General features: G+C 42.1%; 112 protein-coding genes, 2 tRNA genes, 1 rRNA gene, 3 pseudogenes and 1 riboswitch (2 of these 119 only partly in view). Of the genes and pseudogenes, 15 read left to right on the top strand and 103 right to left on the bottom strand.

The features are described 5' to 3' along the window. The 5 genes from gnpA to EUBREC_RS00615 form a co-directional block, all read right to left on the bottom strand. Window positions 1-1,409, bottom strand: the 5' portion of a protein-coding gene (gene gnpA / locus EUBREC_RS00635; protein ID WP_012741064.1) for a 1,3-beta-galactosyl-N-acetylhexosamine phosphorylase. The gene continues 757 nt to the left of window position 1, outside the view; only the first 1,409 of its 2,166 coding nucleotides appear in the window; the start codon lies at window positions 1,407-1,409; the stop codon falls past the left edge of the window. Window positions 1,410-1,440: 31 nt separating this feature from the next. Beyond that, window positions 1,441-1,644: a DUF6903 family protein gene (locus EUBREC_RS00630; protein WP_330367733.1), complete on the bottom strand. Its 204-nt coding sequence runs from the start codon at window positions 1,642-1,644 to the stop codon at window positions 1,441-1,443. A gap of 17 nt (window positions 1,645-1,661) precedes the next feature. Beyond that, window positions 1,662-2,552: a carbohydrate ABC transporter permease gene (locus EUBREC_RS00625; RefSeq protein WP_012741062.1), complete on the bottom strand. Its 891-nt coding sequence runs from the start codon at window positions 2,550-2,552 to the stop codon at window positions 1,662-1,664. 11 nt (window positions 2,553-2,563) lie between these two features. Next, entirely contained in the window at window positions 2,564-3,448 is an 885-nt protein-coding gene (locus EUBREC_RS00620) for a carbohydrate ABC transporter permease (RefSeq protein ID WP_012741061.1), read from the bottom strand. 108 nt (window positions 3,449-3,556) lie between these two features. Further along, window positions 3,557-4,903, bottom strand: coding sequence for a carbohydrate ABC transporter substrate-binding protein (locus EUBREC_RS00615; protein WP_012741060.1), 1,347 nt, complete (start codon window positions 4,901-4,903; stop codon window positions 3,557-3,559). 237 nt (window positions 4,904-5,140) lie between these two features. On the opposite strand from EUBREC_RS00615, the gene EUBREC_RS00610 reads away from it, so the two are divergent. After that, window positions 5,141-5,971: a helix-turn-helix transcriptional regulator gene (locus EUBREC_RS00610; protein WP_012741058.1), complete on the top strand. Its 831-nt coding sequence runs from the start codon at window positions 5,141-5,143 to the stop codon at window positions 5,969-5,971. A gap of 180 nt (window positions 5,972-6,151) precedes the next feature. Here EUBREC_RS00610 and EUBREC_RS18345 read toward each other — a convergent pair whose 3' ends face one another. The 4 genes from EUBREC_RS18345 to EUBREC_RS00595 all read right to left on the bottom strand — a co-directional run bounded on the left by EUBREC_RS18345 (window position 6,152) and on the right by EUBREC_RS00595 (window position 8,561). Beyond that, a complete protein-coding gene (locus EUBREC_RS18345; RefSeq protein WP_012741056.1) occupies window positions 6,152-6,301 on the bottom strand; it encodes an ATP synthase delta/epsilon chain alpha-helix domain-containing protein in 150 nt (49 codons plus the stop codon). Window positions 6,302-6,379: 78 nt separating this feature from the next. Next, a complete protein-coding gene (locus EUBREC_RS17635; RefSeq protein ID WP_012741055.1) occupies window positions 6,380-6,526 on the bottom strand; it encodes a hypothetical protein in 147 nt (48 codons plus the stop codon). A 48-nt stretch (window positions 6,527-6,574) separates the two neighbouring features. Next, complete coding sequence (locus EUBREC_RS00600) at window positions 6,575-8,164, bottom strand: AAA family ATPase (protein ID WP_015517615.1); 1,590 nt, start codon at window positions 8,162-8,164, stop codon at window positions 6,575-6,577. A 103-nt stretch (window positions 8,165-8,267) separates the two neighbouring features. Beyond that, window positions 8,268-8,561 (bottom strand): winged helix-turn-helix domain-containing protein, encoded by a 294-nt coding sequence (locus tag EUBREC_RS00595; protein ID WP_158555584.1) that lies wholly within the window; start codon window positions 8,559-8,561, stop codon window positions 8,268-8,270. A 422-nt stretch (window positions 8,562-8,983) separates the two neighbouring features. On the opposite strand from EUBREC_RS00595, the gene EUBREC_RS00590 reads away from it, so the two are divergent. Then, window positions 8,984-9,547 (top strand): hypothetical protein, encoded by a 564-nt coding sequence (locus EUBREC_RS00590; RefSeq protein WP_049757177.1) that lies wholly within the window; start codon window positions 8,984-8,986, stop codon window positions 9,545-9,547. 109 nt (window positions 9,548-9,656) lie between these two features. On the opposite strand, the gene atpC is transcribed toward EUBREC_RS00590, so the two are convergent. From atpC to EUBREC_RS00525, 13 genes are all read right to left on the bottom strand, one after another. Next, window positions 9,657-10,064: an ATP synthase F1 subunit epsilon gene (gene atpC, locus EUBREC_RS00585; RefSeq protein ID WP_012741051.1), complete on the bottom strand. Its 408-nt coding sequence runs from the start codon at window positions 10,062-10,064 to the stop codon at window positions 9,657-9,659. 14 nt (window positions 10,065-10,078) lie between these two features. Next, window positions 10,079-11,470 (bottom strand): F0F1 ATP synthase subunit beta, encoded by a 1,392-nt coding sequence (atpD, locus tag EUBREC_RS00580; protein ID WP_012741050.1) that lies wholly within the window; start codon window positions 11,468-11,470, stop codon window positions 10,079-10,081. 99 nt (window positions 11,471-11,569) lie between these two features. Continuing rightward, window positions 11,570-12,430 carry an ATP synthase F1 subunit gamma gene (atpG, locus tag EUBREC_RS00575; RefSeq protein ID WP_012741049.1) on the bottom strand — a complete coding sequence of 287 codons (861 nt, stop codon included), beginning with the start codon at window positions 12,428-12,430 and terminating at the stop codon, window positions 11,570-11,572. A gap of 33 nt (window positions 12,431-12,463) precedes the next feature. After that, complete coding sequence (gene atpA, locus EUBREC_RS00570) at window positions 12,464-13,969, bottom strand: F0F1 ATP synthase subunit alpha (protein ID WP_012741048.1); 1,506 nt, start codon at window positions 13,967-13,969, stop codon at window positions 12,464-12,466. After that, window positions 13,966-14,532 (bottom strand): ATP synthase F1 subunit delta, encoded by a 567-nt coding sequence (gene atpH, locus EUBREC_RS00565; protein ID WP_012741047.1) that lies wholly within the window; start codon window positions 14,530-14,532, stop codon window positions 13,966-13,968. Before atpH ends, atpA begins: the two co-directional genes overlap by 4 nt. Then, window positions 14,520-15,050 (bottom strand): F0F1 ATP synthase subunit B, encoded by a 531-nt coding sequence (atpF, locus tag EUBREC_RS00560; RefSeq protein WP_012741046.1) that lies wholly within the window; start codon window positions 15,048-15,050, stop codon window positions 14,520-14,522. Before atpF ends, atpH begins: the two co-directional genes overlap by 13 nt. Window positions 15,051-15,115: 65 nt before the next feature. Further along, the gene (gene atpE, locus EUBREC_RS00555) at window positions 15,116-15,370 is read right to left on the bottom strand and encodes an ATP synthase F0 subunit C (RefSeq protein WP_012741045.1); all 255 of its coding nucleotides are present in this window, start codon (window positions 15,368-15,370) and stop codon (window positions 15,116-15,118) included. Window positions 15,371-15,403: 33 nt separating this feature from the next. Next, complete coding sequence (gene atpB, locus EUBREC_RS00550) at window positions 15,404-16,141, bottom strand: F0F1 ATP synthase subunit A (protein ID WP_012741044.1); 738 nt, start codon at window positions 16,139-16,141, stop codon at window positions 15,404-15,406. Between the two features lie 39 nt (window positions 16,142-16,180). Further along, window positions 16,181-16,612: a hypothetical protein gene (locus EUBREC_RS00545; protein WP_012741043.1), complete on the bottom strand. Its 432-nt coding sequence runs from the start codon at window positions 16,610-16,612 to the stop codon at window positions 16,181-16,183. After that, on the bottom strand, window positions 16,593-16,919 hold the full coding sequence (locus EUBREC_RS00540) for an AtpZ/AtpI family protein (protein WP_012741042.1): 327 nt from the start codon (window positions 16,917-16,919) through the stop codon (window positions 16,593-16,595). Before EUBREC_RS00540 ends, EUBREC_RS00545 begins: the two co-directional genes overlap by 20 nt. Window positions 16,920-17,052: 133 nt before the next feature. Continuing rightward, window positions 17,053-17,538: a deoxycytidylate deaminase gene (locus tag EUBREC_RS00535; RefSeq protein WP_012741041.1), complete on the bottom strand. Its 486-nt coding sequence runs from the start codon at window positions 17,536-17,538 to the stop codon at window positions 17,053-17,055. Between the two features lie 105 nt (window positions 17,539-17,643). Further along, window positions 17,644-18,273 (bottom strand): uracil phosphoribosyltransferase, encoded by a 630-nt coding sequence (upp, locus tag EUBREC_RS00530; RefSeq protein WP_012741040.1) that lies wholly within the window; start codon window positions 18,271-18,273, stop codon window positions 17,644-17,646. Window positions 18,274-18,320: 47 nt separating this feature from the next. Continuing rightward, complete coding sequence (locus tag EUBREC_RS00525) at window positions 18,321-19,829, bottom strand: L-threonylcarbamoyladenylate synthase (RefSeq protein WP_012741039.1); 1,509 nt, start codon at window positions 19,827-19,829, stop codon at window positions 18,321-18,323. A 361-nt stretch (window positions 19,830-20,190) separates the two neighbouring features. Between EUBREC_RS00525 and EUBREC_RS00520 the strand changes: the two genes are divergently transcribed. After that, window positions 20,191-20,361 (top strand): DUF362 domain-containing protein, encoded by a 171-nt coding sequence (locus tag EUBREC_RS00520; RefSeq protein WP_015517610.1) that lies wholly within the window; start codon window positions 20,191-20,193, stop codon window positions 20,359-20,361. Window positions 20,362-20,507: 146 nt separating this feature from the next. On the opposite strand, the gene EUBREC_RS00515 is transcribed toward EUBREC_RS00520, so the two are convergent. The 10 genes from EUBREC_RS00515 to EUBREC_RS00470 form a co-directional block, all read right to left on the bottom strand. Continuing rightward, window positions 20,508-21,224: a MerR family transcriptional regulator gene (locus tag EUBREC_RS00515; RefSeq protein WP_012741038.1), complete on the bottom strand. Its 717-nt coding sequence runs from the start codon at window positions 21,222-21,224 to the stop codon at window positions 20,508-20,510. 193 nt (window positions 21,225-21,417) lie between these two features. Then, entirely contained in the window at window positions 21,418-21,636 is a 219-nt protein-coding gene (gene csrA / locus EUBREC_RS00510) for a carbon storage regulator CsrA (RefSeq protein ID WP_012741037.1), read from the bottom strand. A gap of 1 nt (window position 21,637) precedes the next feature. Next, entirely contained in the window at window positions 21,638-22,102 is a 465-nt protein-coding gene (gene fliW / locus EUBREC_RS00505; RefSeq protein ID WP_012741036.1) for a flagellar assembly protein FliW, read from the bottom strand. Between the two features lie 69 nt (window positions 22,103-22,171). Continuing rightward, window positions 22,172-23,704, bottom strand: a complete 1,533-nt coding sequence (locus tag EUBREC_RS00500) for a flagellin N-terminal helical domain-containing protein (RefSeq protein WP_012741035.1) — start codon at window positions 23,702-23,704, stop codon at window positions 22,172-22,174. Between the two features lie 16 nt (window positions 23,705-23,720). After that, a complete protein-coding gene (gene flgK / locus EUBREC_RS00495; RefSeq protein WP_012741034.1) occupies window positions 23,721-25,574 on the bottom strand; it encodes a flagellar hook-associated protein FlgK in 1,854 nt (617 codons plus the stop codon). A gap of 41 nt (window positions 25,575-25,615) precedes the next feature. Next, window positions 25,616-27,325: a flagellar hook-associated protein FlgK gene (flgK, locus tag EUBREC_RS00490; RefSeq protein ID WP_012741033.1), complete on the bottom strand. Its 1,710-nt coding sequence runs from the start codon at window positions 27,323-27,325 to the stop codon at window positions 25,616-25,618. Window positions 27,326-27,348: 23 nt separating this feature from the next. Beyond that, the gene (locus EUBREC_RS00485) at window positions 27,349-27,861 is read right to left on the bottom strand and encodes a flagellar protein FlgN (protein WP_012741032.1); all 513 of its coding nucleotides are present in this window, start codon (window positions 27,859-27,861) and stop codon (window positions 27,349-27,351) included. 44 nt (window positions 27,862-27,905) lie between these two features. Next, window positions 27,906-28,181, bottom strand: coding sequence for a flagellar biosynthesis anti-sigma factor FlgM (flgM, locus tag EUBREC_RS00480; RefSeq protein WP_012741031.1), 276 nt, complete (start codon window positions 28,179-28,181; stop codon window positions 27,906-27,908). 112 nt (window positions 28,182-28,293) lie between these two features. Continuing rightward, a complete protein-coding gene (locus EUBREC_RS00475; RefSeq protein WP_012741030.1) occupies window positions 28,294-28,767 on the bottom strand; it encodes an HAD family hydrolase in 474 nt (157 codons plus the stop codon). Between the two features lie 108 nt (window positions 28,768-28,875). Continuing rightward, window positions 28,876-30,603 (bottom strand): ABC transporter ATP-binding protein, encoded by a 1,728-nt coding sequence (locus tag EUBREC_RS00470; RefSeq protein ID WP_041253758.1) that lies wholly within the window; start codon window positions 30,601-30,603, stop codon window positions 28,876-28,878. Between the two features lie 269 nt (window positions 30,604-30,872). Between EUBREC_RS00470 and EUBREC_RS00465 the strand changes: the two genes are divergently transcribed. Beyond that, window positions 30,873-32,684, top strand: a complete 1,812-nt coding sequence (locus EUBREC_RS00465) for an AAA family ATPase (protein WP_041253756.1) — start codon at window positions 30,873-30,875, stop codon at window positions 32,682-32,684. 5 nt (window positions 32,685-32,689) lie between these two features. Here the strand turns inward: EUBREC_RS00465 and EUBREC_RS00460 are convergent, their stop codons facing one another. The 22 genes and pseudogenes from EUBREC_RS00460 to EUBREC_RS00355 all read right to left on the bottom strand — a co-directional run bounded on the left by EUBREC_RS00460 (window position 32,690) and on the right by EUBREC_RS00355 (window position 51,996). Further along, window positions 32,690-33,253 carry a helix-turn-helix domain-containing protein gene (locus EUBREC_RS00460; protein ID WP_015517604.1) on the bottom strand — a complete coding sequence of 188 codons (564 nt, stop codon included), beginning with the start codon at window positions 33,251-33,253 and terminating at the stop codon, window positions 32,690-32,692. A 31-nt stretch (window positions 33,254-33,284) separates the two neighbouring features. Beyond that, window positions 33,285-34,469 carry an iron-containing alcohol dehydrogenase gene (locus tag EUBREC_RS00455; RefSeq protein ID WP_012741026.1) on the bottom strand — a complete coding sequence of 395 codons (1,185 nt, stop codon included), beginning with the start codon at window positions 34,467-34,469 and terminating at the stop codon, window positions 33,285-33,287. Window positions 34,470-34,491: 22 nt separating this feature from the next. After that, window positions 34,492-36,015, bottom strand: a complete 1,524-nt coding sequence (locus EUBREC_RS00450) for an APC family permease (protein ID WP_012741025.1) — start codon at window positions 36,013-36,015, stop codon at window positions 34,492-34,494. Next, a complete protein-coding gene (locus EUBREC_RS00445) occupies window positions 36,015-36,650 on the bottom strand; it encodes a cytidylate kinase-like family protein (protein ID WP_012741024.1) in 636 nt (211 codons plus the stop codon). Before EUBREC_RS00445 ends, EUBREC_RS00450 begins: the two co-directional genes overlap by 1 nt. A gap of 160 nt (window positions 36,651-36,810) precedes the next feature. Beyond that, window positions 36,811-38,025 (bottom strand): aspartate aminotransferase family protein, encoded by a 1,215-nt coding sequence (locus EUBREC_RS00440; protein ID WP_012741023.1) that lies wholly within the window; start codon window positions 38,023-38,025, stop codon window positions 36,811-36,813. Between the two features lie 373 nt (window positions 38,026-38,398). After that, a complete protein-coding gene (locus EUBREC_RS00435) occupies window positions 38,399-38,971 on the bottom strand; it encodes a folate family ECF transporter S component (protein WP_012741022.1) in 573 nt (190 codons plus the stop codon). A gap of 63 nt (window positions 38,972-39,034) precedes the next feature. Continuing rightward, window positions 39,035-39,132, bottom strand: a riboswitch (THF riboswitch). Between the two features lie 138 nt (window positions 39,133-39,270). Continuing rightward, the gene (gene minE, locus EUBREC_RS00430) at window positions 39,271-39,552 is read right to left on the bottom strand and encodes a cell division topological specificity factor MinE (RefSeq protein ID WP_012741021.1); all 282 of its coding nucleotides are present in this window, start codon (window positions 39,550-39,552) and stop codon (window positions 39,271-39,273) included. A gap of 15 nt (window positions 39,553-39,567) precedes the next feature. Next, entirely contained in the window at window positions 39,568-40,359 is a 792-nt protein-coding gene (gene minD, locus EUBREC_RS00425; protein ID WP_012741020.1) for a septum site-determining protein MinD, read from the bottom strand. A gap of 22 nt (window positions 40,360-40,381) precedes the next feature. Continuing rightward, window positions 40,382-41,095, bottom strand: coding sequence for a septum site-determining protein MinC (gene minC / locus EUBREC_RS00420; RefSeq protein WP_015517598.1), 714 nt, complete (start codon window positions 41,093-41,095; stop codon window positions 40,382-40,384). A gap of 224 nt (window positions 41,096-41,319) precedes the next feature. After that, window positions 41,320-41,637: a hypothetical protein gene (locus EUBREC_RS16775; protein ID WP_012741018.1), complete on the bottom strand. Its 318-nt coding sequence runs from the start codon at window positions 41,635-41,637 to the stop codon at window positions 41,320-41,322. 103 nt (window positions 41,638-41,740) lie between these two features. Beyond that, the gene (locus EUBREC_RS00410) at window positions 41,741-43,117 is read right to left on the bottom strand and encodes a sensor histidine kinase (protein ID WP_012741017.1); all 1,377 of its coding nucleotides are present in this window, start codon (window positions 43,115-43,117) and stop codon (window positions 41,741-41,743) included. Then, entirely contained in the window at window positions 43,105-43,767 is a 663-nt protein-coding gene (locus EUBREC_RS00405; protein WP_012741016.1) for a response regulator transcription factor, read from the bottom strand. Before EUBREC_RS00405 ends, EUBREC_RS00410 begins: the two co-directional genes overlap by 13 nt. Before the next feature lie 14 nt (window positions 43,768-43,781). Then, complete coding sequence (locus tag EUBREC_RS00400) at window positions 43,782-44,522, bottom strand: lantibiotic immunity ABC transporter MutG family permease subunit (RefSeq protein ID WP_012741015.1); 741 nt, start codon at window positions 44,520-44,522, stop codon at window positions 43,782-43,784. 1 nt (window position 44,523) lies between these two features. Beyond that, complete coding sequence (locus EUBREC_RS00395) at window positions 44,524-45,255, bottom strand: lantibiotic immunity ABC transporter MutE/EpiE family permease subunit (protein WP_006858445.1); 732 nt, start codon at window positions 45,253-45,255, stop codon at window positions 44,524-44,526. After that, window positions 45,248-45,961 carry a lantibiotic protection ABC transporter ATP-binding protein gene (locus tag EUBREC_RS00390; RefSeq protein WP_005609481.1) on the bottom strand — a complete coding sequence of 238 codons (714 nt, stop codon included), beginning with the start codon at window positions 45,959-45,961 and terminating at the stop codon, window positions 45,248-45,250. The genes EUBREC_RS00395 and EUBREC_RS00390 overlap by 8 nt, the downstream gene beginning before the upstream one ends. Before the next feature lie 502 nt (window positions 45,962-46,463). Next, window positions 46,464-47,177, bottom strand: coding sequence for a hypothetical protein (locus tag EUBREC_RS00385; protein WP_012741013.1), 714 nt, complete (start codon window positions 47,175-47,177; stop codon window positions 46,464-46,466). Beyond that, complete coding sequence (locus EUBREC_RS00380; RefSeq protein ID WP_015517524.1) at window positions 47,152-47,898, bottom strand: DUF6033 family protein; 747 nt, start codon at window positions 47,896-47,898, stop codon at window positions 47,152-47,154. Before EUBREC_RS00380 ends, EUBREC_RS00385 begins: the two co-directional genes overlap by 26 nt. Window positions 47,899-48,320: 422 nt before the next feature. After that, on the bottom strand, window positions 48,321-49,205 hold the full coding sequence (locus EUBREC_RS00375; protein WP_012741009.1) for a MerR family transcriptional regulator: 885 nt from the start codon (window positions 49,203-49,205) through the stop codon (window positions 48,321-48,323). A 263-nt stretch (window positions 49,206-49,468) separates the two neighbouring features. Further along, window positions 49,469-49,936 (bottom strand): annotated as a pseudogene (locus EUBREC_RS00370) (lysine--tRNA ligase); the annotation flags it as partial. Window positions 49,937-50,203: 267 nt separating this feature from the next. Continuing rightward, a complete protein-coding gene (locus EUBREC_RS00365; RefSeq protein ID WP_012741007.1) occupies window positions 50,204-51,439 on the bottom strand; it encodes a tyrosine-type recombinase/integrase in 1,236 nt (411 codons plus the stop codon). 32 nt (window positions 51,440-51,471) lie between these two features. After that, window positions 51,472-51,648 carry a DUF6290 family protein gene (locus tag EUBREC_RS00360; RefSeq protein ID WP_012741006.1) on the bottom strand — a complete coding sequence of 59 codons (177 nt, stop codon included), beginning with the start codon at window positions 51,646-51,648 and terminating at the stop codon, window positions 51,472-51,474. 135 nt (window positions 51,649-51,783) lie between these two features. Next, the gene (locus EUBREC_RS00355; protein ID WP_004611639.1) at window positions 51,784-51,996 is read right to left on the bottom strand and encodes a DUF6462 family protein; all 213 of its coding nucleotides are present in this window, start codon (window positions 51,994-51,996) and stop codon (window positions 51,784-51,786) included. 416 nt (window positions 51,997-52,412) lie between these two features. Between EUBREC_RS00355 and EUBREC_RS00350 the strand changes: the two genes are divergently transcribed. Next, entirely contained in the window at window positions 52,413-53,699 is a 1,287-nt protein-coding gene (locus tag EUBREC_RS00350) for an IS110 family RNA-guided transposase (protein ID WP_012741003.1), read from the top strand. A gap of 79 nt (window positions 53,700-53,778) precedes the next feature. On the opposite strand, the gene EUBREC_RS00345 is transcribed toward EUBREC_RS00350, so the two are convergent. The 7 genes and pseudogenes from EUBREC_RS00345 to EUBREC_RS00320 form a co-directional block, all read right to left on the bottom strand. Next, window positions 53,779-54,213, bottom strand: a complete 435-nt coding sequence (locus EUBREC_RS00345) for a type II toxin-antitoxin system PemK/MazF family toxin (protein ID WP_012741002.1) — start codon at window positions 54,211-54,213, stop codon at window positions 53,779-53,781. Between the two features lie 2 nt (window positions 54,214-54,215). Further along, window positions 54,216-54,587, bottom strand: a complete 372-nt coding sequence (locus EUBREC_RS00340) for a recombinase family protein (RefSeq protein WP_012741001.1) — start codon at window positions 54,585-54,587, stop codon at window positions 54,216-54,218. 10 nt (window positions 54,588-54,597) lie between these two features. After that, window positions 54,598-54,774 (bottom strand): hypothetical protein, encoded by a 177-nt coding sequence (locus EUBREC_RS18250; RefSeq protein ID WP_306719364.1) that lies wholly within the window; start codon window positions 54,772-54,774, stop codon window positions 54,598-54,600. A gap of 15 nt (window positions 54,775-54,789) precedes the next feature. Beyond that, a pseudogene (locus EUBREC_RS18245) lies at window positions 54,790-54,888 on the bottom strand (helix-turn-helix domain-containing protein); the annotation flags it as partial. Then, window positions 54,885-56,684, bottom strand: a complete 1,800-nt coding sequence (locus EUBREC_RS00330; protein WP_408629358.1) for an NlpC/P60 family protein — start codon at window positions 56,682-56,684, stop codon at window positions 54,885-54,887. The pseudogene EUBREC_RS18245 and the gene EUBREC_RS00330, both read right to left, overlap by 4 nt. A gap of 163 nt (window positions 56,685-56,847) precedes the next feature. Continuing rightward, a complete protein-coding gene (locus EUBREC_RS00325) occupies window positions 56,848-57,639 on the bottom strand; it encodes a hypothetical protein (RefSeq protein WP_012740998.1) in 792 nt (263 codons plus the stop codon). A gap of 32 nt (window positions 57,640-57,671) precedes the next feature. Next, the gene (locus EUBREC_RS00320) at window positions 57,672-58,367 is read right to left on the bottom strand and encodes a DUF6033 family protein (protein ID WP_012740997.1); all 696 of its coding nucleotides are present in this window, start codon (window positions 58,365-58,367) and stop codon (window positions 57,672-57,674) included. A 355-nt stretch (window positions 58,368-58,722) separates the two neighbouring features. Between EUBREC_RS00320 and EUBREC_RS00315 the strand changes: the two genes are divergently transcribed. Both EUBREC_RS00315 and EUBREC_RS00310 read left to right on the top strand, forming a co-directional pair. Continuing rightward, window positions 58,723-59,571, top strand: a complete 849-nt coding sequence (locus tag EUBREC_RS00315; protein WP_012740995.1) for a tyrosine-type recombinase/integrase — start codon at window positions 58,723-58,725, stop codon at window positions 59,569-59,571. Further along, a complete protein-coding gene (locus EUBREC_RS00310; protein WP_012740994.1) occupies window positions 59,564-60,715 on the top strand; it encodes an IS91 family transposase in 1,152 nt (383 codons plus the stop codon). The genes EUBREC_RS00315 and EUBREC_RS00310 overlap by 8 nt, the downstream gene beginning before the upstream one ends. 591 nt (window positions 60,716-61,306) lie before the next feature. Here the strand turns inward: EUBREC_RS00310 and EUBREC_RS00305 are convergent. From EUBREC_RS00305 to EUBREC_RS00260, 10 genes and pseudogenes are all read right to left on the bottom strand, one after another. Further along, window positions 61,307-61,564 (bottom strand): annotated as a pseudogene (locus tag EUBREC_RS00305) (VirB4-like conjugal transfer ATPase, CD1110 family); the annotation flags it as partial. 251 nt (window positions 61,565-61,815) lie between these two features. Then, entirely contained in the window at window positions 61,816-63,429 is a 1,614-nt protein-coding gene (gene lysS / locus EUBREC_RS00300) for a lysine--tRNA ligase (protein ID WP_012740992.1), read from the bottom strand. A gap of 12 nt (window positions 63,430-63,441) precedes the next feature. Then, window positions 63,442-63,930, bottom strand: a complete 489-nt coding sequence (gene greA, locus EUBREC_RS00295; RefSeq protein WP_015517513.1) for a transcription elongation factor GreA — start codon at window positions 63,928-63,930, stop codon at window positions 63,442-63,444. A gap of 372 nt (window positions 63,931-64,302) precedes the next feature. Further along, on the bottom strand, window positions 64,303-65,274 hold the full coding sequence (dusB, locus tag EUBREC_RS00290) for a tRNA dihydrouridine synthase DusB (RefSeq protein ID WP_012740990.1): 972 nt from the start codon (window positions 65,272-65,274) through the stop codon (window positions 64,303-64,305). A gap of 4 nt (window positions 65,275-65,278) precedes the next feature. After that, window positions 65,279-66,061: a type III pantothenate kinase gene (locus EUBREC_RS00285; RefSeq protein WP_012740989.1), complete on the bottom strand. Its 783-nt coding sequence runs from the start codon at window positions 66,059-66,061 to the stop codon at window positions 65,279-65,281. Between the two features lie 3 nt (window positions 66,062-66,064). After that, entirely contained in the window at window positions 66,065-66,400 is a 336-nt protein-coding gene (locus EUBREC_RS00280; protein WP_012740988.1) for a DUF6145 family protein, read from the bottom strand. Next, complete coding sequence (locus EUBREC_RS00275) at window positions 66,393-67,373, bottom strand: biotin--[acetyl-CoA-carboxylase] ligase (RefSeq protein WP_012740987.1); 981 nt, start codon at window positions 67,371-67,373, stop codon at window positions 66,393-66,395. Before EUBREC_RS00275 ends, EUBREC_RS00280 begins: the two co-directional genes overlap by 8 nt. Before the next feature lie 53 nt (window positions 67,374-67,426). Then, a complete protein-coding gene (gene argF / locus EUBREC_RS00270) occupies window positions 67,427-68,416 on the bottom strand; it encodes an ornithine carbamoyltransferase (RefSeq protein WP_012740986.1) in 990 nt (329 codons plus the stop codon). Between the two features lie 235 nt (window positions 68,417-68,651). After that, window positions 68,652-69,875 (bottom strand): cell wall hydrolase, encoded by a 1,224-nt coding sequence (locus EUBREC_RS00265; RefSeq protein ID WP_041253746.1) that lies wholly within the window; start codon window positions 69,873-69,875, stop codon window positions 68,652-68,654. A gap of 119 nt (window positions 69,876-69,994) precedes the next feature. Further along, entirely contained in the window at window positions 69,995-70,261 is a 267-nt protein-coding gene (locus EUBREC_RS00260) for a hypothetical protein (RefSeq protein WP_012740984.1), read from the bottom strand. Window positions 70,262-70,514: 253 nt separating this feature from the next. Between EUBREC_RS00260 and EUBREC_RS00255 the strand changes: the two genes are divergently transcribed. Continuing rightward, on the top strand, window positions 70,515-71,591 hold the full coding sequence (locus EUBREC_RS00255) for an undecaprenyldiphospho-muramoylpentapeptide beta-N-acetylglucosaminyltransferase (RefSeq protein WP_012740983.1): 1,077 nt from the start codon (window positions 70,515-70,517) through the stop codon (window positions 71,589-71,591). A gap of 120 nt (window positions 71,592-71,711) precedes the next feature. On the opposite strand, the gene EUBREC_RS00250 is transcribed toward EUBREC_RS00255, so the two are convergent. The 14 genes from EUBREC_RS00250 to EUBREC_RS16515 all read right to left on the bottom strand — a co-directional run bounded on the left by EUBREC_RS00250 (window position 71,712) and on the right by EUBREC_RS16515 (window position 83,130). Further along, the gene (locus tag EUBREC_RS00250) at window positions 71,712-72,128 is read right to left on the bottom strand and encodes an HIT family protein (protein ID WP_012740982.1); all 417 of its coding nucleotides are present in this window, start codon (window positions 72,126-72,128) and stop codon (window positions 71,712-71,714) included. A gap of 55 nt (window positions 72,129-72,183) precedes the next feature. Continuing rightward, window positions 72,184-73,173, bottom strand: a complete 990-nt coding sequence (locus tag EUBREC_RS00245; RefSeq protein WP_012740981.1) for an SCP2 sterol-binding domain-containing protein — start codon at window positions 73,171-73,173, stop codon at window positions 72,184-72,186. A 23-nt stretch (window positions 73,174-73,196) separates the two neighbouring features. Further along, window positions 73,197-73,811, bottom strand: a complete 615-nt coding sequence (locus EUBREC_RS00240) for a rhomboid family intramembrane serine protease (RefSeq protein WP_306718543.1) — start codon at window positions 73,809-73,811, stop codon at window positions 73,197-73,199. 76 nt (window positions 73,812-73,887) lie between these two features. Next, on the bottom strand, window positions 73,888-75,081 hold the full coding sequence (locus tag EUBREC_RS00235; protein ID WP_012740979.1) for a DUF6382 domain-containing protein: 1,194 nt from the start codon (window positions 75,079-75,081) through the stop codon (window positions 73,888-73,890). Continuing rightward, a complete protein-coding gene (locus tag EUBREC_RS00230; protein WP_012740978.1) occupies window positions 75,071-75,304 on the bottom strand; it encodes a pilus assembly protein in 234 nt (77 codons plus the stop codon). The genes EUBREC_RS00235 and EUBREC_RS00230 overlap by 11 nt, the downstream gene beginning before the upstream one ends. Then, on the bottom strand, window positions 75,305-75,712 hold the full coding sequence (locus EUBREC_RS00225) for a prepilin peptidase (protein WP_012740977.1): 408 nt from the start codon (window positions 75,710-75,712) through the stop codon (window positions 75,305-75,307). After that, window positions 75,709-76,557 carry a hypothetical protein gene (locus EUBREC_RS00220; RefSeq protein WP_012740976.1) on the bottom strand — a complete coding sequence of 283 codons (849 nt, stop codon included), beginning with the start codon at window positions 76,555-76,557 and terminating at the stop codon, window positions 75,709-75,711. Before EUBREC_RS00220 ends, EUBREC_RS00225 begins: the two co-directional genes overlap by 4 nt. A gap of 21 nt (window positions 76,558-76,578) precedes the next feature. Beyond that, complete coding sequence (locus EUBREC_RS00215; protein ID WP_012740975.1) at window positions 76,579-78,153, bottom strand: DUF5702 domain-containing protein; 1,575 nt, start codon at window positions 78,151-78,153, stop codon at window positions 76,579-76,581. Next, window positions 78,150-78,317, bottom strand: a complete 168-nt coding sequence (locus tag EUBREC_RS16770; RefSeq protein WP_012740974.1) for a Flp1 family type IVb pilin — start codon at window positions 78,315-78,317, stop codon at window positions 78,150-78,152. Before EUBREC_RS16770 ends, EUBREC_RS00215 begins: the two co-directional genes overlap by 4 nt. Window positions 78,318-78,329: 12 nt before the next feature. After that, entirely contained in the window at window positions 78,330-79,556 is a 1,227-nt protein-coding gene (locus tag EUBREC_RS00210) for a type II secretion system F family protein (RefSeq protein WP_012740973.1), read from the bottom strand. Continuing rightward, window positions 79,553-80,329 (bottom strand): type II secretion system F family protein, encoded by a 777-nt coding sequence (locus EUBREC_RS00205; RefSeq protein WP_012740972.1) that lies wholly within the window; start codon window positions 80,327-80,329, stop codon window positions 79,553-79,555. The genes EUBREC_RS00210 and EUBREC_RS00205 overlap by 4 nt, the downstream gene beginning before the upstream one ends. A 54-nt stretch (window positions 80,330-80,383) precedes the next feature. Next, on the bottom strand, window positions 80,384-81,553 hold the full coding sequence (locus EUBREC_RS00200) for a CpaF family protein (RefSeq protein ID WP_049757248.1): 1,170 nt from the start codon (window positions 81,551-81,553) through the stop codon (window positions 80,384-80,386). 37 nt (window positions 81,554-81,590) lie between these two features. Further along, window positions 81,591-82,589 (bottom strand): hypothetical protein, encoded by a 999-nt coding sequence (locus tag EUBREC_RS00195; protein WP_012740970.1) that lies wholly within the window; start codon window positions 82,587-82,589, stop codon window positions 81,591-81,593. 25 nt (window positions 82,590-82,614) lie between these two features. Next, on the bottom strand, window positions 82,615-83,130 hold the full coding sequence (locus EUBREC_RS16515; RefSeq protein WP_049757173.1) for a prepilin peptidase: 516 nt from the start codon (window positions 83,128-83,130) through the stop codon (window positions 82,615-82,617). Window positions 83,131-83,384: 254 nt separating this feature from the next. Here EUBREC_RS16515 and EUBREC_RS00185 point away from each other — a divergent pair, with 254 nt between their 5' ends. Continuing rightward, entirely contained in the window at window positions 83,385-83,597 is a 213-nt protein-coding gene (locus EUBREC_RS00185; protein WP_012740968.1) for a DUF2508 family protein, read from the top strand. 30 nt (window positions 83,598-83,627) lie between these two features. Here EUBREC_RS00185 and EUBREC_RS00180 read toward each other — a convergent pair whose 3' ends face one another. Then, on the bottom strand, window positions 83,628-84,101 hold the full coding sequence (locus EUBREC_RS00180) for a flagellar protein FliS (protein ID WP_012740967.1): 474 nt from the start codon (window positions 84,099-84,101) through the stop codon (window positions 83,628-83,630). Between the two features lie 6 nt (window positions 84,102-84,107). Then, window positions 84,108-85,538 carry a flagellin N-terminal helical domain-containing protein gene (locus EUBREC_RS00175; protein ID WP_012740966.1) on the bottom strand — a complete coding sequence of 477 codons (1,431 nt, stop codon included), beginning with the start codon at window positions 85,536-85,538 and terminating at the stop codon, window positions 84,108-84,110. Window positions 85,539-85,707: 169 nt separating this feature from the next. Between EUBREC_RS00175 and EUBREC_RS00170 the strand changes: the two genes are divergently transcribed. Then, on the top strand, window positions 85,708-85,917 hold the full coding sequence (locus EUBREC_RS00170) for a DUF1858 domain-containing protein (RefSeq protein ID WP_012740965.1): 210 nt from the start codon (window positions 85,708-85,710) through the stop codon (window positions 85,915-85,917). A gap of 57 nt (window positions 85,918-85,974) precedes the next feature. Here the strand turns inward: EUBREC_RS00170 and EUBREC_RS00165 are convergent, their stop codons facing one another. Next, window positions 85,975-86,715 (bottom strand): adaptor protein MecA, encoded by a 741-nt coding sequence (locus EUBREC_RS00165; protein ID WP_012740964.1) that lies wholly within the window; start codon window positions 86,713-86,715, stop codon window positions 85,975-85,977. A 175-nt stretch (window positions 86,716-86,890) separates the two neighbouring features. On the opposite strand from EUBREC_RS00165, the gene EUBREC_RS00160 reads away from it, so the two are divergent. From EUBREC_RS00160 to EUBREC_RS00145, 4 genes are all read left to right on the top strand, one after another. Continuing rightward, the gene (locus EUBREC_RS00160; protein ID WP_041253741.1) at window positions 86,891-88,255 is read left to right on the top strand and encodes a serine/threonine protein kinase; all 1,365 of its coding nucleotides are present in this window, start codon (window positions 86,891-86,893) and stop codon (window positions 88,253-88,255) included. Window positions 88,256-88,335: 80 nt separating this feature from the next. After that, entirely contained in the window at window positions 88,336-88,806 is a 471-nt protein-coding gene (locus EUBREC_RS00155; RefSeq protein ID WP_012740961.1) for a hypothetical protein, read from the top strand. Window positions 88,807-89,381: 575 nt separating this feature from the next. Then, window positions 89,382-91,115: a glycosyl hydrolase family 18 protein gene (locus tag EUBREC_RS00150; protein ID WP_012740959.1), complete on the top strand. Its 1,734-nt coding sequence runs from the start codon at window positions 89,382-89,384 to the stop codon at window positions 91,113-91,115. 151 nt (window positions 91,116-91,266) lie between these two features. After that, window positions 91,267-91,989, top strand: coding sequence for an N-acetylmuramoyl-L-alanine amidase (locus EUBREC_RS00145; protein WP_012740958.1), 723 nt, complete (start codon window positions 91,267-91,269; stop codon window positions 91,987-91,989). Here EUBREC_RS00145 and EUBREC_RS00140 read toward each other — a convergent pair. From EUBREC_RS00140 to EUBREC_RS00085, 12 genes are all read right to left on the bottom strand, one after another. Next, window positions 91,946-95,086, bottom strand: coding sequence for a DUF6240 domain-containing protein (locus EUBREC_RS00140; protein WP_012740957.1), 3,141 nt, complete (start codon window positions 95,084-95,086; stop codon window positions 91,946-91,948). The two genes, EUBREC_RS00145 and EUBREC_RS00140, sit on opposite strands and share 44 nt — an antisense overlap. 181 nt (window positions 95,087-95,267) lie before the next feature. After that, window positions 95,268-97,226, bottom strand: a complete 1,959-nt coding sequence (gene glgB / locus EUBREC_RS00135) for a 1,4-alpha-glucan branching protein GlgB (RefSeq protein WP_022293646.1) — start codon at window positions 97,224-97,226, stop codon at window positions 95,268-95,270. A 21-nt stretch (window positions 97,227-97,247) separates the two neighbouring features. After that, window positions 97,248-99,881 carry a tetratricopeptide repeat protein gene (locus EUBREC_RS00130; protein WP_012740955.1) on the bottom strand — a complete coding sequence of 878 codons (2,634 nt, stop codon included), beginning with the start codon at window positions 99,879-99,881 and terminating at the stop codon, window positions 97,248-97,250. A gap of 9 nt (window positions 99,882-99,890) precedes the next feature. Beyond that, window positions 99,891-101,204, bottom strand: a complete 1,314-nt coding sequence (locus EUBREC_RS00125; RefSeq protein WP_012740954.1) for an AI-2E family transporter — start codon at window positions 101,202-101,204, stop codon at window positions 99,891-99,893. Window positions 101,205-101,219: 15 nt separating this feature from the next. Continuing rightward, window positions 101,220-103,505: a hydratase gene (locus EUBREC_RS00120; RefSeq protein ID WP_012740953.1), complete on the bottom strand. Its 2,286-nt coding sequence runs from the start codon at window positions 103,503-103,505 to the stop codon at window positions 101,220-101,222. Window positions 103,506-103,550: 45 nt separating this feature from the next. Further along, window positions 103,551-104,924 (bottom strand): sensor histidine kinase, encoded by a 1,374-nt coding sequence (locus EUBREC_RS00115; protein ID WP_012740952.1) that lies wholly within the window; start codon window positions 104,922-104,924, stop codon window positions 103,551-103,553. Beyond that, window positions 104,921-105,613 carry a response regulator transcription factor gene (locus tag EUBREC_RS00110; protein ID WP_012740951.1) on the bottom strand — a complete coding sequence of 231 codons (693 nt, stop codon included), beginning with the start codon at window positions 105,611-105,613 and terminating at the stop codon, window positions 104,921-104,923. The genes EUBREC_RS00115 and EUBREC_RS00110 overlap by 4 nt, the downstream gene beginning before the upstream one ends. A 178-nt stretch (window positions 105,614-105,791) precedes the next feature. After that, on the bottom strand, window positions 105,792-106,664 hold the full coding sequence (locus tag EUBREC_RS00105; RefSeq protein ID WP_012740950.1) for a hypothetical protein: 873 nt from the start codon (window positions 106,662-106,664) through the stop codon (window positions 105,792-105,794). Between the two features lie 145 nt (window positions 106,665-106,809). Next, window positions 106,810-108,570 carry a molecular chaperone DnaK gene (gene dnaK, locus EUBREC_RS00100; protein ID WP_012740949.1) on the bottom strand — a complete coding sequence of 587 codons (1,761 nt, stop codon included), beginning with the start codon at window positions 108,568-108,570 and terminating at the stop codon, window positions 106,810-106,812. A gap of 238 nt (window positions 108,571-108,808) precedes the next feature. Continuing rightward, window positions 108,809-110,737 carry a PTS fructose transporter subunit IIABC gene (locus tag EUBREC_RS00095; protein ID WP_012740948.1) on the bottom strand — a complete coding sequence of 643 codons (1,929 nt, stop codon included), beginning with the start codon at window positions 110,735-110,737 and terminating at the stop codon, window positions 108,809-108,811. 66 nt (window positions 110,738-110,803) lie between these two features. Then, on the bottom strand, window positions 110,804-111,721 hold the full coding sequence (gene pfkB, locus EUBREC_RS00090) for a 1-phosphofructokinase (protein ID WP_012740947.1): 918 nt from the start codon (window positions 111,719-111,721) through the stop codon (window positions 110,804-110,806). Window position 111,722: 1 nt separating this feature from the next. After that, window positions 111,723-112,466, bottom strand: coding sequence for a DeoR/GlpR family DNA-binding transcription regulator (locus EUBREC_RS00085; RefSeq protein ID WP_012740946.1), 744 nt, complete (start codon window positions 112,464-112,466; stop codon window positions 111,723-111,725). Between the two features lie 581 nt (window positions 112,467-113,047). Between EUBREC_RS00085 and EUBREC_RS00080 the strand changes: the two genes are divergently transcribed. Then, the gene (locus EUBREC_RS00080; protein WP_012740945.1) at window positions 113,048-114,037 is read left to right on the top strand and encodes a Gfo/Idh/MocA family protein; all 990 of its coding nucleotides are present in this window, start codon (window positions 113,048-113,050) and stop codon (window positions 114,035-114,037) included. Window positions 114,038-114,284: 247 nt separating this feature from the next. Here the strand turns inward: EUBREC_RS00080 and EUBREC_RS00075 are convergent. From EUBREC_RS00075 to EUBREC_RS00065, 3 genes are all read right to left on the bottom strand, one after another. Further along, window positions 114,285-114,355 (bottom strand) — tRNA-Cys (locus EUBREC_RS00075). 18 nt (window positions 114,356-114,373) lie between these two features. Next, window positions 114,374-114,445 (bottom strand) — tRNA-Asn (locus EUBREC_RS00070). 62 nt (window positions 114,446-114,507) lie between these two features. Further along, a 23S ribosomal RNA gene (locus tag EUBREC_RS00065) occupies window positions 114,508-115,343 on the bottom strand; it runs 2,049 nt beyond the window's last position.

Raw genomic sequence — 115,343 nt, 5'->3', positions numbered from 1 at the left:
TAATTCTGTTTCTGATATAAGGCATGGTGTACCATATGGCAGCCCCAGCTGCGGATTTTGCCCCAGCTGTTTAAAACAGCAACCTTTTTTACACAGTACGGTGTTGTTCCTTTTGCATTCTCATACAGTTCACGGAATTCGTTGCACACGCTCTCCACATAGTCCAAAAACTCCGGGAAATCTAATGCAAGCTTTAAATATCCGCCATATCCGATACGGTCGATTGGTTTTCTTAAGATGGCACGGCGTGCTGTCACCCAGTTTTCCTTTGCTTCCTTGACAGGATCTCCGCCCTCATGGAAGGTATCCGGGAAAAAGTATGGAAGGAATCTTCCTTCTGTATATTTTACACCTTCAATATCAGAGATCAGACGAAGTGTACTTCCGTTTCCAACGCTTCCTACCACTGCGTCAAGACCGATCGTTGCAAACTCTTCCATGAATGGTTCTGTTCCGATCCAGTGATCCCCCAAAAACATCATTGCCTCTTTGCCGCATTCATGTGTGATGTCAACCATCTCTTTTGCAAGCTTTGCAACTTCCCTGCGCTGGAATGCCTGAAAATCCTTATATTCTTTACCAGGTACACGATACTGATTGTTATAATATCCCTGGTCAATGATATATTCCGGGCGGAATTTATAACCCATTTCTTTTTCAAACTGCTCTAAAATATAAGGACTTACTGACGCGGAATAACCATACCAATCCACATATTTTTCCCGCTTTAACTCGTCAAACATCAATGTAAACTGATGGAAAAACGTCGTATAGCGAATGACATTGACATATGGATGCTCCTCGCAGAATTTACGCAGGCGCTCCATGGAATATTTATGTGTTTTCGGCTGCCGTACGTCAAACGTAATCTGATGTTCGAAATCTTTCCAGTCATTTGTCACCGCATTGTACATATGTACCGGATCCCAGATAATATATGCCAGAAAGCTTACTGTATATTCATGAAACGGTTCTGCCTCATGAATACAGACGCACCCTGACTCCTCATTATATTCCCACTGTTTGGTCGATACCACCTGACCTGTGGAACGGTCAACAACCTCCCACCATCGTTTAATATCATCTCTTGTATTGACCTGCATTAACTCATCCGAAATCCCCTTCATCAGAGGAATTTGCAGTTCGCTTTCAACAGCCGTATAAAATCCACTCATAATATAACACTGCTGCACCTCATCCGGGTTCGCCTTCGCCCACTCATTATCTTTTCTCGTGGTGTAGTAAGTTGCATAAATCTTTGCCCCGGTCTTTGTCAGCTCTTCCGGGAATTCTGTTCCGTCACAATCGCGGATTGCATCTGCACCCCAGCGTTTCATTAACTCAATTGTCTCTGGAACCACATCCAGATTTGTAGGAATTGTGACACGTCCTGTATTTTTCTCACTCATTTTTCTTCCTCACTCTATTTCATCCATATAATTACTTTCTTTTCTTCTTTTCTGCAAAAGGGCAATTATAAATCCACAATGCTATTAATAAACAGATAATTCCAATAAGCATAATTCCTAAACCTGTCATTTTTCCTGTCATACCCCATCCAAAAACAGACAGGCTTATTCCGGCAATAAAAAGAGCTGCCATTAAAATTATTCTGCATTTTGTGTGCTTTTTCCAAAATTCCATTTTAATCTCCCTTCTCATCAACCCTTTAAACCACCAACAGTCATTCCCTGTGTCAGTTTATTCTGAACACATATATATAAAATTAATGTAGGAAGCATTACTATTACAAGTCCTGCATACATAATTCCATACTGTGCTGCTGACTGCTGTGCCTGCATCAGATTTAATAATCCTACCGGTAACGTTTTCGGTCCCTTTGCCGAACTCATCAGTGTCATGGAAATGATATATTCATTCCAAAAAGAAAGAAAATTAAACAAGATTATCGTAATAATAGATGGTTTTGCCATTGGAAAAATAATTTTCCACATCGTTGTACTATAACCTGCTCCATCAATATATGCCGCCTCTTCATAATCATGTGCCAATGTTGAAAAATACCCCGACAACAGATAAATTGTAAACGGAAGTGCTGTTGCAGCATATACGATTGCAAGTATAACCAGATTATTTAACAGAAAACTTTTCCCAATTACTGATTTCAGCCAATTGTCCCCATCTCGCAGCATCAAAAAAATTGGAACAACAATGTAATTCACGTTAATAAAAAGACCACCCATAAAAGCCGCATTTAAAAATTTACTTCCTTTAAATTTAAAACGTGACAAACAGTAAGCTGCCGGCAGCGCAACAATTAAAAGAATTACAAGTGCCAAAGCTGTAACCAATACGGAGTTTAACATGTAATCTCCCATTTTTGCTGTATTCCAGGCATCAATAAAGTTCTGAAAATAAAAACCCTCCGGCAAAGTCCACGGATTTCCATAAAACTCTTTATTTTGCTTAATGGATGCCATAAACACCCATGCCACCGGAATAATAATACTGACTGCAAGCATTATTAAAACTAAATAGATAAAAAATTTATACAACCGTTCCGCAGAATTCGGATTTTTTTTCTCTCTCATATTTTCTCTCCTTAAAACTCCAGTGGTTCACGCTCTGTAACTTTATTTACAAGTGCAGACAATGCAAACGAGAAAATAAATATTACAACACCTATTGCCATACTGTATCCATATAATCCGGCATCCTTCTGTCCATACATATAGCTTAGTGACACTTCAGAAGCTCCGTTTGGGCCACCTGAAGTCATAGCTTTTACAAAAAGAAATGCCATATTAATAGTAGAAATAATAAAAAATGTTAATGTTGTACGAATATTAGTCCAGATCAACGGAATTGTAATCTGAAAAAACTGAACGAGCCTGCCTGCACCATCTAATCCGGCACTTTCATACAGGCTTTTCGGCACACTCGCCATAGATGCCATGTACATGACCATATAGTAACCAATCGCCTGCCAGATCATTGCAATAATAAGACTGACGATCACAAGCGATTCACCTTTCCACAAAATCGGGTTCTCCATTTTATGAAACAGTCCGATAATACTATTTAGCATTCCGTTCTCCGGCTTATAAATTGCAGAAAAAATACCTGCAATTACTACAACCGATAAAATATTGGGAATATAAAAAATAATACGGAAAAAATTCTGTCCCCTGATTTGTTCTCTTGACAGAATGCCTGCAAAAACAAGTGCAAATGCAAAGGTAACTATTGTAACAACAACAATAAGTAAAATCATGTTTTGCATGGACCTTATAAAATTAGTATCCGATATTAATGTTTTAAAATTTTTCAGGCCAACAAATGTTTCATTCGGTGAATATGCACCTTTTTCAAATAACGACATCCGGAATACATTTAAGGTAGGCAATATCATAAACACAAAAAATAAAATTACTGCTGGTGCTATGCATACCGCCAAAAAACCGCTTCGTCCTCTGGCTTTTTTCATACTTTCACGTTCCTTTCAAACAAACCGTACTATTTAAAATTCGGCGGACAAAAATTCTGTCCGCCGACTCATTTTTACCACTATAGCATTAAGGCAAACTAAAAACTCTTATTTCAAATTCGCCCGCATCTGGTCACTTGCCGAAATAATTCCGTCAATCCATGCCTGCTCATCCATATCGCCTGATACTAATGAGTTTACCGGGTCAAAGAATACTGTTCGCACTTCCACGCCCGGAATTGCTTCAAATGCTGCGAAATTACCCATAGCTGCCTTTGCTCCATTATCATAAATAGAGTAGAACATTACGTTATCACCACTTAATTTGTCTGCAATGCCTAATACTGGCTGGATAGCTCCTGCTTTTGCAAAAATTTCACATGCTTTGTCACTGTATAAATAAGAGATAAATAATTTTGCTGCATCCTGATGCTCTGCACCAGAAGGAATCCATGCCTGCTCAAACCATGTATAACTGTATGCATCTCCGCCATCTTTTACTGCCGGAAGAGCTGTCATTCCCCACTTAAATCCATCTGCACGAGGTGCTTCTGCCATTTCTCCAACGATCCATGTTCCATTTGGCATAAAGATTGCTTTATTGTCAAGTACTAACTGCTGATTCTGTGTGAAGTCCTGATCATTTGCCTGCGCAGGTGTGACCGGATTTGTGTACTCAGCTAACTTTGCAACAATATCAAAGCATGTCTGTGCTTCCGGAGTTTCCCAGATGCCTTCCGCATAATTTGTTGCTTTATCAAAAAATTCCGGACCACCTGCTGAATACATCAGTGCGTAGAAGAATGCATCAAAATAACCTGTTGTAGGATATGTAAATAAGTAAATTCCCTCTTCTTTTGCTTTATCTCCTAATTCCCACATTTCATCCCATGTCTTTGGAACATCCCATCCTTTTTCTTCTAAAAGACCTGCATTATAAAACAGACCACATGGAGAATAAAACATTGGTGCAAGATATGTCTTTCCATCACCATAAGGATTGGTCAATGATGTGTCTGTAAATCCTCCTGCAATCTTCTCTGAAACAAGTTTGTCTTCTCCCGGAACTTTCATAGATAAAACATCTGTAATGTCAGTAATCATATGTCCCTTAATAAACTGTTCCGTCAACGCAGCTTCACGTCCCGTGGCAAGATGAATAACATCCGGGTATTCGCCTCCCTGCATGGATGGTCCAATTACATCCTCTAATTTTTTATCTGTTGTAAGTTCTACTTTAATTCCGGTTTCTTCTGTAAATGCATCTGCCACCTTCTGCCACATTTCAGAACCATAAGCTGTCTCAATAGCAGCTACACTGATTGTTGTTCCAGCTTCTTTTGTCTTGCTGGTATCTGACGCAGAATTCTCCTTTCCTGAATCTGTACCGCACCCTGCAAATAAAGATGCTACCATTACCATACTTATCATTGTACATAAAATTTTTTTCTTCATAGTAACCTCCCATTTTTGTTATTTTTTACTATAAATTCTTATGTTTCCTTCCTTACATTTGTTATTATAGAGTACGCCATCTCTTTTTCCTATCCATATATTGCTCTATATTTTATAATTCTTGCTTTATTTTAAAAATCTTGTTATTTTGTTTTTTTCATTGTATACTAAGTACAACATCGTTCCATTTTAACTAGGAAATCATTGCAATTATGACATGAAAGGAGTGTATTTTCCATGAGTAACCGCAAATTTAATCTGGATAATGAGGTACAGCCGGAAATCCATTTCCGCCTGCTTTCCATATCAGCATCCAAATTTGAAAATGACTGGACTTCGTTTCCCCACAGCCATCATTTTACGGAAATCTTCTTTATTAAAGACGGCACCGGACGCATGCTGATTGAAAATGAATCTCTTCCTGTCTCCTCAAACAGCCTTGTCGTGATCGGTGCACAGGTAACACACACAGAGTTTTCCGATCCGGAAAATCCACTGGATTATTATGTGCTCGGGGTGGAAGGATTAAAACTGAATACTGACAAAGAACCGGAATACATTCATGTCCCGGCTTCTGCAAACTCGCCTTTTATCCGCCAGTGTTTTGAAAATATCCTGCGGGAAATGCATAACAAACAGGACCGCTACGCAGAGATCTGCCAGCATTATCTGGATATTTTAATTTTATATTTCTGCCGGAAAGACCATGTATCCTATGAAGTGGTGGATGCGCAGAACAGCAGCCGCGAATGCCACAAGGTAAAACGCTTTATCGAGCACAATTACCAGAGCATGATCTCTCTGGATTCGCTTGCCGAAAACTGCAGTCTCTCAAAATATTACCTTTCACACCGTTTTGCAGAGCTGTACGGGAAATCTCCCATCGCTTACCTGAACGAAGTTCGGCTGGCGTCTGCGCGTGACCTGCTGCTCACAACCAATCACAGTATCGAAGAGATTGCCGGATGTATCGGGTTTTCCTCTACCAGCTATTTTTCGCAGTCCTTCCAGAAAAATTTTCATGAATCGCCACAGCAGTTCCGCAAATCCCACCGTGTCAGGACATGACCATGTTTCATTTTTTACATAAAAAAATAATTTTCTAAAAATTTCCCCGAAAGAATATCATATCTTTCGGGGAAACTATGCCTATCAGCCGGATTGGAAAGAGAAAAAAGAAAATAATTAATCGGTCTTATATTAAAAATCCCGGAAATCCGCTTATCTGCAGATTCCGGGATTTTATAATTACATATGATGTGCCACATCTATTCTGATAAGTGCCTTCCTGAGTGCAAACTCTGCTCTCTTCACATCAATCTCTGCTGTGTGATTTGAAAGGCGCTGCTCTGCCCGCTCCTTTGCGGCCTGTGCGCGGTCTATGGTTTTTGTATACACCAATCTCTCCGTTTTGGGTATTGAACTCGAGGAAATCTGTCGCTCCCTTGTAGAACACCCTGTCCGGTGTGATTATTTCTATGTCAAGATGCGCTCGCTCTCCTGCGGTATAACCATCTGCTGCGCGTCAACTGTCTGCTGCGGTGTTTGAGTCTCCTGCGTCATGCTGTTATTTTCCTTTTCTTTATTTATCATTCCGGTTTTCTGCCTCTTTCTTCTAGACATTTTCTTTTCCTCTTGCAGTCGTTATCCTGCTATCCAAATGTTATCTGATTATTTTTTCATGTACTCTTCTATAATACACTGATGCTTCTTTGTCTTCTTATCATAGCTTATGCCGACAAGCAAAATATTACCTGTATATTGCTCTATCGACTTCATGTATTGTTTTTCTCTTATTTGATTAATCGCTGTTTTTGCTGTCTTATTCCATTTCAGTTCAACAACCATTGCCGGATAATCTATCGCAAATTCCGGCTTAGGGATATAAACAAAATCCGCAAAACCTCTGCCTGTAGGCAATTCCCTCACCGGCTTAAAATAATAGTTCATTGCACCCAGATATGCTATAGTAAGGACGCTGCTTAGAGAATTCTCATTGTTATACTGAATACCTGACGCATACTCATCATGTATTTGTCCTATCATTTTGGCTACAATATCATTTTCCATGTCAAGTGTCGCATCCAAAAGGAAAAGCGATTCATTTTCAAATGTAATAAGCTCCTTCCATCTTGTACTCTCAACAGCGGTTGTCAGCTCCTGCCGTATCTCCTCATTTGGAATAAACGCACAACTCTTTTTCTGATCAAATCCCAGATACCCTAAATGAACAAGATATGTTAAAACATCATCTTTATTTTTAAAGCTAACCGTATCATTCATAAAACTGCCGGTGTTCACCTTTATTTCTCCACCGGACAGCATCTGAATTATTGCGGTCTTTAATCCATCAAAATCCAAATTTATAAGTGGAACTATGACATCATAAGACCCGGTCTCTGACCAATAACTCTTTAAGTCTCCCTGAAGCATGTAATTTACTACTGCACGCGGATTGTATACATGGCAATCTCCCAGCATATATCCATCATACCACCGCTCTACCTGGCTAAAATCCCTGCCATAGCGATCACATATGACTCTGACCTCATCCTCAGTAAAGCCAATATATGGTGACAAACGTCCCGCATATAACATGGTATATTCATCAAAATTATTAAGTGCCGACTGCGTCTTTAGCTTTTTTATCGGTAAAATTCCTGTGAGAAATGCAAGCTCTATATACTTTGTTGGTTCACTTCCCTTAAACATTCCGCGCAGGAAATTGATATATTCCTCCTGAACTGAGGAATTTGCTGCTTCATCACGTATCAAAACATCCCACTCATCGATTATAATTACAAATTTATTGTTCGTCATACTGTTAATAACCGATAGAGCACCATACAATGTTTTCTGATCTCTTAAATCAATATCCTTGTACAGATCTGCCAACTCTGATATAACATTTTTATTTATATATCCTGATATTCTTTCCGGCGCACCGGCATCCATTAGTATCCACTGCATATCGAGATGAATAACATCATACTTGTTGAGATATTTCTCAAAGTATTCTGTCTGTGCAATGTTATAGTTCATAAATAATTCTCTGGAATCACAGCCCTTGCTGTAATATGCTGTAAGCATATCGGCCGTAATAGATTTGCCAAACCTTCTCGGCCGGCTATTACATATATATGCCTGCTTTGTTCCAAGCACACTATTGGTAAAATCGAGCAAGCCTGTTTTGTCTATATATATCTCGGAAGCTAATGCTACCTTGAATGCACTGTTTCCAGGATTTACAAATCTCCCCATTGCGTTCATCTCCTTTACTGCTATATATCTTCTATTAAAGCATATTTTAGCGGAATTTTCCATAGAATATGCGCATGATAATAAGGTTATTTTTAAACCAACCCTATTCTCCAAAAGTATATCCTACTCCAAACACATTCCTTATGTATACAGGCTCTGTCATATTGTTCTCTATCTTTTTCCTTAATCTGTTTATCACAACCGTAACCGCATGTGTATCCACAAAATTCTCATCAATATCCCATACCTGTTCTAAAATAACTTCTTTTGTTACAATCTTTCCCTGATTTTTCGCCAAAAGTTCTAATATTTTCCATTCGCGTGATGTGAGATGCACTTCTTCTTCGCCATGCCACACACGCTTCTTATCATATTTAAGAACAATATTATTGTGCATGATATACAAATTTTTCTTTTGTATGAGTGGATTTTGATAAAAATTGACAAGGCATGATATAAATGATATAGTTGTCTTAATATTATGATAAATAAAGTTTACAGATATATATAAAGTGGTAAATTCGAAAAGATATGATATCATTAAAATTGAATGATTCACCCAAATATATAAATGCCAAGAATACACAATATTGAGTTCTTCAAAAACGGCTATTCATCAAAATGGAAAAAAATACCCTATGAAATTCGTTGGGTCCATTTGGAACTTTCAATGTGTTAATAGCCGTGATTACAATTGCACCTTTGGATTTTTCAAATTTTCTAGTGCTTTATAGAAGTCTTTCTTGTAAGGACATCTACAACATAGTTTGCGACGTATTATAGTGGGCTACGGCATAATAAGAAATGGGAGAAACTATTATGGGATTATTATATGCAATATTTTCAATTTTTATCACGCTATTTTTCCCCAAGCAAATCACGAATGTGATTTGTTATGGAAGACATCGTGATAGGGAAAATATAAAGAGCAAAAAAATATATTGTCTTATATATGTTTTTTGGACATCATTTTTTGGTTTGTTTTGTCTTATGATGGGTTCGGCATCAGGAGTAAATAATACATTTGATAGAGTTTTGGATTATTATGGATTGAATTTTGGCGAATATGATTATTTTGAGGCGGCGTCCATATATGACGAGCATGATTATAAACACGAAGGTGATTTCACTCTTGTATACTATATCAGAAAAAATGAAGATAATTTAGATGATTTAATTAAACAAATTGTTCAAGAAAATAATTCTATATACAAAAGATATCAGCTCAGTGAAATTGACGTGGTATCTGAAACGAAAGGTATTTATTACATATATGAAAAGGGGGAGGTGATTGCAAAGGTAGTAGTAGAAAACGATGGATTGTTAAAAAAAGTAAGTTATCAATGGAGCAGAGAAAAATTAGAACGAAATCTAGGAGGGTAACAGAAGTAGCAAACTTGGGAGTTGCTATCATGTCTCTATTATACCACAATGATACTTATTATTAAAAATCCCGGATATCCGCTTACCTGCAGATTCCGGGATTTTATAATTACATATGATGTGCCACATCTATTCTGATAAGTGCCTTCCTGAGTGCAAACTCCGCTCTCTTCACATCAATCTCTGCTGTGTGATTAGAAAGGCGCTGCTCTGCCCGCTCCTTTGCGGCCTGTGCGCGGTCTATGTCTATCTCATCAGGCCACTCTGCAAGCTCTGCGAGAAATGTGACCTTGTCTCCAAGTATTTCCGCAAAGCCTGAATGGATTGCGGCTATTTTCTCCTCATCGCCATTATGGATAGTCACGATTCCCGGTGCAAGCACTGTCGTGAGCGGTATATGGTTTTTGTATACACCAATCTCTCCGTTTTGGGTATTGAACTCGAGGAAATCTGTCTCTCCCTTGTAGAACACCCTGTCCGGTGTGATTATTTCTATGTCAAAAATGTTATCTGCCATGAAATCACCTCACATTACTGCATCTTGGCACGGACTTCATCTATGCTTCCAACGTTTAAGAAATAGCTCTCCGGTACATCATCATGCTTTCCTTCGAGTATCTCCTTAAATCCTCTGATGGTCTCGGCGATAGGCACATATTTGCCCTCGAGTCCTGTAAACTGTCCTGCTACGAAGAACGGCTGTGACAGGAAACGCTGCACCTTACGTGCACGGCTTACTACGAGCTTATCCTCCTCTGAGAGCTCATCCATACCGAGGATTGCGATGATATCCTGCAGCTCCTTGTACTTCTGGAGTATCTCCTGGACAGCGTGTGCCACCTCAAAATGCTCCTGTCCCACGATACGCGGATCAAGGATACGCGATGTAGATGCCAGCGGGTCTACAGCCGGATAAATACCAAGCTCTGCGATAGAACGCTCAAGTACTGTCGTGGCATCGAGGTGTGCGAAGGTAGTCGCCGGTGCCGGGTCTGTAAGGTCATCTGCAGGCACATATACGGCCTGAACCGATGTGATTGAACCGTTCTTTGTTGATGTGATACGCTCCTGAAGAGCTCCCATCTCTGTCTGCAGTGTCGGCTGGTAACCAACGGCTGAAGGCATACGTCCTAAAAGCGCTGATACCTCTGAACCTGCCTGTGTGAAACGGAAGATATTGTCCACAAAGAGAAGCACATCCTTGCCGCCTCTGTCACGGAAATACTCTGCCATTGTAAGTCCTGCCAGGGCAACTCTCATACGTGCTCCAGGTGGCTCGTTCATCTGTCCGAACACCATGGTGGTCTTGTCTATAACACCTGACTCCTTCATCTCGTAGTACAGGTCATTTCCCTCTCGTGTACGCTCTCCTACACCGGTAAATACTGAGTATCCACCATGCTGTGTAGCGATGTTGTGGATAAGCTCCTGGATGAGCACCGTCTTTCCTACTCCGGCACCTCCGAAGAGTCCGATTTTTCCACCCTTCTGGTATGGGCAGAGTAAATCTACAACCTTTATTCCTGTCTCAAGCATCTCCTGCGATGTAGCCTGCTCCTCAAAGCTAGGCGCAGGTCTGTGGATTGCCCATTTCTCCTCTGTCTGTGGAGGCTCAACCTCATCGATAGGCTCTCCGAGCACATTGAACATTCTTCCAAGTGTATTCTCCCCCACCGGCACAGAAATAGGTGCTCCTGTTGCGATAGCGTCCATGCCGCGGACGAGACCATCAGTAGGTCCCATGGCGATACATCTGACTGTATCGTCGCCCAGATGCTGTGCAACCTCAACGACCAGCTTTCCGCCGTTTTTCAGCGGCACCTCGACTGCATCGTTTATCTCAGGCAGATTACCCTCTGAAAACTTGATATCCAGAACGGCACTGATAACCTGTATGATTTTACCTACATTTTTATCTGCCATTTATAGTTTCTCCTTCTTTTTTAATTCATATGATACACTCGCCTTTTTGGCCATTCACAGACACACATGCCTGCCTTCCCATGACCGGATATGCATGTATCACTCTATCGCATTAGCTCCTGCAATTATCTCAGTAAGCTCCTGCGTGATTGAGCCCTGACGCGCTCTGTTATATTTCAATGTCAGATCACTGATCATATCCTCTGCATTGCTCGTAGCAGAATCCATCGCCTGCATTCTGGCTCCGTTTTCACTGGCAAATGACTCCACCAGTGCTCCGTAAAACAGGCTTGTCACATATTTTGGTATAATAAGCTCCAAAGCCTCCTCCGGATTCGGTTCAAAATTCATGAGAATATTGGAGTCCTCTTTCTCATCTGCCCCGCTCTCATCCAGCTCCACCGGCAAAAGCTTTATGAGCTTCGCCTCCTGTGTAACTGTGTTTTTGAAATGGGTATATGCGAGATAAATCTCCCCCACCTGACCGTCTGTAAATGCCTTTAACACTCTTTTGCAAAGTGCTGCCGCATCCTCGTAGGTCGGGTCCTCCATCATCTCCGATGCACTCTCTACTATATGATAGCCCTTTGACGTAAGCAGCTCCTCACCCTTTGCTCCCACAGCGTATATGTCAAGTTCTTCTTTTTTGAAGTCTCCGTGTGTGATGAGCTTTACTATATTGCCGTTGTATCCGCCTGCCAGTCCGCGGTTTGATGTCAAAACAACTACCGCCTTCCTTGGCGAATCACCGGCCTTTAAGTATGGGTGCTCCAGATTGCCGCTCTTTGCAAGCATCGAGCTTACTGTCCTGTACATATAGTTGAAATACGGATCTGTTGCCTCCGCATGTGCTCTCGCCTTTTGCAGCTTGACGGTAGAAACGAGCTTCATGGCCTTTGTGATCTGCTGAGTACTTGTAATACTGCTTTTTCTGCGCTTTATGTCTCGCATCGAAGCCATTTTACCACCTGCCTTCTACTAATATCCAACCGTCTAACGGAACTGCTTTTTGCATTCCTCGATTGCCTTTATAAGTGCCTGCTCCGTATCATCGTCCATCACCTTTTTCTCCCTGATTGCTTCAGGAATCTCAGGATATCTGGTATCAATGAAATCAAACAGCTCTGCCTCAAATCTTAAAATATCCTCGATTTTGATATCGATAAGATACTTCTTTGTCGCAGCGTATATTATGATAACCTGCTTCTCTACAGGCATCGGCTTGTACTGCGGCTGCTTTAAAATCTCCTTGATTCGTGCTCCCTGTGCGAGCTGCTCTGCTGTGCTTGCATCAAGCTCTGAGCCAAACTGTGAGAACGCTGCAAGCTCTCTGTACTGAGCCAGCTCTACTCGGATAGGTGCTGCAATCTTTTTCATTGCCTTTATCTGTGCCGAGCCTCCAACTCGTGAAACTGAAAGTCCGGCATTTATGGCAGGTCTGAAGCCCGCGTTGAACATCTCTGTCTCGAGATATATCTGACCGTCTGTGATTGAGATAACATTGGTCGGGATATATGCCGATACATCACCCGCCTGTGTCTCAATGATAGGAAGGGCTGTGAGTGAGCCTCCACCCAGCTTGTCTGACAGTCTCGCTGCTCTCTCCAGAAGCCTTGAATGGAGATAGAAAACATCTCCCGGATAAGCCTCTCGTCCGGGCGCTCTCTTTAAGAGGAGTGAAAGTGTACGGTATGCTGCTGCATGCTTACTCAGATCATCGTAAACTATGAGCACATCCTGTCCGTTTTCCATCCATTCCTCACCTATAGCGCAGCCTGAGTATGGTGCGATATACTGTAACGGTGCAAGCTCTGATGCTGTCGCAGCCACTACTGTCGTGTAGCTCATGGCTCCGAACTCCTCGAGCTCATTTACTATGGATGCAACCGTAGAAGCCTTCTGACCGATAGCTACATAGATACATTTCACACCCTGTCCCTTCTGGTTGATGATGGTATCTATCGCGATAGCCGTCTTTCCGGTCTGTCTGTCTCCGATAATAAGCTCTCTTTGTCCTCGTCCGATAGGAACCATTGAGTCAATAGCCTTTATACCGGTCTGAAGCGGTGTATCTACTGACTTTCTCGAGATAACTCCCGATGCTACTCTCTCTATCTGACGATATTTGTCCGACTGGATAGGTCCCTTTCCGTCGATTGGCTGTCCGAGCGCATTTACTACTCGGCCGAGCATCGCATCGCCTACCGGCACCTCTACCACTCGTCCTGTGGTCTTAACTGTATCTCCCTCGTTGATATTGCGCTGCTGTCCAAGTAAAACAGCACCGACATTGTCCTCCTCGAGGTTTAATACCATTCCATATACTTCCCCTGGAAATTCCAAAAGCTCTCCCTGCATCGCATTCTCAAGACCATGAATACGTGCGATTCCGTCTGCCACCTGAATGACTGTTCCTACATCAGCGACTTCGAGCTGGGAAGCGTATCTTTTAATCTGCTCCTTTATTACTGAGCTGATTTCTTCCGGCTTTAGATTCATGGAGCGCATTCACCTACTTTCAATTGTATTTTTGTCAAATCGCGGGTGAGTCTTTCTAATCTGCTGCTGACAGATGAATCCACCACTCTGTCCCCGATTCTGATTTTCATACCGCCTATGAGCGCGGTATCCACCTCAAAATGCATCTCAAATTTCACGTATTTTGTCGTGTCAAGAAGTCGTTTCTCCACAGCAAGCTTCTGCTCCTTTGACAACTCAAATGCAGATGTGACGTATGCTGTTCCGATATTTTGGTACTCCTTGACTCTGTCAAGAAAGTAGTCGAAGACTAAGGTAAGCTCTTTGTAGTGATTCTTTTCTATAATCATCCTCATAAGCCCTACCAGCTCCGCTGAAACTCTTCCCCCAAATATTTCTTCGATGATTCTGACCTTTTCTTCTTTATCAATCTGCGGATGATCCATCAGCTTTGAGAGGTCATCATTTGCAGCAATGATTTCCTTTACTGCTGTTACCTCGTCAGACAGGCTTGATAGCCTGTTATCCTCAAGGGCAGCCTCAAACAATGCATCACCGTATACCTTAGATACTAGCTTAGCCATGTTGATTCTCCCATTTCCTTAAGTGTCTCTTCAACGAGTGTATCCTGAATGTCTGTGGTGATCGAAGCTGCGACAGCCTTTTGTGCCATAAGCGATGCTATCTGTATCATCTCCTGCTTCATATCATCCATGGCATGCTTCTTCTCAAGCTCTGCCTCTTCTCTGGCTCTCTTTATGATGCGAGAAGCCTCTTCCTTTGCATCATCCACAATCTTGTTCTGGTTTTTAAGCGCCTTCTGTCTCGCATCTGTGAGAATAGCCTCGGCCTCTTTATCAATATCCTTAAGCTTTCCCTCGTACTCTGCCTTTAGTGCTGCGGCACTTTCCTTGTCAGCAATAGCTGTGTTTATATCGCTTTCTATCCTGTCCTGCCTGTCCTTTAACATCTTCCTTGCAGGGTTGAAAAGCAGATACGACATCAGCATGAAAAGGAAAAATACTGCAACTGCCAAAAGTACTGTATCAAAGAGCAACTGCGCATCCAGATTAAACAAAAATGTATATCCCTGTGCTAACAACTTTTACTCTCCTTTCCGTTGGCTGTATCGCCGCACGGTAATCCTCTGCGGCAAACCGTAATATACTATCCGAGCGGATGAACGAAAAGTAAAAGTAATGCAACAACGAGACCATAAAGACCTGTTGTCTCTGCAACCGCCTGTCCTAAAAGCATGGTTGACATAATCTGTCCTCTTGCTCCCGGATTACGTCCTACGGCAGCTGCACCATGTCCTGCTGCGATACCCTGTCCAACACCAGGTCCGATTCCGGCGATAACTGCCAAACCTGCACCGATTGCTGAGCATGCTCTGATTAAATCCTGTCCATTGATATCCATAATTGAATCCTCCTAAAAATACATCTTATAGTTTTACTCATCCGTCTCACATGCCTGTGTAACGTATGTCATTGTCAGCATACAGAATACATATGTCTGAATTGCTCCTGAGAACAAATCAAAGTATACATGCAGTACTGACGGCCACGCTATGGCTATAAACCTTAGCAGACCATATACCAGCGCCATGATAACAGTTCCTGACAACACATTGGCGAACAAACGCAATGATAATGAGATAGGAATTGCAATCTCACTGATAATGTTGATTGGCGCCCATATAGGCAGCCACGGCGGCAGTGGTGAACACATACCGGTCCAGATATCCTTTGCGCTTTGATGCTTAGCCTTATTGAATCTGATCATGAAAAATGTAATAAGTGCAAGCGCCAGTGTGGTTCCGTAGTCGGCTGTCGGTGGTCTTAAGCCAAACAAGCCTGAGATATTACTCATCAGTATAAATATAAAAATCGTACTGATGTAGTTTACAAACCTCGGAGCCCACTTACCCATGGTTCCCTCAACCATCTTGTCGAGCATCTCTACGATAAGCTCGATGATATTCTGAAAGCCGTCCGGTACTTCCTTTGCTTTTTTAAGCTTCCTGTTTGCCACTATAGCGAATATGACCATAATGGCCATCACTATGAGGATACAGGCATGCGATGTGGTAATCCAGACCTCCTGACCGAATACCTTTATCGAAAAAATACCATGGATCATAAAGTCGATATTGTCTGCGTTACTTTCCAGTAAAATCGCCTGATTCACATTATCACCTCCTCCTTATTAAGTTTACCTGCTGTTTTGCTACTCTGTCTCCATTTCGCCGGCGGAAGATGCATCACTTCTCCCGGAAAATCTGTCTGTCACCTTCATAAATAAAGGCTGTAAATACGCTGAAATCTTGAGTCCCAGCATACCGACAAAGGCCATTATCAGATTTCCAAAATCAAATAGTCCCAATATAAATAACAGGACCGCAACAACAATATACCTTAAAAGTGATTTTGCTACGATCCTGCGATTGGCATCCTTTTGTCCATATATGGCGGTCGCGTCATATATGACTGTGGCGATATTGACAGCTATACCAACAGCTATCGCTATCCCATACCATAAGCCGATAGAATATGAAATTTTGTCTGTGACAAACCATACCCCAATAAGCTGCACAACAATCCCGTAAAAAACTATCCCAAATACAAGTCCCGGCAATGCGTCATTTATTCTTTTTAACATCCTTCTCTACCCTGCTAATACTGTCTGATATCTCTGTTTCCGTAGTACTCTGCCTGCCCGGTGTCTGTCTGACGGCTCTGCCATCATCCTCCGGCTTCAGGAATTTTTGAACCATGCGGTATATATTGTTTGCCCCCGCAAATGCTCCAAGGAAAAACAATGGAACAGTTACCCAGTCCGCTCCGGTCTTTTTCCCAATCCACACACCGGCCAGTGTGCAGAGAAATATCGGCACAATCATGTTGATTCCAAACTGGAAAACCATGATAAGTGCATTCATTACCTCTTTCTTATTATCTCTTTTCATATACAAATTATTATATCATTTTTATTGCTTTTGTCTACATTTTTATGTGTAAAATGCATAAAAAATAAATGTGTTTCATGTCAAATCACGTCAATTTGACACAACAATTGCAGTATTATCACTTTTTCGGCGATTACAGCACAAGCGTCACCTCACGGTCAGTGTGCTCATACCTGCGAATTGTAACCCCCGCTGCCCTAAGCATCCTCTTTGAAGCTGTCACGCTGGCCGTGCCCTCGTATTTGTCACAGTCGTAGACTACTTCCCTGATGCCGGACTGTATGATTGCCTTAGCGCACTCATTGCACGGAAACAATGTGACATATATGGTCGCTCCCTCAAGGCTTCCGCCCCTGTAGTTTAAGATGGCATTGAGCTCGCTGTGTGTAGAATAGAAATACTTGTTATCCTCTCCCTCTCTGGCCCAGGTGAACTCATCATCTGAGCAGCCAAGAGGAAAGCCGTTATAGCCCATGGAGAGTATCTTGTGCTCCGGGTCCACTATGCACGCCCCCACCTGGGTATTCGGATCCTTCGAGCGCATGCCTGAAAGCATCGCTATGCCCATAAAATACTCATCCCATGAGATATAATCCTTTCTCTTTTCCGAAGCTCCCATATATACACCTCCATTCAATATGGTCTATCACACTGTCTGTTACTTTACAGTTTTATATCACTGTTTACACCTCAGGGCAACCTGCAGCTATTATCATCATTATTATTACTTGGTTCCGAAAATTCTGTCTCCTGCATCTCCGAGTCCCGGCACAATATATTTGTGCTCATTGAGATGATCATCGAGCGCTCCTATATATACATCCACATCAGGATGTGCCTCTGTGAGTCTCTTTACTCCCTCAGGAGCTGCAATTATGCACATAAAGTGGATGTTTTTCACACCGCGCTTTTTGAGCATATCAAGCGCTGCAACTGCTGAACCACCTGTTGCGAGCATCGGATCTACCACAAATACCTCTCTATTTGCGCAGTCTGCCGGAAGCTTGCAATAGTACTCGATAGGCTCTGCTGTCTCCGGGTCACGATACATGCCGATGTGTCCAACCTTTGCGGCAGGGATGAGCTCAAGCATGCCCTCCACCATACCAAGTCCGGCTCTTAAGATAGGAACAACTGCAAGCTTTTTGCCCTTTAATTCCTTTACAGTGGCCTTACAGATAGGAGTCTCAATCTCCACATCTGTAAGCTCCAGATCTCTTGTTGCCTCGTAGCACTCAAGCATCGCAACCTCGCTGACGAGTGTTCTGAAATCCTTTGAACCTGTGTCGGTTCTTCTCATAATTCCAATCTTGTGCTGAATAAGCGGATGATCCATAACTACTACCTTACCCATAATATTTGTTCTCCTTTGTCTTATATTGTGTTATATTTGTTTGTCTTTTATGTATTTGCATTTAAGAGCTTTACCAGCTTCTTAAGCGTAGCCCTAAGGCTTTCATAGCACAGTCCGTAGCTTTGAAGTGTGCCACCGTAAGGATCCAGTATCTCAAGCTCATCGCCCACATACTGCGAAAGCACAAAGACCTGCTCCGGGTCGATATCGGCAAAGCTTTCTATAATGCGCTCGCGCTGTGATGACTCCATAGTAAATACCATAGTACTCTCCGTGATATCCGATTCCTCAAGCTGCGTTGACACCATGCCCTCCGTGGAAATACCATTGCTTATGAGCACTGCCTCTGCCTTCTGATTGACCGGCTCCGGAAACTGGACAACAAGTCCTCTCGCCTCAATCTCCATCGGCACCTTGAGTACAAAGTCGTTCATGATGCCCTTTGCCATCTGTTCCCTGCATGTGCCGGTCTGTGCGACAAAAATGATTTTGTCATACTTCACATGTGTGTCTATCACCTGATGGCCTGCCGCCTTTAGCATACGGTTCATGATGGCCTGTCCTATACGCGGTGTGGAGAAGCTCTCCGAGAAAATCACATCCACATCGAGCTCATCACAGTCCCTTAATATACGGTAAAGCTCATGCGCTATCGAATCCTCATCCGCCCTGCTTCCCATCGACAGGACAACATCTGCATCGTAAAACTGCTTTGTCTCCTCTGTTGCGATGACTGCTATCTTTTTGCCATCATCCCTGTGCGAAGCCACAAGCTCATTTATCTTTGCAATCACATGCTTTCTGGTACCGTCCACGATAACCATGTCAGCCTTTGGCGCATAGTGCTTGTACTTCATGCCTGGGGCCTTGGGCTTTCTCGTGTCATCTGCCGCTATGATTCCCGGATCTATGATAACCTCTTTGCCTAATACCTTTGAAAGCATCTGTGGTGTAATATAGCCCGGACGCAGCACCATAGGTGTATCCTCTGTCAGGTCAATGATGGTGGACTCTATACCTATGCCAACCGGTCCTCCGTCTATAATCATGGCTATTTTGCCGCTTAGATCCTCAGCCACATGTGCAGCCTCTGTAGGGCTAGGTCTGCCGGATGTATTGGCGCTTGGCGCCGCGATAAGGCAGCCGCTTCTTCTTATAAGATCTAGCGCTATAGGATGATTCGGCATGCGCACAGCTACCGTGTCCATGCCGCCTGTTGTGGCATAAGGCACTGCATCGCCCTTCTCCACTATCATGGTAAGAGGTCCCGGCCAGAAAGCATCCGAAAGCTTCCTTGCATCCTCCGGCACTGTCTTTGCGATGCGCTCCAAATCCGAAAAATCTGATATGTGTACGATAAGCGGATTGTCCGACGGACGCCCCTTTGCACTGTATATCTTCTTTGATGCCTCCGGATCTAAAGCATCACCGCCAAGCCCATACACTGTCTCTGTCGGAAACGCTACAAGCTCACCGGCTGCAATCAAATCACCTGCCTCCTGCATGAGCTTATGGTCTAAATTGTCCTGATCTATTTTTATAATTTTTGTTTCCATTTTATATCCTCACCGCACATACTACAGTAATATACCATGTGCAAACACCAGTTTTTCTAAATAATCATGTGTTTTTATTGTAACACTTCAGAGCTACCTCGAGAGCAGGAAAATCTGCTGCTTACATGTAAACATGACGTATCAGCTTTTGTTCTCGGAGGTTCTAAATTGTTTTCTATTTATTATACAATAGTAACAATAGCATTTCAAGTTTTACTGAATATTTGGTAATTTTTATATAAGATTGTGTAAAAGTAAGTACAATTTTATTTGGCATTGCATTATTCTGTGTTTTGTACTACAATGCAGATAAGCCAATAACGGCGAATAATGATCATTATTTTATAAGGAGGATTTCATTATGGCATACGTAATTTCTGATTCATGCGTTAGCTGTGGTACATGTGCTGGTGAGTGCCCAGTAGGAGCTATCTCTGCTGGTGATTCACAGTACGTAATCGATGCAGATTCTTGTCTCGATTGTGGTACATGTGCTGGTGTTTGCCCAACTGGAGCAATCAGCCAGGGCTAATTTTTAGCATACTGTAAGAAATAAAGACGACCTGTTATGGGTCGTCTTTTTTTGTGTTGTAATCGTCTTTGTATTGTAATCAATTTTATGCTGTAAGCGTTTTTTGCAGTAACTATTTTTATAGTGTAAGCGTTGTCATGCATGCTCTACAGTCTCACCGGATTAAGCTCATGCGTATGCGTCTTGTCGCGCCCCTTCTTTCCCTTGGTGTCTGCAGCGCTTATTTTTGTATCTGCAGGCATGTCAGCGTTCCTTTTCCTTGAAAAAAGCCCCTTTCTACGCAGATTTCCGCGTATGGCAGCGTCCAGCTTTTTATATCTCTCCTCCTGCGCAATATCCTGTTCGCGCATCAGATAGTTCATTTCCTTTAATATCCGCTCCTGCACCTCAGTGGATATCTGCTGACTCAGCTCCTCATTGTTCAGTGCTATGGCTCTCCCCACGATATTGCTCATCAGCTCGCGAAACTCATCCATACGCTCATCTGCCGTGCGGCTTCGATATGTATGATTGTATCCCGGCAGTTCATCGTGATATGCCGGATTATACCCTGACATCTCCTGTTTTGCCGCCTGATTTGTGATATTCGTGTAATTTACAGGTTGCACGGATTTTTCCATAGCCGCAGGATTCGGTGGATTTAACGGCTCACCCGGTGCATCCGAATGAAGCATATCACGGATTGCGCGAAGCTGATACCCCTTCTCCTTAAGCTCCTTTATCCTCAAAAACTGTTTTATATTGTCTCTCGTATAGTATCTGTGACCAAGTTCATTTCTAGGCACATCAAGTCCCAGCTCATCCTCCCAGTAACGCAACACATGAGTCTCCACATCCACGGCAGCTGCCGCATCGGAAATCATGTAACGTACTTTCTCCAAATTGAAGTCCTCCTGTCTGAAATTATATTTTATTCGCTATACGCTTTTGGCACATCGAAAAGAACCAGCACTGCGAAAAAGTTATATCGCTGTACTGGTTCAATTATAGCCTTGATAGAACTCTCATTCAATTGGTTTCGGTCGCAACTTTCGACATATAACTCTCTGTCTTAAGCTATCCAAACAGCTCCTTGAGAGCCTGTGCATTCTGTGCATCCGCAGATTTCCTGTTCTCCTGCTGTATCTGCGTATAAACCTCCTTGCGGTAAATCGGCACCTCCTTCGGTGCACTTACACCGAGCTTAATCTGGTCGCCTCTGATTTCCAGAATAGTAATCTCGATGTCATTATTAATCACCAGAGATTCACCCTTTTTTCTTGTAAGAGCCAGCATACTATTCACCCGCCCTTTCTTTTTTCCCTTTTATGATGTCATAAATCGGGAAGTGCACCTTGTAGTCATCCTCAACTATAAGCTGTGCTGCTTTGTTGCTGTCGGTATTGACCACAATAGGAGCCTTTAAATTGCAGGCAATCTTTGTGATGTCGCTAGGCACATTTACAGTGACGATCACATACATATTCTCCTCATTCAGATCTCCAAGAGGTGCAAGAAGCTCCTCGTTGACCGTTGGCTTGTAGTCCGGCATGATGATATCCGGTGTCATGACAGGAAATGCAATGTCTCCATCATCCATCGATTGAAGCCACATGATAGACTTCTTATCATTCTCCTTCTCCGAATTGTATATCAGAGTGTAGTTTTTCAGCTCCGAAAAGCCTATCATCCCTTTCTCCATTGTGATGATTTTGTCCTGTGGGATGTCAATTTCCCCAAATATTCTCGTTTTTGCCCTCATGGCTTCCTCCTTTTCGCCCGCTCCGCGAGCGTTATATAATCCGGTAGCTGTGTACCGTTTTTAAAATCCTTACAGATAATCAAGCAATGTCTGTGAGTTTGCCTTTGATGCCGCTGTCAGACTGGACTGATATGCATTGTACATAGCGTAAAAATCAATGATTATATCAGAAATATCCCTATCCTCATTGGTCGATTTAAGCTCCTCTATGGTCGTCTGCTGCTCCTCAACTCTGTTCTTGATGAGAGTGAGGCGGCTCTTTGTGCTTCCCGAATTGGTGAGTGCCAGATTTACCTTATTCAAATGATCATCAAAGCGTGTGATGTACTGGCTGTAGGTCTTTTGCAAATTGTTGTCGGCATAGTCAGCCTCCTGCTCTGCAGCCTCTAAATATGTCTTAAGCTTTGCCTGTGAATCCTTGTCAGAGTACTGCTGTTGCTGCATCATCTTCTTTATCTGTGAGACCTTGTCGTGAGCATTGACAGCATTCTGCACTACATCAATCAACTCATCCACATCGCGCTTGATGCCTGTATCCATGACGTCCTTCGCCTGTGTATTGACAGTGATATCGGTGCTGTTTGCCACTGTGTCTTTGATTTCCTGACTTGAAAACTTAAAATCCACTACCTTTGATGGATCGGAGTATATGATATCTCCTGCTGCATCATGAGGTACATTGCCACCTGCATCGAGTGTCACAGCGTTTGTAATATCCTTGCAGTTGTAATAATACTCAGGTCTCGCATCACTGCTGTCAAAGCCTGTCTTTACATATGTGACAGACAGCTTCTTTTCATTATTCTTAATTGAAGCAGCTACATTTTTACCAAAAACAAATTCACCGGTTTCCTGTATATATGCCGTATCATCAGCAGAGAGCTTTGATGGGTCAAAATCAGACACACTCTTGTATACAGTATAATCTGTGCCCTGTGTCAGCTCTTTTCCATCGATAGAAAGCTTCACATCGTCTGTCGTATTACCGTAACCCAGACGGATTCTCTGGAAGCTGTGCTCTGTGACATCTGTGGCACAGTCAGGTGTTGCCGCATTTATACTATTGGGAACAGTCACGCCATTTGTATAATACCGCTTCTCTGACAAATCAGCGGCAGAAAACTCCTGTGTTATCTGATATGTGCTCTTTGTGTCCTTCTGGAATGTGAGCTTTGATGATGTGCGGTAGCCCGTAAATACCGTTCTTCCTGCGTAGTCTGCATTGCCCTCTGTATACACCTGCTCTGACAGCGCTGTAAGCTGCTGTAATATAGTGTTTCTGTCATCAGCTGTGAGCGTATCTGTAGAGCCGTTTACACACTGTGTACGGATATCTGTGAGGAGTGATTTCATGTTGCTAAGGGCTGTCTCTGTGACATCCATCCACGAAGAAGCATCCGGGATATTGTTGTCCTTGTACTGGTCAAGATGCGACAGGCTGGTCGACAAGCGAAGCGATCTGATTGCGATAACCGGATCCTCTGATGCCTTGGATATCTTCTTTTGAGTAGTCATCTGGGTATTGTATTTGTCCACCAAAACCTTTGTTGAATTGATATTTGTCTTGGTATTTCCCATTATCATATTGTTTGTGATTCTCATATTATGCCTCCCGCTTCTATGCCACGCCCGTATCGTTTATGAGCTTATCAAGCATCTGGTTCATAACCGATATGATTTTAGATGCCATATTGTATGAATACTGGAACTTCACGAGGTTTAATGCCTCCTCATCCTCATCCACACCTGATACCGATGTTCTTTGGTTTGCAATAGTCTGCTCCAGATTGCTATAGAGCTTGTTGTAGGTCTCTGCCTTTTCCGTATCCACTGACACATTGGAGATGATTGTCTCAAGGAATGATTCCGCTTTATCGCCTCTGTATACTGTTTTCTCCGACTGCAGCTTCTTTAACTCATCAACTATATCACATGAATCTGTCTTGACATAGTCTGTGGAAGTCGCAAAAAGCGATACATCGTTCATCACATCCTTGTTTACGGAGAAATTGGCCGCTGTCATCCTGTAATACGTGTTGGAGCTGCTGTTTATTGTGGCAGTCTGTCCATCAGGCAGCTTGCTGTAAGCCTCTGATTCCGAGAAATCATATACCTTGGCTGTGTTTGTGATTGCTTCAAAAAATGTAGGTGGTGTATCCCCATTCAGATTCTGTCCTTTGCTCTCTATCTGATTGAACATCTCTGAAAAATTTCTGACAAACTCATTGAGCTGTGTCATATAGTAAGGGATTCCCCTCGCATTTATTGCAGAGCCCGCATTTAAAAGATATCCCTCTGCCACAGTCTTTTCAGGGTCTGCTATGGCCTTGTCCTTGCTCAGATTAAATGTTACAGACTTGATATTGCCCTGTGCATCCACCTGTGCCTCCCAGCTGTCATAGCTGTAACTGATATTATTTACAGTGATTTTGCCGTCCTTGTCCGGCAGATTGAGTGATTTTATATTGTCTATTGATGTATTCTCCACTGTGAGCGAATACGAATCAGCCTTTGTGACCTTACCCTTGAAATTCTCCAGATTATCACCGTCTCTCACCTCAAAGAGAGCTTTCAGGCTTCCCCCTGCGGTTCCAGCTGTCGCGGAAAACTCCATCTTAGTATCTTCCCAGTATATCTTGTACATATCATCGTTGTCTGTCTGATTGTTTTTCGTCTTTGACGACTCACAGATGAGCTTTCGGTAATCCTTGCCCTCCACAACCTTCTCTCCATTTATATAGAGCGAGAAATTTGTGCCGCCCAGGTTGTCTCCATTGGTGTTTTGCACCTCTGTCTCGTTGTAAGATACATTAACAATCTTGGACAGGCTGTCGATGAGATTCGCCCTCTCATCCCTAAGTGAGCTGGCCTCGACACCGGTTCCTGTCTCTATCTGGTTAATCTCCTTATTTAACAGTGAAATTTTCTCACTGATTGAATTGATTTTGTCTACGTTGTTTCTGATTTCTTCGTTGCAGTCATCCTGCAGCTTTGAGAGATTGTCACTCATCTGGTTGAAATATGTACAAAGACTCTGCGCGCTGCTGATAAACTGATTTCTCACTGTCTTGTCGGACGGCTTACTGCGCAGTGTATCAAGGTCTGAAAACATCTGTGAAAAAACACTCGAAAAGCCCTTAACCGATGAGCCGTTATCCTTAAAGTAGTTCTGAATCTGTTCCATGTAATACAGCTTCTGCTCATAGCGTCCATAGCAGGAATTGTTTTCCCAGTATTTATTGTCGTAGTACAGGTCACGCTGCTGTTTGATTGAGGTGACTGTAACACCTGTGCCGACGCTTCCGTAGCGGGCTGTGACATTTATGGCATCCTTTGCCTGCAGGGTAGCCTCCTGCCTGGTGTATCCGGTCGTCTTGACATTGGCTATGTTGTTGGCTGTTGTATTGGTCGCTACCTGAAATGAGCTCAGAGCACTCGACCCTATATGTAATCCAAAAAATGTTGAAGCCATACTGACTCCTCCTGTTCATACTCTCTTGTCGTATCCTAAAACTATATGAGCTGTACTATGAGCTCCGTCATCTGGCTGATTACAGTGATAAAACGGCTTGATGCGTTGTATGCTGACTGATACTTGATCATGTTTGTCAGCTCCTCGTCACTCGACACACCCATTATCTGGTTTCTCTGGTTGTCTATGGCCGCTGCTGTCGATGTCATAGTGTCTGATGACGCCTTATATATGCTGCCGTTTGTTCCGAGATGCGAGATTATCTTGTCATAGTATCCCTCAAAATTGCACTTTGACGTATCCTTTGGGTTGATGTATAGATTCTCTGCTGACCATGCCTTTGTAATCTGGTCTGCAAGACCATAATTTGCGGATCCGTCCTGCTTGTATGACGGCATCAGTGTCACCTGTGCCGCAAGCTTTGGATTTACTGAAACATTTCCAAGCTTGTACCATGATGAGTTGTTAGCCTTTGTCTCATCATTGTATACATAAAACTGTTTGCCATCTATTTCCATCTGCGTGTAACGGTCATATCCTTCTCTTGCAAAGAGCTCATGCGGTGGCAGGCTGCCATCAGCTCCTACCGAGCAGTTTGCCGTATCCAAAACCGTGTATGTGGTACCGTCTGCCGCTGTGTATGTGGTATTCGGACAAAATATATCGTTCATGGCCATCATGATGTTTCGCGCCAGATATGATATCTCGGCCTGTGTCTCCATGACCACATTGTCCTCCACCCTACTGTAATTCTCCTCGCTCATGAAATCATAGGTGCCATACTCCGAGCCTCTTGATACAAGGAGTGCCTTCAGGCTTCCTATATCATTATTCAGGCTGGTTGCTATGTTGGTGGTCTGCGTGCAGCCGACTCTTTCAGCCAGCGCTGACGGCAGCGCAACATCGCTAAACACCGGCATATAGCTCTCCTGTGTAGTAATATGAGGCCAGTAAGGTGTATAAAAGCCTGTACCCTTTTCCTCGGTGAGGCCTATATGGTTGCACTTGTTATCCTGTACAAACTGCTGTCCCTCGAGCTTGATACGCACGTAGCCTGTGGAATCCTCCTCAGCCTCTATCTTAGCGTAACCTGCGAGCTCATCAATCAGACTGTCCCTGGCATCGCGCGCTGTCATGGCAGTCTCTACACCGCCTGACTCTGTCTTTTGAATCTCAAGGTTGAGCGCATAAATCTTGTCACCGATTTCGTTAATTCTGTCAACCTGGTCTTTAATTTGTAAGTTGATATTTGACTGGTATTTCTGAAGATCAGAATAAACCGTATTGCATCTGGTCAGAAAAAGCTCGCTCTTTTGGATGATAAGGTTCTGATTCGTCGAATTCGTCGGATCCTTGCCATACTCCTGAAAAGCCTGCCATAGCTCTGATATACTCTCCTTAAACTCAGCACCGTTCATCTCCTGCATGATATCCTCAACATATGATGTGGTGCTGTAAAGTGTCGAGTAAAAGCCCTTTCGACCATTCTCCTGCCTATACGATTTATCTAAGAATATATCCCTGACATGTGCCACATCCGATACGGAAACACCCAGTCCGCTCTGCTGGATGTTGGTGCCCGCTGTAGGGTTATTTCTGGTGATATAATGTTTATCTGAAAATCTTACCTGCTGTCGCACATAGCCTGTCGTATTGACATTGGCCATGTTGTTTGCTGTTGTATTAAGAGCATTCTGCGAGTTTTTAAGTCCGGAACTGCCTACGTAAAAACTTCCGAATCCATTTGCCATGTCCCTGTCCTCCCGGTTAATGATTATTGCTTTGCATCAAAACCGCTGCTGCCTAAGATATCGCCTGTGTTATATGCATTTCTGTCATAATTGGCGGTCTCCGGCGCCTGTTTCATGCTCTTGAACAGGGTGATGTCAAACTCTGTAAGCTCTATTGCCTGAGCAAGTAATTGTGAGTTTAAATCGTTGATTTCTTTCATCTGTGCAGCTGCTTCAATCAGACTGTCGCGCGCTGCCGTAAGCTTCGCCTGAATATCCGGCTGTGTGCCGAGATATCCAATCAGCCTTGTGACTGTCATCTTCTCATCTGATTTGCCCAGTACATTGGCAATATCTGTGAGAAGTGAAACCTGCTTATTGCTCATAATAAGAAGCTCATCGCCTGCCTGCTGATCCAAATCAGTCAGTGCTTCAAGCGCAGGGATATCGGCATCTATGATTATCTGACGTTTCTTCTCCCCGTTTGCAGCGAGTGTTCTGTATACTTTTTCTTCCTCTGTGAGCACATTTATAAGCTCTTCCACTAAACTAGCCACTATAAAATCCTCTTTTACCTTTGATATATGATATGATTATCATATTATAGAGAGTTGTACCTCTCTAACAGCTTGCTGGCGAAATCATCTCCACTGACCTGATACTGTCCGGAGTCTACCATGTTCTTAAGCAAAGCGACTTTATCTTCCCTGATGTCCGAAGCCTCTGATACTGCTTTTTTCGCAATCTGGTAATCTCTACCGGCCTGCGAAATTGATACCTGATCAGACATCCTCGACGCGCTTTGTGTCTTTGCTGTCTTTGTTGTTCTTGATACGCCATACAACTGGGCTATCTGATTATATGCATCTATACGCATAACAGGATCTCCTTTCTATTTATATTTCATCCTTGAAATATGTAAATTTTGCTTCCTGACATATTTATCGGATGTTTTTTTTATTTCTTTATAGACCGTGGAAAATTTTTGGTTACCGTTCGCATCCGCCTGTGAGAATCGTTGTGATGTGAGTGGATTTAATCCCCTCTGTCACTGTCTGCAAAAGTATGCGGTATGTATCCTCCACAAGCTCACAGTCCGACGGTTCAATCCCAAGCTCTGCTGCTTTTTTAAGAATGAACCTGACCTTGTCATCATCATGCTCCACCGCATAGATGTCATCAAACATACCAGCATAGTATCTGTCTAAAAATCTGCGCTTTGCAGCTGTCTCGATTTTAGTGCCTGATGTGGTAAGCACATACAGCTTCGTGCCTTTTTCCTTTGCCTTCATGGCATACTCCTTTACCTGCATCACAGGACGGCACCACTCATATGTATCCTCACCATGCTTACTGCAGTAGTCTGCCCACTGCACATCTGACATTCCTATCTGAAATTTTCCGTTTACCTTGTAGCACGGACTGCTTAAAGTGCCGTCTACGTCTATGAACATTGCCTGCATAGTGTCTGCTCCTATATAGTTAGTTTATGCAGCTATAATAACATGATTAAAGGGTCAAAAGGTATTTTGCCCCTCATTTATGATTAATCAGTGGAAATTTCCTTAATCCTACCTGCTCATATCATAATAGCGCGCATATATTCCGTCCTGTGCCAAAAGCTCCTCATGTGTGCCTCTCTCAGCAATGCCACAGTCAGCTACCACGAGAATTTCGTCCGCATTTCTGATTGTCGAAAGTCTGTGGGCAATTGTGATAGTCGTTCTGTCCTTTGCCAGCTCCTCAAGACTTTTCTGGATAAAGCGCTCGCTCTCATTGTCAAGGGCACTGGTTGCCTCATCAAGTATTAGCACAGGCGGATTTTTAAGGAACACCCTCGCAATGGAAATCCTCTGCTTCTGCCCTCCTGACAATCGTGTGCCTCTCTCACCGACAAACGTATCATATTTATCCGGCAGCTCCATGATAAAATCGTGGATATTCGCTTTTTTTGCCGCATCTACAATCTCATCCATCGTCGCATCCGGTTTTCCGTAGGCGATATTATCCTTTATGCTTCCGCCAAACAGATAAACATCCTGCGAAACCAGTCCAATCTGCGAGCGAAGGCTCTCAAGCGTGAGCTTTCTCACATCATTTCCATCTATTGTGACCCTGCCCTCCGTCACGTCATAAAACCGCGGAAGCAGTGAGCATATTGTCGTCTTTCCACTTCCTGACGGTCCTACAAGCGCAATTGATTTTCCTGCCGGTATCTCAAAGGATACGTGCGAAAGCACCGGTGTATCATCATCGCTATAGTGGAACGAAACATCCTCGTAACAGACATTTCCCTTTACATTTTTAAGCGGTTTTGCATCCGCAGCATCAACTATATCCGGCTCCGTTTCCACCACCTCTAAGAATCTTCTGAAGCCCGAAAGCCCCTTCTGCATCATCTCAGTCAGCTCTACAAGTATCTGGATAGGACTGATAAAGATGCCTATATACAGCGCATACATGGCAAGGTCGGATGCCTCCATCCTTCCATGCGCTATCAAAAAACCACCAAATACCAGCGTAACAAGATACATCATCCCCTGGAAAAATGCATTTCCGCTCATAAAGCTTCCCATACATCTGTAATTTGCATCCTTTGAAATCAGGAAATTTTCATTACTTCTGTTAAATTTTTCCTGCTCGATGCGCTCATTGGCAAATGACTGCACCACCCTTATGCCCGCCAGAGTATCCTGAAGACTCGAATTAATATCACCGATTTTTCGCCTGTTATCCATAAAGGTTTCCTGCATTTTCTTATTCTGTCCATATGAAAATACAAGCATAAGCACCACAAGAATAAGCATAGGAACCGCAAGCATACGGTTTATCATAAACAGAAAAATGAACGAACCGATTATCTTTATAAGCGATATAAAAAGATTCTCCGGTCCGTGATGCGCAAGCTCTGATATATCAAACAAATCGGATACGAGCTTGCTCATCATCTGTCCTGAATTATTCTGATCATAATACGAAAAAGAAAGCTTTTCATATTGGTCGAAAAGCTCCTTTCTCATGTCGCGCTCCATCCTCGCTCCCATCATGTGCCCCGCATATGTCACATAATACCTGCACGCAGTCTGTATGATATATGCCACCAAAAGGCCTATTGTAATAGGAATCAGCGCAGAAATGATTTTTCCCGGTGCTCCTGCAAAAAGGGTTTTGGTCAGCGTGCGAAGCAGCTGCGGAAACGCCAGATCTATGGCACTGATTATTGTTGCGCAAAGCAGGTCTATGAAAAAGACTGTTTTGTAGGGTTTATAGTATTTGATGAATTTCTTTAATGTTTGCATTGTGTCCTCCTGGGATGTTCTTTTTAAAACAATTTGTTTCTCAACGTACATCATTATATATAGGTAAACCTATATATGCAATAGGATAACCAATGAAAACACAGGATAACACCTGATAAATAACATAGCATTTCGTTTGTAGACGAAATCTATGCGAAATTTCCATATTGTTATGCGAAATCCATATGAAATCACAGTTGTTATATTTCGCATAATGACATATAATATAATCAAAGTATTGCTATTAAATTATTATGCGGAGGTGCCACATGGAATATTTATCTTGCTCAGATGCATCAAAAGCAATGGGATTTTCTGTACGAAGAATCCAGCAGATGTGCAAAAACGGTGAATTGCCCGGTGCAATAAAGGAAGGACGTAAATGGTTAATCCCTGACGAAACCATACACATGAATCATTTCGCGAAAAATAAATCTCTGCCAATAGGTGTATCTGATTTTAAGCTTGCAACCACCGGCTATTATTATGTAGATAAGACTCTGATGATACGTGATTTTCTGGATAAAAAGCCGATGGTATCTCTTTTCACACGCCCAAGGCGTTTTGGAAAAACTCTGAATATGGATATGCTGCGCGTATTTTTTGAAAAAACAAACGAGGATACATCTGTTTATTTCAAAGACAAACAGATATGGCAATGCGGCGATTACTACACTAAACATCAAGGACAGTATCCTGTCATTTTTTTGACGTTCAAAGATGTTAAAAGCATGACCTGGGAAGAAACCTTTCAAAAAATCCGCAGGCTTATATCTCTAGAATTTATACGACATAACGAGCTTGAGACAAGTTCTGTTTTAACCGCTTACGAAAAAGAACAATATCATCTTCTTGCCGGAGACAGCGGGGATGAAGTCGATTGTCAGATGGGTCTGCAGCTTTTATCATTACTGCTTCATAAGCATTATGGAAGGGAATGTATCATTATCATTGATGAATATGACACACCCATCCAGCAGGGGCATACCTGCAATTTCTATCCGGAAATAGTAAATTTCATGCGCAATTTTTTCTCAGGAGGACTCAAGGACAATCCACACCTTGCCTTTGGCTTTCTTACAGGAATACTGCGTGTAGCAAAGGAAAGTATCTTCAGCGGCATGAACAATCTGAAAACCTATTCTATTCTCGATGATGGCTACAGCTCTTATTTTGGTTTTACTGAAAAAGAGGTAAAAGACATGCTGCGATACTATGGAAAAGATGATAAATATAATGAGCTCAGCGAATGGTACGATGGATATCGTTTTGGCAATACAGAAATCTTTAATCCATGGTCTGTAATCAATTATATCTCTGACAACTGCTTTCCGAAAGCATTCTGGCAATCCACCGGCAGCAATGAGATAATCGGAGAAATTATCCAGGCAGCTACGCCTGAAATTACCAAAGACCTTTATAAGCTGCTCTGTGGTGAAAAAATCGCAGCCTATATTGATACCGGTGTTATCTATCCCGAGGTTCAGAATAATCCATATAGTATATACAGCTTTCTTCTGGTAGCCGGATACCTGAAGGTTGCCAATATTTATCCGCAAAGCGATGGAAATTTCATGTGTGACGTTGCTATTCCGAACAAAGAAATTACTTTTGTTTACGAAAAGGAGGTTCTAAACCGCACCAACCAAAATAGCCTTGCCATATCTATCAGTCAGGCTATCTTTTCCAAGGACACGCAAAAACTCCAGGCTCTGCTGGAGGATTTTATGGTAAAAAGCATTTCTTCTATTGATGGAGCTAATGAAGGCTTCTATCACGGAATGATGCTTGGTCTTTGTGCCATACTTGGAAACCGCTACAAGATACGCTCAAACCGCGAATCAGGCCTCGGTCGATTTGATATTCAGCTTATGCCTTTAACAAAGGGAATGCCCGGATTTATCTTTGAATTTAAACACACTAAAGATGAACATACCGATTTATCTGCATTAGCCGACAGCGCCCTGCAACAGATAGAAGCAAAGAAATACGACACAGAGCTGCGCGATAATGGTGTGAATTCAATTATAAGCATCGGTATTGCTTTTAGAGGGAAAAGTGCTGTGGTGAGGAGAGGCTAAAAATCTCACCGAATATTAGTATAATCCAAAAAGAAGCACATGCAGCTTGCCACCCTATCACCATCATTGCGATACAAATGAGGCTGATCGGTCTCAAACTTATACACCTGTCCCCTATGGATTTCCTGCACATGGTCGTGACACTCGACCGTTAGCACACCGTCTGTGACTGTAAGATATTCGCGTGTTTTCTCGCCGTGCCCACCGCTTGTATACACGCCGCCCGGCTCCACATCGATACGGTATACCTCAACCTCCCTTGAGTCCTCGTATGGGAAGCAGGTCCATACCCTGTACTGTCCCAAAAGCTCCTTTGTCGGGACCAGATCATCCGGAGATATGAGCGCATAGTCCACTCTTGGCGGATCTATAAGTCTTTGAAACTCAATTCGCAGACCGCTTGTGATTTTACCAAGCACTCCGATAGATGGATTCGCTGTGCCCTTTTCTATCTGAGCAAGCATGCTTTTACTCACACCGGTCTGCTCTGCTACCTGATCTAAGCTCATGCCCTTTGACTGACGTATTCTTTTTAAATTTTCAGATACATTGTGTGACAGATAATCCATACTCATATCTCCGTTTTTGTATTTTATAAGTTTACAGTGCCTTGCGATACAGCATCTCGATATCGCACTGGCGTGAAGCCCTTGGATTTACAGCAATGTTGCCACTCTTCATGGCATCGACAGCCATCGGCTCTATCCTGCTTTCTATCTCTTCCTTTGTGACTGTTCCGTTTTTGCTGGCATTGTTGATTGCAATGGTCAGATTCTCAGGGATTCCGATGTCTGTGCAAAGCTCCCTGATTGCATCTACCAGCATCATCGGCTCAAATTCGTCCGCATACGCAGAAATCGGTCTTATATCATTGTAGATAGTCAGATACTTGCCATGATCTGCAAGTGCATTGTACTCTGCGATTACAGGAAGCAGCACTGCATTTGCCACTCCGTGAGGCACATCGAAAAATGCGCTGACCGGATGACTCATCGCATGCACATTTCCGAGCCTTGCAAATGAGAATGCTATTCCTGCAAAAAGTGAGCCTGTCATCATAGCTTCTGCAGCCTCGATATCGTTTCTGTTTGCTACAAATCTGCGGATATTTTTACCGATAAGTGCCATCGCTTTTTCTGCCAGTGCATCAGAAAATGGCGATGCCGCTGTGGATACATACGCCTCCTCGGCATGGATAAATGCATCAATTCCGCAGGCTGCCGCTACGCTTGCCGGTGCTGTTGTGATGAGTTCTGCATCGAGAATTGCATATTTTGGCAATATCTCGTAGCTGAATACTGTGAGCTTATAGTTTCTGCTATGATCTGTGATTACAGAGAATGCTGTCACCTCTGAGCCGGTTCCTGCGGTGGTTGGTATCGCAATGAGCGGTACGATTGGTCCCGGCACCTTGTGTGCTCCCTCATAGTCTGTGACGCTTCCGCCATATTTGGCAACCACGCCCACTGCTTTTGCCACATCCATCGGTGAGCCGCCTCCGAATGCCACGATAAAGTCTGCGCCTGACTCCAGGTATTTTGCTGTGGCTTTCTCCACTGTTGTGACAGATGGATTTGCCTCTATATCTGTAAAAGTGTCTGCTTTTATGTCAACTGATGCCAGATAATCAGCTGCCTTTTTTACAAGTCCCATCTTCTCAAGATGCGGTCCTGAAATGATGAGCGCATGCTTTCCTCCAAGCTTTTTAGCTATTTCCGGCAGCTTTGAGAGACTGCCCTTTCCCACTGTGATGTCCTGTGGCTCCGAGAAATTAAATGTTTCCATATATAATCTGTCCTTTCTGTTCCTAGCTTGCTTTCTTGGCAAGTACCCTGTCTATTGCAGCATCGATAACCTTATCCAGTTCAACCTCATCTGCCTCCGGCATAAGTGTTGCAGCATCCTCATCTGAGATGAGCTCAACAAGTGTACCAAATGACTCCTTGTATTTCTTTTTACAGAAGACGAAGAATACCACGCCGAGCGCACACCATGCAAGCACGATGCCCCACTCCTGGACGATAAGTGTTCCGCCGCTTCCCGGTATACAGTACATGGCAACCATGAAGCCTGACATGATGACCGCCATCGTTCCAAAGAACTTGTATGCGGGAACCTTGTAAGGTCTTGGCATATCCGGCTTCTTCTTGCGAAGAATAATAAATGAAAGAGCAACCATGCAATATGCCACACAGCAGCCAAAGTTTCCGGCATCACTGATCCATACGAGCATCTTTCTGCCTGCAAAAGGTGCAAGCATTGTGAGAGATCCGATGAGAATCAGTGCATTGATAGGTGTCTTGTGCTTTGGATGAAGCTTTGCAAAAAACTTCGGAATCATATATGACTCTGCCATTGAGTACATGGCACGCGAGCCACCGAGCATAAATGAGTTCCATGAGGTTACGATACCGCACATTCCGCCGACTATTATAACCTTTGCCATTATCTTTGTGTTGAATGCGGCAGCCATTGCATCTGCTGTGACAAGTCCTGTTGCCTGCTCTGAATCAACAATTGCCTGTGGGCCCATGACAAGACCTACCGCAACAATGACAAGTGCGTAGAACACAACTGCCAGAACTACTGATAAGATAAGTATTGAGCCGATTTTCTTTGCCGGAACATTGATTTCCTCAGCCGCCTGAGGTATTACGTCAAATCCGATAAAGTAAAATGGTGACAGAGCTGCCACTCCGATAATTGCCTTTACGTTCAGACCTGCAGAGCTGCCTGCAAACATCTGTCCATCCAGGTTATCAACTGTTCCATTGATTACCGATGCAATTATCAACAAAATTCCGGCGCCACCAATAATACATGTGAGCACAGTCTGCAAAATCGCTGCTGTCTTTGCGCCGATAATGTTTATCATCATGATTAAAAATGCCACAACTATCGCCACAATAAGCCATGAAGCATAGATATCAAAGCCTGCTACCGTATACAGATATCCCTTCAAAAAGCCCGGCCACAGATATGTGATGATTGTTGGGAAAGCGCACGCCTCAAAGCATGCCACACTGACATATCCAAGGATAATCATCCACGTACATATGAATGAGCCTGTCGAACCCATTGCCTTGTAGCTGAATACATGCTCGCCACCGCACTGAGGCATGGCTGCTGTCAGCTCCGCGTAGGTCATTCCCACGAAAAATATCATGATACCGCCGATAACGAAGCCGATTGCGGCACCGAGCACTCCGCCCTTTTCAATCCAGCCTCCGGTTGAGACAACCCAGCCCCAGCCAATCATGGCTCCAAATGCAATTACAAGTACGTCCCAGGCATTCAGGACTTTGTTAAATTCTGATTTTTTCTGTTCCATTACTTGTCACCTCCAGCTTCTGTCTTACTTTCATTCTCTACCACTTTTCTTGCCAGAGACTCAATAAGCTCCGCTGTGCCATCCACTCCTAACAGGCTGCTGTCTATAAGCATATCCCTGTTGTGTCTATCGCCTCGGTTGCTTCCTGTCAGCGCCATATGACGCTTATGATAACGCTTATCCTTTTCAGTAATAAAAAGCTTTGCATCATCCTCCGACAAATTGTGGCTCTTCATTACGTTTTCAATCCTCACTTCATCCGGTGAATATATGAAAATACGTAAAATCGGTTTATGTTCCTTTAGTATATAGTCTGCTGAACGACCGATAATCACACACGACTCACGGTCTGATAATTTTCTGATTATAGTTTTCTGGACATGAATTGCACGCTCTGTGAGGTCTGCATATTTGGAGAAAGAGCCTCTGACATCACCCTCTGCACCTTTTCCGGCGATGGTGATACCTTCCTCAACCTTTTCCATGATATCCTTGGGAATACCGACCTCTTTTATTATTTCATCTACAGTATCCCTGTCATAAAATTTGATTCCCAGGTCTTTAGCAACCTTTTTGCCAATCTGGTTTCCTTTAGCGCCATATTCGCATCCTATTGTAATAACAAGATGTGCCATTTCGTTCCCCTCGCTTTTCTTATATACATCTTTATAATATGCTGATATTGTTCAAAAGAAGGGCGCACGAAGCTAATCGTGACGCCCTTGTCCTTTTATCCGGCTCGTAAAATCTGCCGCAATATATTCTGTTGCCTGCTTCAAATATAATTCAAGCCTTCTATGAAAGTGACTCAACAGTCTCCTTGATAATATCAAATGCCTTGTCGCACTCTTCCTCGCTTACGATAAGCGGTGGAACCATACGGATGATATGGCTTCCGATTGCTGTGATAAGCATATGACGGTCAAAGCAGCCATGCTTTACATCTACACCTGAGATTGTATCGTCAAACTCAACACCAACTAGGAGTCCCTGATGTCTTACCTCTTTTACGTGTGGAAGCTTCTCAAGCTTAGCTGCGAAATAATCACCAACCTTCTTTGCGTTTCCGGCAAGATCTCTGTCAAGCAGCTCGTTTACTTCTGCAAGTGCTGCTGCACAGCATACAGGGTGTCCACCAAAGGTTGTACCGTGTGAACCGGCTGAGAATGCTTTTGAAACCTCCTCTGTAGCACAGATAGCACCGATTGGCATTCCACCGCCAAGGCCCTTTGCCATAGAAACGATATCAGGTTTGATGCCGTAGTTCATGTAGCTCATTACAGCTCCGGTTCTGCACCATCCTGTCTGAACCTCATCGATAAGGAGGAGCATGCCCTTCTCATCACAGAACTCGCGAAGTCCCTTCATGAATTCAGGTGTTGCAGGATGAACACCGCCCTCGCCCTGTACAGGCTCAATCATGATAGCGATTGTGTTCTCTGTGCAAGCATCCTTGAAAGCCTTTAAGTCATTGTAAGGAGCGTATGAGAAGCCGTATGTCATTGGACCAAAGCCCACCTGGCATCCGTTTCCAGGCTGTCCTGTAGCTGACATAGCACCGAAGGTTCTGCCGTGGAAGCCATCCTTAGCAGTTACGATGTGATATCTGTTTGGACCATATTTCTCTATACCATATTTACGAGCCATCTTAATCATAGCCTCATTTGCCTCAGTTCCTGAGTTCTGGTAGAAAATCTTGTCCATTCCGATAGTCTTGCAGACCTTCTCAGCAAGCAGTGCCTGTGGAATGGTGTATGGATAGTTGAATGTATGCATGATGTCATCCACCTGATCCTTGACTGCTGCAACAACCTTAGGGTTTCTGCTGCCGGCATTGTTTACGGCGATTCCTGCGTAAAAGTCAAGGTATGGTGTGCCATTCTCATCATATAGATACATGCCCTCAGCAGTCTCAGCGATGAAATCGAAACGCTCATATGTCTCAATCATATACTTCTTTACTTTGTCTTTGATGTCCTGTGCTGTTAATCCTGTGTCTTTTAATCTCATAATATATTGCCTCCTAATTTAAATATCCTTGTGATTTTGATAAATAAAAAAGAGCAAAGTGCTTCACCGGTTAGCGTCTTTGCTCTTAAATATTCATAATTAATATGTAGTTGTTTGTTCGTTTTCTTTTGTGTATTATTTTGAACAAGTAAACAATATCACGTTCAATATATTGTGTCAACAATTTTCATTAAAAATGCGAAATACCTCATAATTGTCAGTTTAAAGGTGTTTATCCTTAAAATTATTAACACAAATCACCATTTAATGCTTAAAATATTATTTTAATATAATGTTTTGTGCATTATATTGTCTGTACATTATTCTGTTGCTATGTTCCTTTTTATCATTTATATACATTATAAAGAACACGCTATGCATTCTTTACAAGCTCCTGTTTACGGAAGGTGCGGAACAATCCAATCTGCTCCAGTGCCTTTGCAATGCCGAAAAAGACAATTGAATCTATCGGCCACATAATAAGATTCTTCAGTGCACGCATTGGAAGGATTGCCATAAATGCCTGTCCATACAGTACCTGCAGACACAGGGTATTTAGAATGACATTGCAGATGAGCATTACTACAAACTTCGCAGCAAGCACTCTCCATATGGTAAGCTTTTTCTTATAAAAGAAACATCCATATAAAACACCTGCAAGCATTACAACAAGTGTAAGCTGTGGACAAAATGGTCCTGTAGGCTTCATCAGATACTTGATGATGTCAAGCGCTCCGTGGAAAACAGCTCCGGCAACCGGCCCAAACAGGTAATCAACGATACCATTTGGAATACCGGAAAAACCGATACGGATAAACTGTCCATATTCGATGGAGAAATATCCAAGGATAACGGCAACTGCAGCAAGCATTGCCATAGTTGTGATGGTTCTGACCGATTTAAGCTCTCGGGCAGAATCGGTGAACAAAGTAACGAATTTTTTCATTAAAAAATTACCTCCTTTGCAGACCTCACCGAACTACAACAGGAGATAATTAATATCTTCGGATGCAGCGGGATGCGACTCATGTACCGCAAGATTTTCTTTTCGTCCGGGTGACAACTCCCTGTTCATCCGGCACTTAACGCACATGTGTCTACTCTGCTAAAATTTATTTATTTGTAACGTATTAAAGTATATCACACTCTAATATCAAATCAAGTCTTTTTATTCAATATAATAATTAAAGGGCCAAAACACCTTTTGACCCTCATATCTTATCATATCCTATTATTTTATTTACTCTATCTTGGATCCGGACGATGCTTCATGTCACGGATAGGAATATTGGCAACAAGTGCCGGAACCATTCCGTTGTTAGAATCAGACTCTGTCTCTGTGATTTTCACATCAAGAGCTTCCGCATCAATATCCATATAGCGGGAAATAACCTCAATGATATCCCTTTTCATCATCTCCATCATCTCCGATGAGCAGTTTGCACGGTCAGAAACCAGCACCAGCTTCAGGCGATCCTTTGCAACATTACCAGAAGATTTCTTTTTAAATAAATCCATTATACCCATGGTACGTATCCCCCTTTAATTTTTCTTAAACATATCCTTTAGCTTTTCAAAGACACCATGCTTCTGGTTTAAATCAAGGAAAGGAACCTCCTCGCCCATGATACGGCGGCAGATATTCATATATGCCTTTCCTGCAAGGCTGTCTGAGCCAACTAACGGCTCACCACGGTTTGTAGAAATAACAATCTGCTCATCATCCGGTACTGCACCGATTAAGTTGACTGCAAGGATCTCTGTTACATCATCCACATTCATCATATCACCGCGCTTAACCATATCGACACGCAGACGGTTGACAATCAGATCAATGCGCTTCATCTCATTTGCCTCGAGAAGGCCAACAATACGGTCAGCGTCACGGATTGCTGATACCTCAGGTGTAGTGACAACAAGTGCACGGTCAGCTCCTGCAACGGCATTCTTGAAGCCCTGCTCGATACCTGCCGGGCAATCAAGCAGAATATAGTCAAACTCCTCACGAAGCTCATTGATAAGCTCAACCATCTGCTCCGGTGTAACAGCATCCTTGTCCCTTGTCTGAGCTGATGGAAGCAGACACAGATCAGGATATTTCTTATCCTTGATAAGGGCCTGACGTATACGACATTTGCCCTCAACGACGTCTACGAGATTGTATACAATACGATTCTCAAGTCCCATAACAACATCCAGGTTACGCAGTCCGATGTCAGTATCAATCATAACAACCTTTTTATTTAACTGTGCAAGACCTGTACCAATATTTGCTGTGGTTGTGGTCTTGCCCACACCACCCTTTCCTGATGTGATAACGATTACTTCGCTCATGAACTTTATTCCTCCTACGTTCCTAAATGCTATTTAAAATATTTTTAGTAATTGGTTCGATGTAAATATATCCATCCTTTGCGATGGCTATCTGTGCCTGCTCCTGTGCCGGCTTTTCCTTGCGCCTTACCCTGTGCTTTGGCTGAGGCTCGTCCGGACTCTTCGCAATCAAATCACCAATCTGAATCTGAATCGGCTGCATATCAAGTGCAAATACAAAACAGCTCCTGTCACCTGTGCATCCGGCGTGAACATTGCCCTTTAATGCACCAAGAATAACGATATTGCCCTGAGCTATAATCTTGGCTCCCGGATTGACATCACCTATGATTGTGACCGAAGACTCGCTGGTAATCACCTGGCCTGACCTAAGCGTACCACGGTAAAACTGCTCCGGAACACTGACTGTCGCAACATTCTCGCACTGCTTCTGCACTGCCTCATTAAATGCCTCAACCTGCTCCTTCATAATGGCTTCCTGCTCGGTACCACTCTCCACAATGCACAAAATCTCAATTGTGGTATTTTCCTCAATAGCTGCAATTATCTGCTGCTGCTCTTCATCTGAAAGATGCCTTCCCTCAAATGAAATAGCAAGCTTTGCGTTTTTAAAAAAATTGGCGGATGCCTTAAACTTCTCCACAACTGCCTTTATCAAATCAGCAAATGGCATATCCGCATCTAAAATTAAATTGATTCCATATTTATTACTCTTTATCGTAACCGACTGTGACATGAGTACCTCCAATATCATTTAATATGAAATTCATTACTCCTAATTATACATTTTTATGTGGCTTCACGCAACCTTTTTCTGTAGGCTTCATTAGGCTATACTGCCCAACAGACCTTTTATAATCTATTTCTGTTCTGTTTCCTTATCTTCTTTATCCTACTGCCGAAGACAAAACATCAGATTGTCTACACACCATGTCGATAATTTCAAGGAAGTCTTATAAACTACTTCTTAAATTTATATTTCCCTTTTCCGTGACCGGATACCGGTTCAATAATATCTGCCTTTACCAAATTGGAAAGAAGTTTTGAAGCACCTGAACCTTTCAGCTCAAGAAGTTCCATAACTGCACTTCTTCCAAACACCTCATCAAAGCCAAACTTCTCAAAAAGTCTATGGATATGAATCGTCGTTTTTACCGAGAAATCACTACCTTTTTCGGAAAGTACACTTTTAATATCCACTTTTTTGTCTTGAATGTCCACTTTTCCATTCTCAATATCCACTTTTGTATCCCCAATGTCCACTTTCTCTTCGTTCAAGAGTCCACTTATATGAAGATTTCGATTATGAAGCTCATTTTTCTCGTTACATATTAGATAAAAGCATGTAAAATTTCTTTTACATAGCTTAATTGCGGTCTATTTAGCTTGTTTCTTGACTACTCAGGAAAAATATTTCTACCCTCGCCCCACCTGTATTTTCAGAATTTGAAAGTTTAATACCTCCACCATATTTTTCAGCCACAGTTTTTGCAAAAAATAGTCCCATCCCATAATGGGCTTCGCCATTTCTACTTGTGTCATCCATAAAAAACTGCTCTGTGCCATGCAATAATGCTTCTTTTGTAAATCCTGATCCGCTATCCTCCACAATGAATGTCAGCCGGCCATCCTGCTCCTTTGCGTCAATATAAATGATTCCATTTTCTTTTGTATGCTCCACTGCATTCTGAATCATATTCATTACGGCCCGGAACATTGGATCATAAGCAATCGTTACCTTTTTATCACTTTGTTCCGCCTTCCAATCTATCTTCTGGTGATAGATTTCTACCAGTCCGAGTGCCTGTTCCTTTATATCTGCGAAAAAATCTTCTAACCTCACCGTTGTATAGGTAACATCACTGCAATTCCATGATTTTGTGACATCTATCAACTGTTTTACATAACTTTGTATCTGTGTTGTGCCGTTCAAAACATAAGTGATATTTTTCTTCTGTTCTGTGGTCAGTTCAGTCTCTGAAAGTAGTTCTGCATTTCCCCGTACAATCGTAAGAGGTGTTTTAATATCATGCGCCAAAGCAGACATCTGCTGTTTCTTTTCATGCTCTGTTTTCCACTGCTTTTCTAAAGATTCTCGCAATGCATCTCGCATATCATCGATTGCCGATAAACAGTCATCAAACTCTTTGATACCGGAACAGGATGTCTCATATTCCAGATTTTGATCCTTTATTTGTCCGATTGCGTCTAATACAGGCTGCATCTGCTTTTTGATTCTTTTTCCAAAACGTATGGACTGAATGATGATAATCGCTACCGCTCCAATCACAGACATAATAATCATCACATTCTGTGGTCCTATAAAATGCTCCCTCAAAAAAGCTGAATGATATTGAGGTGTCAGGCGATATTGCAATACAACATATTCATTTTCCCTTACAATTACTTTATAAAAATATTTCCCGGATGCGTTTCCGTGCTTTGCAACATTCCATGCTATCTGTTCGTATTGTTCTGACAGATCTCCACCTATTTTCTCTCCATTCTCTGAAAAGATTACATAATCACAAAGTGCGGGAATCATCTCAGCAGTCACTTTATCTGCACGTAGAATCGTATCATATGCTTCATTAATCTTTTGCTCTGCATAATTTGCCGGATAAATACAGCCCACACTAATCAAAAGGTACAGCAGCAGATAAGCAACAATCACCAAACCAACTAATGATCCAAGCATGACCAGTACATATCTCATAAAAATCCTGCTGAGTGCATTGCTTCTCTTTACTCTTCCCATTTATATCCAATCCCCCAGACTGTTTTTACCGGTGTATAATCATAATCCGCAAATTTTGCTCTTATATTTTTGATATGCGTGATTATAGTACTGTCATTACTCTCATTGTCAAAGCCAAAGACCGCTTCCAATATCTGTTCCTTCGAGAAAACCTGTCCTCTGTTTTTAGCCAGAAATTCACAGATTTCGTACTCCGCTTTCGTAAGAGGAAGTTCCTTATCATCAACCAATAGTTTCTTTTGAGATATTTGAATACAGACCCTCCCCAAAACCATCCGGACAGAATGTTCCCTGTGCTCTCTTCTAAGATGTGCATTGATCCTTGCCCGAAGTTCCATCACTCCAAATGGCTTTGAAATATAATCATCTGCTCCTAAAGAAAGTCCGTTTACCAGACTGTTTTCCTCCGTTTTTGCCGTAAGAAACAAAATCGGACAATCCACAAGTGCCCTGATTCTTTTGCATAATTCGAAGCCATCAATTCCAGGCATCATAATGTCCAGTAAAATCAGGTCATAACGATGTAATTCTTCCATATTAATTTTTAGTGGATTACTTACTTTGGTAACCAGATGTCCATCCTTATTCAAAATGCTTTCTATCATTTCCAGAATTGCCGGTTCATCATCAACTGCCAGTATTTTTGCCATAGTTTCCCTCGATTCTATTCCGATATTCTGTTTCCTTCCCAGTGGTTTACCCACCAAAAATAGTATACCATACTAATCCCTGTAAATATTAAGCAACCTGGTATGAATGACAACCATTCACCTACACTAGTTTCTCCCAATACAGATTGCAGATAAGTATATGGTACTCTACCCGTCCAGCAGACAAATACATATTTCCACACATGATCTCCAAGTCCGGTAAGCATCAATGCACTAATTAGTCCTGATATAATCCCTGCTCCAATTGATACACCTTTTCCAAACTGAAAAGCCAGAATCAGCTGCCACAGATAAAGTGGAACACTGCTTCCCCACAGCAGCAATGCTGCAAATATACATCCTTTCATGATTTCGATATCGCTTGATGCGATTCTTCCAAATCCAATTCCGAATATGATTGCTGTCAATAGGATAGAGCACAGACACAAAACCAGTAGCATCAACAGTTTCGATAAAAATGCTGCAGGTTTATCCGGTAAAGACAACAGATTTTGAAAATCACCTGCATTTTGTTCCTGTTCCATCACACTTGCTGTAAAAATTCCAATAAGTACCGGAAGTCCTGCTCCTATTGCCTGATAAAATGCAATCACTTTCATATTTTCATTCCATGGTGAAAAAAAGTAATATATTAAAAATATAACGCTGGTTATAATCGGAATCAGTAAGTGTGCCAGAATCACAGATGTTCCTTTCATCTTTCGCAAGTCTGCATTAAGAGATCTTCCAATCATCTTATTTCACCTCTCTTCTCTCAAACCATTTCAAAAACAGAACCGTTACAAAAACAAACCAGATGATTGAGAGACACATTCCCGGAACAATGACTCCCGTATCCAAAAGAGGATTCCCTGCTTCTGCGGCAAGTCCATTTGGTAAAACATGAAGCAACGGGCACATCATTCGCATAGGGATTGCAGAAACAAGTACATACCAGATTCTGGTTTGTGATATTACCACACCGCTGACAGTAATAAACAGGCAGACGAACAGGTTTACAATCATTCCAAATCGTTCACTTAAAAATAAAGCTACCGGAATCTCCCATAACTCAGAAACCGTCAGAAACAATACTGCAATCAACGCTCCTTTCACTGGAACATGTGTCGTTAGAAGAAAGCCTCCAAGCGTTGCTCCTGCAAACACAATCACATTAGAAAACAAAATCATGTACCCAATATAAATAATTTTCCCCAGCAACAATTTTCTTCTGTCTGTGGGAATAGTCATTAAATGATAGTATTTTATCTTTTTCTCCTGCGCCACAGAAAGATAACAAAATAGAGCAATCATCCCTGGCAGCAAAAGTGTATACCACCAGTTCCAAACACTTTCTGCATAAGCATTTGTCATCCCAAGAGTAAATATAAATGCCATGACAAATGTAAGAAGAGGAAATCCCCAGATAAACTTTTTTCGCATGGTTCTTTTGGCTTTTTGATGTTCTGCTTTTATAATATTAACCATGGATTTCACCTGCTTTCTGGTTTTTTCTTACCACATTCATAAACAAATCTTCAAGATTATCTCCCTGCTTTAATGCTCCTTCGTATCCTAAGATTCCACCTGAAATAATCCCGACTTTATCTGCAAGTAACTGTACCTCCGAGAGAATATGACTGGAGAGAATTACAGTGATTCCCTGTTCCGGAAAAGACCGGATCAGCTCTCGTAATTCCTCGATGCCTATTGGATCTAATCCATTCGTAGGTTCATCCAATATCAAAAGTTCCGGTTCTCCAAGCAATGCCATTGCAATGCCTAGTCTTTGCTTCATCCCCAAAGAAAACTGTCCTGCTTTCTTCTTTCCGGTGTTTGTAAGTGATACAATCTGCAAGACCTCATCAATTCTGTTTTCATCTGTACCAAGCAATAATTGTCTTACCTTCAAATTCTCTCTGGCGGAAAGATTTTCATAAATAGGCGGATTTTCAATTAACGCTCCTATTTTTGATAAATCTTTCCTATCCAAAAGTTTTCCATCAAAGTAAATCTTTCCTGCAGTTGGTTTCATCATACCGGTCAGCATTTTCAATGTGGTAGATTTACCAGCGCCATTCGGTCCAAGCAGTCCATAAATCTGTCCCTTTTCGATATTAAGTGAAACATTATTTACCGCTTTCTGTTTTCTAAAATATTTACATAGATTTTGTGTCTGTAACATCATTTCCATCTTTACTATCCTTCCTTCTATATTTCATTTCTTACTGAAATATAACCTAACAGAAAAAAATAAAGATTTGATGAAGATTTCTGCCTCCTTGTTTTTGATAGCTCAATTCTATATTCAATAGAGCCGTTGCCACAAGCAATACATATTAACATCCGCTTATTCACGGGCTTTTCACAGACAAATCTCGATTGAACAAAATCTCTGCGCGATGGCCTGCCAAGGCTGTGGCGCAGTTTTATTTTTATTAAAAAGCAGTGGAATTACTTTCCATAATCCGTTATTGTTAAGTTACCACACGAAACAACTGAACTAAGAAAGCTCCACTGCCTATGATAAGAATAACATTTTTCAGTCTCTTCCACAATCGGAATTATGACGCTAATGCACCTCCGAATAGGTAGATGTAATTATTAACACTAGTAATTTATGAACTCAATGCTGCTACCAGCGACGAATATCTTTCCGTTTTTTATCTACTATTTGCTAAAACGCAATCAACAATCTAAATTTGCAAATCAATAGTATTGCCTTCATTATTATTCTTTTCCTTTGATCTCTCTGCGGATATATCTACCTTTATTTTGCTATAAGAAACATTTCCTTTCGCTTTTTCGCCATACTCTTCCTTCAAACGAGCTAACTCATCATTATAAATTGATGTAAACACTCTTGCTCTTGCAAATTCTTCATCTGTACTTATAGCTTTCCAGTTTCTTGACTCTGGATTATAAGAAAGCGTTTTATTACCTTTTGAATCCCAAAACATACATGCAGCATTCATTTTGCCACCAGTTTTTTTCATGCTTGATTCATATATAGCCTTTCTATCAGGAGATACTGTTTCTCCATGCTGCATACACAATTTTCGATAAGCATCATCATCCCTTTTTCCAGTAGCAAACTCTTTTCTTGCAAGTTCTTTTATTGCTTCGTCAAATTCTTCCTCTGACATCGCTGGTTTATCTCGTTTTGTCATGATAGTATCCCAGTTTGGTTTGGTAAAATTAATGTCCACAGGCTTAAATCTTAATGAGAAATTACCATAATCACATTGTGCTAACGGATCATTTGAACTTGCTTTTTTCCCGAACATCTGCTGAACCATTTGAGCATATTGCGAATAATTATCTCTTGTTATCTGCATAATATATTCCTCCATATTGGCATATATTTCATCTGTTCCAAATTCACTAGATTGAAAAATCAAACCTTCCACCGATTTTATTCTCCTCCGGTTTGATAGAATCCCAGTCAATGTTTTTGATCTTATCCAAAAGTTCTTCTTTTGAATTTGCCTGAACCGTAGTTTTTCTTACTTCGGTTTGTTTTGACTGTTCCTTTTTCTTTGCCTCTTTCTTCTCAGCAGCTTTCTTTTCCTGAAGCTTTTCAAGATATTCTTTCTGACTGGCTGATGATTTTTCCAGTTGTGCAAAGAAGGTTGTAGTTCCGTCACTATTAAAAGATATGCCAAATTTTGTTATTTTTGTATCAGCATCTGCATTATCGTTAGTCTTACCGAATGCTCTTTCAAAGCCGAACTGGGCATTGATTTCATCTGTCATACGCAAAACTCCTTCAATACTATGCATTTTTTCAGCATAATATTTTGGATCTGATGCCATCTTCTCCATTTCTTCCTTTGAGAAAATAACTGTATATTCCTTATCACTTTGGGCTAAAATATCTTTGGCATTATCACCATTTTCAAAATCGGCAACCATAAAATCCATGTCGTTTCTTGATCCACGCAAATTCTCCAGCATTTTTTGTGCCGCTTTACTGAGATTTTTTTCAGCGATGCTTTCAGTTGTATTTTCCTTTAATTTCGTATTTTCTGTTGTTTGTGCTGTTTCTTTTTTCTTATTTGCTGTACCAGTCTTGTAGTTGTTCTGGTAATTTGCATAAGCAGCCGTGGTTGTGCTTACATTCATTGACATATCCGTTGTCCTCCTTGTACATATCACATCGTAAATCCGTTTACCTGTTCTTTTCTATATATCGGCATAATTGTTTCGATTATGAATCTTATCATAAAGTTCTGGACTTCCACTCTCTTTTACTAAATTATATTCGCTCCAATAAATAGAATAAAATTCATCTTTTTTTGCAAGTTCCGCTGGTGTCATCTCATAGCCCCAGCCATTTCCAAGATTAGATAAGCGGTAAGTTCTTCTCCGACCATTCCGTAATAAGCTCTGGGTGTACTTCTGCTAAACTGTTGTTCATAGCCAAACCTCAACCTCCTTGTGCTTAGAGTATATGAAGTTTTGGCTTTATCTTGTAGTTTGCGAATATCCGTATAAATAGAAAAAGCCCTTTGAGAAAAGGATTTCTCCTCTCCCAAAGGGTAGTTTAACTTTTACTTAGAATTATCTTTTTTAATAACTAAGTTATAATTGCTATCATAATACAGTCCAAGTTCTCTACACATTCTATCGTTCACATTATCTAACGCTTTCTTATATTCTGCATACGTTGGAGACAGAACCATTAAATTAGGAATGAATATATCGTTATATCCTTTATTTTGTAACTCTTTCTGCATTTTTCTCTGTGCAATAAATGCTGGATGGTATTTCATTATACCGTTTTTTATTTTAGCACCTTTCCATACTTTTTCTTTTAGTCTTTCATATTCACTTTCACTCATATCACGATAATAGGCTATCATCTCATCTGCGGTTCTGGTTTCTTGTGCAATCCAACCTATCATCTTCGCACCTATTCCCATAATAAAAGGAACTTTCAATGTCGTTTCATCGCAATATTCTAATATATTCTGTAGTGCCTGCTTCTGTTCCAGAGTCTTCAACCTTACATTAAGAAATGGTTTGAAATGACTTTTAAAATAATCTCCCCATTCTTTTCCCGGTAGCAAAGACTCAATTGCATTTTCAACGGTTTGATAATCAAGTGCCTCATTTGCTTTGTCTGCGTCACCATCATCTATAAATTGCTTCAAAGCTTCAAGTTCTGAGTCTTTTAAAACTTTTTCCTGCACTTTTTCTTGATAAATACGAAGAAGAATACTTTTGTCGCCAGTTTCCAAAAGGCTCTGTATGTCTTTAATACTAATACCGAGTTTTCTATATACTGAAATCTTTTTTAAAGTTTCAACATCTTGTGCAGTATAGTTACGATAACCATTGTTATCTTTATCCACTGACAGCAATCCTTTTTCTTCATAATACTTAACTGCACGCTTTGTCATTCCAACCTCATTTATAATTTCATTTAATAACATCCGATGCACCTCCTTATGATTTATGTTGATAGTATAAGCGTATACGCTGCGTGCAGGTCAAGAGTTTTTCGTCTTTCTTCTAAAAATGGGCAATCCCGATTTCAGGACTGCCCATTCATTCTGCCAATTATGCGATTTTTTCTTGCTTGCACCGATTTCTGCATCAATTGATGTAAGTTTGATGTAAATCGCTGTTTTTTTAGTTTTTTATCAAATGAAGTACGTCCCGTCTATTCGGTAAAACGGTACATCTTTACATCATCTTAATAGAGCTTTGCACCTGCTGGAATATGGTCATCAACCATCAGAAGATGGAGCTTTTCTTCGCCTTCTTCTTCATGAATAGCACTGAGGAGCATACCGCAAGAGTCAATGCCCATCATAGCTCTCGGTGGAAGATTTGTGATAGCAATAAGAGTCTTTCCAACCAGTTCTTCCGGCTCATAAAAGCTATGAATACCGCTTAAAATGGTTCTGTCTGTGCCTGTTCCGTCATCAAGAGTAAACTGTAACAGTTTCTTTGACTTCGGTACTGCAACACACTCTTTAACCTTTACTGCACGGAAATCTGACTTGCTGAATGTATCGAAGTCTACTTCTTCCTCAAATAAAGGCTCAATCTTTACATTAGAGAAATCAATCTTCTCCGGCTCAGCTTTTACCTCTTCTGAAGGCTTAGAACTTACGCCATTTTCATCCTTTACGCCACCAATGCTCTTCATTGTCGGGAATTTTTTTGATTGCTAATCTAACTCTTGTATATCCTTGCAAACCCTTGGAAAATAGGCTTTCCCGGATTCTATATACTTGGTCACTCTTGGACGTTTTTTTGACTTTTGTGCGTCTAAAAGATGTCATTCGCCTTAAAATACGTCTTTTTATTTTAAGACATGTACTGCCGTGTCAAACACTTCAATACTAGATGAGTATAGCATATTTATCCCAGTATGAATAGGTATATTTTCAATCTTCAAAGAGTTCAATCGCAGGACTCTTTTCTAAAAAATATCCATATTTTTTGATAATTTCTCAATTACTGATTTGGTAACATCTGGGTTTGCTTCTGCATATATGTTCATGGTAGTCGATACATCAGCATGTCCCATTACCTCTTGAATTACTTTGATGTTGGTTTCATTCTCGCAAAATCTTGATGCAAACGTATGTCTGAAGATATGGCAGGAGAATCTTGGAATCATAACAGGTTCTCTCTTCTCCTTTTTAGCAGCCACCTCTTCTTCTGAATTATGTGTATCCACAATTCTCTTGATTGCCCGGTTTACTGCTGCTGGGTTATGTGGCATCCCAAATCGGTTTGTAAATACAAAATTGGTCATTCCATCCACATTCTCAACGCAAAAGCCTTCCTGCTTCTGTCTCTCATATTCTTCCTGAAGCACATCATATACCTGCTGCATCATAGGTATTCTACGATTACCAGCTTCTGTCTTTGGCAAAGATACTCTAAACTCACATTTATATGAATCATCCGCTCTCTGGTAATAGGTCAAGCTATGATTGATATCAATGATTCGATTTTCCAAATCAATATCATCCCAGCGTATCCCAATTGCTTCTCCTATTCTGCATCCAGTTCCTAACAAAAATACAAAGAATGGATACCAGTGATAAAAGAACGGATTCTTTGCTACATACTCCATGAATTTTCTCTGCTGATCCACAGTCAACGCTCGCCTTGTTTTTCTGGCACCACCATTACGCTTTTTTACTTCACAGTATGCTCCGTCTACCGGATTCTTCCTTATGATATCATCTCTGACAGCAAGTTGAAATGTAGGTCTTAGTACTGTGTTAATTGTCTCAAGCGTATTAATCTGTAATCCCTGATTATTAATCAAGTCTGTATAAAAGAACAACACGTCTGAGTATTTCACATCTCTTACTTTCTTCTTGCCAAATGTATCACGAATAAAATGATTCCATGTATACAAATAATTACTGTAAGTAGTGCTACGCAATTCTGTTTTAGTTGATATGTACCTGTCAAACAAAAAGTTCACATCAGCCTTTCCTGCGACATAGACATCAAGTCCATCCAACTGATCTTTTTGTAACTGTTCTTCTCTTTCTCGAAGTTTTACCAAAGACTTTGCATAAATGGTCTTTTTCTTGCCTAATGGATCAATATATACATATGAGTATCTTCCGTCGCCTTTTCTGTAACCCTCACCCTTTCTTAATACTCTGCCTTTACCATCTTTTCTACAAGCCATTATTCTCTCCTTTCTGGAGAAAAGAGCCTGTTCTACTGATTAGCCTGTTGCTTCATTTGTAATTCAACACCCATTCTAATCAATTGCGAAATGGATAGATTATGATTCTCAGCATACTCAACCATTATCTGGTATTCCTCTTCTTTGAATTTAACAGTCACCTTATGATCAAAAGGTTTATCTGCTTTTGGTCTTCCAGTTCTAGCCATCTGTATGCCTCCTTCATATCTTAATCATATTATACTTTTGGTCTGACCGAAAGTCAATACATTTTTTCTCTCTTGGCTCATTTTTCTCCATACTTGTTTGTATTTCTTCTATAACTAATGCGTCATTTCTCATAATTACTTATAAAACTCGTCATCTACAATGTGGAAAGTTTCAAGATATTCGTCAATAATATCAAGATTAACCAACACCAGCTGATTCACTTTATAACATGCCTTTGCATCCTTAGCTAACTGCATAAACTTTGACACACTCATTGAATACATCTCTGCTCCTTCTGAATATCTAACAAATCTTTTATTATTAGTCTTTTTAGTTCTGCTGTCCATTTGCTAACTCCTCGTATAATAAGTGTATAGCCAGTAGAAATGATGGTTATGCACTTATCCTTTCTATAAATTTATAGATGATCTGAGACACCTGGGATAAACCCTTTCCATCTCATCTACATTGGTTATTAGTTTCATAGGTTATTCTGTGGTATGATATCAGCAGAGTCTGATGTCTAGAGGCACTGCTTTTAATCCTTTCAGCCCGGTCTCCGGTGCCTGCTTATGGAGCTTGCAGCCTGAATCATATGTCACATTCCGCTTACACAGATGTTTCATCCCCTGGCGTACAGCACCAGCAAAAGAGCTGCCAGGGTACATGCTTATTACGCGAGGTTTCGGTCAGCATATGATTCCCAGGATAAACCTTTTTCTTCAGGTTCCAAGAATACTTAATCGGAAAGGCGGGTGATATCATGTTAAAGATTAACCCATTATCTACACTTTACGTCGGTATTGACGTCAGTTCAAAATCCAACTATGTTTGCGCTTTGGATTTTTATAAAAATAAATACATAAACTCTTCTTTTGCTAACAATCAGCCTGGTGCTGAAGAACTAGCCAAGAAGATTCTTGAGTGTTTGAAAGAACACCCTGATCTTAATACGATTGTTGCTGCTCTGGAGTCTACCTCTGTTTACAGCATTCACATTGCAAATTTTCTCTCTTCCTGCGAGGAACTGATGCATTTCAAACCTTATGTTTTTGTGCTCAATCCCAAATGCACAGCTAATTACAAAAAGTCTTATATCGGATTAGGTAAGTCTGATCCTATTGATGCCTTTGTTATTGCCGATTATGCACGTGCAGGAAATATCGAAACTGAGCCATGGCGTGGAAGCCAGTTCTTGGCTCTTAAACGCCTCACAAGGCATCGTCTGCATCTTGTTGAATGCATGACCAGAGAGAAAACCTACCTGGTTTCTAATCTGTATCTGAAGTTCAGTGAACTACAGATGTTAGAAGGTGATGACCAGCCTTTCTGCGATATTTATGGAGCAACCTCTTCCAGTGTATTGACAGAATACTTATCTCCTGAGGAGATTATTGATTCATCTGAGGAAGATCTTATAAGTTTTCTCGCACAGAAAAGTCGCAATCGTATCAAAGACATTAGCAAGACCGCAGAATTACTCAGGAAAGCGGCCAGAGATTCTTATCGCTTAGATAAAGCTCTTTATGAACCATTAAATGTATCTATTGCCAGCTCTTTCAACTGTATTGAAACTTTCAAGAAAGAAATCAAGCTTATAGATATTGCCATCGAAAGAGAAATCAGAGGATTAAATCCTAATGCTTTTATTATTCTTCAATCCATAGATGGCATTGGTCCTGTCTTTGCAGGTGGCATTGTAGCTGAAATAGGCGACATCTCTGCTTTTCATTCCTCTGATGCTCTTGCTAAATATGCCGGACTCATGTGGAAGTCAAACCAATCAGGTGATTTTGATGGAGAAGATACTCCAATGAGTAAAGCCGGAAATCGTTATCTCAGATACTATCTTGGCGAAGCCGCCAACAGTATGAGAAAACATAATGTTGAGTACGGAGCGTACTATCGAAAGAAGTACAACGAAGTTCCGAAGCATCAACACAAAAGAGCACTCGCGCTGACTTCACGTAAATTCGTTCGTTTGGTTTATGGATTGCTGGCCAGAAACCAACTGTACTCCGGCGTATCGCTGGATACATCAAATGAATAACTGGTTTTAGCCTGTGTTTTTGCATAGGTCTATTAAAGTTACCCTTTTTCTGAAAAACATATCGAAATCTTTTCAAAAATCATCTTGACATATCACCAGATTGCTCCATTACCATTTTGCGAGCTACAGGTAACAGATCAAACTGTCGTATCAATGCTCTGTCTATTTCTTCTCTCACGCCTGAATCCTCAATGACAGTTCCACTTTTTGCTCTAATGCAGCCTTTTGAAATTGTCTGTGCATCTTCAGGCATAAAATCAGAGATCTTACTTAATCCAAATCCACTCACATCCTTCGGATTTAAAATCACATGTACCGGAATATCCTTTAACTTACTGCTCAAAGGGACTACTGACACCTGCGGTGCACCATCATGATTGCTTGCATCACATGAAATAATTATTCCTGGTCTGATTCCGCCCTGAATGCCATGTGGGTTTTTCCCAAAATCCGCATACACAACATCAAATTTATTATATTTACCATACTTTCTTTTTTCTGTTCGTCTGCTCATATCTATGCTCCCTTCTTGATGTGCATATCCAATCTGCCCTCATCTACAGTCACCACAATGCCGCCTGCTTCAATAACCAGTCCTACCTTAAAATAAGCATCTGCGACGCTGCTGGATATAGCTGCCATATTCGCAACAACTACTCCACTGATTTGCTTTTTGCGGATCATATTCACAATCTGATTCCACTGGCGATCAACATCTCTCTGCGAAAAGCCATTGCGTCTCATCTTTCCCACGATTGAATATTCTTTTCTCTTTACAAATTCATGTATATATTTGCTCTGCTTGTCTTCAAGCATATTTACTTTTTCCAATGGAGCCTGCACTGAAAGATATTCTATGCAATCCATCTTTTTAATCTTTCTTCTCATTCTCTGCCTCCTATGCTGACTTCAAAGCCTGCTCTATCATAAAATCAAATGTCTTTTTCAAATAATCCTGCTTATCTGCAGGTAACCGCTTTAGCCTCGAATCTAATGAATCCGGTGTACAGTCTATTGCAAGTAAGCTATTTGCGTCTGTTTCATAAACTTCCATAAGCATATACAAATTTTTCATGCTCAGGTTTCTTCCTCCTTGCTCCACCTGTCCAAGTGTCGAAACACTTATTCCAGTTTTAGCAGCAACCTCTTCAATGAGAAGTCCCTTGTCCTTACGGATATCACGAATCACCGGACCAATTTTATATGGCTGATGTTCTTATATCTTCCGTTGCTTGTAAAACTGTAGAAGATAAGGTCTCCCGGCTGTAACTCATCAAAGGAGACAGTCTTTCCGGCTTCATCCAGTCCCTGTGCCTCCGCTGCCGCTGTGGTTGCACCGCCATAACTAATATCCACGCCTGCATCTTTCCATGAGTAATATGCAAGAGAACTGCAATCATAATAATTGCCGGAATCTCTCATATCCTGACTGTATGGAAAACCAACTCTGTGAAGTGCGTATGAGCAGACTTTTTTCTGCCTGCTGTCAGTGATTCCACTAAGAATAGCATTGATTTCATCCTCTGTCATGGAACTTACTCCCGGACTGCCGCCTCCACCACCGCTTCCGCTGCCAGCGTACCCAAGCTGTCCCATAAAGTCAGCACTCATAATCTGCTCAAGCATTTCCACCTGGTTAGCGTCAAATCCATACACCGAAATCATATCCCGATAAGATTTGAGTGTGACATTCACATACAGAACCGACTTCGTGACAGTAGTTACATTACCGTCTGCATCTGTTTCTTCCACATCCTTTGTTCCGGTGCTTGTGGTGTATGAACACATATCATTTACAACTGCCTGCAGCCAGCCTTTAGAAGTATCATTCATGACTGTTGCAGTATCTCCGACACCATGCTTGACCATATAGACTGCCATGATGTCATAGTAATTGCTTGGATTTTCTTCCATACCTTCATAATCCACATAGACAAGCTCTCCAAGGTCATATCCGGTATGCTCATTCACTTTCGTGTTCACATCCCGGTTAAACTCCTGCACATAGGCACTCGTTACTGTCTGCACGGTATCTCCTGATTCAAGTGGTGGCAGGAATAAAGCAAATGGAGAATTGTAAAGGATTGCTATCACCGCTATAACCGGAACCGCAATCATGGCAACTACAAGAACAAGTAATAAAAGCACCAATCCGATAATCGGTGCAGCTGCCTTTACCCAGGTAATCGCTTTTCGCACAATCAGATCCTTTACCAGCTTTGCCACACTATCCGTCTGATTCTCCTGTGCTTTCATCTTATCCAGAAAGAACTTTATCTTCCTGCTCCGGTTTGTCATCTTTTCATCCTTGACCTCTATGGACACACCTGCCGCATATCCGGCTGCCATGCCGATTGCCGTGCCTACTCCCGGTGCAACCGCTGTTCCTGCCGCCGTAGCAGCTGCCTTTGTAGCAGTTTTCGTTGCAACCTTGGCAGTAGTCTTTGCTGTTTCTTTTGCCGTCTCTTTAGCTACAGTCTTGGCTGTATCTTTGGCAGCTTTCTTTGCTGTCTTTTTTGCCAGCTTCTTTCCTGCCTCTACCTTCTTGATACGCTTCTTTGCCTCGGCTGCCGCCTTTTTCCTGAAAAGTGCAGCCCCCTTAGAAGCAGTTCCGGTAACAGGGCGGCTTGCTTCATATGCAAGATATGCTGCCTGCGATACCTCCTGACCGCCTTCCACCTGATCTGTTACTGCCCCGGCTACAAGTGCTCCAGTTCTTCCTGCAATGTGAAGATTCGTGTTCTTGGTCTTGATGGAAGTGTTTGATTCCTTAAGGTTTTGCTTGAATCTTGATAATCCCTTATTCTTCGGCTCCGACTGATGAATGGTACTCTTGCGATAGGACTTCTTTCTATCCGTATCAGTTACCTTTGCACCAGCTGTCTTAGGACCTCTCTCTACTGTATAGATGTTACTCCCCTTAATCTTGGCTCCCTTCGGTTCGTGGGCATGAATCTTGGCTTTCTCCTTGGTGTGAATGACCATCGGTTTGTCATCAACCTTTCTAATTTTCAATTTTCTCACCTCCTACTTTGAAAAATAAAATAAGCCGCTAGGGAGCAAAAATTACTCCTTAACGGCTATGTAAAATCATTCAATATTCAATTATTAAAAGCAACATGAAACTGAAATTTCACGCAGACTATTCCTATACCGTAATGTCTATTCTGACCGATGATTTCTTCTCACCAAAATGCTTTATTTCGATATCCTTCATTTCCTCTATAACATCTTTTTCAATTTGGTGAACATCACTTAATTGTAAATCTCGCTTCGAATCATTTACTATTTTTGCTGCCTCATCTACTGAAACAGTTGTATCTGATGTTAACTGTTCAGACATTTCAGTATCGTTTGAATCCTCTGCAACCTGCCCCTTTTCTATAGATGTCTCTACAATTTCCTCTTCTGTTGGCAAATCCCTATATTCTGTACTTTTTACAAATCTTGTGAATGACTCTACAGCTCTAAAAGTATTTCCCATGATACGTTGAGCTTCCTTAAGCTTTTCACTCTTTGGAATATTTGGATTATTCACGATACTTTTTAGTTCTGCCAAATTTCCATTCATCTCATTTACTTGAAGCCTTTGAGCCTCTTCTTTTGTCTTACATCTCTCCAACCTACGCTCATAAGCTTCTTGTTCCATTCTTGCCGCTTTATATTCCATATAGGCTTTAGGGTCTTTCTGACGAATAGCATCTTCTTCTGAAGCTGTTAATTCTTGACCGCTTGCAATCTTGTTATAAATCTGACTATATGCAGAACTTTCTTTGTCTCGCTCAAGTTGCTCTCGGAAATGCTGAATCATGCTTTCTTCCTGACTTGTTACAGTCATACCCTCTTGCTTCTTTACAACATCCCCGGTAGCCTTCTTTTGCTCCCAATCATTTACTAACTGCATCTGATTCACAGCGTTTCGTATTGTACCTGCAATCATAGCACACCTCCAATTCCCGGTTAATGCTACGATTAAATAGTGATATCAAACTTCATACCCTGTGTTGCCTTTTCTTCTGTTATCTTACTCCAATCCAGTTCAGAAATCTTTTCAAATAATTCTTCTTTTGAATTTGCCTGAATTGTAGTCCGCTTAACAGTTACATCCTTCTTTTCCTGCTTTTTCTCCTCTGCACGTTTTTCCTTTAATTCTTCAAGCCGTTCTTTCTGCTTTTCTGTAATCTTCTCCAAATCAGCAAAAAGTGTCATCTTTCCATCATCATCAAAGGACATAGTTAACTTATTTAATACAGTTCCACTATTGTCTGTCGTTCCCCAAGCACGTTCAAACCCAAACTGTTCATTGATTTTATCTGACATCTCAACTGCAGTTTTTACCGTAGACAATTTTTCCCGTGCATATTTCTCATCGGATGCCATTCTTTCAAGTTCAGCACTTGAAAAAACAACTGTAAATTCCTTATCGCTTTGGTCTACTAATCCTCTGAAATCATCGCCTTTATCAGCAATAATAAAATCGAAATCCGCATTATCCTTACGCAATGTTTCCAGATATTTCTGTGCCTTAGAAGATAACTTATCTTCGCTGGATTTTATTTTCTGTGCATTGGGCTGCACATCTTTTGCTTTCTCTGTGTTATTTTGCTTACTAACAGTATTGCTCTTATAATAATCTGTTACCTGTGTTAAATTAGCTGCTCTAATCATGGTATCATCCTCCTTGAAAATTGATACAGAAATCCGTTTCTATATCTGTAATATCGGCACTTTATATCCAAAAGTTAATAGTGCGTAAAATTCAAATTGAACAAAATCGCTGCGCGATGGCCTGCCAAGGCTGTGACGCAGTTTTTCTTTTCCTAAATAAAAAGCAGTGGAAACCAAGTCCTAATAGTAGTATTGTTAAGTCACCACAACCAACAATCAAACAGGATCGACATTACCACTGCCTATGAAAAGATTAACACCTAACCGTTCTTTTAGCAAGCGGTTTTATTATTCCAATGCACCTCCATGTAAGCAGTGATACCCGAAATTACTGACTTTACATGGAGGAATTATTATGTACGAAAAATATTTACTACAGCTTGAGGAAGCTGGAAAAATCCGTAACCTTAAAGAGCGTTCCATTAACTGCTACAAAAACTATGTTTCTTATTTCCTTAATTACATGGAAAAGCACCCGGAAGAGCTTACCTGTCAGGATGTCAGGGACTTTCTTCTTGCCAAGAAGGACAATGGTCTGAAAGCGACCACCCTCAACCTTTATAATTCAGCCATCCGTTTTTTCTATCGGAATGTACTTCACGTTCTGTGGGATGATATCACTGTTCCACGCATGATAATAGAGCACAAACTCCCAACCGTACTTTCTACTGATGAAATTGACCGGCTTCTTGATGCTACGGATGACCTGAAATATAAAGCCATGTTCGCCACAATGTATTCTTCCGGAATGCGTGTCTCGGAAGTGATTCATCTTCATTATGATGATATTTCCCGCACAAACATGCAGATTCATGTCCGGGATACCAAGAACCGGATGGACCGTTATACCATTCTGTCTGAAAGAAACCTTGCACTTCTTACGGAATACTGGTTCCGGAAAGGCAGACCAAAGGGCATTCTGTTTCCGAATCAGTTTACAGGGCAGTATCTTACCGTAAGTACACTGGAACAGGTTATCCGACGTTCTGCATCGGCTGCCGGGTTATCCGGTGTTACTCCTCACTGCCTCCGTCACAGTTTTGCCACCCACCTTATGGAGCAGGGAGTGGAACAGCGGAATATTCAGGCATTGCTTGGACACCGCGATCCGAAATCCACAGAAGTTTATCTTCATGTCAGCAACAAATCCATTATGGGCATCCGCAGTCCTTTTGACAGAAAGGATGGTACAGCCAATGGATAAGCCCACAGTACAGGATATTTTTCATCGTTTTTATCCGGCATACCTTGATCAATATTCACCTTCCCCTGTACAGGCAAAGGTTGCACATAACATCATGAACTGCAAGACCGGTGCCTATGGTGCAAATGTATGTGTATGTGAGGATTGTGGCTTCGTACAGATTCATTACAATTCCTGCCGTAACCGTTGCTGCCCAATGTGTCAGGCTGTTCCGAAAGAAATGTGGATGGATGCACGCAGAGAGGATGTCCTTGATGCTCCTTATTTCCATCTGGTTTTTACGGTTCCTGATATTTTAAACCCTGTCATTTACAGCAACCAGAGACTTCTTTATGATGCCTTATACCATGCAGCTTCTTCCACAATCAGCGAACTGACTGCCGACCCAAAACATCTCGGCGCAAAGGTGGGATACATCTGCATTTTACATACATGGGGTTCTGAAATGAACTTTCATCCCCACATTCATACCATCCTGCTGGGGGGAGGACTGGCTTCCAACAACCAGTGGAAGGACAATGGTGAAAATTTCTTTCTTCCCATCCGGGTCATCTCCAAAATGTTCCGCGGAAAATATCTGGAGGAACTAAAGAGGCTGTGGGAAGAGGATAAGCTGGTATTTCAGGGTACTGCAGAAAAATTCCGCAACCATTATACGTTCAAGGAGCTTTTAGATTCCTGTTATGGTATGGACTGGATTCCTCATTGTAAAAAGACATTCAATGGTGCTCAAACAGTAATTAAATACCTTGGTAAGTATACTCATCGCATTGCCGTCAGCAATCACCGCATCGTCCGTATGGATGATGATACCGTTACATTCTTGGTAAAGGATTACCGTAATGAGGGACAGTGGAAGGAACTGACTATTTCGGGTGTAGAGTTTGTCCGGCGGTTTCTCATGCATGTACCACCACGGCATTTTGTCCGCATCAGGCACTACGGACTGCTATGTTCCCGTACTAAAAGCCAGAAGCTCACCCTTTGCAGAAATTTACTTGGATGTAAGAAGTATCTTTCAAAGCTTCGTGACATGGAAATGCCTGAAATATTGGAACATCTTTATGGCATCAAAGTTTGTGTGTGTAAGGCATGTGGTGGGCATCTCGGAAAGCCACAGATGAGAATGCCACTGCGCTGCTAAAGAGCAACATCTAATACTTTCAAAAGCCTCAGTTTCTGAGGTTTTATCGTCATGCCCATTTGCCTGTTTTTTATAAAATGTTGTAGCTTTCATACCGAGAATCATATATAATCATGGACAGGAACAAAGAATTGAAAGTCCATAGGTTGCGGCTACCCGGACGCTCACTTTGTTCAATTAGGTCAAATCGAAAATGGTGTAAACGAAGGGGCAGTTCTCTGCAATGTCAAAACTGCTTTTTCGTTTACCCCATCATCGATTGTAACCTAAAGAATTTTCTTTTCCCTAATAATTACAAATATTCCTTGGAAATTGCTTCCACACCATACATTTCCATAAATGCATCCAGGTCCGCTGCATCCCCAATCAACATATTCTCGTCAAAGTGTACGATAAGCATATCTTAAAATCCAGCCACATGTTCTCCGGTACAAATGATACATTTTAGAACTGCTTCCTTATTTATTTTTCATATCGAATCTTATATGCTTTCTTCTTAAAAATAGGGAATATCTAATTTATTATCATCAAGGTCGGACATTCATCCGACCTCTTGATTATACTATAGATTCTATAAAAATTCATCTGTTATCACTGCAGCATTGCTTCTTTTTTCTTCTGTTCCGCAATCTTCTCATGAATGTTGGTATTATACAGCCTGTACAAATCCGTATCCTTGCTGATCTGATTATCAAAGGGAATTACTACCGAACCACACTTAATAAGTCCCATTCCAGAGGCGGTATTAGTTACGAACCGAAGCTGTGCCTCTGATACCCCGATAACCTCCGCCATCTTTGAACTGTCTGTATTTGCCTGCTTCAAGAGTGCCACAAACTCAGAGTTCTTTGATTCATTCATTGCTGTGCTCCTTTCACTTTGACTTCATAACAAATGACGTATTTTCTCCATAACGCAAAAAAGAGGACATCTTCTAAATTTCTTTAGAAAATGTCCTCTTAGCAGTTCATATTCGATTGAATCTTATTCTTTTCAGATTGTGTACTCTTTCATACTGATGTAAATGACTATGCCAAAATACGTCTTTTAATGCGTCCTTTGACGTACTCAAATGCCTCAAACCCGCATAAACACTAGGTTTATTTATCCAAGCTCTTCATTGTCGGGAACAGTAATACGTCCCTAATTGCCTGGCTATCTGTCAAAAGCATTACAAGACGATCGATTCCGTATCCGATTCCACCTGTTGGCGGCATACCGATTTCAAGTGCATTGAGGAAGTCCTCATCTGTGTGCTCTGCCTCGTCATCGCCTGCTGCTGCGTTGGCATCCTGTGCTGCGAAACGCTCACGCTGGTCGATTGGGTCGTTGAGCTCTGAGTATGCGTTACACATCTCCCATGTATTACAGAACAGCTCAAAACGCTCTACCTTTGTAGGATCGCTTGGTTTCTTCTTTGTGAGAGGTGATATCTCAATTGGGTGATCCATGATGAATGTTGGCTGGATAAGCTCTTTCTCACAGTACTCCTCGAAGAAAAGGTTTACGATGTCACCCTTCTTGTGACGCTCCTCATACTCGATATGATGCTCGTCTGCAAGCTTCTTTGCGGCTGCATCATCAGGTACCTGGTCGAAGTCTACGCCTGCGTATTTCTTGATTGCGTCTATCATTGTCATTCTTGCGAATGGCTTTCCAAGGTCGATTTCCACGCCGTTGTATGAGATTTTTGTCGAACCGCATACCTTCTCAGCGAGGTAACGGAACATTGACTCTGTCAGCTCCATCATGCCCTCGTAGTCTGTGTATGCCTGATAAAGTTCCATAAGTGTGAACTCAGGGTTGTGACGTGTATCTACGCCCTCGTTACGGAAAACTCGTCCGATCTCGTATACTCGCTCAAGTCCTCCGACGATGAGTCTCTTTAAGTAAAGCTCAAGGGAAATACGAAGCTTTACATCCTCGTTCAATGCGTTGTAGTGTGTCTCGAATGGTCTTGCTGCGGCACCACCTGCGTTTGAAACAAGCATAGGTGTCTCAACCTCCATGAAATCACGGCCTGCAAGGAAGTTACGGATTTCCTTGAGTATCTGTGAGCGCTTGATAAATACCTCTTTGCTCTCCTGATTCATGATAAGGTCTACATATCTCTGACGATATCTGGTGTCTGTGTCTGTCAGTCCATGGAACTTCTCCGGGAGTATCTGGAGTGATTTTGAAAGGAGTGTTATCTCCTCTGCATGGATTGAGATTTCGCCTGTCTTTGTTCTGAAAGCGAAGCCCTTTACACCGTAGATATCACCGATGTCTGATTTCTTGAAGTCTGCGTATGAGTCTTCTCCGACATTGTCCCTTGCCACATATACCTGGATATTGCCCTTTAAGTCCTGAATATTGCAGAAAGAAGCCTTACCCATGACACGCTTGAACATCATACGTCCGGCAATGCTTACCTCGATTGGCTTTGCATCCATGATTTCTCTTCTCTCGTTGTAATCATTGTTGATTACCTCTCGCTTTGCAGCGTCATCCAAGCCCTCAACATCCGGAGCCTTTCTGTCACCGAGAATCTCAGCCTCATGCGCATTGTAAAGCTCCTTTACATCGCTGCTGTGATGAGTGACATTGTACTTTGTAATCTGGAAGGGATCCTTTCCTGCTTCCTGTAAATTCTGTAATTTTTCACGGCGGACCTTAAGGAGCTGGTTTACGTCCTGCTGCTGTCCACCCTTGTTATTATTCTGATTTGCCATTTTTTACCTCTTTTAGTTCTCTTCTGCTCTCTGGATCTCGAGTACCTTGTATGTGAGCTCTCCTACCTGAGTCTCAACAGTTACAGTATCTCCGACTTTCTTTCCAAGAAGAGCTTTACCTACAGGTGACTCGTTTGAAATCTTGCCCTTTAAGCTGTTTGCCTCTGTTGAACCAACAATTTTGTACTCAAGCTCCTCATCAAACTCACAATCTAAGATGCGGATCTTACATCCGATAGAAATCTTGTCAAGGTCAACCTCCTCCTCAACAACAACCTCTGCATTCTTAAGGATTTTCTCGATTTCCTCAATACGAGCCTCGATATCGCGCTGCTCATCCTTAGCTGCATCATACTCAGCATTCTCAGATAAATCACCCTGCTCACGAGCCTCCTTGATCTTCTGGGAAACCTCTTTACGCTTAACAACCTTTAACTGCTCAAGCTCATCCTCGAGCTTCTTAAGACCTGCATATGTCAGAATATTTTTCTTGTTATCCATGATTCTTACCCTTCTATCTTCCTTTTCTTTTATTTTATTATGTTGATTTGCTAAAATGAAACTTCCCACTTCAAAGACTTAATTTACCGGAAAGTATACAGTATATTCCGAAGAAAAATATGAACTGCCACGGGTTTCCATAACCCTCGGCAACGGAAACCCCGCAGCAAAGAAAAACCCTCTATCCGCGATTCGTTCCCGTGGCTAACTTCATATTTTTCTGAGGAATAAACTGTATGCTACGCCGGTAACCACGATACCCTAAATGTGGGAAGTTTGTTTTATTAAATCGTAAAGCCTATTTTAACGCGTGTATTATAATTGAAAATCCCCACGCTGTCAAGGATTTGGCCGATTTCAATTTCGAATCTTCTACTTATACAAAAGCTCCTCAAGCTGTTCTAAGCTCTCCACCGTATTCACCGCCGCGCGCAGCCTTGATGAATGCGGATATCCTGCCGTATACCACGCTGTGTGCTTTCTCATCTCGTGTATTCCCGTGTACTCGCCCTTGAACTCTATCATCATGCGTGCATGGCGCAGTATCATCCGGCGTACTTCCTCAAAGGATGGCTTTTCCTGATGCTCGCCGGTCTCAAAGTAATGCAGTATCTGTGAGAAAATCCATGGATTGCCCTGCGCTCCCCTGGCTATCATAAAGCCGTCGCAGCCTGTCTGCTCCTGCATTTTTATGACATCTTCTGCGCTAAGCAGGTCTCCGTTTCCTATGACCGGTATTGAGACAGCCTCTTTTACCTGCCTTATGATGTCCCAGTCGGCTTTACCGGAGTAGTACTGCTCTCTGGTCCTGCCATGCACTGCGACTGCGCTTGCGCCGCTTTCTTCAGCCACATGTGCCAGCTCTACTGCGTTGACATGCTCATCATCGAAGCCCTTTCGTATTTTTACGGTGACCGGCTTATCTATCGCTTTTACTATGCTCTCTATAATCTGACCTGCAAGAAGCGGATTTTTCATGAGTGCTGAGCCCTCACCGTTGTTTACGATTTTGGGCACCGGACAACCCATGTTGATATCCAGTATGTCAAACGGTCTTTCCTCTATCTGCTTTGCTATCTGAGCCATTATCTGCGGGTCTGAGCCAAACATCTGGAGTGAAACAGGCTTTTCTCTTTCATCTATTGAAAGAAGCGACTCTGTATTTTTGTTTTTGTACAAAATTGCCTTGGCGCTGACCATTTCCATACATAAAAGCCCGGCTCCCTGCTCCTTGCACAATAAGCGAAATGGCAGGTCTGTCACGCCTGCCATAGGTCCCAGTATCAGGTTGTTTGGGAGTGTCACACTTCCTATCTGAAGCTTTCGTATCTGATGAATATCCATACTATTACTTCACTCCCTTGCGGTTCTGCTTGCGATACACGAGGTTTATGCCCTTTAATGTCAGATCCGGATCGTATACATCCACGTTTTCTGTCTCATTGGATATTATTCTGCCGAGTCCGCCGGTCACTACAACCTTTGCATCGTACATGCCTGTTTCTTCCTTTACCTTGTTGATGATGTACTCTGTCTGTCCTATCTGTCCATACACAAGTCCCGCCTGCATGCTGGTGATGGTGTCCTTTCCGAGGATATTATCAGGCTTTTTAATCTCTATCTCAGGAAGCTTTGCCGCATCCTCCCAGAGTGCCTTGGCTGAGATACGTATGCCCGGTGCTGTGATTCCTCCCATGAAGGTACCGTTTTCATCGACCATATCGTAGGTGGTTGCTGTGCCAAAATCTATGACCAAAACAGGTCCTCCATATAATTCATATGCAGCTACGGCGTCTACTATACGGTCTGCGCCAATTTGCTGCGGATTTGGTGTGGCGATACGGATGCCTGTTTTGATGCCCGCCTCCACGATTATCGGCCTGATATTGAAGTATTTTATTAGGCCATTCTGCAGTGAATGCATGATATTCGGTACAACGGAGCAGATGATTGCATCATGTATGTCGTCCATGCCTACCTGATTTCTTTCAAGCAGAGTGCTCAGAAGCATGCCATATTCATCTGATGTACGTGGCATTTTAGTTGTAATTCTAAAGCTTGCTTTTATCCTGTCACCATCAAACACGCCGCATGTTATGTTTGTATTTCCTACGTCCAGTGCTAAAATCATCTGTTATTCCTCCTCGAGTCCTTCTCCCAAAAATACTATGCGATAATACGTCTCTATCGACTCGAGCAGCTCTCTTCGCTCGTTGCGGTACTGCTTTATCTTTAGCACGCTTCCTATCTCATCATAGAAAAAGTCATTTTCCTTGCAGGATGTTCTGAAATCGAGGTTTCCGTCCTCATCAAACACCAGCTCCAGTATGCCTCCCACATCCTCTGTATACAGGACGCACATGATTTTGAGCTCGTCCCTTATAGTCTGTGGAAGTCCGTTAAAATTCTCGTTCAGATAATATTTTTTCTGATATGCGTTTGACACGCAAAGTACTACCTCTTTAGACATATCCGTATATTCCTCTCACTGATACTTCTCCGCTTGAAACCAGCTTGCGCGACTCCCATGTGTCCACGATCAGCTCGCCCTTAGGCGTGATGCCCATCGCTTTTCCGTCAAACGGCTCCTTCGGATCCAGTACCCTTACTGATTTGTTCCTGTTGACCAACAGCTCATCATACTCCCTGACGAGGGCTGAAAGATCCTGCGTCTTTAAAAATGTGTCATAATACTGCTCAAAGTATGACATGGTCTCTGCGATTATCTGCGCACGGTGAAATCTTTTGCCACCTGCTTCTATCATGAGTGAGCTCGCCATCTGACTGATTTCCTCCGGAAAGCTCTCATTGTGCACGTTGATACCGATACCTACAACAATATGGTTGATGTAGTCAAACTGCGCATTCATCTCTGTGAGTATGCCGCACACCTTTTTGCCGTTTACCACAATGTCGTTTGGCCACTTTATCAGGGCTTCCTCGCCTGTAACGCTTGTTATTGCCTTTGCGACAGCAAGAGCTGCCACAAGCGTGAGCATGGATGCATTGTTTGGATTGATATCAGGCTTTATCATAAGTGTCATGAAAATACCTGTGCCGGACGGCGATACCCAGCTGCGGCCGCGGCGCCCCTTGCCTGACTCCTGCTTGTCCGCTACGACTAAGGTGCCGCTCGGATAGCCTTTTTCGGCAAGCTCCTGAGCCTTGATGTTGGTGGAGTCTATTGTATCAAAATACAGCACTTCCTTTGCCACCCAGTCTGTGTGCATGAGGCTTTTTATCTCCGCCTCTGTCATCAGATCCGGCGCTGCCATGAGCCTGTAGCCCTTATTCTGTTGTGCCTCTATCTCATATCCGGCTTCCTTTAGCTGGTTTATGGCCTTCCACACGGCTGTGCGCGATACTCTGAACCGGTTGCATAGCTCCTGCCCTGAAATATAGCCGTCAGCGCTGCGTAGAAGTCTAAGTATTTCTTCCTTCATACTTTATTCCTTAGCTTTCCGTCAATCTTTTGTTGCGGTCATTGCTTGCCGTACTAGTCCGCAAGTGTTGCACGCATGATAGCCTTGATTGAGTGCATACGGTTCTCTGCCTCATCAAATACCACTGAACGCTCTGACTCAAATACCTCGTCTGTCACCTCAAGCTCACTCAGTCCAAACTTCTCATAGACCTGCTTGCCGATTGTGGTCTTTAAATCATGGAATGCAGGCAGACAGTGCATAAAGATTGCGCTATCCTTTGCATTTTCAAATGCTTTTGCATTTACCTGATATGGCTTTAAGTCGTTAATTCGCTCTGCCCATACCTCTTCCGGCTCGCCCATTGATACCCACACATCTGTGTAGATGACATCTGCATCCTTTGTGCCCTCTGCCACATCCTCTGTGAGTGTGATTGATGCGCCGGTTGTTTCTGCAACGTCCTTACAGTATTTTACAAGCTCATCATTTGGGAAATATTTCTTGTTTGTGCATGCCACGAAGTCCATGCCAAGCTTTGCACATGTGACCATGAGTGAATTGCCCATGTTGTATCTTGCATCTCCCATGTATACAAATTTCACGCCCCCCAGTCTGCCGAGGTGCTCACGGATTGTAAGCATATCTGCTATCATCTGTGTCGGGTGGAACTCATTTGTCAGGCCGTTCCATACCGGTACGCCTGCGTATTTAGCCAGCTCCTCCACGATTTCCTGTCCGTATCCACGGTACTCGATTCCGTCAAACATTCTGCCGAGCACGCGCGCTGTATCGGCGATGCTCTCCTTTTTACCTATCTGTGAACCGCTCGGGTCAAGGTATGTGACATGCATTCCAAGGTCATGTGCCGCTACCTCAAAAGAGCAGCGAGTTCTGGTACTGGTCTTTTCAAAAATCAGCGCTATATTCTTGCCTGTGAGTTCATCATGTCTGATGCCTTTTTTCTTCTTTTCCTTCAGCTCCTGTGAGAGGTCAATCAGATAAGTAATCTCTTCCGGAGTGTAATCCATAAGTTTTAAAAAGTTTCGTCCCTTTAACTGCATTGCTCTTGCCTCCTGGGTTTTATTTGCATCGTTTATAGATGCAGGTTGCTATAATTTATATCTGTAGGTTGCTATAATGATGTCATTTTACTCTATTTTGTGGTATGTTGCAAGAGGTTTGAAGCATTGACGCTCTGACTGTAAAACCACGCCGTACAAATAATTAAAGAGGCTGCAAACCAACAAGCTTTGTTGATTTGCAGCCTCTTTGTTATTTCTTTGTATTGGCTGTATATTATCTGAACTTCATATTTCCGATTGATATTCCTGAGCCATGGTCATTGAAGGATGTACATCCTCCTGTGTTGTCCACTCCGGACATTGCCTCCTGTGCTGCACTGTAGCATGAAGAAGAAATGCGTCCGCTAAGCTTTCTTGCGAGCTTTCCTGATGATGCCGGTCCAAACTGGCCTTTCTGGTAAATAACACCTGAGATGCTGTTTGGATATGAGCCGCTCTTTACTCTGTTGATGACTGCCGCTCCTACTGCAAGCTGACATTCATAGCTCTCTCCGCCTGCCTCACACTCGATGATTGCTGCAAGCAGTGTCAGGTCATCTGCTCCTGCACTTACCGCCTCGCCCTGTGTGGTCTCTGTTTTCTTTGATTCCTTTGCTGCTTTTGCAGCTTCTTTTGCTGCCTTTTCTTCTGCGGCCTTTCTCTCAGCCTCTTTCTGTGCAGCTATCTGAGCCTGTTCCTCTTCAATTGTGATACCCACTCTTGTGTTGAGGGAACGTGTCGCATAATCTGCTGCGATATATCCTGTCTGTGAATCACAGACTACTGCGATCCAGCCATCCTGTGCCTGTGCTGCGCGGTCCACCTGATAGGTCTTGCCCTGGTCAGCTACCTCTAAGGCCTTGCTGTTTGTATCTGCTGCCTCTCTCACACGAAGTCCGTCTGTATTTACTGTAGCAATTTCTCCGCATCTGTCGTAAGCATAGCTTAGTGCGTCAGTTCCGGTCACACAGTAAGAAACATTAACGTATCCGTCTACATTTCCTGACTTGATGTGAGCCCATGTGCCATCGTTTTCTACGATGTCTGCCACACTTCCTTTATATAGTTTTCCAACAATATCTGACTGTTCATCGGCCTGTGCTCTTACGTTGAGTGATTCTTCAACTTTTGGCATAAGCTTTGTCTGCCATTCCTGCTGCTCCTGTGTGAGCTGTGGCTGTGCCTCCTGCTGTGCATCCTGTGCTGCTGCCACCATCTCAACATTTTCTTTTTCTACTGTAACAGCATTCTCTGCTGTGAGACCCTTCTCATAATCAAAAAGAGTCGCTGCCACGCCAGCATAACTATTATAACCAGTATGCTCTAAACCAGTGTTTGCTAGCACCTTATCCTCTGCTTTGACCTCAGAGCGTCCGCTGTTAGTAACCGCGGTAACCGTCAGCATGGCGCACAGTCCACAGACCGTAATGCTATCGATTACTTTTTTGTTTAGCTTCATATAATCCTCCATATGGTGTAGTATATGTTGTTTTTGTTACGTTTATTACACCTATGTTGCATTTGTTACAACTTTGTTACAGTCGGTATAATATCACAGTAATAGCATTTTGTCAAATTTCATGGAAAAATCTCCTGAAGCACCGATGAAATCACCCCATTCTGATGTGCCTTATGCTCTATCTCCAGCTTGTCGCTTTCGCTTCTCGACAGCTCGTCTATGTAGTCGCTCACCTGTTTTTCTATTTTATAAATCTCGTTGCTCAAAAGTCTTATCCTGTGTGAGAGTGCGAACAAGGTCACAATGACTGTCAGCATGAAAAGTGCAAGCATTATCGCAAGTATGCCTCCTGCCACGATGTCCATATTGTCCATTGATAATTCCATATTAATGTGTCCTCCCTACTATTCTTTTTCCGATACATCATTCAAAATTTAACTTAACCTATAACGCAGGATGATGTACTATTGATTATTATAACCAATTCACTTGAACTTAACAGTTCCTATCGGTCGCAAGTTTCGACATTTATTTGGCATTGCAGAGCAAACTTTCACCGGTAACTTGGTATTGACTTTTATTGTGTTGAGTATAATATAAATATGAGACAAACAGGAATGCAAGAAAGGATACATATATATGAAGAAAATAGTTATGACAGGCGGCGGTACTGCAGGTCATGTCACTCCAAATATAGCTCTTATGCCGGCACTTAAGGAGGCCGGATACGATATCGAATACATTGGTTCAGTAAACGGAATGGAGAAGGGACTGATCGAAGCCCAGAAGATTCCTTACCACGGCATTTCATCAGGAAAGCTGCGCCGATACTTTGACTGGAAGAACTTTACAGACCCGTTCCGCGTGTTAAAGGGCTACGGTCAGGCTGTAAGCCTCATGAAAAAAATCAAGCCTGATGTAGTATTTTCTAAGGGTGGCTTCGTTTCCGTACCTGTCGTGCTTGCCGCAAAGCACTGCCATGTGCCTGCCATCATCCACGAGTCGGATATCACCCCGGGGCTTGCCAACAAAATCGCCATAAAGGGTGCCAAAAAGGTCTGCTGCAATTTCCCTGAGACCATGAAATATCTGCCTGCAGACAAGGCTGTGCTCACCGGATCACCTATCAGACGCGAGCTTTTTAGCGGCGTTGCCGAAAATGCCATAAAGCTTTGTAATTTTCCTGACCACAATAAGCCTGTCATCCTCATCATCGGAGGAAGCCTCGGCTCTAAAAAGGTTAATGAAGCTGTCCGTGAGATTCTTCCTGAACTACTAAAGGATTTCTATGTGATTCACCTCTGCGGAAAGGGCAATCTGGACAACAAGCTTGCCGGAATCACAGGCTATGCACAGTTTGAGTACGCCAATGCTGAACTCACCGACATGTTTGCTCTGGCTGACATGGCTATTTCAAGAGCCGGAGCCAACTCCATCTGCGAGCTGCTTGCTCTGCACAAGCCAAACATCCTGATTCCTCTTTCTGCTGCTGCCAGCCGCGGAGACCAGGTATTAAATGCAAAATCCTTCAAAAAACAGGGCTTTTCATATGTCATCGAGGAGGAGGAGCTCACAAAGGATTCTCTGCTTAGCGCAGTAAAAGAGGTATACGGCAACAGGGATAAATATAAGGATGCCATGGCAAAAAGCGGTCAGATGGATTCCATCGCTACTATAATCGATTTGATTAACTCTCAGGTGAAGAAGTCGTCATAGGGTCAATTTTTAGTGTCATTGCATATTATAAAATATTATAAAAAAGAAAAGCCCGGATATGAACTACATTTGCATATCCGGGCTTTTTGTTTTTTAATAATGTGTAACTATTAGCAGCTATTACATGCTCATCTCGTCGCAGATTTTCTTCATCTCGTCATCAGTGAACTCCTTATGGTTCCACTCTATGACATTCTTATTGTCATCTGACTCATATCTTGGAATCAGGTGCATATGGAAATGGAATACTGTCTGGCCTGCCACCTCGCCATTGTTCTGTACCAGGTTGTAGCCTTCACAGCCAAGCACATCTTTCTCGTGTGTCATAATCTTCTTTGCAAGCTTTGCTGCCTTGGCAAGTGTCTCATCCTCAATCTCAAAAATATTTGCATAATGCTGCTTTGGAAGGATAAGTGCATGTCCCTTTGTAGCAGGACTTGCATCGAGTATTACTTTGAAATCATCATCCTCGTAGATTGAATTGGTCGGGATATCCCCATTTGCCAGTTTACAGAAAATACAGTTGTCATCTTTCATCTTTGTCACCTCATATATATAATTATTTTGTAACTGTTAAGAATCAAAAAGCCCATTAAAACGGAAATATCTGATCAAGCATGCGCAGTGTCTTGAAATTGCCTTTTGCTGTCATTTCTCCGGTCATAAATGCTCTCTGGAAGGTCATGTGACCATCTATTATAGACTCCATGATACTCTTCGAAAATTTGGCGTATACATCCACTATATCCTCTTCGCCATAGTGTATATCCAGCTTATCCTCATCCACCTTTATATATAATGGATTTTTAATGCCCTCTATATTAAATGAATAGCAGGCTTTGAATTCACGAAGTGGAATAAAATGTGCTTCAAGCTCCTTTATATATGGCATGTCATCTGTAGACGCCTGCTGCCCGAGCATGTCCTTGAACATGGTTGCAAGCTCCTCGATATCCTCCTTCTGCTGCTTTACATATGTATCATCAGACACATACTTCGACAGCTGCTCGCTCTCCTGTGGGGTGAGATTGAGCTGCTGTGTCCTGAGTACACTTTGCTTCACTGCCTGATTGCTTGTAGGCAGGCTCTTAATCTTCTGGGATATCGTGCGATACAGATTCTCCGCGCGTTTTTCTATTATGAGATTATACTCCTTATTGAGCTGAAATGTAGTAATATCCTCTACATATCCGCATAACCCTGAGCACGGCAGACCGCCAAGTATCTCCCATGCATTGCATAGTGTGGTTTCTGCCTCGCGCTCTCCATATGTGGTAGACATAACAATAGGCTGCATATATGTATTGCTTATCTTTTCCTTATCGCCGTAGAGCCAGCATGCATCAAGGAACTGCTGCATGTATCCACCTATACCAAGCCACTCAACCGTCGTTGCGAGAATGATTCCATCTACATCCTTAAAGGTCTGTGGCAATGTAGCTATTTCATTTTTGTGCTCATAGATATTGTATCTCTCCACCTTTACGCGGAGCTCCTTTAGCACATTTTCTATCCTGCTTATCACATACAGTGTCGGGTCGTCCAGTAAACCTCTTCCACCATAATAAATATTTATCTTCATGTAGCTTCTCCTACCATTAATTTTTAGTTGATATTATATTTATTATATCTCTTTTTGCGATATAAAACAATTGAAATAACAAATCCGCCTACGAGCCCGCCTCCATGAGCCCAATTGTCCACTCCCTGCGTTGAAACTCCGTAGTATATCATCAGTATAACCATAAATACAGCCTGCTTCCTGCTGACGCCCTCATAAAAGCCTCTGTTTGCTATAACTATCCACACAAGTGCTCCTACCAGACCAAATATCGCCCCGGAAGCACCTGCCGATACCGCATAATCATTATTATAAAGCATAACGATGTATGACAATACACTTCCACACATGCCTGACACAAGAAATGTGATCAGAAGCTTCACATGCCCCATGGCTTTCTCGACTATCTGACCGACAGCACCTAAAACCACCATATTGTTAAGTATATGCATCAATCCAAAATGCATAAACATCGAAGTGAACAGCCTCCAGTACTGGCCATCCTTTATATACTCAGGGTACATGGCTCCGTGGGCAGCCATATACTGTGCATCAAGTGTGCTGCCTGATATACTCATCAGCACAAAAACTATTATATTTACCACTATTATGCCAATTGTCATATATGGTTTATCATAAAATCTTTTTATATTCTGCAAATCTGTGGGGTCTCCTTAATTTTCCTGTTAAATACTTTTTTCTTATTATAAATTTTAAGGAGCTTATTTGCAACAATTATACAAACCGGTACTTAACATCGGCAAATCTGATGATATCATTTGACTTGAGCTGCTTCTTCTGCTTGTACGCAAGCACCTCATTATTCACAAAGGTTCCATTTGTGGAGTTTAAATCCTCCAGATAAAATTCCTGGTTTTCCCTATTTATAACTGCATGAAAATGACTTATTGTATCCTTGCCTATTACTGCATCGGCCTCATCGCCCTGACCAATACGCGTACAATCTTTGTCTATTATTATATTACTGCGGTTTTCCATGCCCTCATACAAAAGCATGCCCTGTGGGTGCTCCCTGTAATCGCTCAGACATACTGTGGGGTGTATCTGACGCGGTACAGGCTCCGGTGCAGCCTCTGAGCTTGGGTGTATAAGCATGGTGTCATCTAACTTTTCACGATTTTCTTTTCGTTTCTCTTTTTTAAACCATTTTCTGTTTATGTCCGGTTTTTTAGGCTTTTCTATCACTGACGCCTGCTTCTTTCGCTCCGGCAGCCTGATATCCAGCTGCTCCAGCAGATACACCCGAAGCTTATCGTACAGTGTAGGCTTTATCTGCTCCTTAGGCTCCTCTACTCTGACCTGTGGCTGTGAAATTGGCGCAATCACCTCCTCCACCGGCTTTTCTGCCACCTTTTTCTGTCGCTCCTCGATTATGGCATTTCGAATATCAGCAATACTGTAATTGCCATTTATGGTTTTCTCATATATGCCATATGCTATATGTATCGCTTCAGCATCACTGTGGTCAAGTTTCGTTAGCATATACTCCATTAAATGCGAGAATGTATTGCAAATGGTTTTCATCTGTGCCGGGTATGCTGTAAAATATATTTCCTCATCCTGATTTACCCCTTTTATGTGTATTAGCTGAGGATCAAGCACCAGAGATTCTGTGCTAACAAGATGATTCTCCAAAAGCTCCATCTTGTTACAGATACTCACCACAAGCTTTTCAAGAAACTCAAGCTTTATGTCATTGTACTGGCAGCGCATTTCCAAAGACTGGACTCCGGATATATCATACCAGTACTGCCCTTCATTATTCACATAACACTTCTCCATAGGCAGAAAGCCCGGAATATTGTTTTTCAGCAATATCTTTTCATCTAACGGCCTCACCTCGTCACAACGCAGCTTCATAAAGCTGCCTGTCATCTTTCTTTCATATACTATTTCATTAGAATTCATTTACTACCTCTTTCAAAACCTGATAATTATAGAAATCATCCACCAGCCACATGTCAGTAGCATACTCATAAGAGCTGTCTGCTTTCATTTCGTTATACAGCACAAGTCCCATCTTCATCGCTATCGCAAGCATAACAATAAATATAGGTATAATAATCGTACCTTCCACTGTATAACTGCCTTTTAGTCCATAAGATAAATCTACATTTAATTTATTTTCCACTCACATAAATACCTCCGTCAATCCATATCCCAGCAGTAGAAATGGTGTAAATGCAATCTGCTTCTTTCTTCCAGCCCTGCCTGATGCAATTAAAATAACAGAGATTATTCCCGCTATTGTCAGTCCCATCACCATAGTGCTGCACACTATGTCAGCAGTCACAAACAATCCCATAAGCGTCACAACAGCTGCATCTCCATAGCCTATCTGCTCTCCTGTAAGAAATGCAGCTGCCATAAGCACTATACCGGGAATCAGGGCAACAGCCACTGATATAATTGACTGCTTCGCATAAAAAGAGCTTGCAATACCTACAATCCCCATTACTACCAATACAACTACCGGTATCTTTTTGGTTGAAAAGTCAATTATACTGATTATTCCAAGTAAAATGATAAGCTGTATCATGTTCCTTCTCCTTTACATTTACTGCACAGATTTTTGCCATTTACCTCCGATTTGTGCACCTTGTGTACTGTCCGCTTAAGCTTACTGCATCCAAGCTTTCCGTGATAGTTCGTGCCATAATCTGTTATAAATACCGTTGAACCTTCTATTTTTTTATCCGCGGCACAGTAACATGCGTGGTATTTCCTACCATCTTTGTTTCTGCTTGCCCCCACATGTGACCATTTGATGCTCTTTATGCTCAGATCCAGGTAGTTGCACTGCTCGGACAGGTGATAAACACTGCCATAGTCAGTGTAAAATACATATGGGTCTGTCTTTTCACCGGGATTTTTGCCTGTCCATTTTCTGCTGTTGCTATAATCCTCTATCCATATTCCATCTACCGTAAAAAAGCTCACCGGAAGCTTAACCTTATACTTTGCTTTAAGCGAGACATCATCACCATCCATACTTGAGCCAAGCAGTGACACTCCATACCTTCCACCGCTCACGTATGTATCAATGTGCTTTGAGTCAGATATTCTACTCCTAAAGAGTACCTCTGCTGTCGCCACTGAGACAACGGACGAATCATTTGCACTGCTGGCTAATGCACTCATCCTGGATGAATAATACAGAGCAGCCTTCACCTGCGACTCCACCTGAACCACCCTGAAGAAAAAAAGTATAAATACAAAAAAGCCTGCTACAAGCGGAAATATTACCGCAGCCTCAAGTGTATATGACGCTTTCAGGCAGGTGCATGAGGGCATCTTTTGAGAACTATCATCGCCTGGGAGTTTGGCCTTTCTATAAAGTTTTTTTATGTGGAACTTTACTTTATTAACAAAAGACACCTTCATACACCTGCCTTTCTTATTTCGTCATCGTCCATAATAGGAATACTTTGCCTTATTTTTAATGGTATACTCGTTATCTGCCCCATCTAAAAGATTCACAAAGCATAAAAATATGCCATGATATTTGTAGCTTACATCTGCATTAAGCTCACAGATTGCATTGTCCATTCTAAAGCTTTCATGCGCACCGGTCATACGCACTGTAGCCTCCTGTACATCCATCGAGCGATACGCTATATTTTTCATGCTCTTTGTAAAAAGCAGCATACCCAGATATGATTTGTAGCCTATTCCTTCATTTGAGCTTTTTGCCTTCACCTGCCCTGTGAGCATGCTTGTCATGCCATACAGACTCGATGTCCATGACGTATCACTTTTTATCAGTGGAATCTTATCCCCATCCAAAAGTGCCCTTAAATCCAGCACACTTTCACAGAATGCCCAGGCCGCCAGAATTCCCTTTTCCACCCCTTCAATTACCTCCGGTGTCAGAGTAATTCCACCGATAATTGCAGCAAGAGCCATCGCCTGTGCCTGCTTTGATGCGCTTCCTGCCAGGTATGCCATATTGGCAGCCGCACGCAGAGCCAGTATTTCTGCTATAACGATCTTCAGATTATCCTTATCACTCGCTCTGCCTCCTATGATGTACTCCACCTCATAGTTAAGGGCATGATTGGGATTTGTATCAGTGTAACAACTCATATATGTCAGAATATACTGCTGCATAAGTACTTTCGCATACCAGTCATCACCACTTTCGGACCAGCCCCCTGTTCCTTTATGCAGACTTCGCCCGGACACTCTGGCTGATGTATCAATACTGTTTCCTGACACCGTGCTCTCATCAACCACCTGCGATAATATGCCTGATGCCTTTACTTTCTGCACCTTGACCAGCGGATTTTCTATTGCATTGCCGCCTTCTGTGCTTTCTGCCTTACTTTCTGACGTCTGCTTTGTTTTCGAAACCGATAAATGTGCACTGTAAGCTCTTGGCGGTGACGACCTCGCTATGCTTTTGCCTCCGCCTTCATGAGCTGCATTATCCTTTAAGGCTTTTAACGCACTATCTATTTTACTGTCATCATACTCACCCGCAGACTTGTTTTCATTCAATGAGCTATACTGACTGTAAAGATTTTTGACTGTTTCATAACCAATATTTTTCTTCATATATGAGACAACCGCATTTGTATACACATCACCACCATCATCCGTCATAAGCACATATTTCATGGATTCGAGCTCATCCATTGACAACCTTAGCATACTGGTGCCGTTTACAATAGTACCCCCGGCAAAAGCTCCTGAATCGCTTATCTTAAAATTGTCAGTCGTAAGCTTCTTCATATACGACTTGACATTTTCGATATCCACATTGCCCATTGCGTCACTTCCGGCGTCATACGCTAACAGATGGTATTCATCCCACAATGGTCTGCAATACTGTGCAAAAACTGACTCTGCTACAGCCTCTGAATTCATGCATGCTATATTGGTAAGTGTCAGATTCCTGCCGGCTTCCAGTACAGTAAACAGAAACTGTGACACCAGCATGAGAAGCATTGTGGCAAATATCGTTATACTGCCTCTCACACTTTACCAGCCTCTCTTGAGATTGTCTGAAAGATATTGTTTACAAGCGTCGTAAGCTGCTTCTTAAAAATCAGCACCAGACCGATTAACACGACAATTATCAGTATCATTTCCACTACTCCTGCGCCATCCTCATCTAATAAAAAATTCTTAAATCCTAACATAATTTTTCCTTTCTATATCTTAAAATCAATGATTGCGGGTGCTATTACTATTGCTATGACTATAGCCATCATAATCATCATCGGCATAAGCATTTTGGTGCCGGCCTCTTCACCCAGCTTTAAGGCTAAAAGCCTCCTCTCATCAAATGCATCCTCCGATTCCTTCTCGAGCATTTCACATACACCCTTACTTCCTTTGTGAATACTCTGTAAAATAATGCGTACAAGCTTCTGATAGCATGGCAGCTTTACTCTTTCCGCAAAACCTGCGTATGCTTTTCTGCCTGTCACGCCATCTGAGATTTCTCTCTCCGTCACAAGCATTTCCTCGTAAGCGGGCATAATATTCTTATCATTATTTTTCCGCTCATCAAGATAACGGGCGGTAATCCTATTCCATGCCTGCTCCACAGTCATTCCTGAACCCATCAAAACAGCCATTTTGCTGACTATCTCCGGATATTCGAGCTGCAGTTGTATATTTCTCTCCTTCTGCGCCGTCTTCTTTTTTTCCTTTTTCTCAAGCACCAGAAGAACTATAACAACAACTTCAAGCATGGCTATTTTAGCTGCAGTATTGCTTTTTTCCTGCGACCAGCTGAGCTTTACTCCATCTACCTCATCCGGCAGTGTAAGCTTTTTAGTCCCAGTCTTTGACATTTCACTGTCAATATGTCTGTTGATATCCTTTATGAGGCGCTCACCCGCTTCCAGTTCATCCGGAAATACCACAAATGAGAAATCATACAGCTGTCTGTGTTCGCCACAGGAAAGCTCAACACTTGCGCTAATCAGCTTTCCCTGTTCATCATCAGCCTCCTCAAATGCATCCTGGTTCACATCTCCATTAATATCAACCACATCATAGTCACTCAGTGTCCACTCTGCCTCCACAGCTCCCGATGCATATGCATCCTTCATAATCACATGCCCTCTGACCTGTTCCACACTCTGATTCTCTTCACAAAAGCTGTCGTCTATCTCTTTTTTTGCCTGTGTAAACAGCTCATTCGCCTGTTTATCCGAAGGCTGCTCCTCCATAACCTTCAGCTGATAGCTGTAATCCTCATCGAGTCCATCCGCATTTAGCACCAGATCATATACTGCATCTCCGTCACCTGTATCATTGCGTATAAGTGTATTATCAGTTATAGCATTTGACGACATGTCCATGATAAAAGCAAAAACTAAAACTATAACAAATAATGCTGCTATTCTAAGCCTCTTTCCTCCCGTCATATGCCTATTCCTACCTGTAAAAATTTCTTTGCCAGTTTAATTGCCCCTGCATAGGCTAAAAGACAGGTACTCATAAAGATTACCCCGATCAGGTTTCCATATAGTGCAGACATATAATCTCTTGAAGACAGCTTTAAAAATGCCAAAAGAAATATCGGAATATAGTTCATAGTCTTTTGCTCAAGTCTTTTGGCAGAAACCGCAACCTCTATCTGTCGGTTGGTATCATACTTTGTCCACATCCTGTAAGTGGTAGACTCTATGATATCCACAAATCTGCCGCCGCTTCTCTTTGCAAATGAGAAAATATCAGAAAAATTGACTATATCCTCCAGACCGCTTCTATGAGCAAATTCTGACAGCACCGCCTCAAATGTCTGATTCATCTTTATCTGCCTGTTCATCTCCCGTATCTCAGACAGCATAAGCGAATCATTCCCATACATGAGCTCCATCTCTTTTTCAGCCTCCTGCCATGCATTCTCCACAGAGTATCCGGCCAGCATATTCGAGCTCAATACCTTAAGTACATTCATAAACTCTTCATTTAGTTTTTCCTTTTGTCTTCTGACACCCTCCTGCCTGCACAGCTTTGCACAATACGCAAACACCGCCGGAAAAGCAATAACAACAATAGGACTGTCATAAAACAAATATGCGATAATCACTGTGGCAGCCATACTTTTTATGAAAACAATCCCCCAATCCTTTGTGGACATGGAATATCTGCTGTAATCCATATAATCAAACCCTTCATAACTGTTCAGTAACATATATTCCTATACTGACAGCTACAGCCTTTCTTACTTTAAATGCCACATAACAGCCTATACACTAAGCCCTGCTGCCATAAGCTTGTCGGTGTGACAAAGTGTCCCTGCTTTCTTTAAAAAGCCCTGTATCCTCCCACTGTCCAAAACAGCGGTTTCCTCAAAACGATACAGCGTATGCAGCACAATTTCACCATCCATAAATCCATCCACCTCTGATATCTCAAGGACTCTCCTGCTTTTATCCCTCAGCCTGCCAAGCTGGACAATAATATCTATTCCGGATGCTATCTGCTGCCGTATCGCATTGAGTGGGAAATCCTGACCTTGAAGCACCATAGTCTCAATTCTTGAAATGATATCATGTGGTGAATTGGCATGGCCGGTGGACAACGAGCCGTCATGTCCTGTATTCATAGCCTGAAGCATATCAAGCGCCTCTGCACCTCTGCACTCGCCCACTATTATCCTGTCCGGTCTCATACGAAGAGCCGTCCTGATAAGATCTCTTATTGTAATTGGAGTAACCCCATCGGTATTTGCATTTCTTGTCTCAAGCCTTACTATATTTTTAGCTCCCAGAAGCTGCAGCTCCGCTGAGTCTTCAATTGTAATAATTCTCTCATCATCAGGAATATATTGTGACAGAGCATTCAGGAAGGTCGTTTTTCCGGAGCCTGTACCACCGGAAATAAATATATTGTATTTGGCCTGCGTCAGTATCTGTAGAAGCCTTGCCACCTCCGGCGAGAGAGCTTCTATCTCAACAAGCCTCTCCATGCTCATAGGATGCTCCGGAAACTTTCTGATTGATACGGCCGAGCCGCCTATAGATATGGGGTTTAGCACTATATTTACCCTGGAGCCGTCACTAAGCCTGGTATCAACTATCGGTGATGCCTGATTTACAACCCTGTTATGGCGTCCCACAATCTGCTGTATCACATCCTCCAGCTTCTCTTCCGATGAAAAATGACCCTTGAACCTTTGGATTCTTCCGGCTTTTTCATAGAATATATCATTGGGACCGTTTACCATAATTTCAGTCACATCCCTGTCATCCACCAGCTCCTGCAGCACATCAAGCTTACGCAGAGAGTTGAATATGGTGCGCTCAAGCTCCGCTCTATCCTTTATAGTCATTGGTCTGTCGCGTGCCTCTCTTGAAACCACGCTTCCGATTAAATCACATATTTCCTCATCACTCAGCTCTCTGGACAAATCCATTTCAGAAAGTATAATATCTCTTATTCTCTGTCCAAAATCATCCAGCACACGAAATACCCCGAGTCATGTTTCTTATGACATCTCCAAACTCATTCCACTTCCACAGCTCCACAAGCTTATCACATGTAGATACCGGTGTCGTGATGACCGGAGGCTCAATCAGCTTAATCCTCTCAACTACATTGCTTAGACCTCTTTCCATCAGCTCCTCAGTAAACTCGTACTCTCTCCACTGGCTGATTCCGCCTTTTTTCTGTACCAGATAGATATCACTGCATCTGTCAAGAATATCAAAAAAGCCCTTAAATCTTGTTCCCATATTGAGAACTATGCAGTCATAGTGCATTTCCTTGCCAAGCATCTGAAGCAGATTGTTGCATATTACCGTATTTATTTCACACAGACACTCTGTATTTTCAATCGGATATACATAATCCAGCTTATGCTTTCTTCCGATACAGCTGTTTATCCTGTTGGTCGAGTATCGTCCGGATTCGGCCATCACCAATAGCTCGTCCAGATTATGCTCCACACTCTGCTCAAGCATCCGTGATAATCCGCTATTCTCCTGAAAATCCATAAGCAGTACCTTTTCATTCTCACTCAAAATAGAGGACAAAGTCATCGCAAAAGGCATCTGATACTGATTATCAGCAAGTGAATACACGCTTATAAGCCTCGTCTGACCTATCAAAGAGCCCTCACTCTTAAGGTCTCTCACCTCACCGCCCACATGCTTTAAAATCTCTTCCACTATACGGTTTACTTCCTGATATTTTTCCACAAAGTATATACCCTCCTCACTCTCAATAGGTGTTTCCTCAACAATCTGTATCAGTGGGATATACTTGTTATTCCACTGGTCAAGCTCACTTGAAAGCATGATATCTATCTCGCCCTCTAAGTGTTCCAGCTGCTCTTTCATGGTATACATATGTATCTCCAGCTGAACCTTATAATGATTCATGAAATAGCATGTCAGTCTGTCGCCATATTCTGAATCCTCAATATAAATTCCTAGTCTGATTTTTTTCATCTATGGTACTTTAACCCTCCTTCCATCACCTCATGCCGTAAACCCATATATCTGCCATGGCTGTTCCCAAAAGCACGTATACCGCGAAACTAACAGCTTTCCCCTGTCCGCGGTACCGCATAAATCTGCCACACAGTATACCGTTTAAGTATAAAAATCCATCCCTCATACGCACAAAGAGCTCCTTTTTAAGCACCATACTTATGAGACCATATCCCGCTGCCGCCACAAAAGCGGCTGCCATGCACAAGGCGGTAAATCTTAAATTTGTAAATGCACATACTACTGAAAATAACTTGATATCCCCGGCTCCTAAAATGCCTGAAAGATATAAGAAATATAAAATGACAACCGGAAAAACTATATCTGGAAGAAACCAGATGATGCTCGCTACCTTGCCCCCCACTAAGCGAAATAGAAACGCACAACCAAGTCCCGTCAGAATCAGCCGGTTACTGATTCTATAATTTTTGAAATCCCCAATTGCTGCTACTGTAAGCAGTATATACAGCATGAGGTGTGATATTAATTTCACAATCACTGTATTTTCATCACCTCTCCTTTCGTGAGACGAATTATAACAACGCACTCCCGATTTTGTCTATAGCTTTTTTTAAAATAAATACTTTTTGTTAGTTATCCACAAAATGCAGCTAAACCCAACACATTAATCCACAGTCAAAACCTTGATTTTACTGGTTTTTCACATGTCAAAAGCACTTTTTACAAAATCTGTGAATAGAAGAAACTCTTTTGCTTATACTTGTATTAAGACTTATTTTGTTGGAGGAATTCATGAAATTATTTAAAGAAACGCCTGTAAATGACGGTTACAAGACCTTACAGGATGACATCAAGAAAACAACAGATGAACTTCAAATTGTATACACTAACCTGGAAAATGTGGTTGAGCCCGATTTAATTGACTATTATATCTATCAGGCCAAGGCTGTTTCCATGCGGTATAAATTTCTTTTAAACTGTGCCAAGCGGCTTAATGAGGTTTAATGAGGCTTAATGAACTAAAAAAGAGGCCTCCTACGCAAGGAAGCCCCTGTTATCATCGTTTATAAAGCTCTCTGTGAGCCTGCCCTTCCCATAGGTCATGCCCGCATAAACCTTCTGCGCATTGTCCATAAGCGGTGCCGATTTGTCACCGGCAGCTACGGTTTCAAAGCTGCTTCTTAGCTTTTTCATAATGCCGTCGGTCTCATCCACCACCGACACATCAAGTGAGTAAAGCACTGTGGAAAAAAGCCTCTTGCAGTATGAGTACAGTGGATAAAGCTGTCCTGCGAGAGGATACTTAAAGTCAAGTGCCCCCATCAGCTCATCAAGTGCCGCCTGTACATCCGACACTCCCTTTCTCAAGGCTTCCCTGTCCTCTGACACGAGGGCATTTTTTACATCATCTGAAAAACCAAAATATATATCATACATAACAAGCACGAGTCCGCCATTGTTGCACGCACAAAGTCTTCTGGTGAGCTCCTGCTTCAATTCATTTTTCATTGCTTATTACCTCGACAATAGTGAAAGTACCTGCTGTGGCAGGTCATTTGCCTGAGACAGCACTGAGATTCCGGCCTGATCGAGAATATTCTGTGCTGCGTATTCCGTCATCTCGGTTGCCATGTCGGTATCCATGATATTGGAATATGCACCGGTCATGTTCTCAGAAGTCTCAGAAAGACTGCTCTCAGCCGATTCAAGACGGTTTTGGAAGGCTCCTATCCTTGACCGCACACCTGAGACATACTCTATCGCCTCATCAAGTGTGGACATTGCCTTGTCTGCACCACCCTTTACAGTCACATCTACCGTATCCAGATAAAGTGTCTGCGATGATACCTCCGGTATCCTGATTTTCATCTCCTGTCCCTCGTTTGCACCAATCTGCACAGCCATATTTCCGATATCTGAAATATCTATCTGCAGATTGCTGCTTCCCGCTGTCATATCCATATCACTGCTCAGTAGAAAATCCATTGAAAATCCACTGTTTCCAACCACATATACACGGTTACCGTCGGCTCTTATTGTCTTGTCCGACAGATTTTCTCCGCCTGTAACCACGGCATCCTTACCATTACTTTTGAGCTGCATATTTCCACTTCCATCGTCAGCATTCTCATAACCTGCACCTGCCAGAGCCTTAAGCGATGAAGAAAGAGATATATTTACTGTGCTGTCGCTGCCATACTCATTTGATAAAAAGCTGATGCTATCACCATTCACCTGCATAGTAGTACCGGCTGTGGTCGCTGCCTTCTGCAACGCCTGGATATACTCATCCTGAGTCATATCTGCCTTCACCGCCACACTCACACCGTTTATGGAAATCGTTCCCTCTGCGTCAGGCTTTGTGGCAGACGCAAGACTTCCTGTTGCCTGTGTTGCGAGCGAATTTACTGTGAGCTCATATTTATCTGACGCCACATTGTCTGAGAAATTGATTCTGGTAATATAGCTGTTCACCTGAGTCATATTGCCATTTGCATCCTTCTGCCTTACATAGACGCGTGTATCACTCGAACCATCGAGCAGTGACTTTGTATTGTACTCCGTATCGCCCGATATACGGTCCACCTCCTTGGTGAGCTCATCTATCTCTGACTGCAAAGCCTTTTTATCATTCTCAGAATATGTATCTGAAGCGCCCTGTACCGCAAGCTCCCTGATTCTCTGGAGCATGCTGCTTACCTCACCAAGTGCTCCGTCTGCTATTTTCATGACATTCTGCGCATCTGATGAATTTGATTTTGCCTGGTCAAGCGCTTCTATCTGCGCCTTCATCTTGTTGGAGATAGCCATTCCTGCCGGATTGTCCTCTGCTGAATTTATCTTGTAGCCGCTTGAAAGCCTTTTCATAGACTTTGATAATCTGTTTTCTGTACCGAGGAGCTGCTTATTTGCCCGGACAGCACTCATATTCCTGTTTATTTTCATGTGTTTTCCTTTCCTGATAATTTCTCAGGCATCCTTGCTGTAGTATTAACATTCCGTTGTCTAATAAGTATATCGAACTACTCAAAAAAAATCTTTATAGTATAATTTGCAATTAAATGCAAATCGTATTATAATAGGCACATTAAAAGACTAATAGGAGGAAACAATAATGGCTAGAGTTACTAAGGACACTATGATTGGTGATCTTCTTCAGATTGACCAGAACGTGGCACCATTACTTTTAAATATCGGCATGCACTGTCTCGGATGCCCATCATCACAGATGGAGACAATCGAAGAGGCTGCTATGGTTCACGGACTTGACCCGGATGATCTTGTCGTTGAAATCAACACATTCATCGATCACGACCTCGGTTAATTTACGAAAAGACGGCTTGCTTATGCAGGCCGTCTTTTATTTGCAATCAATATTCTGTTAAAGTGCTGCCAGCGTCTGGATGGCAGCTTCTTCAATAATCACATTACCATGCTCCTTGAAAAATGCTTCATTGGCAGGCACATAGTTCTTCTGATATGCGTACTCTGAAATGATGTTGCACACCTTGTTGAATTCCTTCGGAGTATGCTCACTCTTGTGGGCCACAAGATAGTACTTATTGCTTGAAGCGTCGCGGTATAAGTCATTTCTGCCGCTGTAAAAGCCGTCAAGCACATGCGAAATCCTGCGCACATCATCAAATTTATCAAAAACAAACAGCTTGACTACGTCAGCCTCAGCCTGTTCTTCTGTAATATCATCAGTGCCCTGCTCACTGTCAGCTGTCTTCTCATTTTCCTTCTTGATACGCTCAAACAGCTCCAAAATATCAGCAGCTCCCTTTATCACCGGAGGCTGTCCTGCATTTCCTAAGTCCGTAAAGTCGTCATCTGCCTCTGAAAACTTTGAAAATCTGGTGTCAAGCTCATCCGGATATTCAACCTTTGTGATGATAAGCACTATAGACTCTGATGGCAGTGGAATTGCCTCCACCATGAGTGGAATATCATTTGTTTCAAAGCCAAACTCGTAATTGGCCTGCTCTACCATATCTTTAAAAAGGCTTTTCGCCTTCGCTGATCCATATGCCAGTTCGCTTATTTTTATATGTCTGTCCTCAAGATCCTCTCTGGTAAGAGTACAGCGGATCTGATTATCATTTACCTTCTCAATTTTCATATTTTTCACATCCTTTTCCGAAAATATCCGTGTAAATCGTAAAACTATTATAATAAACACCGGTCATATTGTAAAGCGCGAGGTCTATTAAAAAAAAATAAAAAAAGTGTTGCAATAATTTTACAGGTATGTTATAAGTTATCCATGAGATGTGCGCTCGACCCAAAAGGAGCGTATGAAAAATACAAATCATTCTTTGTTTGACAAATATGAGATGATTAAAGATCTCGGAACCGGCAGCTCCGGTAGCGTTACGCTTGTCAGACACATATCTATGGATCAGGAGAGAGCTCTAAAGAAAGTTCCTAAATCTTCTGCTTTCGCCGAATCCGCATTATCAGAAGCAAGACTACTCAAGTCTCTTGAGCATCCGTCTATACCACGTATATTTGACTTCGAAGAGGACAATGCTTTTTACTATATCGTCGAGGAATATATCGACGGCGAGACATTAGATTCATTTTTGCTTCATCAGCAGTTAATTTCCCCAGGTTTATTTTTTAATATTTGTGAACAATTATGCAATGTTTTTATCTATCTGCATACACAGATATCTACTCCCATTATTTACAGGGACCTTAAACCGGAGCATATTATAGTATGCCACAATAAGCTTAAGCTTATCGATTATGGCGTATCGGCATATGTTATCCAGGATGGAAATAACTTCAATCACTATGGGAATATAGAATTCTCTGCCCCCGAATGCTTTACCGAGGATACAATTACACCGGCGGCAGACATTTACAGCTTAGGTCAGCTTCTGCAGTATATACTGACCTTTACCCCAGACAGCTTTTCCCATAAGTTTCAGCATATTATCCAAAAAGCAACAACATCTGATGCATCACTGCGTTACGTGACTGTCGCAGAGCTATATCAGGAAATACAGGAAATTCAAAAATTAACCGGTCAGCCACATCTCATACACAAAATAGCAGTTTTAGGCAGTCACAGAGGCTGCGGCTCCACCCACGTGGCCGTTTCACTCACCTGCGAACTCAATATCCTTGGATATCATGGTATCTACATAGACTCAGCAAAAAGCATACTTTGCCATGGTAATCACGACGGACTGCAGATTTTTAAGCAGAAAAACGGATATTATTATTACAAAAGCTTTCAGGGCATACCCGACTACAGTGACGGTATACAGTTTAATATTCCAAAAGATGCTATACAGATATACGACCTTGGCACTGATGTGTGCAACGAGAAAATATATGACATGGATCTCGTATTATATGTATGTAACGGCGGCTTTTGGCATCTGAATGATATCTACAGGAATCATTCTATTCTCAAAAAAATGACAGCTTCCCTGAGTGTTATATGTAATATGTGCAGCAGACAGGATGCCTCCGCGATTGCGGCACTACTTAATTGCAGTGTTTATCACTTTCCTTATGACAGCGATATGTTTAAGAGCTCAGTTCAAAAGGAAACGCTGATTCAAAAGCTGTTAGAACTAAAGGGAGGAGCATCACTATCAGACACTTTAAAAGGATATTTAAGAAAGTCCATTCTGCACCACAGTTAGTTGGGGTCTGTGGCAGCGTTCACAATGTAGGCACAACACATATAAGCCTTGCTCTTTGTAATTATATGAGCAATAAATGCATGTATAGAACCGCCTATGTTGAGCTGAATGGTACACACGAAATTCTTTCACTGTCAAAGACAGCAGACGAAAAGGTTTTTACTTATAAGAATGTAGATTTCTTTCCTCACGCAGTCATGTCCACACTAACTGAGATTTTAAACATGAGATACGAGCGTGTGATTATTGATTTCGGCATACTTAATCCAAACACCTTAAAGGAATTTATGAGGTGTGACGTAAGAATCGCTGTGTGTACAATAAGTAAATGGAACCGGGGCTCTTTGAACAGAATTATCGAGCTATTCAATTCAAACAAAATAACTGATTCAGAAAGCGTAAAAATATTGTTTAATCTCGTGGAAAAGAAAAAGACAATTAACCATAAACATTTTAAGTATCCGGTGGTAGGCTTTCCTTACTTAGAGGACCCGTTCCTCATCAATACCAGCCTGTTTGGCACTCTGGATAAGATATCAGAAAGGAATTAATATCACGATGCAAAATGACATCTTTAACCAGCTGTTTATCAATTTTATGTCCGAAGCCTTCGGAGGGCTTATACTTTTAATGCCACAGAGCGCTTCATGACATAGGGCCATTTGTTACTTATCAGTTTTTACTCATAATCATTATATATAGACGGAGGTATTTTTATAGAAGAATAAACTATATTGATATATTGGAATTTTTACAGATATTTTATCAAATTAAACGAAACTAAAAATCAGCAATTAAATTGGGTGTGGAAAGCTCCGGAAATATCAATTTCTATAAAAAATCATTCATTAACGATTAATATCATTTTTATTACTCTGAAGAAATCGATGTCAGCATATTTTTGGTCCTTTACCCCGTTTAAATGCAAAAAGACAACCAAAAGACATATTTTAAAAAGAAAAGCTATGTGCGCGGGGGAAGCTTTTGCTCCTTCCGCGCCAAAATGCATAAACAAATTTCTTAATTTATTACAAATTTATTTCATATTATTTGAATATGCTATTTCACAATGGTATAATTAGCTTAAGCAATTTCGACACCAAATAATAGGAAAGGATTTTTACACATGAAAAAGAAATTATTGCCTGCACTTATAGTAACCGGACTTATTATCCTCGTTGTAATAATAATGGGTATAACTGCTCTTATCAATAAATACACCCCTACGAAAAAGACAGAGGATCTTAAAGAGTATTTCAATATCTCTTCTGATGATGAGGCTGCTCTCATTGTAGATAATGAGCTATCCGATTACAAGGCTAAAATAATAGATAAAAAAATATACGTTGATTACAAATTTGTTCACGACTCATTAAATTCCAGATTTTACTGGGATGCAAATGAGAATGTGCTTCTTTACACAACCGCATCTGATATCATCTCAGCGGCGGCTGACAGCAATAGCTACAGTGTCACCAAGCAGACCAATGACTTTGGCTATCCGATCGTGAAAGCCACCTCTGACTCTGCGCTTATCGCTTTAGACTATGTAAAACAGTACTCCAATATCACCTTTAAGTCATATGATGACCCGGCACGCATCGTCATCACAAGCAAATGGGATGAAATAGACAGTGCCACTGTAAACAAGTCTACCCAGGTCCGCGTGAAGGGCGGCATAAAGAGCCCTATTCTAAAAGAGGTGAAAAAGGATGACAAGATTACTATTCTTGATTCCGGTGACAAATGGGATAAGGTTGCCACTGAGGATGGTGTTATTGGATATATAAAGAGCAAGGCTCTGTCCGAGAGCAAAAAAACCAAGCTTACGAATCCTGACTATGAGGAAGAGACCTTTACGCATATCAAGAAGGATAAGGATATCTGTCTTGCCTGGAATCAGGTAACAAGCCAGTCAGCAAACAGTAAAGTGCCCCAGGTAATTTCATCAACCAAGGGCATAAATGTAATGTCACCAACTTGGTTTTATTTAAATGACAACAACGGTAATCTGGCAGATATAGCAAGCAAGGATTATGTCAGCTACTGCCATTCCCAGGGCATCGAGGTATGGGGACTGTTCAGCAACTTTGAAAATACTGATGTAGATGCAGCATATGTGCTCACACATACATCCACGAGAACTACCCTGATCAATCAGATTATGTCGGCTGCATTTAACTATGAGCTTGATGGTGTAAATATTGACTTTGAAAATATCACAGAAGCAGCATATGGAGACTCTTACATCGAGTTTATCAGAGAGCTCGCCATAAAGTGTCACAATAACGGTATATCACTTTCAGTTGATGTCACAGTACCTGCCAGCTTCAACAAGTTCTTCAATCGCTCTGATATGGCAAACTTTGCCGATTATATTGTGATTATGGGATACGATGAACACTATAAGGGCTCTGATGCCGGCTCAGTTTCTTCCATTCCGTGGGTAACTGAGGGTGTTGAATCCACTCTGAAGGAGGTTCCCGCTGACCAGATTATTCTCGGCATGCCTTTTTATACCAGAATATGGGAGCTCACTCCAAAGGAGGACGATGATGCCGTAACCGATACCGAGGATCAGTCAAAGTACACTGTTGCCTCACAGGTATATAGTATGGACGCAGCTGCAGCACAGCTTGCCACAAACAATGCCACTGCTGCTCTTGATGAAGAATCCGGTCAGAACTACGCTGAGTGGTCTGTATCCAACAAGCTGTACAAGGTATGGCTCGAGGACACTACATCTTTAGAGAAAAGGCTCAAGCTCGTCGACGACAATAAGCTCGCCGGTGCAGCATTCTGGAAGCTTGGCTTTGAAAATTCATCTGTCTGGGATACTGTTATCAAATATCTGAACTGATTGCTTAAGGCTTACTGAAAGAGGCCGTACCTTTACAGCTACAGTCTAACTCAGTACCTTTTATGGGTTATAAATAATATCAGCCAATCATATAATATACAAACACACCCGATGCCTTCTATGAGCATCGGGTTTTTTATAGGTATCTTATATGAAAAAATATATGTACATTATTAAGAAAAACAAATACTGTCTTATTTTAGCTCTCTTTATTCTGTCCTTCTACCTCGGAAGAGGTGTCTGCGCTCTTGCAAAAAACACTGGCAAAAACACTAATTCAACTGTTATTGTAATAGACCCGGGCCATGGTGGAAGTGATCCCGGTAAGATTTCCACCTCCGGCGTCATGGAAAAGGATGTCAACCTGAGTATTGCAATGGCTCTTAAACAGCTGTTTGAAAACAGAGGCTTTACTGTTGTCATGACCAGAACCACCGACTGCGACCTCGCTCCTGATAATTCCAAACATCCAAAGACAGATGATCTGACAAAGAGAACTGCCCTGATGTCTAAAAGCAATGTGGCAGTCAGCATCAGTATCCATCAAAACAGCTTTGAGGACAATTCAAGCTGCGGTCCACAGGTATTCTATTATGAAGCCTCTGATGCAGGAAAAGAGCTCGCATCCTCTGTCCTTGGAGCTCTAAACACTTCTCTTTGTGTCGCAAAGCCACGAAGCATTAAGCCCAATAAAGAATACTTTATACTTAAAAAATCCACATCCCCGACCGTAATCGTAGAATGTGGATTCTTGAGTAATCCTGCTGAGACACTTCTTCTTACTGACAAAAACTATCAGGATGACCTGGCACATGCAATATATATCGGTGTTACAGACTATCTTGCGCAATCACCCTCTGGACATTTACAATAAACTGCTCTGCGATGTGATATAGTCTGGTTGTCTGGACACTTTCACTGCCATCAAGCAGCTTTTTAGTCTCATTATCTGACATCTTAGACTCTTTTGCAGATATATCATGCTCCAGTGCCACATCTATGCGCACACGCTGTTCACCATCACTTATTCCTGCCTCAAACATAGTGATATTATCTTCAAACAGCTTTTTAGTCTGCTCATCGTCTGTGACTATCATAGCAGATACTGAGTTTTCCTTTGCCTCAAAAAATGCAGCTACCCTGCCGCATTTTTTATCCTCAAGGAATATGTCAACCAGTCCCTTTTTATCTTCACCTCTTACTATGCGAAGCTTCATACCTGTGACCCCGTCAGCAGTCTCTATTGGTACAATATAGTTTTCCTGTCTCGACATATTTGAAGCTATCCTTAGCTGACTGCATAATAGCTTCATCTGTCTGAGGTCTATTGAACCGGTGTGCCTATCCTCTATAATCATCGAATCCATAACATGCTCTGCTGTATCAGCCAGCGTTTCCTGCGCCTGCGCAAGCTCCTTTGGATTTTTTACCGACTCAGAAAACCGTCTTAGAGTCTCATCCAAAAGAGCCCTTGCCGTAGCACTGTCTCCACGCTCCCAGAGATTTCTTACTGCCTCTGACGGATTTTTCATTAGCCGTGACGCAGCCATGAGGTTTACCGCGGTTGTTTTTACATCATATTTCTCTAGAAAAGCATATACGTTCTCAGGCACCGAAACTGCCTGATTGAACTGTCTTAGCTGTTCTGTGGCATATTGCTCTGACAGTGCGTTATCCTCGCCTGCCTCATATACAGCCTGCCTTAACTGCTCCGGAGTCATATCAAGCCAGCTGTCATACTGCACAAACTCCATTTTCTCAGGTGAAAGTGTATCAAGCACATCCCTTAGGCAGTTTGTATGATATGCGCTTTCTATCTGTGAGTCAATTTTAATGCCCCTGCTTACACTGTCCACTCCGGCAAAGGTATCGTCCACCTTATAGTCCATGGCACTCTTTCCTCGTACCCGGACCGCTGTAAGCAGATTTTTCATTGTAATATCTGCTCCCTGATTAACAAGTGAGCCTATCACAGCACCATCTGACTGCTCCACCTGTGAAATAAGCCTGTATATGCCTATATATGAGTCTCTTTCCTTCTCTGAGATTTCATTTTTCTTTTCAAGCTTCCAGAGAAACTCGCTGAATTTCTCATCCCTTTCGTCAGGATTTTCTGATTTTATCCGTCTGGCAGTGTCACTTATGTCACTCATGCTCATATCAAGCGGTGATATGCCTCTTTTTATCATCTCAATCGTCACCGCCGGTGTCATATCGCTGAATGCTCTCTGCACCTGCTCATCTACAGACTTTATCTGCTTTATATTGTCCTCTGTGATGTCGGTACTGTTGTACGCAAGTATCCGCACAGCCCTGCGATTGCTTTCAGATGTATCTATCTGAAGCTCTTTAAGTATATCATCCACATTCTGAAATGCTTTTGATATACTGTCTCCCATATCTGCCCGCGGTGATGTCATAAGAGTCTCATATCCTGAGGCTGCTGCTTCTAATGACTGCTTCATTGCTTTGCCTGCTGTATACAGCTCATACACAGTGTCATCAGCGGATTCCAGGGTCAGTACATACGCCGGCTGCTGCTTCATCTGATTGAAAATATCACAGACATTATTGTACATACGTACCCTATCATCAGATGCCTCTACACTGCTATCACCAAACAGCGCTCCGTAGTATTTATTTTCCTGCTGCTTAAGCAGCTCCACTACACGTTCAATAGGCTCTGTGTCTATTGAAACTCCTTTTTTTATGAGTGAAAGGTTGGCTTCTGCTGTCATGGAAAGTCTCGCTTCCTCAAGCTTTCTTTGAGCTGTCACAAGCCTTGCTTCCCGGCTGTCTGTAATCTGATTATCCGCAGCTTTATTCGCTGAGGCTTGCGATGCTGCACTATCCTTGCCCCTTGCAGCTATAAGCTTTGACAGATTCTCTATCGTGACAGGTATGTTATCTGACTCTAATGTGACAATGTCATCTGCGGTCGCCTCACCTAATACATCACAGGCTTTCTTTGCCATGTCAAATATCAGACCATCTTGTGACATAGTGGCATCTGTAGCCTTTTTTCCCATTGCCAGTGCTTCTGTCACTGCCCTTGCATAAAAATCACTGCTCACATTTTCTCCTGCTGCGTTGATGCAGTCTACCTGATTCGCAAGCAGCACATTGTCAGGTGTAACGGCTATATCTTCATCTATCAGCCACCTGCACTGATTCAGATTCTCATCACTACTGTCTATATGAGCTTCCTCTAATATCTGTTTAAGCTGTGGCTTAAGCTCCTCAAACAGCTCATCTGATATCTCCGTCATTTTGGTTTTCTGCCTGTAATCTTGTACCTGACTGCTGCTGTACGTAGCCTTGTATACATTGGAAACCGTCGGATTCATGTTATTTCTGACCAGATATGCCTTTGTCTCATTGGATATATTTGTAAGGCTCTTTGCCCGGTCTATGGCATCTGTACCTGCCTTTATATTGTCATCTGTAGCAGGAATATCATATGCTTTCATCTGATTGACAAGCATGGCCGCTTCAGTCTGGCTTCCCGTGATGTCTGTAAGCTGCTGCCTGCTCAGATCATCTCCATATATGGATATATCTACACCTGCCTTTGCCAGCACTGCTTTTATCTTATCGGTCTCAGTGACAATGACATCGTAGCCGTCATCCTTTGCAGCTTTGTAATCATCACTCGTGGTGGTGCTTGCAGTGACAATCATATCATTTCGCCTGTTTTCTGAGGTCTGATTCATGTCATTTAGCAGATTTTCTGCCATATCTGTGCCATCGTTGTTCCCGGCTTCGTTTTTAGCCTGTGGTCTTGCATATATCGTATCCGACATATCAACAGAGTTTGACGAACCGACAACAGCCGCCTTTTTTGACATATTGTCACTGCTGTCTGTCTTTATGTAGTCTGACACACGCATACCCGCTGTCATGTCATTTATGGTTTTTGTGTCCGTATTTTTCGTATCTGTGCTTTTATTAATCAAATTCTCTATCTGCATATTTCCTGCTCCGTGCCCTGCATATATACCATCTCTGCAGCCTTTATTTATGGATATTCTTACTTCGTACTTTTGTGGTTCTGAATAGTTATCTTTTTATTATATATCGACATATAATACGCAAAAATAAAGACCGCGCCTTAAATTGGCGCGGTCCTTTACCCTGCTGTTTACCGGTATATTAGTATTTAAATACAGCAACTCCGTAAGGCGCAAGTGGATAAGCAAATGAAAATGGTCTGCCGTCACACTCTGATTTGACTGCCTTATAGTCCAGCTTCTTATATGACTGTTTTGCTGCCTTGCCTCTGCCCTTTGCAGCCTTCTTTACAGGCGCTTGTACCGTTTTGCCGGTAAACTTAGGATCCTCACTATCTAAAACGAGCTGATATGTCTTGTGCTTTGGCACTCCGACTCTGTAATCAGGTCTCTCTACCGGTGTGAAATTGATGACAAAGAGCATATTATTCTTGCCATCCTTACTCTTTCTGATAAAGCTGAAGATGCTTCTGTCTGCATCGTTTGCATTTATCCATTCAAAGCCTTCCCAGCTTGAATCCAGCTCATACAGACAGCGGTTTCTCCTATAGAGGTGAAGCAGCTCCTTTACCCAGTTCTGGATCTTTTTATGCTCCGGATTCTCAAGCAGATACCAGTCGAGTTCTCTTTCCTCACTCCACTCCTGCTTCTGTGCAAACTCCTGTCCCATGAAAAGAAGCTTCTTTCCACAGTGTCCCATCATAAATGCATATCCTGCCATGAGGTTCTTGAATTTATCCCCTTCTAAGCCCGGCATTTTGTTGAGCATAGAACACTTCAGATGTACCACCTCATCATGTGACAGTACCAGAATATATTTCTCACTCTCATTATAGCTCATCGCAAATGTCATCTTGTTGTGGTTATTTTTACGGAAATATGGATCCAGCTTCATATAATCAAGGAAGTCATGCATCCATCCCATGTTCCATTTGTAGCTGAAGTTCAGTCCGTCTTCCTCTACCTTGCCTGTTACCTTTGGCCATGCGGTAGACTCTTCGGCTATCATTACAGTTCCGTGATTTCTTCCAAGTATGAGTGTATTGATATGCTTGAAAAACTCTACTGCCTCGAGGTTCTTATTTCCTCCAAACTTGTTTGGCACCCACTGTCCGTCGTTCTTTCCATAGTCAAGATAAAGCATTGACGCAACTGCATCCACACGGAGTCCGTCTACGTGGTAATTTTCTATCCACATAAGTGCACTTCCGATAAGGAAGTTCTTTACTTCATTCTTACCGTAGTCAAATATCTTTGTGCCCCAGTCGGGATGCTCTCCCTTTCTTGGGTCTGCATACTCATATGTGGCTGTTCCATCGAAATTGGCAAGTCCATGCGCATCCTTTGGGAAATGTGCAGGTACCCAGTCGAGGATTACTCCGATATTATTTTTATGGCACTGATCAACAAAGTATGCAAAATCCTCAGGCTCTCCATACCTCGATGTAGGTGCATAGTAGCCTGTCACCTGATATCCCCATGAGCCATCAAACGGATACTCTGAAATACCCATAAGCTCAATATGTGTATATCCCATAGTTTTCACATAGGATATGAGTGATTTTGCAAGCTCCCTGTATGTATAAAAGCCCTCATCATCCCTGCCCGGATGTCTCATCCATGAGCCCGGATGACACTCATATATAGCCATAGGTGAAGAATATACATCAGCATCTGACTTTGCTGCTCTCTTATCCATCCACTCTTTGTCAGTCCATGTGAAGTGCTCGATATCTGTGATGATTGACGCTGTTCCCGGACGAAGCTCTGCGTAGTTTGCGTATGGATCCGCCTTGTACAGCTTATCACCCTGTTCAGTGACTATAATAAACTTATACATCTGACCCTTTTGCGCTCCCGGTACAAAAAGCTCATACACTCCCATGGTTTCCGGCTCTACACGCTTCATCTCATGACTGGTCTCATTCCAGTCGTTAAACTCACCAAACACGTATACTTCCCTCGCATGTGGCGCCCAGACGTCAAAGCACACTCCTTTTTTTCCTTTACGCTCAGCTAAGTGAGCACCCATCTTCTTGTAGATATCATAGTGTGTTGCCTGACCAAACAGGTAACAATCCATTGCTGTAAAATTACACATATATATACCCCCCATAAGTATTTATTTTTCCCTGAAATGATCCTCTTTGAGTACAATTCGGTCATCATCTGTATATCGCCTGGCTGTCAGAATACTTATAGCCTTCTTAAGTCCGCTGTGAGCCTCCCTGTCTATGGCCTCGTCAATTATATCCTTGACCTCTGTCAGAGTGGTAGCCTGGTCTATCCTCTCAATATTGCTGATTCTGTTATGCAATGCCAGAATAGCCATCTCATCTATCTTGTACCCAAGCTCTGCAGAGTACGATTTGGCAAACAATACGAGTTCATCATTTGTAAAAATAGGAACCGATATCTTTTCCGTGAACTTGGATGCAAAGCCCTCATCCATTGAGAGAGCCTTCTTTATACCCTTTGATGTATCCTCAAGTATATAGAGTGTTCCTGTAATATCATGCTCCATCAAAAATGATAGCTGGGCAGCTATGCTGCGGTCGATATCACCGGCTCTTTCTATGATGAGACAGCCTCCTGTTATCTTTCTGACTACCTGCTGCACATCCTTTTTATTGAGTGCGGCAGCATCAATCTTGCCCATCTTTCCTGTAAGCTGTTCACCATCTTTTTGTAATACCTTTATAAAGCTTGTAGCAAGCATTGTCTTTCCGCAACCCTGCTCTCCCTGTATAATGAGGTTGCCTGTGGATGCGTTTTCTTTCCTGTTGAAATGATCAAGCACTGCATTATATGCCTTGCAGATCTGATCCTCCATACCCTTTACCGGTATGAAATATGAAAATATAGCTTTCTGTTCGCTTGTAAGCTCTTTTATATGTTTTGTTTCTTTCAATTTCGAGTCATCTTCTTCGCTGTCTAAATCCTCCGGCAATGAAATATCCGGCATTTTTCTTGTCTTAGCCATATCCAGCTTCTTCTCCAGTCCCGGATTTTTTGCTGTCATCTTGGCTATTTCCTGCTCGATAAATGATGTCACATGATCAAAATCTCTCTTCTCAGAAACGTTTTCTTTCTCCTGTGAAGTCTCATCATCTGATGTATCATCATCGACATTTAACATATCATCTGTTATTTCAGGCATCATGGTAGTCGGCTGCATGAGTATCTCGTCTTTCTCAGACTCCTCTGCCATAATTATATCCTCCGGCTCTCCAACCGGTTCCCTGGCTTCATCTGCAGCCTCTTCAGGTACTTCCCGTGACTCCTGCACTTCTTCTATAGCTTCTTCTATAGCCTCTTCCGGTGCTTCCTGCGGCTCCTGTGCTTCGTCTATAGTATCTTCCGGTGCTTCCTGCGGCTCCTGTACTTCATCCACAGTCTCCTCTGCATAAAGCTCCTGCATATCCGGTTTCTGCTCTTCTTCAGGCTCCTTCACGGCAGCTTTCTGCTCTATAATATCAACCGGGACCTTCAAATACTCCTCCTCAAGAAGTTCCTTCGGAGTGACACCTGCATCCAGCTTTGGAATGACATCATTTAGTCTCTCCATGATGTCTCCTGCCTCCTGAAGTGCTCTTGCCTTAGCTGACTCAAGTTTCTGCTGCTCAGCCTCTTTAAGTGCAATTTCAGCCGCATGTCTGGTCTTTTCCCATTCTTCAAGCACATCCTGTATAGACATCTGTCCTGTAATCTGATGCTCAAGCTGAGTCTTTTCACTCATGACCATAGACATCTGTCCGTCAGCGTCTTCACCCAAAAGCTCCTTGAAATTCAACTTAAGTGAACCATCTATCTCTTCATCTGTAGCGATATGCTCTGTCTCTTCCGGCTGCTGTGCATACTCTTCCTGCTCCTTTTCGAGCTTGAGATAAGGAATATCCTCAACTATCTTTTTGATGGTATCCATCGTATCAGCAACTTCATTCTTGCCCTTGGCCTCCATGATCTGCTGCATACCCTTGGCAATCTCCTGCTGTAAATTTACAGTATTGAACTTCTCCTGATTTACAGTAATCTGCGGAATAGTTACGTCATCATGCACTATCTCTCCGCCCTTTACCATCTCCATGGCACCTATCTCAGTGACCTCAGCCTCATCCTTTATCTTAGCCGGCTTTTCCTTCTCTGCCTTGAATCGTCTGTACTTTTCCTCCTGAGCCTTGGTAAGTGGCTGATAAAGCATCTTAAGCTCCAGCGCACGCTCCACATATGGTCCGTCTCCGAACCACAGAATGAGCTCATCGCAGGCATCTATACACTTATCGGCTTTTCCGGCCTTGTGGTATAGATATGCAAGCTCGTATGCCCACTCCTCAGTGTATTCTTCATCCTTGTACTCTTCAAGAATAGTGATAAGCTCATCAAATGAAGCTCCCTGCCCTTTTTTGATGGCATATCTTAATACATACTTCATATCATCATGAGGCGCTATCTCAACAAACTCATCATAATACTCTGTAGCAGCATCATAATCACCCATCTTGATGGCGACCTCAGCCAGTCTGTATATAATCATCCTGCCGATTGGTGAACGGTCATAGGCCATTAAAAGTATGTCCCTTGCATCCTGGTATCTTTCGGCCTTCTCGTAGATTTCGCCGATTTTAACGAGTGTATTTACATTTTTAATTTTGTTCCAATTTATGCTATCCGCAATCTCTGCTGCGCTCATATAGCCCTCCTCGGCGCTTAGGGCTTTTATCTGATCCAGCTTGAGATTGTATTCGTATTTATCCACTTATTTCACCTACTCGTATTTAAGCTTATTATTTTTGGTATCTACGCCTGTTGTCTTTGTATAATCCCTTGTGTCCTCAGGAAGCTTCTTTTTCCTGAGAGCATAATTAACAACTCTTTTCACAATATAGTATATCACAGCAAAGGTTGGAACACCAAGTAACATTCCAAGAAAACCAAACATTCCTCCGCCGATTAGTATGGCAAACATAACCCAGAAGGTCGAAAGACCGGTAGATGAGCCAAGTATCTTAGGTCCTATTATATTGCCATCCACCTGCTGCAGCACGACAATAAATATCAGAAGATAAAGCGCATGCCACGGACTCTGAATTACTACTATGAGTAACGATGGAATTGCACCGATAAACGGTCCGAATACCGGAATCACATTTGTGACGCCGATAATCACTGCAACGAGCACCGATGATGGAATCCTTAAAATCAGACATCCGAAATATGCAATCACACCTATAATCAGTGAATCTATAATCTTACCGCTTATGAAGCCTCCAAAAATCTCATTTGTCTTTCTGATCGTCTCAATGATGATATTGCCTGTCTTTGGCTTGCAGACAGCATATATTATCTTTTTGCTCTGTCCTGCAAGAGTCTCCTGAATACTCATCACATAGACCATCACGATTATTCCGATAATAAAATTAAATAAGCCTCTGACTATCGAAATCACACCGGTTGTAATCTGTGCAACATACTTCTGTGCCTCAGGAATCAGCTTTTCTGTGGCATAATTCTCAATGTAGTCGGTTGCATTCTGTAAACCTGTGCTCGCGAGCTCAGCAATTTTGCTGTCCCCGAAATTGCCGTTCTTTATCATGTTGATGAATGCCGCAACATCATTTGGCAGTGTCTTCATAAGTCCCGATATACTTGCTATGACAGAAGGCACAATAGCCGCAATGAGGAGCGAAATAATCGCTACAAGAATAATAACCGAGCCTGTGATTGCAAGAGCTCTTGAAACCTTTCGCAGCTTGCTTTCGCTTTTCATCTTTTTTGAAAGAAGCTTTTTAAAGCATCTTTCCAGCCACAGCATGACAGGATTCATCAGGTATGCAAGCACAAGTCCCATTATAATAGGCATTGCTGCCGCAAGCAGCTTGCTCCATATGCCTGCAAAGCCCTCAAATCTGTACAGTGCAAAGAAAAACAGTATACTGACTGCAAACGTGACAAATACCATGACACCTATTCTGATCAGATGCGGCCATTCCTCACGCCCCGGGTGCGAATTCTGCTTCGCACCCTTATCTGCATTTATCTCAATGTTTGATTTTTTACCAGCTTTTCCGGTTTCTTCCATCGGATTAGACTCTCCTTATTTACGGTTATAGTTGATGAGACATCCCTTTAATATTATCTCTCTTTCATCATCTGTGAGCTCACCCATCTTCAGTGTAAATGGCTTTAATTCACCATCCTTGACAACATATGCCTCAAACTCCGTCTTTGCATCCTCGATTTCCTTCTTGATTCCCGGAAGGAAGATATAGTCGAGGTTGTGGAACGGAAGCTCTCCCTCATCGATGATGAATGGAAGCATTCCCCAGTTGATAAGGTTTGAACGGTATCTCTTTGTGGCATACTCGTTTGCGATATTTGCCCAGCCTCCGAGTACCTTCTGGCAGCTGGCAGCCTGCTCTCTTGCTGAGCCGTCACCCGGCTTAACAGCAAAAATTGTGCTTCCGAAGCCCATATTCTCATGGCTTGCCTCAGGGAATTTTTTCTTTACTACTCCCATGATTTCAGCAACCTCAGGAACAGCCTTTCCTGCGCACTCACCACTCTCTATAGCCTTCTGGGCCTTCTGGATTTCCTTTGCTCTGCCTACATACTCAGGATCCTTTCTTGAAAGTGCGAACTCTGCAAGTCCAAGAGGGTTTGAACGATATGAAGATGTCTCTCCTGAAGGAATGAGCTCATCTGTTGTAGTAACAGGATCATGAATCTCTGAAACCACCTTAAGGAGCATATTCTCAGGAAGCGCGCTCATTGCCGGCCAGTCCTTGATGTTTGGTCCGAACTGGATTTCAACTGAAGGATCTGCCACTCCATGGCTGTCAAACACACGGTTCTCATATATAGTCTTGTCAAAGAAATATTTTGGCTTTGTAAAGTTGACATCAATATCCGCTGCTGATGTAAGGAAGCCCTTGTTTGCTGCTGTTGCAGCGATTGAACGTGCATCCATGAGTGCCACTGAGCTGATCTGTCCGTTCTGTACCTTAGAACCCTCTCTGTTAGGGAAGTTTCTTGTTGAATGACGAATAGAGAATGCGTTGTTGGCAGGTGTATCTCCTGCACCAAAGCAAGGTCCGCAGAAAGCAGTCTTTACGATTGCACCTGTCTCAAGAAGCTTTGCTACAGCTCCGTTTTTCACAAGCTCCATGTATATTGGAGTAGATGCCGGGTAAACACTCAGTGTAAACTCGTCTGCTCCGATTGAATGTCCGTTTAATATGTCAGCCGCATCGCAGATATTCTCAAATCCACCGCCTGCACAGCCTGCGATGATTCCCTGGTCTACATACAGTTTTCCGTCTCTTACCTTACTCTTTAAATCAAGCTTCACCTTGCCGTCAAAGCTTACCTCAGCTCTCTTCTCACAGTCATCGAGAATATCCATGAGGTTTGCATTGAGCTCATCGATAGTGTAAGTATTGCTTGGGTGGAATGGCATAGCTATCATTGGGCGGATCTGGCTTAAATCAATCTCAATAAATCTGTCGTAGTAAGCCACCTCACCCGGATTAAGCTCCTTGTGGTCCTCAGCCCTACCGTGAATCTCAAAGAATTCCTTAACCTGGTCATCTGTTCTCCAGATAGAAGAAAGACATGTAGTCTCTGTTGTCATAACATCGACACCTATACGGAAGTCAACGCTCAGATTAGACACACCCGGTCCTACAAACTCCATAACTTTGTTCTTTACAAATCCGTTTCCGAATACCTCTCCGATAATTGCAAGTGCGACATCCTGTGGTCCAACGCCCTTGATTGGCTCTCCTGTCAGGTAAATACCTACTACCTCAGGCATATCAATATCATATGTCTGTTCAAGAAGCTGCTTAACAAGCTCAGGTCCACCCTCGCCGACTGCCATAGTACCAAGTGCACCATAACGTGTATGTGAATCAGAACCAAGTATCATTTTTCCGCCGCCGGCAAGCATCTCTCGTGCAAACTGATGGATAACTGCCTGATGAGGTGGTACATAGATTCCACCGTACTTCTTTGCACATGTGAGACCAAACATGTGGTCATCCTCATTGATTGTTCCACCAACTGCACAAAGGCTGTTGTGACAGTTTGTAAGTACATACGGGATAGGGAATTTCTCAAGTCCTGAAGCTCGTGCTGTCTGGATGATACCTACAAATGTAATATCATGCGATGTAAGCTTATCAAACTTAATCTGAAGCTTGTCCATATTGCCGGATGTATTGTGCTCCTTTAAAATACCGTAAGCAATTGTCTCCTGCTTAGCTGTCTGTTTATCGATGTCCATGCCGGTCTTGCTTTTGACAGCTGCCTGAGCCTCCGGTCCATCAATTATTACTTCCTTACCGTTTAAAAGGTAAGCACCATTTTCATATAATTTCACTTATTCTACCTCCGTATGTGTATTTCAAAATTCTTTTATTTACTATTATATAATATTATAGGTAATTGTGGCAATAAATAAATCACCATCTACCTTAATTTCGAATTTTCCTCCCATCAAATGGGTCAGATTCTTTGCAATCGAAAGTCCAAGTCCACTTCCTTCAGTAGTTCTCGACCTCTCTCCCCTCACAAAACGCTCTGTCAGGTCTACATTTCCGTTGCTTACTATGTCAAGCTCGTTCTTAGACACATTCTTTATTGTAAAAACTGCCTTTGTATCTGCCTTTTCAAGCTCTACATACACTCTGGTATTTTCCAGTGCATACTTTGCGGCATTAGTATACAGATTTTCAATAGAGCGGTAAAGCTGACGCCCATCCGCATAGATAAATATCTGTTCTGATGGAATTTTTGTAACTATTGTGAGATTTCTCGACTCAAAGCGCTCATTGAATTCACCTCCGGTCTGGTATAAAAGCTCAACCAGATCAAGCTTTTGCATATTGAGCTTCACATTTCCCGAGGTAATCTTTGATGTCTCTACCAAATCCTCTGTAAGCTGCTTTAAACGCTGTGACTTTTCCTCCAGCACATGTATATAGTATTTGGCATTTTCATTTTCCAGATTTTCCCTCTTAAGCAGGTCAACATAGTTGACTATTGAAGTCAGAGGTGTCTTTATATCGTGTGATACGTTTGTTATTAAGTCTGCCTTTAGTTTTTCATTTTTAAGGCTCTCATTTACCGAGCTCATAAGACCCTGGCGTATATGGTTGACAGCCTCCGCCACCTTTTTCTGCTGCCCATGAAACTCATTGACATTAAGTGTAGTGTCAAGCGCTCCTTCCGAGATAGCTTCAAGAGCCTCCTGTATGCGCATTATCTCTTTGGTTTTTTGTGTATGGATATCCTTTTTCTCAATAACTCTTTTCAAAAGCTCATAGCCCTTGTACATCAGGCTGTGTGTGCAAAGTATATTGCCTTTTATCTTCCTTACAATGCTCTGGTATAAAATAATAAAAGCCATATCAAACAAAAAAGTAAATGTGCCGGCCGTCATAATGAGTGATGCATAGTCAAAATGCTGGTTTTTTACGCCTGAAATCACTTTTCCCATAAATACCATGAGCAGTGTAAATATCACTAGCATCACATCAGAGTATACCTTGTCAATCGGTAAATAGTATATTGTGTAATCATCCTCTGATTTTCTGCCTGCCACGTTTGCCATATATGCCAGGCTCACAAAGCTGCCTACCAGGCCCGCCAGCGATATTAGTGTATATATATCAATATTTTCATGCGCATCGTGCCTGAATGCATAGCCTGTGGCAAACACTCCTGTTACCATAAGTATCATGCATAGCTGATGTAAGACTATGACCGCTGCTTTTTTTCCTATCGTATACTGCTTCATTTGTTGTCCTCTATCTTATAGCCTACTCCCCAGACCACCTTCAGATAGCGTGGCTCCTTAGGATTTATCTCTATTTTTTCCCTGATATGTCTGATGTGCACAGCAACTGTATTGTCGGCGCCTATCGCCTCCTCGTTCCATATGCTCTCATATATTTCGTTTATTGAGTAGACCTTTCCCTTATTTTTAAGGAGTAAAAGCAGTATATTGTATTCAATCGGTGTGAGCTTTACCTCCTCACCATCCACAGTCACCTTTTTTAAATCATCATTTACCAAAAGACCTCCGGCTTCATAAACCTTGTCTCCGGCTGCATCATTGCTTGACAGAGTGGTATATCTGCGAAGCTGTGACTTTACCCTTGCCACAAGCTCAAGCGGATTAAAAGGCTTTGTGACATAATCATCAGCTCCCACATTGAGGCCTAAAATCTTGTCAGCATCCTCTGTCTTTGCCGATAGAATGATTATCGGCACCCTGCTTTCCTTTCGTATCTGCAAAGTGGCTCTTATTCCGTCGAGCTTTGGCATCATGACATCTATTATCATGAGGTCTATTTTTTTATTCTTCATAATTTCAACCGCCTGTATGCCGTCGTAAGCCTTCTCCACGTCGTAGCCCTCCTGCATCAGGTAAATCTCAATTGCCTCAACTATTTCCTTGTCGTCATCACAAACTAATATTGTCATATTATCCTCCTTCTATGAATTTTGAACAGAAACCTTCTCCTGCCGTTAGTCAGCTATATTTTATCAGATTATCCACTTTGTTTTTCTTAAAATCTGCTTAATATTACCCACTTTTAAATATAAGCCAAAAAGCAGCCGTTCTGTTTTGAACTGCTGCTTTATATTACATAGGTGTGTTTCATTTCCCTTTATTTCCGGTGATGCTCTGCCACATTCTGTGGATACCGTCTGTGAGCTCCTTCCCTTCCTTTGTGTTGATAACAGGTGGATTGCCGGCTTTTCTGCTTATTGCCTTATAATCCTCATCAACAGACGATTTTGAGCCGGCAGCCTTGGCTTCATCCTTATCATTGCTATGATTTAATCCGGCATCAGGTGTATCGTCTGCAAGCTTCACTTCACCCACTACACCATCTCCCAGGTCCTCGCCCTCAGCAAGTCCCAGTTTTCTGATATAATCCATATTTACCTTGATTTCAGTCTGTCTGTTTGCATAGATGGACTTCTCTTCATTGTCAATAGTACGCTCCTCTACAGGTTTACCTGCATTTTTCTGACGTTCTATCTCCTTATTTCTGTCATCGATAATCTTAAGATACTTCTCCGTATCGGACAAATCCTGAAGCTGTCCCTTGAGCTCATACTGGTTAGTTTTAACTATCTTCTCCTGCTCTGCAATCTTATCCTTCATATTCTTGCACAGCTTTTCAAGTGACTCGTTGGTATCATTGATGATATCACGCACTCTTGAAAGCGCCTCATCCGTATAGATAACCGATGCTGCATACACATCCTCAGCCTTTCTGCTTGCATCCCAGACTATCTGATCCCCCTTCTTTCTGAACTCTCTCTCTGCGTGATTGCGACTCTGTTCAGTAAGCTCATACTCATCCTGTATTGCATATATACACTTATTCAGCTCAGCAAGTAAATCTATCATTTGCTGCTTGTTTATGATCACCCTGCTCGGCTCCGGCTTATACGGCTCCGCCTTTGAGAGCATGATATGAATTTCTCTTAGTACCTTTTCTGTTTTATCGTTCGCATTCATTTTCTATTTCCTCGGATTTAAATTAACATTATAACTATTCAGGGTGGTTCTGAATACTCACCACTTACCCATATTTTATATGAAAATCCGCTTCTCGTAAATAGCCAAATGAATAATAATAGCTACTGATTACAGCCCTTTATAATTAAATCAATCCCGCTGCCGCATTTCTCAGCTCATCTGCCGCATGCTTTATCTCGGCAGCCTGCTCTTCGCTCACATTTCCGGGCTTTGTCCTTGAAATAAGCTTCTTCACATACGAAAGCGATGATTTCACACTTTTTTTCTGTGCGCTGTCCATAGCCTTTCTTTTTTCCTTGTCAGCCATGACATTTTCCACCTGGCGCACAAGCGTATCAGCCTCACTTCTTGCATCAATATAAGCCTTTCTCTGTCCGTCTGTTGCCTCATACTCCTGCGCCTCACGGATAGCCTGCTCAATCTCAGAATCAGACAAATTTGAGCTTGCGGTAATCGTAATCTCCTGATGCTTTCCTGTGCCCAGGTCCTTTGCAGAAACCTGCACAATGCCGTTTGCATCTATATCAAACGTCACCTCTATCTGCGGCACACCTGCCGGAGCCGGCTTGATGCCCTTTAGCCTGAAGTTTCCAATCAGCTTATTGTCCCTTGCAAACTGCCTCTCACCCTGCAGTACCTTTATATCCACAGAGGTCTGGAAGCTTCCTGCAGTTGTAAAAATCTGGCTGTATCTCGTAGGAATAGTCGTATTTCTGTCAATAATTTTGGTTGAGACACCACCAACTGTCTCAATTCCTAGTGAAAGCGGTGTGACATCCATCAGTATAATCTCTGCCGCACTGCTGCCTGCGACAATTGCTCCACCGAGCTTGCCACCCTGTACTGCTGCACCGAGTGCCACGCACTCGTCAGGATTTAGGTTGTGTGAAGGCTCTTTTCCTGTAATTCTTCTGACCTCCTCAACAACAGCCGGCACACGTGTCGAGCCTCCTACCAACAGCACCATTCCAAGCTCTGCTGCGGAAATACCCGCATCTGAAAGTGCCTGATTGACAGGAATAGCAGTTCTCTCCACCAGATCCTTTGTTATCTCATTAAACTCAGCTCTTGTAAGGTTCATCTCCATGTGAACCGGCTGTCCCTTTACAGTGGTGATAAATGGCAGGTTGATAGTGGTTGAGGATGAGGATGAAAGCACCTTTTTTGCCTTCTCAGCCTCCTCCCTGACACGCTGCATAGCCGTATTATCCTTTCTCAGATCCACATTCTGCTGTCTGTAAAACTCTGTGACAAGATAATTCGTGATTCTCTCATCAAAATCATCTCCACCCAGATGATTATCACCGGCTGTGGCAAGCACCTCTATCAGATTGTCCCCTATTTCGATAACAGACACATCGAAGGTTCCTCCTCCGAGGTCGTAGACAAGAATTTTCTGCTGCTGTCCGTGGTCCAGTCCGTATGCGAGTGCCGCAGAGGTTGGCTCATTTATGATTCGAAGCACATTAAGCCCAGCAATCCTTCCTGCATCCTTGGTTGCCTGCCTCTGCGCATCCGAAAAATATGCAGGAACTGTGATTACAGCGTCTGTCACTGCCTCACCAATATAGTCCTCTGCATCCTTTTTCAGCTTTCTGAGAATCATAGAAGAAATCTCAGGAGCTGAATACAGCTTTCCGTCCACCTTTGCCCTGAAATCGCTTCCCATCTGTCTCTTTATTGAGAAAAATGTCCTGTCCACATTGACTGCTGCCTGCCTCTTTGCAGCCTCACCAACCAGTCGCTCTCCATTTTTTGTAAAAGCCACTACAGACGGAGTTGTTCTCTGACCCTCGCTGTTAGTTATGACTACCGGCTGATTATTCTCCAATACTGCCACACAGCTGTTTGTTGTTCCTAAATCTATACCTATAACCTTGCCCATTTTATGCCTCACTGTTTTTTTTATTTAAGTCTCATAAATAATTGATTTTTTTGACTTACTATTTCATCCTAATACTACTTTAAGCTTGGAAAATTCACTCGTCAAGGCATGAGGCTGTTATTTCAGAGAATGTTTATACTTTTAATTTTTATATCACAACATAACAACAAAGGCACCGCCGAAGCAGTGCCTTTGTTGATTAGTTTATAGGTTGGATTAAATGATAATTGAGGATTGCTTATTCACTTACTTTCTTTTTGAGTAATCCGAGTAATCCACATGCAATGAAAGATCCGATTACTAATGCAACAAGATACATTAACGGATTTCCGATTGTAGGAACTACGAAGATTCCTCCGTGAGGTGCCATGAGTGTACATCCAAATGCCATTGAAAGTCCACCTGCCACTGCTGAACCGACTACACATGCCGGAAGGACATGAAGCGGATCAGATGCTGCGAATGGGATTGCACCCTCTGTGATAAATGATAATCCCATGATAAAGTTTGTAGGTCCTGCCTTTCTCTCATCTGCTGTGAACTTGTTCTTGAAGAAGATTGTTGCAAGAGCGATTGCGATTGGTGGAACCATACCGCCAATCATAACTGCTGCCATAATATTGTAGTTTCCGGCAGCGATTGAAGCTGTACCAAATACATAAGCGGCTTTGTTTACAGGGCCACCCATATCTACTGACATCATTCCTCCGAGAAGTACTCCGAGCACTACTGCGCTTGCACCGTTAAGTCCATTAAGACCATTGTTGATAGCTGTATTTAAAGCTCCGATTGGAGGCTCAACTACAAACTGCATTATAACGCCTACCAGGAATATACCAAGCAGCGGATAAAGCAGAACCGGCTTCATACCATCAAGACTCTCCGGAAGTTTAGAAAATACCTTCTTTAAGAGGAGCACAATATATCCTGCAACGAAACCTGCTACAAGTGCTCCAAGGAAGCCTGATGTACCGTTTGCTGCGATTGAACCGCCTACAAAACCAACTGCAAGACCCGGACGGTCAGCAATACTCATAGCGATAAAGCCTGCAAGAATTGGAAGCATAAATCCAAATGCTGTTCCACCGATTCCCTTAAACATTGCTGCGGCCTGTGTAATAGTACCGAAATTTGCTCTCTGGTCAGCCGGCAGTGAATTAAGGTCAACACTGAATCCATCGATAAGGAATGCGATTGCGATAAGAATACCACCACCAACTACGAATGGAAGCATATGTGAAACACCATTCATCAGGTGCTTGTAAATCTGATGTCCAACGCTCTCCTTTCCACCAACTGATGAATGTGAAGCCTCCTTTTTACCTGATGCCTTAAATACAGGAGCATCACCGGCAGCAATTCTCTTTATGAGCTCTTCTGCCTTATTGATTCCGTCAGAAACCTGACACTCAATAACCTTCTTTCCGTCAAAGCGGTCTGTAGGTACATTTGTATCACAGGCAACTATAACACCTGCAGCCTTTGCGATTTCATCATCTGTGAGCACATTTTTGGCTCCGCCTGAGCCTCTTGTCTCAACCTTTACCTGATATCCAAGCTCCTTGGCTTTTTTCTCGATAGCCTCAGCAGCCATATAAGTATGGGCAATTCCTGTAGGACAGGCTGTAACTGCAACGATAAATACATCGTCCTTCTTCACCTCAACAGGCTCTTTAGCCTTTGCCTCTTTGGCAGCCTCTTTCTCATCCTTTGCTTTTTCAGCGCTATCGATGATATTTAAAAACTCATCAACTGAACCGGCATTGATAAGAGAATTTGTAAACTGCTCGTCCATCAGCATAACAGAGAGCTTGCTAAGCACCTGAAGATGCACATTATCCTCTGTGTTTGGTGCAGCTATAAGGAAAATAATCTTTGCAGGTGTACCATCGAGTGATTCAAAGTCAACCCCATCCTTTACAACCATTGCCGCAAGACCTGCTTTAGTAACAGCATCAGACTTGCAATGAGGAATTGCTATACCCATTCCAATTCCTGTTGTGCCTTCCTCCTCTCTTGCAAAAACACCCTTGCGATACTTCTCCACATCGGCTATTTTGCCACTTTTTGCCATCAAATCAATACACTGATTCAATGCTTCGGTTTTTCCGGCAGGCGTACCATTCAAATTGATACTCTCAGCTGCCAATAAATCCCTGATTGTCATACATCATTCCTCCTAATAGAATGTATTAATTTAATTATTTATATCAACCTTTTTGATACCGTTTGTTTAATTGGAAGCACTGTCCCATTTATCAATAAGTGCTTCAACCTCAGGCTTTGTAGCAAGCTCCTCAGAAAATGCACTTGCACTTCCCGTACATACGCCATAAATAAATGCCTGCTTATAATCATTTGATTTGAGGTATCCGTAAACAAATCCGGCTACCATCGAATCTCCTGCTCCTACAGAATTTTTGAGCTTTCCTTTAGGTGCATTTGCCTTAAACTCCTGTCCATCCTCAGTCACAAGCACTGCTCCGTCGCCTGCCATTGAAACAAGCACGTTTCTTGCGCCCTGCTCCTGAAGCTTCTTTGCATACTTTATCACATCGTCCTTGTCTGTAATCTCAACCCCGAATATCTCACCGAGCTCATGATTGTTTGGCTTGATGAGGAACGGCTTATATGGAAGCACGTTTGTGAGCAGATTTCTTGTCGCATCAACCACGATATTTATTCCGCGACCCTCAAGATGCTTCATGATATCCATATACATTGATGAAGGCATCACATCAGGAATACTTCCTGCGAGAACAAGCACATCAGACTCCTTTAAGCAGTCAAGCTTCTCATAGAGTTTTTTAATATTGTCCTCAGTGATTGCAGGACCCTGACCATTAATCTCGGATTCCTCATTTGAGCGAAGCTTCACGTTGATACGTGAAATACCATCCTCCACCTCTATAAAATCAGTATCAACACCTTTTTTTGCTAGAAGTCTTTTAATTTCATTTCCTGTAAAACCCGCTGTAAAACCAAGTGAAGTATTGCTCATTCCAAGATTCTTAAGAACCATGGAAACATTGATGCCTTTACCACCTGCAAAAATCTTCTCTCCAGTCGTTCTATTGACTACTCCTGTCTTAAAATCTGTTACATCAACAATATAATCTAATGATGGATTAAAAGTAACTGTGTAAATCATGTTAGACCTCCTTAATATTTTTGTATTTCTTATAGTTGTCATTACTTAGTGCATTTGTAATAATTACAGCATCTTCAAAATCAGCAAACTTGATGCTTGATACCTGTGAAAACTTACTGTCATCCGCAAGAATGTATTTCTCCTTGCTATTCTCCATGGATTTCTTTTTAACCATGGCCTCCTTTATCTCCGGAGTCGTAAATCCATTCTTCACAGTAATTCCGTTGGTTCCCCAGAAGCCCTTCGTAAAATTATATTTATCGAGCGTCACAACGGCCTCATCTCCGACAATAGCCTCGGTAGTAGACTTGAACTCGCCACCCAGAATATATACTGTATATCCCCTATCGGAAATTCTCTTGGCATTAGTCAGAGAGTTTGTAACAAAAACCACATTCTTTGCAGTAATATAATCAATCATGACTGCTGTTGTAGTACCGGCATCTATATAAACAAAATCATTATCCACAATAAGTGATGCCGCATATCTGGCAATCTGTTCCTTTTCGTTGCGATTCTGCTTAAGCCTGTTGATAACCTTCTCATCCTGAGTATGGATATTCGTATTATTTACAATCGCACCACCATGTACCTTGGTGAGATAACCCTTCTTGTCCATTGCAACCAGATCACGTCTGATTGTTGACTCGGATGTATCAAGCTCATCCATAAGCTGCTGAACAGTCACACTTCCCATCGAATCTAATATATCGAGTATTTTTTTGCATCTATCTTCTGCCAGCATCTAATCACCCCAGTTTATCAAATTATTCAAAGACTTATTTTATAAGCCATTTATTCAATGCTTATTTTCAAATTACTGTATTAAACATTTCAACATTCATTTAACTTGTAGTATAATTATATTTTCATAATCCGTCATTGTCAATCATAATCCGTCATTTATATTCACAAATAATCACACTAAAAATTGTTGAAAATATATAAAGCAAGTTTTAAAATTGTGCACTATATGCAAATACAACATTGATTTTAGTGCAGAATATAACATATATATCATTAATACTTGCCTAATTACTAATTTTAATATCTTTTCTATTACTAATTTATAATCTAAAATATAGTTCAAATTAACTAATTTTAATTTAGTCACTATCAAATTTGACTGTTTTTGACTGTTTTGAATCTAAATGCATTGTAATTCATAATTCATCATGCTAGAATATGTTCATTATGGTACATATTTTATGATTAAAGGGTCAAAAGGTATCATCAATGAGTTTATATTTTGTTATTTCACACCATTTTAAATAATTTATGTACCATCACAGCTACAATACTTTAAGTTAAAAAGGAGGATTTCACATGAAACAGCTTAATTGGGCAACACTCGGCTGCGGTGTAATAGCTAATGAGCTCGCGCATGCTCTCTCCAAGGAAGGACGCACTCTTTATTCAGTTGCCAACAGAACTCATGAAAAGGCCGTAGCTTTTGCACAAAAATATGGCATTTCAAAGGTATATGACAACATTGATGACGTCTTTTATGATCCTGATGTGGATATCATTTACATCTCCACTCCACACAATACTCACATCAATTATCTAAGAAAAGCCCTTTCTAATGGAAAGCATGTACTCTGTGAGAAATCTATTACTTTAAATATCGCAGAGCTCGATGAAGCCGTCTCACTGGCCAAAGAAAATAACGTTATTCTTGCTGAAGCCATGACTATATATCATATGCCTGTTTATAAAAAGCTAAACGAAATAATTGCAAGTGGACAACTCGGCAGGCTAAATTTAATTCAGGTCAATTTTGGAAGCTACAAGGATTACAATATGACAAACCGATTTTTCAGTCGTAAGCTTGCTGGAGGAGCATTGCTTGATATTGGAGTTTACTCACTTTCTCTTATCCGCTGGTTCTTCAAGGAAACACCAACACAAGTATCGTCACAGGTTAAATATGCACCAACCGGTGTTGATGAACAGGCAGGTATTCTGCTTATGAATGATGCAGTGGAAATGGCAACTGTCACATTATCTCTACATTCCAAGCAGCCAAAACGCGCTACGCTCTCTTTTGACAAGGCATATGTGGAAATCTTTGAGTATCCAAGAGGAATGCAGGCAACTATTACATATACAGAGGATGGTCATAAAGAAGTAATTGATGCCGGTGATACATCAGATGCACTGTATTACGAAGTACGTGATATGGAAAAAGCTGTAAGCTCAGCATCATCAGATGAAATAGAAACCCTCATGCACTGTCAATATACATATGATGTAATGAAAATTATGTCAGATATAAGAGCTGAATGGGGTATGAAATATCCTGAAGAGGAATAATAATACTACTACAACTATTCAAAAAAGGATAAGAGTTGTTAAAAAAGAGAAATATAATTCTGTTTATCAGGCTTATATTTCTCTTTATTAATTTAGTGTAACATCCTGAAAAATAATTTAGAAAATTAAAAAATAATGAAATGTGTACAACATATATTACGAATATTACATAAATTCACAATATATTTTATTTGCAAATTATATAAAAGAAAGACCACATCATAAACTGATGTAGTCCTTTTGAGAGAGGTGACAGCCGGATTTGAACCGGCGATGACGGTGTTGCAGACCGGGGCCTTACCACTTGGCTATGTCACCATATATTATACTAAAAAACTCCCCGAGTAGGGCTCGAACCTACAACAACTCGGTTAACAGCCGAGTGCTCTACCATTGAGCTATCGAGGATTATTAAGGTTTGTACCTTCAAAACTTCATACAAATCCGATTTGTTTTTCTCCGTTATTAACCAGATTAAGCCCTCGACCTATTAGTAACAGTCAGCTCCACATGTTGCCATGCTTCCACCTCTGCCCTATCTACCTTGTAGTCTTCAAGGGGTCTTACTCCCGAAGGAGGGATATCTCATCTTGAGGGGGGCTTCACGCTTAGATGCCTTCAGCGTTTATCCCTTCCAGACTTGGCTACTCTGCCATGCCGTTGGTCGACAACAGATACACCAGTGGTCCGTCCATCCCGGTCCTCTCGTACTAAGGACAGCTCCTCTCAAATATCCTCCGCCCGCGCCGGATAGGGACCGAACTGTCTCACGACGTTCTGAACCCAGCTCGCGTACCGCTTTAATGGGCGAACAGCCCAACCCTTGGGACCTGCTACAGCCCCAGGATGCGATGAGCCGACATCGAGGTGCCAAACCACTCCGTCGATGTGAACTCTTGGGAGTGATAAGCCTGTTATCCCCAGGGTAGCTTTTATCCGTTGAGCGATGGCAATCCCACTTTATACCACCGGATCACTAAGTCCTACTTTCGTACCTGCTCCACCCGTCGGTGTCGCAGTCAAGCTCCCTTCTGCCTTTGCACTCTTCAAATGGTTTCCAACCATTCTGAGGGAACCTTTGAGCGCCTCCGATACCCTTTCGGAGGCGACCGCCCCAGTCAAACTCCCCGCCTGACATTGTCCCATTGCCAGTTCATGGCAACTGGTTAGAAACCCAGTACTACAGGGGTGGTATCCCAACAGCGACTCCGGACAGACTGGCGTCCATCCTTCTCCGTCTCCCACCTATCCTGTACATGCAGTACCGAATCCCAGTATCAAACTGGAGTAAAGCTCCATGGGGTCT

Origin of the sequence: Agathobacter rectalis ATCC 33656 (assembly GCF_000020605.1) — a bacterium.
In the GTDB taxonomy this organism is placed as follows: Bacteria; Bacillota; Clostridia; order Lachnospirales; family Lachnospiraceae; genus Roseburia; species Roseburia rectalis.
This window is presented reverse-complemented; position numbering and strand designations above follow the sequence as displayed.

What these genes read in the sequence shown, in the direction of transcription:
- EUBREC_RS00285 (WP_012740989.1), bottom strand. Translation starts at nt 66,061, where the DNA reads ATGATTTTAGCACTGGACGTAGGAAATACAAACATAACATGCGGCGTG.
- EUBREC_RS00380 (WP_015517524.1), bottom strand. Translation starts at nt 47,898, where the DNA reads ATGTCAATGAATGTAAGCACAACCACGGCTGCTTATGCAAATTACCAG.
- EUBREC_RS00350 (WP_012741003.1), top strand. Translation starts at nt 52,413, where the DNA reads ATGTTAAAGATTAACCCATTATCTACACTTTACGTCGGTATTGACGTC.
- EUBREC_RS00280 (WP_012740988.1), bottom strand. Translation starts at nt 66,400, where the DNA reads ATGTCTAAAGAGGTAGTACTTTGCGTGTCAAACGCATATCAGAAAAAA.
- atpG (WP_012741049.1), bottom strand. Translation starts at nt 12,430, where the DNA reads ATGGCTTCGATGCGAGACATAAAGCGCAGAAAAAGCAGTATTACAAGT.
- EUBREC_RS00630 (WP_330367733.1), bottom strand. Translation starts at nt 1,644, where the DNA reads ATGGAATTTTGGAAAAAGCACACAAAATGCAGAATAATTTTAATGGCA.
- EUBREC_RS00540 (WP_012741042.1), bottom strand. Translation starts at nt 16,919, where the DNA reads ATGAAAAGAGATAATAAGAAAGAGGTAATGAATGCACTTATCATGGTT.
- pfkB (WP_012740947.1), bottom strand. Translation starts at nt 111,721, where the DNA reads ATGATTTACACAGTTACTTTTAATCCATCATTAGATTATATTGTTGAT.
- EUBREC_RS00250 (WP_012740982.1), bottom strand. Translation starts at nt 72,128, where the DNA reads ATGAAAGATGACAACTGTATTTTCTGTAAACTGGCAAATGGGGATATC.
- EUBREC_RS00145 (WP_012740958.1), top strand. Translation starts at nt 91,267, where the DNA reads ATGAAAAAATATATGTACATTATTAAGAAAAACAAATACTGTCTTATT.
- EUBREC_RS00330 (WP_408629358.1), bottom strand. Translation starts at nt 56,684, where the DNA reads ATGGTCATTCACACCAAGGAGAAAGCCAAGATTCATGCCCACGAACCG.
- EUBREC_RS00315 (WP_012740995.1), top strand. Translation starts at nt 58,723, where the DNA reads ATGTACGAAAAATATTTACTACAGCTTGAGGAAGCTGGAAAAATCCGT.
- EUBREC_RS00470 (WP_041253758.1), bottom strand. Translation starts at nt 30,603, where the DNA reads ATGCAAACATTAAAGAAATTCATCAAATACTATAAACCCTACAAAACA.
- EUBREC_RS17635 (WP_012741055.1), bottom strand. Translation starts at nt 6,526, where the DNA reads ATGTCTAGAAGAAAGAGGCAGAAAACCGGAATGATAAATAAAGAAAAG.
- EUBREC_RS00345 (WP_012741002.1), bottom strand. Translation starts at nt 54,213, where the DNA reads ATGAGCAGACGAACAGAAAAAAGAAAGTATGGTAAATATAATAAATTT.
- EUBREC_RS00410 (WP_012741017.1), bottom strand. Translation starts at nt 43,117, where the DNA reads ATGGGAAGAGTAAAGAGAAGCAATGCACTCAGCAGGATTTTTATGAGA.
- EUBREC_RS00460 (WP_015517604.1), bottom strand. Translation starts at nt 33,253, where the DNA reads ATGGATTATCTGTCACACAATGTATCTGAAAATTTAAAAAGAATACGT.
- EUBREC_RS00340 (WP_012741001.1), bottom strand. Translation starts at nt 54,587, where the DNA reads ATGAGAAGAAAGATTAAAAAGATGGATTGCATAGAATATCTTTCAGTG.
- argF (WP_012740986.1), bottom strand. Translation starts at nt 68,416, where the DNA reads ATGCAGTTAAAGGGACGAAACTTTTTAAAACTTATGGATTACACTCCG.
- atpE (WP_012741045.1), bottom strand. Translation starts at nt 15,370, where the DNA reads ATGGATATCAATGGACAGGATTTAATCAGAGCATGCTCAGCAATCGGT.
- EUBREC_RS00210 (WP_012740973.1), bottom strand. Translation starts at nt 79,556, where the DNA reads ATGACGGGAGGAAAGAGGCTTAGAATAGCAGCATTATTTGTTATAGTT.
- fliW (WP_012741036.1), bottom strand. Translation starts at nt 22,102, where the DNA reads ATGAGGGCAAAAACGAGAATATTTGGGGAAATTGACATCCCACAGGAC.
- EUBREC_RS00360 (WP_012741006.1), bottom strand. Translation starts at nt 51,648, where the DNA reads ATGGCTAGAACTGGAAGACCAAAAGCAGATAAACCTTTTGATCATAAG.
- EUBREC_RS00105 (WP_012740950.1), bottom strand. Translation starts at nt 106,664, where the DNA reads ATGAATGCGAACGATAAAACAGAAAAGGTACTAAGAGAAATTCATATC.
- EUBREC_RS00220 (WP_012740976.1), bottom strand. Translation starts at nt 76,557, where the DNA reads ATGAAGGTGTCTTTTGTTAATAAAGTAAAGTTCCACATAAAAAAACTT.
- EUBREC_RS00325 (WP_012740998.1), bottom strand. Translation starts at nt 57,639, where the DNA reads ATGATTGCAGGTACAATACGAAACGCTGTGAATCAGATGCAGTTAGTA.
- upp (WP_012741040.1), bottom strand. Translation starts at nt 18,273, where the DNA reads ATGGGTAAGGTAGTAGTTATGGATCATCCGCTTATTCAGCACAAGATT.
- EUBREC_RS00185 (WP_012740968.1), top strand. Translation starts at nt 83,385, where the DNA reads ATGAAATTATTTAAAGAAACGCCTGTAAATGACGGTTACAAGACCTTA.
- EUBREC_RS00200 (WP_049757248.1), bottom strand. Translation starts at nt 81,553, where the DNA reads ATGGATTTGTCCAGAGAGCTGAGTGATGAGGAAATATGTGATTTAATC.
- EUBREC_RS00620 (WP_012741061.1), bottom strand. Translation starts at nt 3,448, where the DNA reads ATGAAAAAAGCCAGAGGACGAAGCGGTTTTTTGGCGGTATGCATAGCA.
- EUBREC_RS00115 (WP_012740952.1), bottom strand. Translation starts at nt 104,924, where the DNA reads ATGAAGCAGTATACGATAGGAAAAAAAGCAGCGGTCATAGTCTTACAT.
- EUBREC_RS00525 (WP_012741039.1), bottom strand. Translation starts at nt 19,829, where the DNA reads ATGGAAACAAAAATTATAAAAATAGATCAGGACAATTTAGACCATAAG.
- atpA (WP_012741048.1), bottom strand. Translation starts at nt 13,969, where the DNA reads ATGAATCTAAAGCCGGAAGAAATCAGCTCAGTAATAAAGGAGCAGATT.
- minE (WP_012741021.1), bottom strand. Translation starts at nt 39,552, where the DNA reads ATGGGTATAATGGATTTATTTAAAAAGAAATCTTCTGGTAATGTTGCA.
- atpH (WP_012741047.1), bottom strand. Translation starts at nt 14,532, where the DNA reads ATGGCTAAGCTAGTATCTAAGGTATACGGTGATGCATTGTTTGAGGCT.
- atpD (WP_012741050.1), bottom strand. Translation starts at nt 11,470, where the DNA reads ATGGCAGATAAAAATGTAGGTAAAATCATACAGGTTATCAGTGCCGTT.
- EUBREC_RS00375 (WP_012741009.1), bottom strand. Translation starts at nt 49,205, where the DNA reads ATGTTATTAAATGAAATTATAAATGAGGTTGGAATGACAAAGCGTGCA.
- EUBREC_RS00435 (WP_012741022.1), bottom strand. Translation starts at nt 38,971, where the DNA reads ATGAAAAAATTCGTTACTTTGTTCACCGATTCTGCCCGAGAGCTTAAA.
- EUBREC_RS18250 (WP_306719364.1), bottom strand. Translation starts at nt 54,774, where the DNA reads ATGAAAAATTTGTATATGCTTATGGAAGTTTATGAAACAGACGCAAAT.
- EUBREC_RS00440 (WP_012741023.1), bottom strand. Translation starts at nt 38,025, where the DNA reads ATGAGATTAAAAGACACAGGATTAACAGCACAGGACATCAAAGACAAA.
- EUBREC_RS00205 (WP_012740972.1), bottom strand. Translation starts at nt 80,329, where the DNA reads ATGTTACTGAACAGTTATGAAGGGTTTGATTATATGGATTACAGCAGA.
- EUBREC_RS00085 (WP_012740946.1), bottom strand. Translation starts at nt 112,466, where the DNA reads ATGCTGGCAGAAGATAGATGCAAAAAAATACTCGATATATTAGATTCG.
- EUBREC_RS16770 (WP_012740974.1), bottom strand. Translation starts at nt 78,317, where the DNA reads ATGTTAGGATTTAAGAATTTTTTATTAGATGAGGATGGCGCAGGAGTA.
- EUBREC_RS00170 (WP_012740965.1), top strand. Translation starts at nt 85,708, where the DNA reads ATGGCTAGAGTTACTAAGGACACTATGATTGGTGATCTTCTTCAGATT.
- flgK (WP_012741033.1), bottom strand. Translation starts at nt 27,325, where the DNA reads ATGGCAAATGGATTCGGAAGTTTTTACGTAGGCAGTTCCGGACTTAAA.
- EUBREC_RS00225 (WP_012740977.1), bottom strand. Translation starts at nt 75,712, where the DNA reads ATGATACAGCTTATCATTTTACTTGGAATAATCAGTATAATTGACTTT.
- EUBREC_RS00590 (WP_049757177.1), top strand. Translation starts at nt 8,984, where the DNA reads ATGGGATTATTATATGCAATATTTTCAATTTTTATCACGCTATTTTTC.
- EUBREC_RS00405 (WP_012741016.1), bottom strand. Translation starts at nt 43,767, where the DNA reads ATGGCAAAAATACTGGCAGTTGATGATGAACCGGCAATTCTGGAAATG.
- EUBREC_RS00465 (WP_041253756.1), top strand. Translation starts at nt 30,873, where the DNA reads ATGGAATATTTATCTTGCTCAGATGCATCAAAAGCAATGGGATTTTCT.
- EUBREC_RS00520 (WP_015517610.1), top strand. Translation starts at nt 20,191, where the DNA reads ATGGCATACGTAATTTCTGATTCATGCGTTAGCTGTGGTACATGTGCT.
- EUBREC_RS00150 (WP_012740959.1), top strand. Translation starts at nt 89,382, where the DNA reads ATGAAAAAGAAATTATTGCCTGCACTTATAGTAACCGGACTTATTATC.
- glgB (WP_022293646.1), bottom strand. Translation starts at nt 97,226, where the DNA reads ATGTGTAATTTTACAGCAATGGATTGTTACCTGTTTGGTCAGGCAACA.
- EUBREC_RS00595 (WP_158555584.1), bottom strand. Translation starts at nt 8,561, where the DNA reads ATGCACAATAATATTGTTCTTAAATATGATAAGAAGCGTGTGTGGCAT.
- EUBREC_RS00095 (WP_012740948.1), bottom strand. Translation starts at nt 110,737, where the DNA reads ATGACAATCAGGGATTTATTGGCAGCTGAGAGTATCAATTTGAATGGT.
- EUBREC_RS00535 (WP_012741041.1), bottom strand. Translation starts at nt 17,538, where the DNA reads ATGGGAGCTTCGGAAAAGAGAAAGGATTATATCTCATGGGATGAGTAT.
- EUBREC_RS00125 (WP_012740954.1), bottom strand. Translation starts at nt 101,204, where the DNA reads ATGGAAGAAACCGGAAAAGCTGGTAAAAAATCAAACATTGAGATAAAT.
- EUBREC_RS00245 (WP_012740981.1), bottom strand. Translation starts at nt 73,173, where the DNA reads ATGAAGATAAATATTTATTATGGTGGAAGAGGTTTACTGGACGACCCG.
- flgM (WP_012741031.1), bottom strand. Translation starts at nt 28,181, where the DNA reads ATGCGTATAGATGCATATAATCAGATAGCCCAGTTGTATGGCGTATCA.
- EUBREC_RS00235 (WP_012740979.1), bottom strand. Translation starts at nt 75,081, where the DNA reads ATGAATTCTAATGAAATAGTATATGAAAGAAAGATGACAGGCAGCTTT.
- EUBREC_RS00390 (WP_005609481.1), bottom strand. Translation starts at nt 45,961, where the DNA reads ATGGAAATGATGTTACAGACACAAAATCTATGTAAATATTTTAGAAAA.
- EUBREC_RS00600 (WP_015517615.1), bottom strand. Translation starts at nt 8,164, where the DNA reads ATGGGGAGATTTGTAAATCCTGGAAACAGTGCATTCAAGGTAGCATTA.
- minD (WP_012741020.1), bottom strand. Translation starts at nt 40,359, where the DNA reads ATGAGCGAAGTAATCGTTATCACATCAGGAAAGGGTGGTGTGGGCAAG.
- flgK (WP_012741034.1), bottom strand. Translation starts at nt 25,574, where the DNA reads ATGGCTTCAACATTTTTTGGATTACATATAGGGTCGAGTGCTCTGAGC.
- EUBREC_RS00515 (WP_012741038.1), bottom strand. Translation starts at nt 21,224, where the DNA reads ATGATTTCCGATGCGGCAGCTGCCGTGGATGTGGAGACTCATGTGTTG.
- EUBREC_RS00400 (WP_012741015.1), bottom strand. Translation starts at nt 44,522, where the DNA reads ATGATTGGAAGATCTCTTAATGCAGACTTGCGAAAGATGAAAGGAACA.
- EUBREC_RS00140 (WP_012740957.1), bottom strand. Translation starts at nt 95,086, where the DNA reads ATGCAGATAGAGAATTTGATTAATAAAAGCACAGATACGAAAAATACG.
- EUBREC_RS00500 (WP_012741035.1), bottom strand. Translation starts at nt 23,704, where the DNA reads ATGAGAATCACAAACAATATGATAATGGGAAATACCAAGACAAATATC.
- EUBREC_RS00355 (WP_004611639.1), bottom strand. Translation starts at nt 51,996, where the DNA reads ATGGACAGCAGAACTAAAAAGACTAATAATAAAAGATTTGTTAGATAT.
- EUBREC_RS00260 (WP_012740984.1), bottom strand. Translation starts at nt 70,261, where the DNA reads ATGGAATTATCAATGGACAATATGGACATCGTGGCAGGAGGCATACTT.
- EUBREC_RS00265 (WP_041253746.1), bottom strand. Translation starts at nt 69,875, where the DNA reads ATGAAGCTAAACAAAAAAGTAATCGATAGCATTACGGTCTGTGGACTG.
- EUBREC_RS00255 (WP_012740983.1), top strand. Translation starts at nt 70,515, where the DNA reads ATGAAGAAAATAGTTATGACAGGCGGCGGTACTGCAGGTCATGTCACT.
- greA (WP_015517513.1), bottom strand. Translation starts at nt 63,930, where the DNA reads ATGGATAACAAGAAAAATATTCTGACATATGCAGGTCTTAAGAAGCTC.
- atpC (WP_012741051.1), bottom strand. Translation starts at nt 10,064, where the DNA reads ATGGCAGATAACATTTTTGACATAGAAATAATCACACCGGACAGGGTG.
- EUBREC_RS00275 (WP_012740987.1), bottom strand. Translation starts at nt 67,373, where the DNA reads ATGAAGGAAGAAATACTTAGACTTCTACGCAGCGCTGACGGCTATATT.
- EUBREC_RS00365 (WP_012741007.1), bottom strand. Translation starts at nt 51,439, where the DNA reads ATGGCTTGTAGAAAAGATGGTAAAGGCAGAGTATTAAGAAAGGGTGAG.
- EUBREC_RS00195 (WP_012740970.1), bottom strand. Translation starts at nt 82,589, where the DNA reads ATGAAAAAAATCAGACTAGGAATTTATATTGAGGATTCAGAATATGGC.
- dusB (WP_012740990.1), bottom strand. Translation starts at nt 65,274, where the DNA reads ATGGATATTCATCAGATACGAAAGCTTCAGATAGGAAGTGTGACACTC.
- EUBREC_RS00160 (WP_041253741.1), top strand. Translation starts at nt 86,891, where the DNA reads ATGAAAAATACAAATCATTCTTTGTTTGACAAATATGAGATGATTAAA.
- dnaK (WP_012740949.1), bottom strand. Translation starts at nt 108,570, where the DNA reads ATGGGCAAGGTTATAGGTATAGATTTAGGAACAACAAACAGCTGTGTG.
- EUBREC_RS00610 (WP_012741058.1), top strand. Translation starts at nt 5,141, where the DNA reads ATGAGTAACCGCAAATTTAATCTGGATAATGAGGTACAGCCGGAAATC.
- EUBREC_RS00395 (WP_006858445.1), bottom strand. Translation starts at nt 45,255, where the DNA reads ATGGTTAATATTATAAAAGCAGAACATCAAAAAGCCAAAAGAACCATG.
- minC (WP_015517598.1), bottom strand. Translation starts at nt 41,095, where the DNA reads ATGTCACAGTCGGTTACGATAAAGAGTAATAAATATGGAATCAATTTA.
- EUBREC_RS00450 (WP_012741025.1), bottom strand. Translation starts at nt 36,015, where the DNA reads ATGGAACAGAAAAAATCAGAATTTAACAAAGTCCTGAATGCCTGGGAC.
- EUBREC_RS00180 (WP_012740967.1), bottom strand. Translation starts at nt 84,101, where the DNA reads ATGAAAAATGAATTGAAGCAGGAGCTCACCAGAAGACTTTGTGCGTGC.
- EUBREC_RS00110 (WP_012740951.1), bottom strand. Translation starts at nt 105,613, where the DNA reads ATGACAATATTAGTTTGTGATGACGACAAGGAAATAGTTGAGGCAATT.
- EUBREC_RS00545 (WP_012741043.1), bottom strand. Translation starts at nt 16,612, where the DNA reads ATGTTAAAAAGAATAAATGACGCATTGCCGGGACTTGTATTTGGGATA.
- EUBREC_RS00080 (WP_012740945.1), top strand. Translation starts at nt 113,048, where the DNA reads ATGAAACAGCTTAATTGGGCAACACTCGGCTGCGGTGTAATAGCTAAT.
- EUBREC_RS00320 (WP_012740997.1), bottom strand. Translation starts at nt 58,367, where the DNA reads ATGATTAGAGCAGCTAATTTAACACAGGTAACAGATTATTATAAGAGC.
- EUBREC_RS00445 (WP_012741024.1), bottom strand. Translation starts at nt 36,650, where the DNA reads ATGGCACATCTTGTTATTACAATAGGATGCGAATATGGCGCTAAAGGA.
- EUBREC_RS00475 (WP_012741030.1), bottom strand. Translation starts at nt 28,767, where the DNA reads ATGCAGGCAATGTTCATAGACGTAGACGGCACTTTAAGCAGTCCGTGC.
- lysS (WP_012740992.1), bottom strand. Translation starts at nt 63,429, where the DNA reads ATGGCAAATCAGAATAATAACAAGGGTGGACAGCAGCAGGACGTAAAC.
- EUBREC_RS00155 (WP_012740961.1), top strand. Translation starts at nt 88,336, where the DNA reads ATGTATAGAACCGCCTATGTTGAGCTGAATGGTACACACGAAATTCTT.
- EUBREC_RS00455 (WP_012741026.1), bottom strand. Translation starts at nt 34,469, where the DNA reads ATGGAAACATTTAATTTCTCGGAGCCACAGGACATCACAGTGGGAAAG.
- csrA (WP_012741037.1), bottom strand. Translation starts at nt 21,636, where the DNA reads ATGCTGGCTCTTACAAGAAAAAAGGGTGAATCTCTGGTGATTAATAAT.
- EUBREC_RS00310 (WP_012740994.1), top strand. Translation starts at nt 59,564, where the DNA reads ATGGATAAGCCCACAGTACAGGATATTTTTCATCGTTTTTATCCGGCA.
- EUBREC_RS00165 (WP_012740964.1), bottom strand. Translation starts at nt 86,715, where the DNA reads ATGAAAATTGAGAAGGTAAATGATAATCAGATCCGCTGTACTCTTACC.
- EUBREC_RS00615 (WP_012741060.1), bottom strand. Translation starts at nt 4,903, where the DNA reads ATGAAGAAAAAAATTTTATGTACAATGATAAGTATGGTAATGGTAGCA.
- EUBREC_RS00175 (WP_012740966.1), bottom strand. Translation starts at nt 85,538, where the DNA reads ATGAAAATAAACAGGAATATGAGTGCTGTCCGGGCAAATAAGCAGCTC.
- EUBREC_RS00625 (WP_012741062.1), bottom strand. Translation starts at nt 2,552, where the DNA reads ATGAGAGAGAAAAAAAATCCGAATTCTGCGGAACGGTTGTATAAATTT.